Source organism: Pseudoxanthomonas sp. JC1303, from assembly GCF_058448525.1.
This window is the reverse complement of record NZ_CP185958.1, coordinates 1649673-1763170: the sequence shown is the minus strand read 5'-3', so window position 1 is coordinate 1763170 and position 113498 is coordinate 1649673. Positions and strand designations below refer to the sequence as shown.

101 protein-coding genes (2 of these 101 cut by a window edge) are annotated in these 113498 nt (G+C 67.2%); 63 read left to right on the top strand and 38 right to left on the bottom strand.

Annotated elements, in window-relative coordinates:
- The 3 genes in view from ACORQU_RS07725 to ACORQU_RS07715 are tightly spaced (each overlapping or abutting the next) and all read left to right on the top strand, a layout consistent with a single transcriptional unit that may run on beyond the window.
- A protein-coding gene (locus ACORQU_RS07725) for an alpha/beta hydrolase (RefSeq protein WP_491644352.1) crosses the window boundary here: on the top strand, window positions 1–132 show its final stretch. 1329 nt of this gene lie to the left of the window's left edge; only the last 132 of its 1461 coding nucleotides appear in the window; its start codon lies beyond the left edge, outside the window; the stop codon is at window positions 130–132.
- Window positions 129–875 (top strand): ABC transporter ATP-binding protein, encoded by a 747-nt coding sequence (locus ACORQU_RS07720; protein ID WP_491644350.1) that lies wholly within the window; start codon window positions 129–131, stop codon window positions 873–875. Before ACORQU_RS07725 ends, ACORQU_RS07720 begins: the two co-directional genes overlap by 4 nt.
- Window positions 872–2053, top strand: a complete 1182-nt coding sequence (locus ACORQU_RS07715; protein ID WP_491644348.1) for an ABC transporter permease — start codon at window positions 872–874, stop codon at window positions 2051–2053. Before ACORQU_RS07720 ends, ACORQU_RS07715 begins: the two co-directional genes overlap by 4 nt.
- A 78-nt stretch (window positions 2054–2131) precedes the next feature.
- Here ACORQU_RS07715 and ACORQU_RS07710 read toward each other — a convergent pair whose 3' ends face one another.
- From ACORQU_RS07710 to rpmH, 6 genes are all read right to left on the bottom strand, one after another.
- A complete protein-coding gene (locus ACORQU_RS07710) occupies window positions 2132–3154 on the bottom strand; it encodes an energy transducer TonB (RefSeq protein ID WP_491644346.1) in 1023 nt (340 codons plus the stop codon).
- A gap of 93 nt (window positions 3155–3247) precedes the next feature.
- Window positions 3248–4579, bottom strand: a complete 1332-nt coding sequence (gene mnmE, locus ACORQU_RS07705; protein ID WP_491644344.1) for a tRNA uridine-5-carboxymethylaminomethyl(34) synthesis GTPase MnmE — start codon at window positions 4577–4579, stop codon at window positions 3248–3250.
- Entirely contained in the window at window positions 4579–7275 is a 2697-nt protein-coding gene (locus ACORQU_RS07700) for a polysaccharide deacetylase family protein (protein ID WP_491644342.1), read from the bottom strand. The genes mnmE and ACORQU_RS07700 overlap by 1 nt, the downstream gene beginning before the upstream one ends.
- Window positions 7276–7383: 108 nt before the next feature.
- On the bottom strand, window positions 7384–9144 hold the full coding sequence (gene yidC, locus ACORQU_RS07695; RefSeq protein WP_491644340.1) for a membrane protein insertase YidC: 1761 nt from the start codon (window positions 9142–9144) through the stop codon (window positions 7384–7386).
- 13 nt (window positions 9145–9157) lie between these two features.
- Window positions 9158–9598, bottom strand: coding sequence for a ribonuclease P protein component (gene rnpA / locus ACORQU_RS07690; protein ID WP_491644338.1), 441 nt, complete (start codon window positions 9596–9598; stop codon window positions 9158–9160).
- A gap of 91 nt (window positions 9599–9689) precedes the next feature.
- Window positions 9690–9830: a 50S ribosomal protein L34 gene (gene rpmH / locus ACORQU_RS07685; protein WP_014162171.1), complete on the bottom strand. Its 141-nt coding sequence runs from the start codon at window positions 9828–9830 to the stop codon at window positions 9690–9692.
- A 197-nt stretch (window positions 9831–10027) separates the two neighbouring features.
- Between rpmH and dnaA the strand changes: the two genes are divergently transcribed.
- The 11 genes from dnaA (at window position 10028) to ACORQU_RS07630 (ending at window position 22113) form a co-directional block, all read left to right on the top strand.
- A complete protein-coding gene (gene dnaA / locus ACORQU_RS07680) occupies window positions 10028–11362 on the top strand; it encodes a chromosomal replication initiator protein DnaA (RefSeq protein ID WP_271647923.1) in 1335 nt (444 codons plus the stop codon).
- A 293-nt stretch (window positions 11363–11655) separates the two neighbouring features.
- Window positions 11656–12759, top strand: coding sequence for a DNA polymerase III subunit beta (gene dnaN / locus ACORQU_RS07675; protein ID WP_271647924.1), 1104 nt, complete (start codon window positions 11656–11658; stop codon window positions 12757–12759).
- Between the two features lie 84 nt (window positions 12760–12843).
- On the top strand, window positions 12844–13926 hold the full coding sequence (gene recF / locus ACORQU_RS07670; RefSeq protein WP_491644336.1) for a DNA replication/repair protein RecF: 1083 nt from the start codon (window positions 12844–12846) through the stop codon (window positions 13924–13926).
- Between the two features lie 125 nt (window positions 13927–14051).
- Entirely contained in the window at window positions 14052–16520 is a 2469-nt protein-coding gene (gene gyrB, locus ACORQU_RS07665) for a DNA topoisomerase (ATP-hydrolyzing) subunit B (protein ID WP_491644334.1), read from the top strand.
- Between the two features lie 32 nt (window positions 16521–16552).
- Window positions 16553–17365, top strand: a complete 813-nt coding sequence (locus tag ACORQU_RS07660) for a CPBP family intramembrane glutamic endopeptidase (RefSeq protein ID WP_491644333.1) — start codon at window positions 16553–16555, stop codon at window positions 17363–17365.
- Window positions 17366–17415: 50 nt separating this feature from the next.
- Window positions 17416–18228, top strand: coding sequence for a M48 family metallopeptidase (locus ACORQU_RS07655; RefSeq protein WP_491644331.1), 813 nt, complete (start codon window positions 17416–17418; stop codon window positions 18226–18228).
- Window positions 18229–18378: 150 nt separating this feature from the next.
- Window positions 18379–19566 (top strand): heme biosynthesis protein HemY, encoded by a 1188-nt coding sequence (locus ACORQU_RS07650; RefSeq protein ID WP_271647929.1) that lies wholly within the window; start codon window positions 18379–18381, stop codon window positions 19564–19566.
- A gap of 161 nt (window positions 19567–19727) precedes the next feature.
- Window positions 19728–20402, top strand: a complete 675-nt coding sequence (locus tag ACORQU_RS07645; protein ID WP_491644329.1) for an energy transducer TonB — start codon at window positions 19728–19730, stop codon at window positions 20400–20402.
- Window positions 20403–20468: 66 nt separating this feature from the next.
- The gene (gene exbB, locus ACORQU_RS07640) at window positions 20469–21224 is read left to right on the top strand and encodes a TonB-system energizer ExbB (RefSeq protein WP_271647931.1); all 756 of its coding nucleotides are present in this window, start codon (window positions 20469–20471) and stop codon (window positions 21222–21224) included.
- Between the two features lie 43 nt (window positions 21225–21267).
- On the top strand, window positions 21268–21699 hold the full coding sequence (locus ACORQU_RS07635; RefSeq protein WP_491644327.1) for an ExbD/TolR family protein: 432 nt from the start codon (window positions 21268–21270) through the stop codon (window positions 21697–21699).
- Window positions 21700–21702: 3 nt separating this feature from the next.
- A complete protein-coding gene (locus ACORQU_RS07630) occupies window positions 21703–22113 on the top strand; it encodes an ExbD/TolR family protein (RefSeq protein ID WP_491644325.1) in 411 nt (136 codons plus the stop codon).
- Window positions 22114–22382: 269 nt separating this feature from the next.
- Here ACORQU_RS07630 and ACORQU_RS07625 read toward each other — a convergent pair whose 3' ends face one another.
- From ACORQU_RS07625 to cls, 3 genes are read right to left on the bottom strand one after another with little or no spacing between them, the layout of a single operon-like run.
- A complete protein-coding gene (locus ACORQU_RS07625) occupies window positions 22383–23165 on the bottom strand; it encodes a pyridoxine 5'-phosphate synthase (RefSeq protein ID WP_491644323.1) in 783 nt (260 codons plus the stop codon).
- The gene (locus tag ACORQU_RS07620; RefSeq protein ID WP_491644321.1) at window positions 23155–23439 is read right to left on the bottom strand and encodes a hypothetical protein; all 285 of its coding nucleotides are present in this window, start codon (window positions 23437–23439) and stop codon (window positions 23155–23157) included. Before ACORQU_RS07620 ends, ACORQU_RS07625 begins: the two co-directional genes overlap by 11 nt.
- A gap of 60 nt (window positions 23440–23499) precedes the next feature.
- Window positions 23500–24954 carry a cardiolipin synthase gene (cls, locus tag ACORQU_RS07615; RefSeq protein ID WP_491644319.1) on the bottom strand — a complete coding sequence of 485 codons (1455 nt, stop codon included), beginning with the start codon at window positions 24952–24954 and terminating at the stop codon, window positions 23500–23502.
- 67 nt (window positions 24955–25021) lie between these two features.
- On the opposite strand from cls, the gene ACORQU_RS07610 reads away from it, so the two are divergent.
- A complete protein-coding gene (locus tag ACORQU_RS07610; RefSeq protein WP_271647937.1) occupies window positions 25022–26098 on the top strand; it encodes a PA0069 family radical SAM protein in 1077 nt (358 codons plus the stop codon).
- A gap of 124 nt (window positions 26099–26222) precedes the next feature.
- Here the strand turns inward: ACORQU_RS07610 and ACORQU_RS07605 are convergent, their stop codons facing one another.
- Entirely contained in the window at window positions 26223–26585 is a 363-nt protein-coding gene (locus tag ACORQU_RS07605) for a BON domain-containing protein (RefSeq protein WP_333909508.1), read from the bottom strand.
- Window positions 26586–26698: 113 nt separating this feature from the next.
- Window positions 26699–27529: a dimethylarginine dimethylaminohydrolase family protein gene (locus ACORQU_RS07600; protein WP_491644317.1), complete on the bottom strand. Its 831-nt coding sequence runs from the start codon at window positions 27527–27529 to the stop codon at window positions 26699–26701.
- A gap of 154 nt (window positions 27530–27683) precedes the next feature.
- On the opposite strand from ACORQU_RS07600, the gene ACORQU_RS07595 reads away from it, so the two are divergent.
- A complete protein-coding gene (locus ACORQU_RS07595; protein WP_271647939.1) occupies window positions 27684–28112 on the top strand; it encodes an Lrp/AsnC family transcriptional regulator in 429 nt (142 codons plus the stop codon).
- A 234-nt stretch (window positions 28113–28346) separates the two neighbouring features.
- On the opposite strand, the gene ACORQU_RS07590 is transcribed toward ACORQU_RS07595, so the two are convergent.
- The 5 genes from ACORQU_RS07590 to ACORQU_RS07570 all read right to left on the bottom strand — a co-directional run bounded on the left by ACORQU_RS07590 (window position 28347) and on the right by ACORQU_RS07570 (window position 32773).
- A complete protein-coding gene (locus ACORQU_RS07590) occupies window positions 28347–28625 on the bottom strand; it encodes a hypothetical protein (RefSeq protein ID WP_491644315.1) in 279 nt (92 codons plus the stop codon).
- 16 nt (window positions 28626–28641) lie between these two features.
- Window positions 28642–29343 (bottom strand): 2OG-Fe(II) oxygenase, encoded by a 702-nt coding sequence (locus ACORQU_RS07585; protein ID WP_491644313.1) that lies wholly within the window; start codon window positions 29341–29343, stop codon window positions 28642–28644.
- 588 nt (window positions 29344–29931) lie between these two features.
- Window positions 29932–30933, bottom strand: coding sequence for a class 1 fructose-bisphosphatase (locus ACORQU_RS07580; protein WP_491644311.1), 1002 nt, complete (start codon window positions 30931–30933; stop codon window positions 29932–29934).
- 86 nt (window positions 30934–31019) lie between these two features.
- Complete coding sequence (locus tag ACORQU_RS07575; RefSeq protein WP_491644309.1) at window positions 31020–31661, bottom strand: response regulator; 642 nt, start codon at window positions 31659–31661, stop codon at window positions 31020–31022.
- On the bottom strand, window positions 31658–32773 hold the full coding sequence (locus ACORQU_RS07570; protein WP_491644308.1) for a sensor histidine kinase: 1116 nt from the start codon (window positions 32771–32773) through the stop codon (window positions 31658–31660). The genes ACORQU_RS07575 and ACORQU_RS07570 overlap by 4 nt, the downstream gene beginning before the upstream one ends.
- A gap of 161 nt (window positions 32774–32934) precedes the next feature.
- On the opposite strand from ACORQU_RS07570, the gene ACORQU_RS07565 reads away from it, so the two are divergent.
- From ACORQU_RS07565 to dld, 4 genes are all read left to right on the top strand, one after another.
- Window positions 32935–33510, top strand: coding sequence for a methyltransferase family protein (locus ACORQU_RS07565; protein WP_491644306.1), 576 nt, complete (start codon window positions 32935–32937; stop codon window positions 33508–33510).
- A gap of 84 nt (window positions 33511–33594) precedes the next feature.
- Entirely contained in the window at window positions 33595–34389 is a 795-nt protein-coding gene (gene lldR, locus ACORQU_RS07560) for a transcriptional regulator LldR (RefSeq protein ID WP_491644305.1), read from the top strand.
- Entirely contained in the window at window positions 34386–35528 is a 1143-nt protein-coding gene (lldD, locus tag ACORQU_RS07555; protein ID WP_491644303.1) for an FMN-dependent L-lactate dehydrogenase LldD, read from the top strand. The genes lldR and lldD overlap by 4 nt, the downstream gene beginning before the upstream one ends.
- Entirely contained in the window at window positions 35525–37243 is a 1719-nt protein-coding gene (gene dld / locus ACORQU_RS07550) for a D-lactate dehydrogenase (RefSeq protein WP_491644301.1), read from the top strand. Before lldD ends, dld begins: the two co-directional genes overlap by 4 nt.
- 100 nt (window positions 37244–37343) lie before the next feature.
- Here dld and ACORQU_RS07545 read toward each other — a convergent pair whose 3' ends face one another.
- Window positions 37344–38546 carry an amino acid aminotransferase gene (locus ACORQU_RS07545; protein ID WP_491644300.1) on the bottom strand — a complete coding sequence of 401 codons (1203 nt, stop codon included), beginning with the start codon at window positions 38544–38546 and terminating at the stop codon, window positions 37344–37346.
- A 248-nt stretch (window positions 38547–38794) separates the two neighbouring features.
- On the opposite strand from ACORQU_RS07545, the gene ACORQU_RS07540 reads away from it, so the two are divergent.
- On the top strand, window positions 38795–39097 hold the full coding sequence (locus ACORQU_RS07540) for a YciI-like protein (protein WP_491644298.1): 303 nt from the start codon (window positions 38795–38797) through the stop codon (window positions 39095–39097).
- Between the two features lie 11 nt (window positions 39098–39108).
- Entirely contained in the window at window positions 39109–39312 is a 204-nt protein-coding gene (locus ACORQU_RS07535) for a hypothetical protein (RefSeq protein WP_271647958.1), read from the top strand.
- A gap of 803 nt (window positions 39313–40115) precedes the next feature.
- On the opposite strand, the gene ACORQU_RS07530 is transcribed toward ACORQU_RS07535, so the two are convergent.
- From ACORQU_RS07530 to adh, 7 genes are all read right to left on the bottom strand, one after another.
- Window positions 40116–40487, bottom strand: coding sequence for a DUF779 domain-containing protein (locus tag ACORQU_RS07530; RefSeq protein WP_271647959.1), 372 nt, complete (start codon window positions 40485–40487; stop codon window positions 40116–40118).
- A 34-nt stretch (window positions 40488–40521) separates the two neighbouring features.
- Window positions 40522–42669, bottom strand: coding sequence for a TonB-dependent receptor family protein (locus tag ACORQU_RS07525; RefSeq protein WP_491644296.1), 2148 nt, complete (start codon window positions 42667–42669; stop codon window positions 40522–40524).
- A 188-nt stretch (window positions 42670–42857) separates the two neighbouring features.
- Entirely contained in the window at window positions 42858–43310 is a 453-nt protein-coding gene (gene azu, locus ACORQU_RS07520; RefSeq protein WP_491644295.1) for an azurin, read from the bottom strand.
- Window positions 43311–43586: 276 nt separating this feature from the next.
- Entirely contained in the window at window positions 43587–44792 is a 1206-nt protein-coding gene (locus ACORQU_RS07515; protein ID WP_491644293.1) for a c-type cytochrome, read from the bottom strand.
- Between the two features lie 19 nt (window positions 44793–44811).
- The gene (locus ACORQU_RS07510; RefSeq protein WP_491644291.1) at window positions 44812–46530 is read right to left on the bottom strand and encodes a methanol/ethanol family PQQ-dependent dehydrogenase; all 1719 of its coding nucleotides are present in this window, start codon (window positions 46528–46530) and stop codon (window positions 44812–44814) included.
- Between the two features lie 45 nt (window positions 46531–46575).
- Window positions 46576–48999: a TonB-dependent receptor gene (locus ACORQU_RS07505; RefSeq protein ID WP_491644290.1), complete on the bottom strand. Its 2424-nt coding sequence runs from the start codon at window positions 48997–48999 to the stop codon at window positions 46576–46578.
- A gap of 127 nt (window positions 49000–49126) precedes the next feature.
- The gene (gene adh / locus ACORQU_RS07500) at window positions 49127–50656 is read right to left on the bottom strand and encodes an aldehyde dehydrogenase (RefSeq protein ID WP_491644288.1); all 1530 of its coding nucleotides are present in this window, start codon (window positions 50654–50656) and stop codon (window positions 49127–49129) included.
- Window positions 50657–50899: 243 nt separating this feature from the next.
- Between adh and ACORQU_RS07495 the strand changes: the two genes are divergently transcribed.
- Window positions 50900–52801 (top strand): sigma-54-dependent Fis family transcriptional regulator, encoded by a 1902-nt coding sequence (locus tag ACORQU_RS07495; protein WP_491644286.1) that lies wholly within the window; start codon window positions 50900–50902, stop codon window positions 52799–52801.
- A gap of 32 nt (window positions 52802–52833) precedes the next feature.
- Here the strand turns inward: ACORQU_RS07495 and ACORQU_RS07490 are convergent, their stop codons facing one another.
- Entirely contained in the window at window positions 52834–53160 is a 327-nt protein-coding gene (locus ACORQU_RS07490; RefSeq protein ID WP_271647967.1) for a hypothetical protein, read from the bottom strand.
- Window positions 53161–53250: 90 nt separating this feature from the next.
- Entirely contained in the window at window positions 53251–54270 is a 1020-nt protein-coding gene (locus ACORQU_RS07485) for a sugar kinase (protein ID WP_491644284.1), read from the bottom strand.
- A gap of 304 nt (window positions 54271–54574) precedes the next feature.
- On the opposite strand from ACORQU_RS07485, the gene ACORQU_RS07480 reads away from it, so the two are divergent.
- The 4 genes from ACORQU_RS07480 to ACORQU_RS07465 all read left to right on the top strand — a co-directional run bounded on the left by ACORQU_RS07480 (window position 54575) and on the right by ACORQU_RS07465 (window position 65265).
- Entirely contained in the window at window positions 54575–57403 is a 2829-nt protein-coding gene (locus tag ACORQU_RS07480; protein ID WP_491644282.1) for a TonB-dependent receptor, read from the top strand.
- Between the two features lie 153 nt (window positions 57404–57556).
- Complete coding sequence (locus ACORQU_RS07475) at window positions 57557–60331, top strand: TonB-dependent receptor (protein WP_491645003.1); 2775 nt, start codon at window positions 57557–57559, stop codon at window positions 60329–60331.
- Window positions 60332–60333: 2 nt separating this feature from the next.
- Entirely contained in the window at window positions 60334–61344 is a 1011-nt protein-coding gene (locus ACORQU_RS07470; protein ID WP_491644280.1) for a pectinesterase family protein, read from the top strand.
- Window positions 61345–61437: 93 nt separating this feature from the next.
- Window positions 61438–65265: a LamG-like jellyroll fold domain-containing protein gene (locus ACORQU_RS07465; protein WP_491644278.1), complete on the top strand. Its 3828-nt coding sequence runs from the start codon at window positions 61438–61440 to the stop codon at window positions 65263–65265.
- Window positions 65266–65359: 94 nt separating this feature from the next.
- Here the strand turns inward: ACORQU_RS07465 and ACORQU_RS07460 are convergent, their stop codons facing one another.
- From ACORQU_RS07460 to ACORQU_RS07445, 4 genes are all read right to left on the bottom strand, one after another.
- Window positions 65360–66010, bottom strand: a complete 651-nt coding sequence (locus ACORQU_RS07460) for an HAD-IA family hydrolase (protein ID WP_491644276.1) — start codon at window positions 66008–66010, stop codon at window positions 65360–65362.
- A 331-nt stretch (window positions 66011–66341) separates the two neighbouring features.
- Window positions 66342–67358 (bottom strand): D-hexose-6-phosphate mutarotase, encoded by a 1017-nt coding sequence (locus tag ACORQU_RS07455; RefSeq protein WP_491644274.1) that lies wholly within the window; start codon window positions 67356–67358, stop codon window positions 66342–66344.
- Window positions 67358–68959 carry a carboxylesterase/lipase family protein gene (locus ACORQU_RS07450; RefSeq protein WP_491644273.1) on the bottom strand — a complete coding sequence of 534 codons (1602 nt, stop codon included), beginning with the start codon at window positions 68957–68959 and terminating at the stop codon, window positions 67358–67360. Before ACORQU_RS07450 ends, ACORQU_RS07455 begins: the two co-directional genes overlap by 1 nt.
- Window positions 68949–69983, bottom strand: coding sequence for an alpha/beta hydrolase (locus ACORQU_RS07445; RefSeq protein ID WP_491644271.1), 1035 nt, complete (start codon window positions 69981–69983; stop codon window positions 68949–68951). The genes ACORQU_RS07450 and ACORQU_RS07445 overlap by 11 nt, the downstream gene beginning before the upstream one ends.
- A 108-nt stretch (window positions 69984–70091) precedes the next feature.
- On the opposite strand from ACORQU_RS07445, the gene ACORQU_RS07440 reads away from it, so the two are divergent.
- From ACORQU_RS07440 to ACORQU_RS07420, 5 genes are all read left to right on the top strand, one after another.
- Complete coding sequence (locus ACORQU_RS07440) at window positions 70092–70952, top strand: 2-keto-4-pentenoate hydratase (protein WP_491644269.1); 861 nt, start codon at window positions 70092–70094, stop codon at window positions 70950–70952.
- Between the two features lie 39 nt (window positions 70953–70991).
- The gene (locus ACORQU_RS07435) at window positions 70992–71990 is read left to right on the top strand and encodes a TRAP transporter substrate-binding protein (RefSeq protein ID WP_491644267.1); all 999 of its coding nucleotides are present in this window, start codon (window positions 70992–70994) and stop codon (window positions 71988–71990) included.
- A 13-nt stretch (window positions 71991–72003) separates the two neighbouring features.
- Entirely contained in the window at window positions 72004–72531 is a 528-nt protein-coding gene (locus ACORQU_RS07430; RefSeq protein ID WP_271647978.1) for a TRAP transporter small permease, read from the top strand.
- A gap of 3 nt (window positions 72532–72534) precedes the next feature.
- Complete coding sequence (locus ACORQU_RS07425) at window positions 72535–73818, top strand: TRAP transporter large permease (protein WP_491644265.1); 1284 nt, start codon at window positions 72535–72537, stop codon at window positions 73816–73818.
- A 172-nt stretch (window positions 73819–73990) separates the two neighbouring features.
- Entirely contained in the window at window positions 73991–75061 is a 1071-nt protein-coding gene (locus ACORQU_RS07420) for a LacI family DNA-binding transcriptional regulator (protein WP_491644263.1), read from the top strand.
- A gap of 96 nt (window positions 75062–75157) precedes the next feature.
- On the opposite strand, the gene ACORQU_RS07415 is transcribed toward ACORQU_RS07420, so the two are convergent.
- Window positions 75158–75616 carry an REP-associated tyrosine transposase gene (locus ACORQU_RS07415; RefSeq protein WP_491644262.1) on the bottom strand — a complete coding sequence of 153 codons (459 nt, stop codon included), beginning with the start codon at window positions 75614–75616 and terminating at the stop codon, window positions 75158–75160.
- Window positions 75617–75913: 297 nt separating this feature from the next.
- Here ACORQU_RS07415 and kduI point away from each other — a divergent pair, with 297 nt between their 5' ends.
- From kduI to ACORQU_RS07400, 3 genes are all read left to right on the top strand, one after another.
- Window positions 75914–76762: a 5-dehydro-4-deoxy-D-glucuronate isomerase gene (gene kduI / locus ACORQU_RS07410; protein ID WP_491644260.1), complete on the top strand. Its 849-nt coding sequence runs from the start codon at window positions 75914–75916 to the stop codon at window positions 76760–76762.
- A 30-nt stretch (window positions 76763–76792) separates the two neighbouring features.
- Entirely contained in the window at window positions 76793–77551 is a 759-nt protein-coding gene (kduD, locus tag ACORQU_RS07405) for a 2-dehydro-3-deoxy-D-gluconate 5-dehydrogenase KduD (RefSeq protein WP_491644258.1), read from the top strand.
- A gap of 498 nt (window positions 77552–78049) precedes the next feature.
- Entirely contained in the window at window positions 78050–79072 is a 1023-nt protein-coding gene (locus tag ACORQU_RS07400) for a serine hydrolase domain-containing protein (RefSeq protein ID WP_491644256.1), read from the top strand.
- Between the two features lie 72 nt (window positions 79073–79144).
- Here the strand turns inward: ACORQU_RS07400 and phhA are convergent, their stop codons facing one another.
- Window positions 79145–80035, bottom strand: a complete 891-nt coding sequence (gene phhA, locus ACORQU_RS07395; RefSeq protein WP_491644254.1) for a phenylalanine 4-monooxygenase — start codon at window positions 80033–80035, stop codon at window positions 79145–79147.
- Between the two features lie 128 nt (window positions 80036–80163).
- On the opposite strand from phhA, the gene ACORQU_RS07390 reads away from it, so the two are divergent.
- The 6 genes from ACORQU_RS07390 (at window position 80164) to ACORQU_RS07365 (ending at window position 83117) form a co-directional block, all read left to right on the top strand.
- The gene (locus ACORQU_RS07390) at window positions 80164–80643 is read left to right on the top strand and encodes an Lrp/AsnC family transcriptional regulator (RefSeq protein WP_271647987.1); all 480 of its coding nucleotides are present in this window, start codon (window positions 80164–80166) and stop codon (window positions 80641–80643) included.
- Window positions 80644–80843: 200 nt separating this feature from the next.
- Window positions 80844–80981 (top strand): hypothetical protein, encoded by a 138-nt coding sequence (locus tag ACORQU_RS07385; RefSeq protein ID WP_491644252.1) that lies wholly within the window; start codon window positions 80844–80846, stop codon window positions 80979–80981.
- Window positions 80982–80990: 9 nt separating this feature from the next.
- A complete protein-coding gene (locus tag ACORQU_RS07380; RefSeq protein ID WP_491644250.1) occupies window positions 80991–81605 on the top strand; it encodes a glutathione S-transferase family protein in 615 nt (204 codons plus the stop codon).
- 13 nt (window positions 81606–81618) lie between these two features.
- Window positions 81619–82002, top strand: a complete 384-nt coding sequence (locus tag ACORQU_RS07375) for a TfoX/Sxy family protein (protein WP_491644248.1) — start codon at window positions 81619–81621, stop codon at window positions 82000–82002.
- Window positions 82003–82054: 52 nt separating this feature from the next.
- Window positions 82055–82690 carry a Vat family streptogramin A O-acetyltransferase gene (locus ACORQU_RS07370; RefSeq protein WP_491644247.1) on the top strand — a complete coding sequence of 212 codons (636 nt, stop codon included), beginning with the start codon at window positions 82055–82057 and terminating at the stop codon, window positions 82688–82690.
- Between the two features lie 28 nt (window positions 82691–82718).
- A complete protein-coding gene (locus tag ACORQU_RS07365) occupies window positions 82719–83117 on the top strand; it encodes a VOC family protein (RefSeq protein ID WP_491644245.1) in 399 nt (132 codons plus the stop codon).
- 190 nt (window positions 83118–83307) lie between these two features.
- Here the strand turns inward: ACORQU_RS07365 and ACORQU_RS07360 are convergent, their stop codons facing one another.
- Window positions 83308–84360: a hypothetical protein gene (locus ACORQU_RS07360; protein ID WP_491644243.1), complete on the bottom strand. Its 1053-nt coding sequence runs from the start codon at window positions 84358–84360 to the stop codon at window positions 83308–83310.
- A 197-nt stretch (window positions 84361–84557) separates the two neighbouring features.
- Entirely contained in the window at window positions 84558–86789 is a 2232-nt protein-coding gene (locus ACORQU_RS07355) for an NADP-dependent isocitrate dehydrogenase (protein WP_491644242.1), read from the bottom strand.
- A 506-nt stretch (window positions 86790–87295) separates the two neighbouring features.
- Here ACORQU_RS07355 and ACORQU_RS07350 point away from each other — a divergent pair.
- Window positions 87296–88462 (top strand): class I SAM-dependent rRNA methyltransferase, encoded by a 1167-nt coding sequence (locus tag ACORQU_RS07350; RefSeq protein ID WP_271647995.1) that lies wholly within the window; start codon window positions 87296–87298, stop codon window positions 88460–88462.
- 105 nt (window positions 88463–88567) lie between these two features.
- On the opposite strand, the gene ACORQU_RS07345 is transcribed toward ACORQU_RS07350, so the two are convergent.
- Window positions 88568–89575, bottom strand: coding sequence for an integron integrase (locus ACORQU_RS07345; RefSeq protein WP_491644240.1), 1008 nt, complete (start codon window positions 89573–89575; stop codon window positions 88568–88570).
- Window positions 89576–90923: 1348 nt separating this feature from the next.
- On the opposite strand from ACORQU_RS07345, the gene ACORQU_RS07340 reads away from it, so the two are divergent.
- The 3 genes from ACORQU_RS07340 to ACORQU_RS07330 all read left to right on the top strand — a co-directional run bounded on the left by ACORQU_RS07340 (window position 90924) and on the right by ACORQU_RS07330 (window position 92771).
- Window positions 90924–91280, top strand: a complete 357-nt coding sequence (locus tag ACORQU_RS07340) for a transposase (RefSeq protein WP_491644229.1) — start codon at window positions 90924–90926, stop codon at window positions 91278–91280.
- Window positions 91250–92086 (top strand): IS3 family transposase, encoded by an 837-nt coding sequence (locus ACORQU_RS07335; RefSeq protein WP_491645001.1) that lies wholly within the window; start codon window positions 91250–91252, stop codon window positions 92084–92086. Before ACORQU_RS07340 ends, ACORQU_RS07335 begins: the two co-directional genes overlap by 31 nt.
- A gap of 307 nt (window positions 92087–92393) precedes the next feature.
- On the top strand, window positions 92394–92771 hold the full coding sequence (locus ACORQU_RS07330; RefSeq protein WP_491644238.1) for a hypothetical protein: 378 nt from the start codon (window positions 92394–92396) through the stop codon (window positions 92769–92771).
- Window positions 92772–93221: 450 nt separating this feature from the next.
- On the opposite strand, the gene ACORQU_RS07325 is transcribed toward ACORQU_RS07330, so the two are convergent.
- On the bottom strand, window positions 93222–93506 hold the full coding sequence (locus ACORQU_RS07325; protein ID WP_491644236.1) for a hypothetical protein: 285 nt from the start codon (window positions 93504–93506) through the stop codon (window positions 93222–93224).
- A 13-nt stretch (window positions 93507–93519) separates the two neighbouring features.
- Between ACORQU_RS07325 and ACORQU_RS07320 the strand changes: the two genes are divergently transcribed.
- The 11 genes from ACORQU_RS07320 to ACORQU_RS07270 all read left to right on the top strand — a co-directional run bounded on the left by ACORQU_RS07320 (window position 93520) and on the right by ACORQU_RS07270 (window position 101871).
- Complete coding sequence (locus ACORQU_RS07320) at window positions 93520–93951, top strand: DUF4279 domain-containing protein (RefSeq protein WP_491644234.1); 432 nt, start codon at window positions 93520–93522, stop codon at window positions 93949–93951.
- 92 nt (window positions 93952–94043) lie between these two features.
- Entirely contained in the window at window positions 94044–95069 is a 1026-nt protein-coding gene (locus ACORQU_RS07315) for a DUF2806 domain-containing protein (protein WP_491644232.1), read from the top strand.
- A 121-nt stretch (window positions 95070–95190) separates the two neighbouring features.
- Window positions 95191–95574 carry a hypothetical protein gene (locus ACORQU_RS07310; protein WP_491644231.1) on the top strand — a complete coding sequence of 128 codons (384 nt, stop codon included), beginning with the start codon at window positions 95191–95193 and terminating at the stop codon, window positions 95572–95574.
- A 48-nt stretch (window positions 95575–95622) separates the two neighbouring features.
- On the top strand, window positions 95623–95979 hold the full coding sequence (locus ACORQU_RS07305) for a transposase (RefSeq protein ID WP_491644229.1): 357 nt from the start codon (window positions 95623–95625) through the stop codon (window positions 95977–95979).
- A complete protein-coding gene (locus ACORQU_RS07300) occupies window positions 95949–96785 on the top strand; it encodes an IS3 family transposase (RefSeq protein WP_491645001.1) in 837 nt (278 codons plus the stop codon). Before ACORQU_RS07305 ends, ACORQU_RS07300 begins: the two co-directional genes overlap by 31 nt.
- A 72-nt stretch (window positions 96786–96857) precedes the next feature.
- The gene (locus ACORQU_RS07295) at window positions 96858–97328 is read left to right on the top strand and encodes a hypothetical protein (protein ID WP_491644228.1); all 471 of its coding nucleotides are present in this window, start codon (window positions 96858–96860) and stop codon (window positions 97326–97328) included.
- A gap of 133 nt (window positions 97329–97461) precedes the next feature.
- Complete coding sequence (locus ACORQU_RS07290) at window positions 97462–97878, top strand: VOC family protein (protein WP_491644226.1); 417 nt, start codon at window positions 97462–97464, stop codon at window positions 97876–97878.
- Window positions 97879–98449: 571 nt separating this feature from the next.
- Window positions 98450–98830, top strand: coding sequence for a tautomerase family protein (locus ACORQU_RS07285; protein ID WP_491644225.1), 381 nt, complete (start codon window positions 98450–98452; stop codon window positions 98828–98830).
- 342 nt (window positions 98831–99172) lie between these two features.
- On the top strand, window positions 99173–99562 hold the full coding sequence (locus ACORQU_RS07280) for a DUF4260 domain-containing protein (RefSeq protein WP_491644223.1): 390 nt from the start codon (window positions 99173–99175) through the stop codon (window positions 99560–99562).
- Between the two features lie 159 nt (window positions 99563–99721).
- Entirely contained in the window at window positions 99722–100174 is a 453-nt protein-coding gene (locus tag ACORQU_RS07275) for an MBOAT family O-acyltransferase (RefSeq protein ID WP_491644222.1), read from the top strand.
- A gap of 335 nt (window positions 100175–100509) precedes the next feature.
- Window positions 100510–101871 carry an Hsp70 family protein gene (locus ACORQU_RS07270; protein ID WP_491644220.1) on the top strand — a complete coding sequence of 454 codons (1362 nt, stop codon included), beginning with the start codon at window positions 100510–100512 and terminating at the stop codon, window positions 101869–101871.
- A 46-nt stretch (window positions 101872–101917) separates the two neighbouring features.
- Here ACORQU_RS07270 and ACORQU_RS07265 read toward each other — a convergent pair whose 3' ends face one another.
- On the bottom strand, window positions 101918–102406 hold the full coding sequence (locus ACORQU_RS07265) for an Lrp/AsnC family transcriptional regulator (RefSeq protein WP_491644218.1): 489 nt from the start codon (window positions 102404–102406) through the stop codon (window positions 101918–101920).
- Between the two features lie 317 nt (window positions 102407–102723).
- On the opposite strand from ACORQU_RS07265, the gene ACORQU_RS07260 reads away from it, so the two are divergent.
- The 6 genes from ACORQU_RS07260 to ACORQU_RS07235 all read left to right on the top strand — a co-directional run bounded on the left by ACORQU_RS07260 (window position 102724) and on the right by ACORQU_RS07235 (window position 111734).
- Complete coding sequence (locus ACORQU_RS07260) at window positions 102724–104973, top strand: TonB-dependent receptor (RefSeq protein WP_491644216.1); 2250 nt, start codon at window positions 102724–102726, stop codon at window positions 104971–104973.
- A gap of 150 nt (window positions 104974–105123) precedes the next feature.
- Window positions 105124–106677 (top strand): APC family permease, encoded by a 1554-nt coding sequence (locus tag ACORQU_RS07255; RefSeq protein ID WP_491644214.1) that lies wholly within the window; start codon window positions 105124–105126, stop codon window positions 106675–106677.
- Window positions 106677–108128, top strand: a complete 1452-nt coding sequence (locus ACORQU_RS07250; RefSeq protein ID WP_491644212.1) for an amidase family protein — start codon at window positions 106677–106679, stop codon at window positions 108126–108128. Before ACORQU_RS07255 ends, ACORQU_RS07250 begins: the two co-directional genes overlap by 1 nt.
- Window positions 108128–108769 (top strand): FMN-binding negative transcriptional regulator, encoded by a 642-nt coding sequence (locus ACORQU_RS07245; protein WP_491644210.1) that lies wholly within the window; start codon window positions 108128–108130, stop codon window positions 108767–108769. The genes ACORQU_RS07250 and ACORQU_RS07245 overlap by 1 nt, the downstream gene beginning before the upstream one ends.
- Window positions 108766–109749, top strand: coding sequence for an alpha/beta hydrolase (locus ACORQU_RS07240; protein ID WP_491644208.1), 984 nt, complete (start codon window positions 108766–108768; stop codon window positions 109747–109749). Before ACORQU_RS07245 ends, ACORQU_RS07240 begins: the two co-directional genes overlap by 4 nt.
- Window positions 109746–111734, top strand: a complete 1989-nt coding sequence (locus ACORQU_RS07235; RefSeq protein ID WP_491644206.1) for an alpha/beta hydrolase family protein — start codon at window positions 109746–109748, stop codon at window positions 111732–111734. The genes ACORQU_RS07240 and ACORQU_RS07235 overlap by 4 nt, the downstream gene beginning before the upstream one ends.
- A gap of 3 nt (window positions 111735–111737) precedes the next feature.
- Here ACORQU_RS07235 and ACORQU_RS07230 read toward each other — a convergent pair whose 3' ends face one another.
- Window positions 111738–113156, bottom strand: a complete 1419-nt coding sequence (locus ACORQU_RS07230; protein WP_491644204.1) for a glycoside hydrolase family 30 protein — start codon at window positions 113154–113156, stop codon at window positions 111738–111740.
- Between the two features lie 213 nt (window positions 113157–113369).
- Between ACORQU_RS07230 and ACORQU_RS07225 the strand changes: the two genes are divergently transcribed.
- Window positions 113370–113498 carry the 5' end (the start) of a TonB-dependent receptor gene (locus ACORQU_RS07225; protein WP_491644202.1) on the top strand. It continues 2673 nt past the right edge of the window, so only the first 129 of its 2802 coding nucleotides appear in the window; its start codon is at window positions 113370–113372; the stop codon falls past the right edge of the window.

The window sequence follows — 113498 nt, the reverse complement described above, 5'->3', positions numbered from 1 at the left end:
GCGGTGGGCTGCACGCCGCAGCTGCTGGGCGAATTCCTCGACAAGCGTGATCCCAAGGCGCTGGATGCCAGCTGCCTGGACAAGCTGACCTACACCCCGCCGTTCACCGGCTTCTATGGATGGGATCCATGATCACCCTGCAGAACCTGCACAAGACCTTCAAGACCAAGAAGACCGAGGTCAAGGCCGTCAGGGGGGTGGACTTCACCGCTGCCGATGGCCAGATCACCGGTCTGCTCGGCCCCAACGGCGCCGGCAAGACCACGACCCTGCGCATGCTCTACACCCTGATGCAGCCCGATAGCGGCCAAGTGCTGGTCGACGGCGTGGACGTCGCGGCCGATCCGGAAGCCGCACGCCGTGCCCTGGGCGTGCTGCCCGACGCGCGTGGCGTCTACAAGCGCCTGACCGCACGCGAGAACATCGCCTACTTCGGCGCACTGCACGGGCTGGACAAGGCCACCATCGATGCACGCACCGAGCGCCTGGTGCAGGCGCTGAACATGCAGGACTTCATCGACCGCCGCACCGAGGGCTTCAGCCAGGGCCAGCGCACCAAGACCGCCATCGCCCGCGCCCTGGTCCACGACCCGCGCAACGTGGTCCTGGACGAACCCACCAACGGCCTGGACGTGATGACCACCCGCGGCCTGCGCGAATTCCTCAAGCAGCTGCGCGGCGAAGGGCGCTGCGTGGTGTTTTCCAGCCACATCATGCAGGAGGTCGCCGCGCTGTGCGATCGCATCGTGATCATCGCCAAGGGCACCGTGGTCGCCGCCGGTACGCCGGACGAGCTGCGCGCGCTCTACGGCGAAGACAACCTGGAGGAGGCCTTCGTCAAGGCGATCGGTTCTGAGGAGGGCCTGCTGGCATGAACAGTCTGAAGACGCTGTGGGTCGTGATGCGCAAGGAGCTCAAGGACTTCTTCCGCGACCGTCGTACCGTGATGCTGTCATTGGGCTTGAGCCCGATCCTGGTGCCCGTGTTGTTGATCGGGATCTTCACCCTGACCGAGCACCGGATCAACGACCTCACCGACAAGCCGTTGGAGCTGCCAGTGATCGGCCGCGACAACGCCCCCAACCTGGTGGCCTGGCTGGAAGGCCAGAACGTGGCCATCAAGCCGGCACCCAAGGACGTGGCCGATGCCATTGGCTCGCAGCGGGCCGATGTGATCCTGCGCATCGGCGATGACTACGGCGAGAAGTGGCGCAAGAGCGAGCCGGCCCCGGTGGAAATCCTCAGCGACTCGACCCGGCAGAACGCCGAGGTGCCGGTCAAGCGGTTGAAGGCATTGCTTGGCGCCTACAACGGTCAGGTCGGCGCGCTGCGCCTGCTGTCCCGCGGCGTCAGTCCCGCCGCCGCCGCGCCGCTGCAGATCAGCGATACCGACATGGCCTCCGAGGCCGCCAAGCGCGGGCGCCTGGTCGGTATCCTGCTGCCTTACCTGCTGATCCTCAGTGCGTTCATCGGTGGCGCCTATCTGATCATGGACGGCACCGCGGGCGAGCGCGAGCGGCAGTCGCTGGAACCGCTGCTGGCCACGCCGGCCGCACGCGGCGCGGTGGTCAGCGGCAAGGTCGCCGCGGCGTGTGCGGTGGCCTTGCTGTCGCTGGCGCTGACCCTGCTCGGCTTCAAGCTGGCGGCGGTCTTTTCGCCCACCGTGGGGCGGCAGCTGGTGGTGAGCTTCGGCACGATCGTGGTGCTGCTGCTGATCCTGATGCCGATGGTCTTCATCGGCACCACGCTGCTGACCTTCCTGTCGGCCACAGCCAAGAGCATGAAGGAGGCGCAGAGCCACATGAGCTACCTCATGCTGCTGCCGATGCTGCCTTCGATCATCCTGATGGTGAATCCGGTCAAGACCCAGCTGTGGCAGTTCGCCGTGCCGTTCCTGGCGCAGAACCAGCTCATCCTCAAGGTGGTCCGTGGCGAGGTGGTCAGCGTGGTCCAGTGGGCCATCTACCTGGGCGCGAGCTTCGGCCTGGCCGCGGTGATGTGGCTGCTGGCGGTGCGGCGCTACCGGGGCGAGCAGTTGGCCATCTCCGGCTGACACCGCATCGCACTGGGAAACAAAAAGGGCCGGGGAATTCCCCGGCCCTTTGCGTTGATCGGCGCGGTGCGCGGCGCCTCAGCCCGGCTTGAACACGATGGTGCGCCGCGTGGTCATGGTGCTGCCGATCGGCTCGAACTTCCAACGGCGTACGGCGTTGATCGCCTCGCGATCGAACACGCGTGTGGGCGTGGCCCGGACCACGCGGGCATTGGACACCGACCCGTCCGGGCCGACGGTGATCTCCACGACCACCTCGCCACTGGTCCCGGCGCGGAAGGCGTCGGGCGGATAGCGCGGCGCCGGCGCACTGACGATGCGCAGTTCCTGCGCGGCCTGGGCGGCGGCCACCGGGGCCGGGGGCGGCGGGGCGGCCGGCTTGGGCGCGGCGGCCGCCTGCTTCTGCTGGGCTTCCGCGGCGCGGGCGGCGGCGGCTTGGCGTTCCTGCTCGGCCTGGGCCTGGGCCTGCTGGGCGGCCAGTGCCGCGGCGGCCTGCTTCTGCTGGGCCGCCTGCTCGGCCAGGCGCTGGGTCTCCTTGGCCTTGGCTTCGGCGGCCGCCTTGGCCTTGGCCTCGTCGCTGACCTCCTGCTGGGCGGCGAGCTTCTCCCCGGCCTCGATGGCGTGGGTCAGGCGCGGCAGCGCGGGTGCTGCCGGGTCGGCCTTGGCAATCAGTCCGGCCAGGCGCCCGGCTTCGCCGAAGTCCTTGCGGTTGATGCTCTGCTCGGCGGCAATGACCGTATAGGGCATCAGATCGGTCAATGCGCTGGCGGTGGCCGCATCGTCGGGCTGCTTGTCGCGCAGCGCCAGGTAGTACTCCACGGCGTTGTCGCCGCCGGGCGCGTAGATGCGGTTTGCGCTGAGCGCCTTGCGCGCGGCTTCACGCAGGTCGTCGGCGCTCATCGCCTTGACCTGGGTGGAGGCCTCGGCGGCCGGGCGGGTGGCATCGGCCGCGGCGGGCGTGGATGAGGTCTGCGCTGCGGTCGGCGTGCTGGCTGCCTCCCCCGTCGCGGTCTCCGGCTGCTTCGGCGAACAAGCCGCCAACAGGCCGAGCAGCGCGAACGCTGCCACGGGCCGCAGGGCGGTCGGTGTGTGCTTGGACATCTGGTGATTTCCCCTGGGTGCGCATTTCTTGACGAATGCCTGCACCTGAAAAGTCGCGGCAAGCACCCGGTGTTGTCAACAGGCGAGGGCCAGCTACTTGCCGATGCAGAACGTGGAAAAGATCCTGCCCAGCAGCATGTCCGGCGAGATCTTCCCCGTGATCTCCCCCAATGCATCGTGGGCAAGCCGCAATTCTTCAGCGGCTAGCTCGAGCGTTTCGTGATCGACTTCGCGTTTTGCATGATGCACGTGCGCCAATGCCTGGTCCAGGGCCAGCACATGCCGGGAACGGGCGGAGAACTCGCCCTCCGCCGCATCGCCGGCCTCGCCAGTGACCAGCGCCTGCAGCGCGTCCACGACCTGCCCGATCCCCTCACCGCTACGGGTCGACATCCCGTAGGCGCCGTCCGGCACGCGATGACCCGGGAGCAGATCGAGCTTGTTGTGCAGCCAGAGCTGGCGGGTCGCCGGATCCAGCACATCGGCCACGGCGGCCGCGCCGGCCTGCGGGTCGGCGGCATCGACCACCACCAGGGCGACATCGGCCCGCTGCAGTTCCTCCCCCGCCCGACGCATGCCTTCGCGTTCGATCGCATCGCCGCCCTCGCGCAGTCCGGCGGTATCGACCAGGGTCAGCTCCAGGCCATCCAGGCGGATGGTTTCGTGCAAGGTGTCGCGCGTGGTGCCCGCCACGTCGGTCACGATCGCCCGCTCGCGCCCGGCCAGTGCGTTGAGCAGCGAGCTCTTGCCGGCGTTGGGCGGGCCGACGATGACCACGTGCAGGCCATCGCGCAGGCGGCGGCCACGCTCGGCCTGCGCCAGCAAGGTCTGCAGGTCCTGGGTCAGGGCTTGGAGCCCGCGCTGGACGGCGGCAAAACCCAGGGTGTCCAGCGACTCATCGACGAAGTCGATCGCCGCCTCTACGTGGATCCGCAGGCGCACCAGCTGTTCGGAGGTGGCGTCCACCTTGCGCGAGAACACGCCGTCCAGCGACCTGCGGGCCGCGCGTGCCGCGCGTAGGTCGGCGGCGGCGATCAGGTCGGCCACGGCCTCGGCCTGAGCCAGGTCCAGCTTGCCGTTGAGGAAGGCGCGCTCGGAAAACTCGCCCGGCCGCGCGGTGCGCGCGCCCAGCGCGCAGGCCCGCTCGACCAACGCCCGCAGCACCACCGGACTGCCATGAGCCTGCAGCTCGACCACATCCTCGCCGGTAAAGCTGGCCGGGGCCGCGAACGCCAGGGCGATGCCGTCGTCGATCACCGTCCCGTCGCCATCGACCATCCGGACGTAGCGCGCCTTGCGCGGCTGCAGTCCTGGCGCGCCCATGGCCGCGGCAATCTGCAATGCCTGCGGCCCGGACAAACGCACGATGCCGACCCCGCCTGCACCGGCGGCGGTGGCCACCGCCGCAATGGTGTCGGTGCGCATCACAGCTGCTCGAGCTGGCTGCGCACATGCGCCGATGCGTCGCCCTCGGGCTGCAGCGCCAGGTACGTGGTGTAGGCCTTGCGCGCACGCACGGGGTCACCCGCCTTGGCGTAGGCGTCGCCCAGGTTGAGGTAGGCCACCGCACGCGAGGGATCGATCTTCAAGGTGTTCTCCAGCCAGCGTGCCGCTTGCGCGTATTGACCCTGCCGGTAATACACAAAGCCCAGGTTGTTGGCGGCCAGGGCGAAGTCCGGACGCAGCTTGAGCGCTTCGGTGAACTGGGCCGCGGCCTCGTCGTAGCGCTTTTCGCGATAGAGCTGCAGGCCGCGGTCGTTGGCGCGCTGGGCCAGCTGCCGGTCGCTCTGTTTGACCGCAGTGGGCAGGACCAGACTGGCGGTGCCGCCTTGCAGGTCGTTCACCTTGACCGGTGCCGGGCTGGGCTGGCCGGGCTCGGTTGCGGCAGCCGGGCGCGAGGCATCGACACGGTCGTTCAAGGCGATGGCCTCGGCCGACAGCTGGGTGGTATCGGCGGTCAGGAACTCCTCGCCTTCCGGCACCTGGAACACGAACTCCCCTCCTTGCGAGCCCGGCAAGCTGCCAAACGCAGGGGTCTGCGCCGAAACCGCCGACACCGCGGGCGCAACATAGGCGGCCAGCTCGGTGCCGGTGATCAGGCCATCGCCGTTGAGATCGCCCTTGCCCGACAGTGCCTGCAGCAGCACCCAGGTGAACACCGAATGGCCGCTGGGTCCGCTGTCGGCCACCTGCTGGTCGGCACCGCCGGCGGTGAGCATCTGCCGGGCGATGCGGCGGGCGTTTTCGCGCAGGTACGCCGATGACGACGGCCCGCCGCGGGTCAGCCCCAGGCCGCTGTAGCAGGCGTCCATCACGAACAGCACGTGCTTGGCTTCCAGGCTCTCGGCGATGTTCTGGATCTCGGTCATCGGGATGGCGTCGGTGGCCAGTTCATCAGGCTGCGCGTCGGCCGGGATGATGTAGCCCAGGTCGCGGCCGGAGGCCAGCTTGCGCGTGGCGCCGTGGCCTGCGAAGAACACGAACACCCGGTCGTTCTTCTGCGCGCGGCCATCGGCCAGGCGGTCGTGGAAGGCGGCCAGGATGTTGTTGCGCGTGGCCTGCCCGTTCTTCAACACGATCACCTGCGAGCTCGGAAACTTGAAGGCACCGGTCAAGGTCTCGGCCACGGCCTGCGCGTCGTTGGCGGCGTACTCCAGCCTGGGCCAGTGCGCGTAGTCGTCGATGCCGATCACGATCGCCCAGGATTTTTCGTAGCCGGTGGTGACCGTGGCCGTGCTGGCCGCGCGATTGCGCACACGCGGCACGGTGAACTCGCGGCCGTTCCAGCCGGCAAATTGGTAACCGTCGGCGATCAGCCGGTCCAGGATCTGCGGCAGCGCCTTGACCGCGCGGTCGTGGATGTCATGGAACAGGATGATCCCGCGCTGCTGGTGGTTCACCTGGTCCAGCACGCGCTGGACGATGGACTCGGGCACCGGGTCGGCCCAGTCCAGCGAATCGATGTTCCACATGATCGATTTCAGCCCTGCCGCGCCCAGCACCTGCAGGCCTTCGGCGTTACGCGCGCCATAGGGGAAGCGGAACAGGGGCGCACGCTTGTCGTCCACCGCGCGCAATAAAGCATCGGTATCCAGGACCTGATGCTTGAGCGCATCGCCGGTCTGCTTGGAGAGCTGGACATGGGTCAGGCTGTGGTTGCCGACCGCGTAACCGGCCTCCATGAGGTTGCGGCTGACCTTGGACAGCGGCGCCAACTCGGTCTTGCCATCGGCATCGAGCTTGCCCAGGTTGCGGCCGACTTCAAAGAACGCGCCGGGCACGTCGTAGCGCTGCAGGATGGCCACGATCTCATCGGTGTATTCACGATGCGGGCCGTCGTCGAAGGTCAGCACCACGGTCTTGGCCGGCAGGTCGGTGCCGAAGATCTCGCGGTCGCTGTCCTTCATCGACATGGGATAAGGCTGGATCACCCCGTAGTCGCGCAGGATGCGGTCCCGGTCATAGATCGTGCGCAGGTGCGCCACGTAGTCGGCCCACTTCTCGCGCTTGAGCGGGATCGCACGGGTGCGGTCGAAGCGGCTGAAGATGCGGGTGAGTTCGTCGTTGTAGTTGCGCTCGATCTCGTCCAGCGCCTCCAGGTCTTCACCGATGCGCTTGTGCAGCTTGACCGCCGGCAAGGCCGAATCCTGGCCCACGCGTTCGTGCAGATCGCGCAGCGTTTCGCGAAAGGCCAGGCGATCGGCGTCGAACAGATCCGGCGCCGATTCCACCTCATCCAGCACTGTCGACAAGGTGTCGAAGCGGCCCGGGCCTGCGCTGGATAGCAAGGCGTCAAAGCGCTTGGACACCGCCTCACGCTGCTCCAGACCTTCATGAAAAAGCTGCTGGCCCACGCTGTTGGCTGCTTGCTCGGTCGACTGCGCTGGGTCATCGAGCAGCACGATGATCTTGCGCTGGCGTGCGAGCTGTTCGCGCAGCATCCCAATCAACGCCGTGGCCTGCGGATCGACGGCAGGCGAGGCAGCAGCCGCGTTCGACGTCGCCGCGCCCGTCGCGGCGGCCGCTTCCACCGGAGGCGTGCGATGGCAGGCACACAGCGCAAGGCTGACGGTCAGCAGCAGCCCACCGCAACGTGTGGCCAGGGGTGAGAGGTTTTTCATCAACAGGCGTCCAGGCATCGGGCGGCAGCGCCGCTTTTCCAGAGGTTACATAACGAAAACCCGCCTTGCGGCGGGCCTTCGTCCAATCTCATGCAAGGCGGCGCGGGCTTACTTGCCCTTGTCCGCGTCTTTCCCATGGCCCTTGCCATCGGTGCCGGGCTTGGCCAGCGCCGGCTGGCCGTGGGTCTTGCCCATCCACCATTGCTGCAACAGGCTCAGGCTGCCGTTGGTGACCCAGTACAGGACCAGGCCCGACGGGAAGAAGGCCATGGTCACGCCGAAGATCAGCGGCATGAACTGCATCATCTTGGCCTGGGTCGGATCCATGCCGGCGTTGGGTGTGAGCTTCTGGGTGAGGAACATCACCGCCACGTTGATGATCGGCAGGATGAAGTACGGATCACGCGCGGTCAGGTCCTGGATCCACAGGATCCACGGCGCCTGGCGCAGTTCGACCGACTCGTTGAGCACCCAGTACAGGCACAGGAAGATCGGCATCTGGATCAGCACCGGCAGGCAGCCACCCATCGGGTTGATCTTCTCCTTCTTGTACAGGTCCATCATGGCCTGCTGCAGCTTGGCGCGGTCATCGCCGTAGCGCTCGCGCAGCTGGGCGATGCGCGGCTGGAACCGGCGCATCTTGGCCATCGACTTGTACTGGGCCGAGGACAGCGGGAACAGCACCAGCTTGATCACCACCACCAGGCCGATGATCGACCAGCCCCAGTTGCCCAACAGGGTATGCAGGTGGCTGAGGATCCAGAACAGCCCCGAGCCGATCACCGCCAGCGGCGCGAAGCGACTGTAGTCCACCGCGCTGTCCAGCCCGGCGATGCCGGAAGCATGGATGGCCTTGACCAGCTTCGGGCCGACCCACAGGCGCGCATCGGTGGCGCTGGTCTGGCCCGGGGCCACGGTCAGGCTCGGACCGGTCTCGCTGATCAGGTAGCGGTGGGTGCCACGCACGGTGCGCTCATCCAGCGACACCAGGGCCGGCTGCTTGGGATCGGGTACCCAGGCACTGAGGAAGTGATGCTCCAGCATCGCCACCCAACCGCCTTTCATGTCGTGGTTGAGCTTGCCGTCTTCCAGGTAGTCGTCGCCGAACTTACGCCGTTCGTAGGCACCGCTTGCGGTGCGCCAGGCCGAGCCGACCAGGCTGAAGCTGTGCGGGTTGGTGAACCCCCCCTTGACCGGCGGCGGCGGGGTGCGCTCGAGTTGGCGGTAGACCACGGCCGTCCACGGCGCCGCGCCGCTGTTGGTGATCTGGTCGGACACCCCGACCAGGTAGTCCCCGCGGTGCACGGTGAAGGTGCGCACGATCCGCACGCCGTTGCCTTCCCACACGAAGGGAATGCTCAGGCTGTCCTGGCCGGCGGCCAGGCGGTAGTCACGCTGCGCCTGTTCGGGGCGGAACACTGCGTCCGGCCCCGGCGCGGTCCCGGCCTGGTTGGTCCAGGCCAACCCGGCGATATAGAGGTGGGCCGGGTTGTCGTCGAACAGTTCCACCGGCGGCGAGCCGGCGTCCTTGGTCTGTGGGTACTGCAGCAGCTGGGCGCGCAACACCTTGCTGCCATCGATGGCCAGCTTGAGGGTGTCGGTGGTGACCGTGACCGTGGTGGCCTGGGAGGCCGGCGCAGCGGCGGCAGCGTTGGCCGGGTCGGTGGCCTGCGCGGCGGTGGCGCTCGACGGCGTGGCCAGCCCCTCGGTGCTGGGCACGCCGTTGCCGGCATCCGGCACGTTCGCCGTCTCGGCGGCGACCGGGGTGACGGGCTGGTCCTGGGCGGTCTTCCACTTGCCCCACTCCATCCACAACAAGGTCGCCACCATCAGCCAGGCGAAGATCAGGAAAACACGGGTCTGGTTCATCAGGCAGGCAGTCTCAACCGGTTGCAGCGTCCGGCGTGGAATGGGAAGAAGGTGGCGTCATCTGCGCGGGGCGCATTGTGCCGTCGGGGCCCGGAGCGGGCAACGCACCGGCGCGTTGCAACAGGCCGTCGAAGGCCGCGCGCAGCTGCGCGGGCGAGGCCTTCGCCGCCGGTGGGCGGGCCACCAGGACGTAATCGCCCGCGGGCAGCCGCGGACGCAGGGAACGGAAATATTCGCGCAGCGCACGCTTGATCCGGTTGCGGCCCACCGCATGCCGGTCGACCTTGCGCGACACGGCCAGGCCCAGCCGGGCGCCCTCGCCGCCCGCCGCGAAGTGCAGGGCCAACATCGGCGCCGCCGTGCGACGGGCCACGTCGAACACCCGCGCATACTCGGCCGACGTCCGCACGCGGGCGGATCGGGGAAAGGTGCAGCGGGCCGATTCAGGACTCATGGCACGACAAAGCCCGCACCGTTGCGCGGCGCGGGCTTGGTGTGCAAACGCAATGCGGTGGCGGAGCCGCGCGCCGGGCGCGGCACCGGCATCAGGCGCAGAGCGTCTTGCGGCCCTTGGCGCGACGACGGGCGAGGATCTTGCGGCCGTCAGCGGTCTTCATGCGGGCACGGAAGCCGTGGTCGCGCTTGCGCTTGAGGTTGCTGGGCTGGTAGGTGCGCTTGGTGGCCATGGGGCACTCTAAGGCGTATGCGTGGAAAGAACCGGAAATTCTACGGGGCGATATTTCCGCGCGTCAAGTCTGGCTGTGGATGAGACTGTGGATGAGCCGTGGGTAGGTCCATCGGGCGTGGTAACCTGCCCCGCCCATTTTCCCACGTGCCACGCTGGTTCCGCGACGGATCCGGCGGGGTCGGATGATTGATCTCAATGGAAGCCTGGCCCCGCTGTCTCGAACGCCTGGAAGCCGAACTGCCGGCCGAAGACGTCCATACCTGGCTCAAGCCGCTGCAGGCCGAACAGCGTCCCGACGCGGTCGTGCTGTACGCGCCCAACGCCTTCATCGTCGACCAGGTGCGCGAGCGCTACCTGCCGCGCATTCGCGAACTGCTCGACCACTACGCCGGATCGGCGCAGGTGTCGCTGGCGGTCGGGTCCCGGGCCAAGGCGCCCGAGCCGGCCACGCAGGCGCCCGCCCCGGCTTCGCTGGGCACCACGGCCACCGCCTCGTCCGAGCCGTTCGCCGGCAACCTGGATTCGCACTACACCTTCGACAACTTCGTCGAGGGCCGCAGCAACCAGCTGGGGCGCGCCGCCGCTTGGCAGGCCGCGCAGAAACCGGGCGACCGCTCGCACAACCCGCTGCTGCTGTACGGGGGCACCGGCCTGGGCAAGACCCACCTGATGTTCGCCGCCGGCAACGAGCTGCGCCGGCAGAACCCGGCTGCGCGCGTGCTGTACCTGCGTTCGGAGCAGTTCTTCAGCGCCATGACCAAGGCGCTGATCGAACGCTCGATGGACCAGTTCAAGCGCCGATTCCAGCAGGTCGACGCGCTGCTGATCGACGATATCCAGTTCTTCGCCGGCAAGGACCGCACCCAGGAGGAGTTCTTCCACACCTTCAACGCGCTGTTCGATGGCCGCCAGCAGATCATCCTGACCTGCGACCGCTATCCGCGCGAGGTCGAAGGCCTGGAGCCGCGCTTGAAGTCGCGCCTGGCCTGGGGCCTGTCGGTGGCCATCGACCCGCCGGACTTCGAGACCCGCGCGGCGATCGTGCTGTCCAAGGCCGCCGAGCGCGGGACCCACATCCCCGACGATGTGGCCTTCCTGCTGGCCAAGAAGATGCGCTCCAACGTGCGCGACCTGGAAGGGGCCCTCAATACGCTGGCGGCGCGCGCCAACTTCCTGGGCAAGGCGATCACGCCCGAATTCGCACAGGAGACCCTGCGCGACCTGCTGCGCGCCCAGCAGCAGGCCATCGGCATCCCCAACATCCAGAAGACCGTGGCCGACTACTACGGCCTGCAGATCAAGGACCTGCTGTCCAAGCGCCGCACGCGCTCGCTGGCACGTCCGCGCCAGATGGCCATGGCCCTGACCAAGGAACTGACCGAACACAGCCTGCCCGAGATCGGCGATGCCTTCGCCGGGCGCGACCACACCACCGTGCTGCACGCCTGCCGCCAGATCCGCACGCTGATGGAGTCCGACGGCAAGCTGAAGGAAGACTGGGACAAGCTCATCCGCAAGTTGAGCGAATGAGGCGCGCCCCGTGCCCGGCCAGTGGCTATGCTGTGCGGACCACGCCGGGGCTGAACAAGCGGTGGGTGGCAGGGGGTCCAAGCTGTGGATAAGAGGTGGATCGAATCGAAGCGTAAAACTGTCCACAGCTTTTCCCGCAGGAAGTACCGCCGCTATGCACCGGGTTTCGTTGCTAAAAAGTTGATAAGAAACAGTAACTTAGGTGAGTTTTACCGTTAAGTCCGGGCAACCATCACCACCAGATTTTAAGATTTATACACTTCTAAAAACCTAGAGCACCGGGACATCACACGATGCGTTTCAGCCTTCAGCGAGAAGCTTTCCTCAAACCCCTGGCGCAGGTCGTCAATGTTGTGGAGCGTCGTCAGACCCTCCCCGTGCTGGCCAATTTCCTGGTGCAGGTGCAGAACGGCCAGCTTTCCCTGACTGGCACCGATCTGGAAGTGGAAATGATCGCCCGCACCGCGGTCGAGGATGCCCAGGACGGGGAAACGACGATTCCGGCGCGCAAGCTGTTCGAAATCGTGCGCGCCCTGCCCGACGGCAGCCGAATCACTGTCACCCAGACCGGGGACAAGATCACCGTGGCCGCCGGCCGCAGCCGGTTCACCCTGGCGACCCTGCCAGCCAACGACTTCCCCTCCGTGGATGAGGTCGAGGCGACCGAACAGGTCACCGTGCCGGAAGCGGCGCTGAAGGAGCTGATCGAACGCACCGCGTTCGCCATGGCCCAGCAGGACGTGCGCTACTACCTCAATGGTTTGCTGTTCGACCTGCGCGATACCGCGCTACGCTGCGTGGCGACCGATGGGCATCGCCTGGCGCTGTGCGAGTCGGGCCTGGAGACCGGCGGTAGCCTGACCAAGCGCCAGATCATCGTGCCGCGCAAGGGCGTAACCGAGCTGCAGCGCCTGCTGGAAGGCGGGGATCGCGTGCTGGAACTGGAAGTGGGCCGTAGTCACATCCGGGTCAAGCGCGACGATGTCACCTTCACCTCCAAGCTGATCGATGGGCGCTTCCCCGATTACGAAGCGGTGATCCCGATCGGCGCGGATATCGAAGTGAAGCTCGACCGTGAAGTGCTGCGTGCCGCGTTGCAGCGCGCCGCGATCCTGTCCAACGAGAAGTACCGCGGCGTGCGTGTCGAGGTGTCGCCGGGCCAGTTGAAGATCAGCGCCCACAACCCCGAGCAGGAAGAAGCGCAGGAAGAAATCGAGGCTGACACCAAGGTGGACGGCCTGGCGATCGGCTTCAACGTGAACTACCTGCTGGACGCGCTATCCGCCCTGCGCGGGGAACACATCGTGATCCAGCTGCGTGATGCCAATTCTTCAGCTCTGGTGCGGGAAGCCGGCAGCGATCGGTCGCGGCATGTGGTGATGCCGCTGCGCCTCTGACGCGATGCGGTTCCACGTGAAACACCCTGCAACGCCCGGATTCGTCCGGGCGTTGCGCTTTCCATCACAGGTAGACGGTCCGATATGCAGGTCAGGCGACTCACAGTGGCAGGTCTTCGGCGGTTCGAGCACGTCGAGCTGGCTCCTGCGCCGGGGTTGAACCTCATCACAGGCGATAACGGGGCCGGTAAGACCAGCCTGCTGGAAGCGCTGCACCTGATGGCCTGGGGGCGGAGCTTCCGCGGACGTGTACGCGACGGGTTGATCAGGACCGGGGCGACTGCCGTTGAAGTCTTTGTTGAGTGGGACGAAGGTCCTGAGGCTCGGGTGCGCCGTGCAGGACTGCGTCATTCCGGGCAGGAGTGGGCCGGCCGCCTGGACGGGGAGAAGGTTCATCAGCTGGGCGATTTGTGCGCGGCGCTCGCGGTGGTGAGTTTTGAGCCAGGCAGCCACGCGTTGGTCACCGGGGGCGGCGAACCGCGTCGTCGCTTCCTGGATTGGGGCCTGTTCCACGTGGAACCTGACTTCCTGCCGGTCTGGCGGCGTTACAACCGTGCCTTGAAACAGCGCAACGCGCTCCTAAAAGCCGGTGGATCCACGCATCAGCTCGACGCTTGGGACGCGGAGCTTGCCGATAGTGGCGAAAGCCTCACCCTGCACCGTCTGGCTTACCTGGATCGGCTGTCCTCGGTCCTCCAGCAGGTGGCTGGCGACTTGGTCGGCATGCTGGGCGAGGCCGCACTGCAGTTCTCACCTGGCTGGAAACGACAGGAACTTGGGCTGGCAGACGCGCTGCTGGTGAACCGTGAGCGGGATCGTCAGTTTGGGCACACCGGTGTGGGCCCGCATCGCGCGGACTGGCATGTCGGCTACGCGACCCTGCCCCAGCGCGAACCGTTGTCCCGGGGGCAGGCCAAGCTCACGGCCCTGTCCTGCCTGCTCGCACAGGCAGAGGACTATGCCTCGGTCCGCGGTCAATGGCCCATCGTCGCCCTGGACGACCTGGCCTCGGAACTGGATCGCCGCCACCAGGCGTGCGTGCTGGCGCGGTTGCAGGCCACCGGCGCCCAGATCTTCCTTACTGGGACCGAGGCGCCCCCTGCCCTGGATCCGACGACCGTCCAGGCGCGGTTCCACGTGGAACACGGACAGGTCACTCCCACGTAACCTGCTATCCGGCGTTCTGAGGGGGACCGAGGGCGCAGTGGTACAATTCACGTTCCCTTTCAAAGCCCTGGACCTGCCCGCACGCCTTGCGGTGCCGGGACGCGGCGCAGGCGATCGATACGCGAATGACCGAAGAGACCACCCCCGCCGTCCCCGGCCCGAACGGCAATTACGACGCCAACAGCATTACGGCCCTGGAAGGCCTGGAGGCGGTCCGCAAGCGTCCTGGCATGTACATCGGCGATGTCCATGATGGCACCGGCCTGCATCACATGGTCTTCGAGGTCGTGGACAACTCGGTCGACGAGGCGCTTGCCGGCCACGCCGACAGCGTCGAAGTCGTCATCCACGTGGATGGTTCGGTCTCGGTCTCGGACAACGGTCGCGGTATTCCGGTCGGCAAACACGCCCAGATGAGCGCCAAGCTCGGGCGCGAGGTCTCCGCGGCCGAAGTCGTGATGACCGTGCTCCATGCCGGCGGCAAGTTCGACGACAACAGCTACAAGGTGTCCGGCGGCCTGCACGGCGTGGGCGTCAGCGTGGTCAACGCACTTTCGGAAAAGCTGTTGCTGGACGTGTTCCAGGGCGGTGCGCACTACCAGCAGGAATTCAGCAACGGTGCGGCCGTCGCCCCGCTCAAGCAGATCGGCGAAACCACCAAGCGCGGCACCACGGTGCGCTTCTGGCCCTCGACCGTCGCATTCCACGACAACGTCGAATTCCATACCGACATCCTCGCCCGGCGCCTGCGCGAACTGTCCTTCCTGAACTCCGGCGTCAAGATCGTCCTGATCGACGAGCGTGGCGAAGGCCGCCGCGACGATTTCCACTACGAAGGCGGCATCGCCAGCTTCGTCGAGCACCTGGCCAAGTCCAAGAACCCGCTGCACCCGCACGTCATTTCCACCACCGGTGAGCACAACAATATCACCGTGGAAGTGGCCCTGCAGTGGACCGACTCCTACCAGGAAACGATGTACTGCTTCACCAACAACATCCCGCAGAAGGATGGCGGCACCCACCTGGCCGGCTTCCGCGCCGCCCTGACCCGTGTGCTGAGCAATTACATCGAGCAGAACGGTATCGCCAAGCAGGCCAAGATCAGCCTCACCGGCGATGACATGCGCGAAGGCATGATCGCGGTGCTGTCGGTCAAGGTGCCCGACCCGAGCTTCTCCTCGCAGACCAAGGAGAAGCTGGTCAGCTCCGACGTGCGCCCGGCGGTCGAAAACGCCTTCGGGGCCCGCATGGAAGAATTCCTGCAGGAAAACCCGAACGAAGCCAAGGCCATTGCCGGCAAGATCGTCGACGCCGCCCGCGCCCGCGAAGCCGCGCGCAAGGCGCGTGACCTCACCCGCCGCAAGGGCGCGCTGGATATCGCCGGCCTGCCGGGCAAGCTGGCCGACTGCCAGGAGAAGGATCCGGCGCTGTCGGAGCTGTTCATCGTCGAGGGCGACTCGGCTGGTGGTTCGGCCAAGCAGGGCCGCAACCGCAAGAACCAGGCTGTGCTGCCGCTGCGCGGCAAGATCCTCAACGTCGAGCGCGCGCGTTTTGACCGCATGCTGGCCAGCGCCGAGGTCGGCACGCTGATCACTGCGCTGGGCACCGGCATCGGCAAGGACGAGTACAACCCGGACAAGCTGCGCTACCACCGCATCATCATCATGACCGACGCGGACGTGGACGGCTCGCACATCCGCACCCTGCTGCTGACCTTCTTCTACCGGCAGATGCCCGAGCTGATCGAACGCGGCCATGTGTATATCGGCCTGCCGCCGCTGTACAAGCTCAAGCAGGGCAAGAGCGAGCTGTACCTCAAGGATGACGCGGCGCTCAACGCCTACCTGGCCAACAGCGCGGTCGAAGGCGCAGCCCTGGTCCCGGCTACGGACGAGCCGCCGATCTCCGGGGAAGCCCTGGAAAAGCTCCTGATCCTGTTCGCCAATGCGCGTGACACCATTGCGCGCAATGGGCATCGCTATGATCCGGCGCTGCTGGAGGCGCTGATCGACGCCGCGCCCCTGGACGCCCTTCAGCGCGCTTCCGATGACGACCAGCGCGTCCAGCTCACCAGCCTGGAGCGGGCGCTCAACAGCGCCAGCATCGGTAGTCCTCGTTACACTCTTGAGCTGCAGCAGGCCAATGACCAGCGCCCGGCGGCCCTGCTCGCGACCCGCCGGCACATGGGCGAGGAGTTGACCCAGGTTCTGCCTCTGTCGGCATTCGAGTCGGGCGAGCTGCGCTCGGTGCGCGACGTTGCCGCGCAACTCCATGGCCTGGTCCGTGAGGGCGCGCAGATCCAGCGTGGCAATCGCAGTCAGGAGGTCACCACCTTCGCCCAGGCGCAAGCCTGGCTCCTGGATGAGGCCAAGAAGGGGCGGCAGATTCAGCGATTCAAGGGTCTGGGCGAAATGAATCCGGAGCAGCTGTGGGACACCACGGTCAATCCCGATTCCCGACGCCTGCTTCAGGTCCGGATCGAGGACGCGGTGGCGGCCGACCAGATCTTCAGCACGCTGATGGGCGATGTGGTCGAACCGCGCCGCGAGTTCATTGATGCCAATGCGCTGAAGGTGTCCAACCTCGACGTCTGACGCCGCGCTCGCGCACGCAAGCCTGCGTCGTCATGGTCCCCACGCCATTAGACCCGCCCCCGCTGCCACTGGGCCGTGCCCTGCGGCGCTTTGCACTGGACGTGCTGATCGTGGCGGTGTTGTTCGCCCTGCTCTCGCTGCTGGGTGGGGTGGGCTGGGGCGTGTGGCGCGGCGTGATGATCGCGCTGCACGGCGAAGCGAACGGCCAGGACGCGCATGCCATCATGGCAGCGGTCGGCCAGCCTGGGCCACTGGCCACGATGCTCCTGAGCATCGTCGGGGTGGGCGGGACGGCCTTGATTGCCCTGCTGTGGCGCGCCCCGCCCCGTGCGTCCGAGCGCCAGGTCGCGCGCCAGGCCATGCGTCTGCCCGCCACGTGGTTGTTGGCGCTGATGGCCGGCAGCGTGGCGATCCTGTGCAGCATCGTCGTCAGCCAGATCGCGGCCTCGATGCAGGAACAGCTGGATCCGTCGAACATGAGCCTGGTGCGCGGCACGCTGGGGCGCTACCCCGCGCTGCTGGTGCTGTTCGCGGTGATCCTGGCGCCGATCTACGAGGAGGTCCTGTTCCGCCGCGTGCTGTTCCGTCGGCTGTGGCAGGACGGCTGGCCGATCCTGGGCATGGCGGCCAGCGGGCTGCTGTTTGCCTTCATGCACGAGCCTCCGCTGCTGGGCGGCAAGTCCCTCGCCGCCGCGCTTCCGCTGTGGGCGGTCTATACGGCGATGGGCATCGTCTTCGCCTGGGTCTATCGTCGCACCGGGTCCCTGGCCGCCTCGATCCTGGCCCACGGACTCAACAACGCGTTCGCGATCGGGATGATGCTGGCATTCGGCATCTCCACCTGATCAATGGCGTTGACACCGATTTCAGCACGGCATGGCAAGACTGACACGCTATGACAAACCCAAAAACTCGCCTTCGCTCAGCCCTGACCGGCCTTTCACTCGCCCTGCTGGTGACGGCGTGCGCGACCACCACCTCTTCGACCGGCCGCCGCCAGCATGTGGGCGGGGTATCCGAGCAACAGCTCGAACAGCTCGGCGCACAGGCCTTCGCCGACGCCAAGCAGAAGCAGGCCCTCAGCCGTGATCCGAAACAGAACGCCTATGTGCGCTGCGTCGTCGATACCCTCGTCGCCCAGCTTCCCGCCCAGCAGCGCGGGATCGGCTGGGAGGTGGCGGTGTTTGCCGACCCGGAAGCCAATGCCTTTGCCCTGCCCGGGGGCAAGGTCGGCGTGAACACGGGTATTTTTCCGGTGGCCAAGACGCAGGATCAGCTCGCCGCCGTTGTCGCCCACGAAATCGGGCATGTGGTCGAACATCATTTCGACGAGCGTCTGACCAACCAAGTTGGCGCCTCCACGGCACTGCAGGTTCTCGGGGCACTGGCTGGCGACTACGGCAGCCTGGTGACACAGGGCGGCGGCATCGCCGCCAATACCTTGTTCCTGCTCCCCAATTCCCGAGCGCAGGAAAGCGAGGCGGACATCGTGGGCCAGCGTCTGATGGCGCAGGCCGGATTCGATCCACGCCAAGCGGTGACCCTGTGGCAGAACATGCTGGCCGCTGGCGGCAACCGTCCGCCCGCGTGGCTGTCCACGCATCCCGATCCCCAGGCGCGGATCCGTGAACTGGGTAGCCGCGCGGCCAGCCTGACCCCGGTCTGGGAGCAGGCCCGCGCCGCTGGTCGGCGCCCCACCTGCGGCTGAAAACCGCATGCGGTCCTACGCATCGGGTTAACAACGAAATCCGTACACATTGTTAAGACGATTCTGCTAGTTTCGCCGGCCCGGTCGATTCCCGGCCCGTCATCCAGCCCCCCGCATCCACGCTGCACCGATCCATGTAAGAGGTGATTCATGTCCTTGCGCACTCCGAAACACGCCCTGCTCTCCCTGGCCGTCATTGGCCTGCTCGCCGGTACCGTCGCGGTCGACGCTTCGGCGCAGACGCGTGAGCGCGCAGAACGCAGCAAGAAGGGGGGCGACTCCAAACAGGAGGAGATGTACCCCAACGCCACGCGCAAGGCGCCGGAAGCCAAGAACTCGCGCAAGATGGCGTCCAAGGCCAGCAAGATGATCGACGCCTACAACGACCAGGACTGGGCCAAGGCCCGAACCGACGCCGACGAGATCATCGCCAACAGCGACTCGAACGATTACGACAAGGCGCTGGCCGCGCAGATCGCCTCGCAGGCCGCGTACAACACCGACGACGAGGCCGCGACCAAGGCCTATCTCAAGCAGGCCATCGACCTCAACGCCCTGGACAACAACGGCCACTACCAGGCTATGTACATGCTCGCCCAGCTGCAGCTGCAGGACGAGCAGTACCAGGAAGGCCTGGCCACGCTCGACAAGTACATGACCGAGACCCAGTCCACCAAGCCGGAGGATCTGGCGCTCAAGGGGCAGGCGCTCTATCAGGCCGAGCGCTACGCCGAAGCGATCCCGCCCATGAAGCAGGCCATCGAATCCTCGCCCGAGCCCAAGGCGCAGTGGGTGCAGGTGCTGATGGCCAGCTACGACGCCAACAACCAGAGCGGCGAGGCGCTGAAGCTGGCCGAGCAACTGGCGGCCAAGTCACCGGACGACAAGAACGCGCAGATGAACCTGGCGGTGATGTACTCCCAGAACGACCAGCCCGACAAGGCGGCCGCGATCCTGGACAAGCTGCGCACCTCGGGCAAGCTGACCGATCCCAAGGAGTATCGCCAGCTGTACGCCACCTACAGCAACATGGACGGCCACGAGAAGGACACCATCGCGGTGATCAACGATGGCCTGTCCAAAGGCGTGCTGCAGCCGAACCTGGAGGTCTATCAGATTCTGGCGCAGTCGTACTACTATTCGGATCAGCCTGCACAGGCCATCGATGCCTGGCAGAAGGCGGCTCCTTTGGACAGCACGGGCGAGACGTACCTCAATCTCGCACGCGTGCTGATGCAGGAGAATCGTCCCGCAGAGGCCAAGAAGGCCGCCCAATCTGCGCTGGACAAGGGGGTCAAGAAGCCGCAGGACGCGAAAGCGATCATTTCCGCGAAATGATCGTTTGAAACCGCTTTCATGACAGCGAATAACTGTTGTCAAAGCGGCGAGAAATTGGGTTAAGCTGGGGATTCCCCTGCACTTCTGCAGTGGAATCCAACCGAACCGACACCGGTGTGTGTACTCCACGCACACCCCGTTTCCATTGAGTCCACTGGCGCATGGCTGAACAATTTGTCATTAATCGCTACAGAGAGCAGGAGGCCCCGTCCGGGCTGAACTGGTCCCGCATCATCGGCATGGCCTTCGTCATCGCCCTGCACGTTGCGGTGTTCCTGCTGCTGTTGATCCCCGCCGTCGCGCCGCCGGCGCAGCAGGAGGAGGAGCAGAAGATGCTGGTACAGATCGTCGATCCGCCGCCGCCTCCCCCGCCGCCGCCGCCGCCGCCGCCGAAGCAGGAAACCCCGCCGCCGCCGGTCAAGGAACTGTCGCCGCCGAAGCCGACTCCGGTCCCGCCGCCGCCGGAAGCACCCCCGGTGGAAGTGCCCGATCCGCGTCCGGTCGATACCTACACCCCCCCGGCCCCGCCCGCCCCGCCTGCTCCGTCCCCGGACATCGGCGCCAGCGTGGACATCTCCTCGAAGAACATGAATCCGCCGCGTTATCCGCCGTCGGCTGCGCGTTCGGGCATCGAGGGGACGGTGATCCTGATCATCGACGTGGATGCCAATGGCAACGTCACCAACGTCTCGGTCGAGAAGTCCAGCCGCAACCGCGATCTCGACCGCGCCGCGATGGAAGCAGCACGCAAGTGGCGCTTCAACCCCGGGACTTCAGGCGGCAACAAGGTCGCAGGACGCGTTCGCGTGCCGGTCGACTTCAGCATGGGCCGCTGATCCCACTGTTTTACCAATAAGCGTCACCTAACCTAATCCACCAAATTTCCAACAAAGGTAAGCGTCATGCTGCAGGAAACTCTGATCGTTGCCGCCGCGGGGGGTAACAACGCCGCCGCAGCCCTGAACCAGATGGGCTTCTCCCACCTCATCGGTGAGATGACTTCCAACCCTGGCGCCTTCGTGGTGTCGTGGGTCGTGCTGCTGGCCCTGATCTTCATGTCGGCCGGCTCCTGGTACTGGACCATCGTGAACATCATCAAGGCCGTGCGTCTGCGTTCGCAGGCCGATCGCGTGACCACCGCGTTCTGGGAAACCAGCAACGCCCAGGACGCCATCCGCATCATGGAAGAGCAGCCGCGCAACGAGCCGTTCTCCAAGATCGCGCTGGACGCCGCCCAGGCCGCTGCCCACCACCAACGTGCCGAAGGCACCGGCACCGGCGAAGCCCTGAGCCGTTCCGAGTTCGTCGACCGCGCCCTGCGTCAGGCCGTGACCCGTGAGAGCACCAAGATCCAGAGCGGCATGATCTGGCTGGCCACCGTGGGTGCGACCGCACCGTTCGTGGGTCTGCTGGGTACCGTGTGGGGCATCTACGGCGCGCTGATCCGCATCGGTGCCACCGGCAACGCCGGCATCGACGCGGTGGCCGGCCCGGTGGGTGAGGCGCTGATCATGACCGCCATCGGTCTGTTCGTCGCGATCCCGGCCGTGTTCGCCTACAACTTCTTCAGCAAGATCAACGCCAGCACCATCGCCAAGTTCGATACGTTCGCGCATGACCTGCACGACTTCTTCGCCACCGGCGCCCGCGTGCGCTGATCCGGCGTAGAACCGAACTTTACGATACGCATCCGGAGGCCATATGGCATTCAGTAGCGGGGGCGGCAGTGGCGGCCCCATGGTAGACATCAACGTGACGCCCCTCGTGGACGTGATGCTGGTGCTGCTGATCATCTTCATCATCACCACGCCGCTGATGCAGCAGAAGGTCAAGGTCCAGTTGCCCGAAACGACCTATCTGCCGGACCAGGACGAACTGTCCAAGCGCTCACCGCCGGTCAACATCGCGGTGCTCGAGGACGGCTCGATCTACTGGAACGACGAGCCGGTGACCAAGGATGTGCTCGAGTCGCGCTTCTCCTCGGCGGCCCAGCAGACGCCGCAGCCGTCGATCAACCTGCGTGGCGACAAGACCACCAAGATGTCCACGATCAACGAGATCACCCGCATCGCCCAGAGCCAGGGCATGCTGGACGTCGGGTTCGTGTCCACGAAGCCGAAGAAGGGGGGCTGAGCCATGGCCTTCAGTAGTGGAAGTGGCAAGGGTGCCATGGCCGAGATCAACGTCACCCCGTTGATCGACGTCATGCTGGTGCTCTTGATCATCTTCATCGTGACCGCGCCGATCATGACCTACCCGATCGACGTGGCCCTGCCCCAGCGGTCGCAAACGCCACCGCCGACGACAGAGCCGCCGCCGCCGATCGACCTGCGGATCGATGCGTCCAACACGGTGTACTGGAACAACAGCCCGGTCGCGATCAGTGCGTTGCAGAGCATGATGGAGAACGAGGTCCAGAAGGACCCGACCAATCAGCCGCAGCTGCGCATCGACGCCAACCCGGACTCGCAGTACCAGACCATGGCCCAGGTGCTCGCCGCGGCCAAGAACGCGAACATGCTCAAGATCGGTTTCATGCAGCAGTAACCGTTCGGCGCATTGTGTTCACGAAAACGCCACCCTCGCGGGTGGCGTTTTTGTTGATGCGCGACGGACGGCAAGCGCCACGTGGAACGTGAGCGTTACGCCGGCGCCGGACGACCAGGACCGGGCGATACGCGGAGAACACTCCGGTCCTCACCGACCAGTCGGCCCTTGATGGATATTGGGTCGCGCGGCCCAGGCTTGAGGTACACACGCGCGGCGAGTGCGACGCGAAGGGCTGCAGCCACCGCCCGACGATGCCTTAATGAGCCTCAGGCAGCGGCGCGGACCGACTGGGCGATGATGGCCAGGTAGCGCTGGATCGTGGTCTCCAGGCCCTCATAGAGCGCTTCGCCGATCAGCGCATGCCCAATCGACACCTCCCTGACGGCCGGCAGGGCGCTCAGGAAAGGCCCCAGGTTGTCCTGGCTGAGGTCGTGGCCGGCATTGACCGCCAGCCCGAGCGCGCCTGCCTCCGTGATCGTGGCCTGGCAGGCCGCCAAGGCTTGCTCGGGCGCGCCGGCAGCCCATTGCGCGGCGTAGGGTCCGGTGTAGAGCTCGATGCGGTCCGCGCCCATCTGCGCCGCGCGTGCGAGTCCGACACACCCGGCATCGACAAACAGGCTGACGCGGCAGCCGAGCGCCTTGAAGCCTGCGATCAGCTCGGCCAGCGCCCCGGTGTCGGCGGTGAAATCGAAACCGTGGTCGGAGGTCAGCTGTCCATCCGCATCGGGCACCAGCGTGACCTGAGCCGGCCTGACCTGCTCGCACAGGGGGAGCAACCCGGGATATCCGGCCCGTGGTGGCGCGAACGGGTTGCCTTCGACATTGAACTCGACCTGGAACTGGTTGGTCAGCGCCGACAACGCCACCACGTCCTCGGCGGTGATGTGCCGGCGATCGGGACGCGGATGCACGGTGATTCCCTGCGCGCCCGCGGACAGGCAGGTGCGCGCGGCGCGCAGCACGTCCGGTTCGCCCTCTCCGCGCGAATTGCGCAGGACCGCGATCTTGTTGACGTTGACGCTCAGGGCCGCGCCGGGCTCAGACACCATCACGCGACTCCCCGCTCAGCGGGTCAGTGCCGTCGGCCTGCTGCGCGGCGCGGCGTGCCTCGGCCTGTTGGCGCAGCCGGTGGAGTTCCACCGGGTCGACCATGCGCCGGCCGCTATCGCCCTGGTTGCCCACCCGGGCCGAATACCACCCCATCGCCCAGGCCAGCAACAGGCCCAGCGCCGCCAGCAACGCCACCACCATCAGGGCCATCGAGGTCGTGCGCAGGGCCACGGCCATGGCCCCGAACGAAAGCAGAAGGAAGAGCCAGTACATGGAGCCGGTCCGCATGGGAGACGCCGCCGATTCTACCCATCCCGGCACGCCGCGCGAGGCTTAGAGGAAGGGCGAACCCAGCCGGGCGAGCGCCTCGGGCAGGCGGTTGCGCCACAGCGAGCGGTTGCGCTCGTTGTGGACCTTGGATGCGCGCTCGAACTCGCCTTCCAGCAGCTCCGACAGCCGTGCATTGAACGCCGGCTCGCGGAACAGCAGGGCGACTTCGAAGTTCAGCCGGAAGCTGCGGTGGTCGAAGTTGGCGCTGCCAAGGATGGCCAGGTTGTCGTCGCAGATCAGCGCTTTGGTGTGCAGCATGCGCGGGCCGTACTCGTAGACCTTGACCTTGGCAGCGAGCAACTCGTCGAAGTAGGAGCGCGCGGCGAAGGTGACCAGCCTGGAGTCGCTCTGCTTGGGGACGAGCAGGCGCACGTCCAGCCCGGCCAGCGCCGCGGAGGTGAGCGCCATCGTGGCGGCCTCGCCGGGGACGAAATACGGCGTGACCAGCCAGACCCGCTCCTTGGCCTCGTGGATCGCCGAGACCTGCACCCGGTGGATGGCTTCCCAGTCCGAGTCGGGACCTGAGACGAGCACCTGGATGGCAATATCGCCCACCGGTGCGTCGGCGGCCGGCGCCCACAGCACCGTGCCCCTGAAGTGTTCCCGCCCGTGCCCGGTGGCGTAGATCCAGTCTTCCACGAACACCTGCTGCAGGCCGCGCACGATCTCGCCTTCCAGCCGCAGATGCAGGTCACGGTAGGCGTTGGGATTGAGCCGCTCGTTCTCTTCGTCGGTGATGTTGATGCCACCGGCGAAGGCGACGGTGCCATCGATGACCGCGATCTTGCGGTGGGTGCGCAGGTTTACCCACGGTCGGGTGAAGGGGCGGAACTGGGTGGGATGGAACCAGGAGTGCTCGGCGCCGGCGTCCAGCAGCGGTGCGAGGAAGCGCTTGTTGACCTTGCTGGCGCCGACGGCATCCAGCAGCAGGCGCACGTGCACGCCCGCCCTGGCGCGCTCGATCAGTGCGTCGCGGATGCGCGTGCCGGTGCGGTCGCGCTCGAAGATGTAGTACTCCAGGTGGATATGGTTGCGCGCCTGGCCAATCGCCTCGACCAGCGCGTCGTAGGTCGCAGCACCATCGATCAGCAGATCCGCGCGCGTGGCCGAGGAAGGCGGCAAGCCGGTCACGGCCTGGCCCAGCAGGGACAGCTCGGTGCAGACCTCGTTGGGCGGGCAGATCGCCTCGTGTGCATCCATGCCATCGCGAGAGCGGTTGCGGCGCAGGCGTTGGCGCTTGATCTTCTGCGGGCCCAGCAGGAAGTAGATCAGAAAGCCCAGATAGGGCAGCGCGGCCAGCGACAGGACCCAGCTCAGGGTGGCGACCGGTTCGCGCTTTTGCAGAATGATCCAGCCGCCCAGCACCAACAGATAGGCCAGCCAGGCCGTGGTGAGGTAGGTCTTGAGGTGCGGGATATCCGCGATGTCGTGCCACAGGGTGGCGAGCAGGGCGAGCATGTCCGGATTCTAGGGGGAGCCGGGTGACATCGCATGGCGTGAGACCACCGCCGCTTACCCTGGCGCGATGGGCGAGGCGATCAAAGGGCGCGGTTCGACCGGCTGGCTGCCGGGACGATTCGCCGTGACCACCAACGAGGCCAGCGACGATGGCTGGCACGACCGCGACCAGGAGGGCGAGCCCGACCTGCTGCCACGCACCCGGGTCACCGAGGAACGGGCGCGCAGCATCATCAGCCGCAATCGCTCGCCGGACATTCCCTTCTCCCAGTCGGTCAATCCGTATCGCGGGTGCGAGCATGGCTGCAGCTACTGCTTCGCGCGCCCCACGCACAGCTATCTGGACCTGTCGCCGGGGCTGGACTTCGAGACCCGGCTGTTCGCCAAGACCAACGGCCCCGAACTGCTGCGGGCCGAACTGGCCCACCCGCGCTACCAGGTCAGCCCGATCTCGCTGGGCATCAATACCGATGCCTATCAGCCGCTGGAGCGGCGCCTGCAGCTCACGCGCCGCCTGATCGAAGTCTTCGCCGAAACCCGGCACCCGTTCACCGTAATCACCAAGAACGCGCTGGTCACCCGTGACCTGGATCTGCTGGCACCGCTGGCGGCAGACAACCTGGTGCACGTGGCGTTCTCGATCACCTCGCTGGACAACCAGCTCTCGTCCAGGCTCGAACCACGCGCCTCGGCACCGCATGCGCGGCTGAAGGCCATGCAGGCCCTGAGCGAGGCGGGCGTACCGGTGGGCGTGATGTTCGCTCCGGCCATCCCCTGGGTGAACGATGCGCACCTGGAAGCGGTGCTGGAAGCCGCGTCCCAGGCAGGTGCGCGTTCGGCCGGTTACGTGCTGCTGCGCCTGCCGCACGAGGTCTCGCCGCTGTTCCGGGACTGGCTGGAGACCCACCTCCCGGATCGCGCCGCGCACGTGATGAGCACGGTGCGGCAGCTGCGCGGAGGCAAGGACTACGACAGCGCTTTCGGTAGCCGCATGCGCGGGCAGGGCGTCTATGCGGACTTGCTGGAACGCCGCTTCGCCCTGGCCCACAAGCGCTTTGGCTATGACCGCGCGCGCTGGCCGGCGCTGGATTGCAGCAAGTTTCTTGCGCCGAAGACGCCTTCCCCGCAGGGGGATTTGTTCTAGTCCGAGCGGGAGCTACCACCACAACAGCGATGAGACGTGCAGTAGGCCGGTTGCCGCCACGTCGGTTTCCATAACGAAAACGGCGCCACCAGGGCGCCGTTCCGCATGCAACACCAAGAAGGTGTTACATGTCCTTCTTGCCGACCATCAGCTTGCCGGCCTCGACCTTCTTGACGCCCTCGATGCCCTTGGCCTCGGTAATCGCGCGGTCCTTCTGGTCCTTGGTGGCCACGTGACCGCTCAGCCAGACCACGCCGTTCTTGGTCTCCACCGAAATGTCGGTGCCCGGGGTCTTGCCGCTGGCGAGCAGATCGGCCTTGACCTTGGTGGTGATCCAGGTGTCGGTGCCTGGTTGGCTGGAGTCGGCCGCGTGCTCATGGCTCATCTTGTCGTGGTCCATGTTGCCGTGCTCCTGCGCCAGCAACGGCGCGGACAAGCCCAGGGTCAACAGGGCGGACAGGACGAGCGGAGTGTGGTTCCTTTTCATGATGCGCTCCTTGGGATGCGCGATTGGGTGAGGCCATCCTGCCGGTCGGGCGGTTCACCAGCTGTGTCCGGAAACGGTTGCGGTTCGTCGCACCGTTTGAACACGCCCTGCACTCAGTTCAGTCCGGGCTCGTCCAGGCGCAGGGTCAGGCACTTGGCCGAGCCGCCCGCCTTGAGGAACTCGTCCAACGGCGTCTCGCGCACGCGATACCCATGCGCGGCCAACGCCTCGCGCAGGGCGGGCGTGGCGCGATTGAGGATCACCACGTTGTCCAGGTTGACCGCATTGCAGGCGAAGGCCAGCGCGTCTTCCTCGGACACGGCGATGCGCTGGTCCTCGGGCACGCGCGCGGCGATGGCCGCCTGCGCGGCTTCGTCGAACGCCGCCGGGAAGTACAGCAGCTGACCGCCGGCGAGCGGGCACAGGCAGGTGTCCAGGTGATAGAAGCGCGGGTCGACCAGGCGCAGCGGCACCACTTCGATGCCCAGGCGCGCCTGCAGTGCGATGGCCGCGCGCGCATCACTGCGATGGCCGTATCCGAACCACAGCCGTGGCGCGGCGCGGTCCAGCAACGCGTCCCCCGCACCCTCGAACTCGATCCCGTCCAGCAGATCCACCGCGAAGCGCTGCTCGGAGAACCACTGGGTGAAGTGGGATTCCTCGCCGGCGCGCTCGGCGTGGCGGAATCGGCTGGGCACGGCCAGGTCGCGATAGACCAGCCCCGCGTTGGCGGTGAACACCATGTCCGGCAGGCCGGCCACGTGCGGGATCAGTTCCACCTCGGCCGCGTCGGCCACCAGCGCATGCAGGTCGTCCCACTGGCGCTGGGCGCGGGCCCGATCGGCCTGGTCGCGTTGGCCGGTCATCCAGGGGTTGATGTCGTAGTCCACCGAAAAGTGGGTGGGCGGGCACATCAGCACGCGGGGGCGGGGCGAAGTCGACATGGTCAGGACGTCTCGTGTTTGGCGTTATGCCATCCTAGGCCGCGCGGAAATCAGTCTGAACCACGCAGATCGCCAGTTTTTCGCGAGATTCTGTCAATCTGGTGACAGGCAACTCCCGGATCGAAAGAACCACCGCCATTGGCAGGACATTCGCATGACCGACGCCCTCGACACCCTGGACCAGGATCTCATCGCCTTGTTACGCGCCGACAGCCGCACCCCGGCGGCGCTGCTGGCCAAGCAGCTCAAGGTCTCGCGCGGCACCGTGCAGAACCGCATCACCCGCCTGCAGCGCAGCGGTGTGCTGCTGGGCTTTACCGTCAAATTGGCCAGCGAAGGGTTGCGCGGCGTGCGCGCCATCACCCAGATCGAGGTGCGCGGCGGCGCGACCGACAAAGTGGTGGCCGCGCTGCGGCGCCTGCCGGAGGTGGTCAGTGTCTACTCCACCAACGGCCGCTGGGACCTGGTGGTGGAAGTGCGCACCGAGGACCTGCTCGGCTTCGACCAGGCCCTGCGCCGGTTGCGCGACATCGAAGGCATCGCCGCCTCGGAAACCAGCCTGCTGCTGGCCGAACAGCGCTGAGGCTCAGCGGCGCTTGGCGTCCAGGCGGGCGAGGCCACGCACCCGTGCCCGATCCACACCGGTTGGCGGCGGCCAGCGAACCAGCCGGACGCCGATCGAGCTTCCCGGCACCCTCAGCACCGCATGGTGCATTGCGCGTCCATCCATGCACGATCGCACCGGCAACGCGGCGACCGCCATCGGGTCTGCGGTCAACGCGCAACCTGCACTTTCAAGCGGGATGTGTGCATCGCATCAGTTGAAGGTGGGGACCTGGGACAGCCACGCGGTGGCGAAGGCCAACAGCACGTGCAGCGCGAACAGCCCGTAGGCGATACCCCGGCGCGTCCAGCCACCGCGGTGCCAGGCGATGGCCAGGCCGCTGGCGAGCAGGCCGATGCCCAGCGCCGGCACCAGCAGCCAAGGGTCGAACCAGGGCGGCTGCTGGCGAGGGGTGAACGGAATCACGAACAGCGCCAGGGCGGCCAGCCAGAGCGCCTGGGTGCTTGCGGAACGTTTGCCGGCTTCGTCCATGAAGCGCTCCGGAAGGTCAGCTGGCGCCGTAAAGCTTTTCAGCGGGCTGGAAAAGCGCCCAGCTGGTGGCGATGTACTTGTCGCCCCCCTGCGGCCGGTTGCCGCGATGGGTATGGGTGAAGGCGGCCGGGGCGATCAGCAGGCTGCCGGTGCGCGGGACGACCTTGCGCTGCTGGTGGAAGAACTCGGTCTCCCCGGCCTCGAAGCCGTCGTTGAGATACACCGTCCACAGCAGGTGGCGATGCAGGGTCTCGGCGTGGCGGTCCTTGGGATACAGCTCGCAATGCCAGTACGGATAACCGCCTTCGCCCGCGCGATAGCGCTGCAGGTTGATCCGGCCCGGACGCAGCACGGCCATGAGCAGTTCGGACAGGGTGGCATCGTCCAGGTCCAGCACGTCCTCGTATTCGATGCGCCGCGGTGTCCCGCCCGGCGGGGTGTGCTGCAGCATCACCGGTGCGATCAGGCTGAAGGGATAGCGCCGCAGGTAGTCCAGCAGGCCGCGGAACACCGCTTGGTTGAGCGCCTGTTCGACATCGCCCCAGCCGTGCTGGCCGCTGATGCTGATATCGCTGCTGCGCTTGAGATCGGGATGGTGGCCCCCGCCCACCAGGCCGGGATGCTCCTGGCCGCTGGCCTCGAAGCGCTCGACGATCGCCCGGCAAACCTCGGCTGGCACCGCCTGGTGATAGACCTCGATGAAATCGGACTGCGTCATCACCTCTACGATAGCAGCGTGCCGGCGCCGCGCTGATCGCTTGTGCCGATGCCCTCCATTGAGGCCGTGCATGGTGCGCTGCAACTGCCCGCGCGCGATTGACTCGGTCCGGAGATCGTTCGCCCGCAGGCAGACGCGCGACGTGGTGCACGCAGGGCGCCGCGTGCCTGCCATGGAATCGAGGGCCTGATATCGCCGAACCAACAGACCTCCTTCGACAGTGCCGCCCCGGCCTGACGGGCACGCAGGATCGAGTCGGCGAAACCTTCCCTGATCCATCAGGCCGACGCGGGATTGGCCCGCCGGACGTCTTTCAAGGCGTCGGAACTTGGCAGCAGCCTTGAGCCGGCTGATGCGGCGGCCCTACGCACGCCACGGTCTGCCCGCATGCCGGACAACCGCGTGGAGCGTCATTGGCAACCGGCTGCGCGCAGCTGGGGGAGGTAACGCCGGTCCAGCGGCTTGGGCACTGGTCGCGTTCGGAATGCCGCTCGACCTGACCATGCCCGTACCGCCGGTCGTGGGTCACACGGTGGCTACGTTGCGGCGCCTGGGCCGGGCAGTGCCCGACCCAGACCGCACAGGTCTTCAGCCCTGCGCGTGGTAGCGCTCGGCGGCCTCGACTTCCTCGCGCGAGCCGATGAACACTGGCACGCGCTGGTGCAGCTGGTCAGGCTGGATGTCCAGGATGCGTTCGCGGCCGGTGCTGGCCAGGCCGCCGGCCTGTTCGATCAGCATGCCCATCGGGTTGGCCTCGTACATCAGGCGCAGCTTGCCCGCCTTGGACGCGTCCTTGGCATCCCACGGATAGATGAAGATGCCGCCGCGGGTCAGGATGCGGTGCACGTCGGCCACCATCGAGGCGATCCAGCGCATGTTGAAGTCCTTGCCGCGCGGGCCGTCCGTGCCGGCCAGCAGGTCGCCCACGTAAGCCTGCATCTGCGGCTCCCAGTGGCGCTGGTTGGACATATTGAGGGCGAATTCCTTGGTCGCCGGCGGCACCTGCATGTCGCGCTGGGTCAGCACGAAAAGACCCTGCTCGCGGTCCAGGGTGAAGGCATGGGTGCCATGACCGGTGGTCAGCACCAGCATGGTCTGTGGCCCGTAGATGCAGTAGCCGGCAGCGACCTGCTCACGGCCGGGCTGCAGGAAGTCCTCGTCCTTGGGCTCGGTGCAATCGTCCGGGCAGCGCAGGACCGAGAAGATCGTGCCGACCGAGACGTTGACGTCGATGTTGGAGCTGCCGTCCAGGGGATCGAACAGCAGCAGGAAGTGGCCCTTGGGGAATTCGTCCGGCACCGGCTGGCAGTGGTCCATCTCCTCCGAGGCGCAGGCGGCCAGATGGCCGCCCCAGGCATTGGCTTCCAGCAGGATCTCGTTGCTGATCACGTCCAGCTTCTTCTGCGCCTCGCCCTGCACGTTGCCGGTGCCGGCTTCGCCCAGCACGCCACCCAGCGCCCCCTTGCCCACCGCGATGGAGATGGTGGTGCAGGCGCGCACGACCACCGAAATGAGCTGGCGCAGCTCGGCGCTGATGCGCCCGGCGCGTTGTTCTTCGACCAGGTAGCGGGTGAGGGTGACTGGCTGCATCGTGGACGGGGCCTCTGACGACGTGGGGGGGCCCGCATTGTCGCCGCATTCGTGTGACCGTGGCGGTGTGTCCCGTGCCGACCCGGTCAGATCACCCGCAGGGTGATCGCCTTGAGCACGGCGCGGGTGCGGTCGCGGGTGCCGAGCTTGTCCAGGATGTTGGAGACGTAGTTCTTCACCGTGCCCTCGGCCAGGAACAGCGTGCGCGCGATCTCCTTGTTGGAATAACCACCAGCCAGCAGGCGCAGGATGGCGACCTCGCGCGGGTTGAAGGCGTCGGCCGGGGCGTGTTGCTCGTGGTACTGGTAGCGCGCGCGCACCGGGTCGGTGCTGACCGGCTGCAGCAGGGTCTGGCCGCCGGCCACTTGGGCGATGGCTTCGCGCAGGTCTTCGGGCGCGGCATCCTTGAGCAGGAAACCCTGCGCCCCGGCCTGGGTGGCGCGCAGCAGCAGTTCGCTGTCGTCGAAGGTGGTCAGCAGCATGAGCGGCGTGGTGTTGCCGGCCGCGCGCAGCTGTACCAGGGCCTCGATGCCATCCACGCCGGGCATGCGGATGTCGCTGAGGATCACGTCCACCGGCGTGTCGGCCAGGCGCGCGATCAGGTCGGCGCCGGCGCTGGCCTCGAAGGCCACGACGATCCCCTGCTGTTCCAGCAAGGCACGCAGACCGGCGCGGACCAGCGCCTGGTCGTCGGCCAGGGCGACGGTGATGGCGGGGGTCTGGTTCATGCGGGCATCCTGGCGGTCAGGCGCAGCGCGCCGGTCGGGGTGTGGTCCAGCTCCAGGGTGCCGTGCGCGGCGGCGATGCGCTCGCGCATGCCCGCCAGGCCGTTGCCCTCGCGCAGGCGGATCGCGCGCTGGCCATTGTCCTCGATGCACAGGAGCAGGGCGTCGCCTTCGCGGCGCAGCTGCACGTGCAGGGTGTCGGCTTCGGTATGGCGCGCGGTGTTGGTCAGCGCTTCCTGCACCACCCGCAGCAGCGTCTCGGCCAGGGCTGGATCGGACACGGTGACCTCCGGGGCGATGTCCAGCGCCAGGGCCGGGCGCGGCAATGGCGCGGCCAGGGCACGTAGCGCCGTTTCCAGGTCCAGCCCGCGCGTATCGCGCAGCGCCTGGACCACGTTGCGGATGTCATTGAGCAGTTCGGCCGAGAGCTGCTGGGCAATGCGCACTTCGCTGCGCCCAGCCAGCACCGGGTCGCCGGCCAGTGCACGCAGGTTGAGCTTCATCGCGGTGAGCTTGTGCCCGGCCACGTCGTGCAGCTCGCGCGCCACGCGCAGCCGCTCGGCATCGCGCGCACTGTCGGCCAGCAGGGCGCGGGTGGCCAGCAGGTCGGCGTTGACCAGGGCCAGGGTGTCGCGGGCATGACTGGCGCTGATGGCGTAGTGAACGCACAGTGCGGCAAACACCTGGAAGCTGGCATTGATCAGCACTACGGTCAGCGGATTGCCAAAGCCCGCGTGGCGCAGGATCAGGTAAAAGCCGACGTTGGCCGCCACCGCGGCGGGCAGCAGGGCGCGCCGCGGCCAGCGCCCCATCGCCACGGCGATCCAGATCACCAGCAGGACCGGCGCCACGCCGGGCCGCGGGTCTACCGAAATCAACGCCAGGGCCAGGAGCGGCATGGGCACGCTGGCGGCCCACATCAGGCGGCCACGCGGGCAGCTCTGCGGTAGCGCGTTGACCAGCACGAACAGCGCGCCGAAGGCGGCGAGCAAGCCCCATCCCATCGCGCGTGACGCAGCGGTGTCCAGGTACCGGATCACCAGCGCCACCGCGCCCAGCGCGAAATAGCCGGCAAGCGACAGCGGTTCCAGCAAGCGGCGCACGACTTCGTTCATCCCCAAGATGCTGAGCCCGCCTGTCGTCCTTCTGCAATGGGCGCGCGGCAAGTGGTGACTTCTGGCAGGTGATGGCGATGACCGACAGCACCTGATCGCGGGCCGGGTGTCGCGCACACTGGCTGCATCGGGCATTGGCCCCTATGCAAGCACAGAGCCCCATGCGCATCGAACTCCCCCAACTGTGTTTCTGGATCGCCTGCGCCTCGTGGTGGGCGATGGAGATGCTCCTCAGCCATCGCCTGCGCAGCCAGGACGATCCGACCCGGGACGCCGGCACGCTGCGTCTGCTGTGGACGGTGCTGTATGCGGCCATCGCCGTGGCGGTTGTGCTGGCCATGCAGGGCATCGGCCGCTGGCCGCCCGGTGCGCGTGTGCCGCTGCTGTGGGCCGGCACGGCGCTGGTCGTGGTCGGCCTGGGCTTCCGCCTGTGGGCGATCCGGGTGCTGGGTCGTCAGTTCACCGTGGACGTGGGCATCCAGCCCGGCCATCAGCTGATCACCGCCGGGCCGTACCGCTGGCTGCGGCATCCGTCCTACACCGGCGCGCTGGCCTGCTTCTATGGGCTGGGCGTGGGGCTGGGCAGCTGGGCGTCGCTGGCGGTGATCGGGGTGGCCGTGACTGCGGCCTTCGCCCGGCGCATGCAGGTGGAGGAGGCGGTGCTGGCGTCGGCCTTCGGCACGGAGTGGCAGGCCCACGCGCGACGCACCTGGCGGGTCTTTCCCGGACTGTGGTGACGTGCAATCCAATTGGTCTTACCAATAAGTTCGAGATACGGTGATGGGTAGCGGAGAGGCCGCATCAAGCGCATTAATAGGCGCATGCACGCAAAAATTGGTCAGACCAAAATACAGGGCGCACGGGCGTCGGACCGCGCCGCCGCGCAGCTGCAGGCGCTGATCGCGCGGCGTGGCCTGCAACCGGGCGACCGCCTGCCGGCCGAGCGCGCGCTGGCCCTGGAGCTGTCGGTCTCGCGCCCAGCCCTGCGCGAAGGCATTGCGCGCCTGGCCAGCCAAGGCTTGTTGGTCAGCCGGGGCGGCGGCGGCACCTTCGTCCAGGCACCGGCGGCGGCGCAGCGGGGCATGAGCGCCGCGCTGGCGCCTTACCTGCCGCTGTTCCAGGACGATCCGGAATACCGCTTCGACGTGCTGGAAATCCGCCACGCGCTGGAAGGGGCAACCGCCTGGCATGCGGCCCAGCGCGCCACCGACGTCGACCGCGCGCGCATCGTCGCGGCCTTCGAGGCGATGCTGGCCGCGCACGGCAAGGACGATCCGGCCGGCGAGGCCCGCGCCGACGCCGCCTTCCACCTGTCCATCGCCGAGGCCTCGCACAACCTGGTCCTGCTGCAGGTCATGCGCGGGCTGTTCGAGCTGCTGCAGTCCAACATCTCGCAGAATCGCGAAAAGCTTTACACCTCGCCGCGCACCTTCGAACCGCTTTCGGTCCAGCACCGCGAAATGATGGACGCGGTGCTGGCCGGCGATCCCGAGCGTGCGCGCAACGCCGCGCAGGACCACGTGGAGTTCGTCCACGGCTCGCTCAAGTCGCTCGACGAGGACGAGGCGCGCCGCGCCCGGGCCTCGCGCCTCCCTCCGCATCCGGCCCGCCCATGATCATTTCCTCCTCCACCGACTACCGGGCGGCGGCGCAGCGCATCCTGCCGCCGTTCCTGTTCCACTACATCGACGGCGGCGCCTATGCCGAGCGCACGCTGCAACGCAACGTGGCCGACCTGGCCGACATCGCCCTGCGCCAGCGCGTGCTGCGCGACATGTCCCAGCTGGACCTGTCCACGCGGCTGTTCAACGAGACCCTCGCCCTGCCGGTGGCGTTGGCACCGGTCGGGCTGACGGGCATGTACGCGCGCCGCGGCGAAGTCCAGGCCGCGCAGGCGGCCGCGCGCAGGGGCGTGCCGTTCACCCTGTCCACCGTGTCGGTGTGCCCGATCGAGGAAGTCGCGCCGACGCTGGACCGGCCGATGTGGTTCCAGCTCTACGTGCTGCGCGATCGCGGCTTCATGAAGCATGCGTTGGAGCGCGCCCAGGCCGCCGGCGTGGAGACGCTGGTGTTCACCGTGGACATGCCGGTGCCCGGCGCGCGCTACCGCGACATGCACTCGGGCATGAGTGGGCCGAACGCGGCGATGCGCCGCTACTGGCAGTCGCTCACCCATCCGCGCTGGGCCTGGGACGTGGGCCTGCGCGGGCGTCCGCACGACCTGGGCAATGTCTCGCGCTACTTGGGCAAGCCGACCGGGCTGGAGGACTACATCGGCTGGCTGGGCAACAACTTCGATCCGTCGATCTCGTGGAAGGACCTGGAGTGGATCCGGGCGTTCTGGAAGGGTCCGATGCTCATCAAGGGCATTCTGGATGCGGACGATGCACGCGATGCGGTGCGCTTCGGCGCCGACGGCATCGTGGTCTCCAACCACGGCGGGCGCCAGCTCGACGGCGTGCTCTCCAGCGCCCGCGCGCTGCCGGCGATCGCCGATGCGGTCAAGGGTGAGATCACCCTGCTGGCCGATTCGGGCATCCGCAACGGTCTGGACGTGGTGCGCATGATTGCCCTGGGCGCCGACGCGGTGCTGCTGGGGCGCGCCTGGGTCTACGCGCTGGCTGCAGCGGGCGGGGCCGGTGTGGAACATCTGCTGGGCCTGATCGAGAAGGAGATGCGGGTGGCCATGACCCTGACCGGCGCCCGCACCATCGCCGAGATCAGCGCCGATTCGCTGGTGCGGGAAGGCCTGTGAGCGCGGCCGTGTCCCCGGCGGGCGACGCACTGCTGCGGACCCTGCGCGGCATCGTCGGCGCCGCGCACGTGCTGACCGACGACAAGCGCACCCGGCGCTTCCGCAAGGGACAGCGCTTCGGTGAAGGGCCGGTGCTGGCGGTGGTCCAGCCCGGCTCGCTGCTGGAGCAGTGGCGCGTGCTGGAGGCGGCGGTGGCCGCCGATGTCATCGTCATCATGCAGGCGGCCAACACCGGCCTGACCGGGGGCTCCACGCCCGACGGCGACGACTACGACCGCCAGGTGCTGCTGATCAGCACCCTGCGCCTGACCGGCGTGCAGGTGATCAACGACGGTGCCCAGGTGGTGTGCCTGCCCGGCGCCACGCTGGACCGGCTGGAGCAGGCCCTGGCGCCGCTGGGGCGCGAGCCGCACTCGGTGATCGGCTCCTCCTGTATCGGCGCCTCGGTCCTGGGCGGGGTGTGCAACAACTCCGGCGGTGCGCTGGTGCGTCGCGGCCCGGCCTACACCGAGCTGGCCCTGTACGCGCAGGTCGGCGCCGATGGCGTGCTGCGCCTGGTCAACCACCTGGGCATCGCCCTGGGGCAGAGCCCCGAGGAGATCCTGCCGCGCCTGCAGGCCGGGCAATACACGCCGGAGGACATCGTCAACGACCCGGCCAGGGCGGCCTCGGATCACACCTACGCCGCGCACGTGCGCGATGTGGATGCCGCCACGCCGGCGCGCTTCAATGCCGATCCGGCGCGCCTGCACGAGGCGTCCGGCTCGGCCGGCAAGCTGGCCGTGTTCGCCGTGCGCCTGGATACGTTCCCCAAGGAACGGACCGAGGTGTTCTACATCGGCAGCAACGACCCGGACGACCTCACCGCCGTGCGTCGCCACCTGCTCACCGCGCTGCCCTCGCTGCCGGTGGCCGGCGAATACATCCACAAGGACGCCTACGACATCGGCGAGCAGTACGGCAAGGACACCTTCCTGTTGATCGACCGTTTCGGCACCGCGCGCGTGCCCAGGGCCTTTGCCCTGAAGAGCCGCGTGGATGCCTTCTTCGAGGGCCTGGGCCTGCGCGGGGTCACCGACCATGTGCTGCAGGCGCTGACCCGGCTGCTGCCGAGCCATCTGCCCAGGCGCATGACCGCGTTTCGCGCGCGTTTCGAGCATCACCTGCTGCTGCGCGTGGCGGAGGACAGCGCGCAGGCCACGCGCGACTTCCTGCAGCGGCACTTCGCCGCGCGCGAGGGCGACTGGTTCCACTGCGATGCCGAGGAGGGTCGCAAGGCGTTCCTGCACCGCTTCGCCATCGCCGGGGCCGCGATCCGCTACCGCGATGTGCATCGATCAACGGTGGAGGACATCGTGGCCCTGGACATCGCCCTGCGCCGCGACGAGCGCCAGTGGCAGGAGCACCTGCCCGAGGCGCTGGAATCACAGATCATCGCCAAGCTCTACTACGGGCACTTCTTCTGCCACGTGTTCCACCAGGACTACATCGTGCGCAAGGGCGCCGACCCGCTGACCATCGAGCACGCCATGTGGACGCTGCTGGACGCGCGTGGCGCCGAATACCCGGCCGAGCACAACGTCGGCCACCTCTACCGCGCCAAGCCAGCGCTGTCCGGCTTCTACCGGCAGTTGGATCCGACCAACCAGTTCAATCCCGGCATCGGGCAGACGCCCAAGGCCAAGCACTGGGGGCGGTGCGCACACGATCCCTGAGCGTGCGCGCTGGCCAGGCGCCAAACAAAAAGCCCCGCCGTTGCCGGCGGGGCTTCCGCTGCGAGCCAGCCCGCATCCCGAAGGATGCCGGCGAGCCGATTCAGCCCTTGACGACCGCGGCGATCGCGGCGGCCACGCGGTCCAGGTTGCCCTGGTTGAGCGCGGCCACGCAGATCCGGCCCGAGCCCACCGCGTAGATGGCGTGCTCCTCGCGCAGGCGGTCGACCTGGGCCTTGGTCAGGCCGGAGTAGCTGAACATGCCGGCCTGCTGGCTGATGAAGCTGAAGTCACCGGCGCCGGCTTCGGCCAGCTTCTGCACCAGGCCCGCACGCAGGGCGTGGATGCGCTCGCGCATGGCGGTCAGTTCCAGCTCCCACTCGCCGCGCAGCGCCGGGTCGGTCAATACGCCGGCCACCAGAGCCGCACCGTGGTTGGACGGGCTGGAGTAGATGGTGCGGATGATGCGCTTGACGTGCGACTGCACGGCCTTGGCCTGGTCGGCGGTGGCCGCCACGATGGACAGCGCGCCCACGCGCTCGCCGTAGAGCGAGAACGACTTGGAGTAGGAGCTGGCGACCACGAAATCGGTGATCCCGGCCTCGACGACGACCTGGATGGCCGCGGCGTCCTCGGCGATGCCCTTGTCGAAGCCCTGGTAGGCCATGTCGATGAAGGGGAACAGGTCGCCGGCCTTGAGCACCTGGGCCACTTCCTTCCACTGCTCGACGGTTAGGTCCGCGCCGGTGGGGTTGTGGCAGCAGGCGTGCAGCAGGACCACGGTCTTGGGCTTGAGCGCCTTGAGGTCGGCCAGCATGCCGGCGAAGTCCACCCCGTGGGTGGCCGCATCGAAGTAGGTGTACTCACCGACCTCGTAGCCGGCGGCCTCGAACACGGCGCGGTGGTTCTCCCACGAGGGCTTGCTCAGCGCCAGGGTGGCGTGCGGCAGCAGCTTGCGCAGGGTTTCCGCGCCGACGCGCAGCGCGCCGCTGCCGCCGACGGTCTGGGTGGTGGCCACGCGGCCATCCTTGAGCAGCGGCGAGTCCTTGCCGAACAGCAGTTCGCGGGTGGCCTGGGTATAGGCCGGCAGGCCGTCGATCGGCAGGTAGCCGCGCGGTTTGCCTTCGCGCGCCAGGGCGTCTTCGACCTTGGCCACGGCCTTGAGCAGCGGGATGCGGCCGGATTCGTCGTAGTAAATGCCCACGCCCAGGTTGACCTTGCCCGGGCGGGTGTCGTGGTTGTAGGCCTCGGTCAGGCCCAGGATGGGATCGCCCGGGACCTGTTCAACGGATGCGAAAGAAGACACGGCGTGACTCGATATGGCGGGAGGAAGGGGCCGCGCACTGGTGCGCGCGTTTCGCATCGCCAGCAGCGGTCGCCACCGGTGCGCGAAAGGGCGCCAATCGTAACAGGCCGATGCCGCCCGGACTGGCCAACGGCGCGGGTTTTGTCCCACTTTTGAATGGTTGCAGGCGACAACGTTCAGTCGGGCGCGCGATTGCTAGCGGGCCGGCGCGGGACCACACTGGACCGCCTGCCGCGCCGGAGCCATCCATGCATTTCCTGCTGCTGTACCAGACCGCCCCCGACTATCTGCAGCGGCGCCCGCTGCACCGCGCCGCCCACCTGGCTTATGCCCAGGCCGCGGTCGCGCGTGGCGAACTGGTGCTGGGCGGCGCGGTCGGCGATCCACCGGAGTCGGCGCTGCTGTTGTTCCAGGGCGAGGACGACAGCGCCGCACGTCGGTTTGCGGAAGGCGATCCCTATGTGGTCGAGGGCGTTGTCACAGGCTGGAAGGTGAAGCCGTGGACCACGGTGGTCGGCCCCGACGCGGCCCATCGCGTGTCGCTGGACTGAAGGCGCGCGCGATGGACACCGCGAACTTGGTGTGGGGGATGCTGTTCGGTGCGATCGGCAGTGGCTACCTGATCTATGGCGTGCGCCAGCGGGCGTTGGTGCCGGCGCTGGTCGGGGTGTTGCTGGGGTTGTTCACCTGGTTTGTGGACAGTGCGTGGTTGACGGTGGTGATGGGGGTGGGGTTGATGGCGGTGCCGTATTTCGTGCGGTTTTGAATGCGCCGCGCCGCGCTTGCTGCAAGGGTTAGAAGTTCAGCTGCTTGAGGCAGACGCCAGGAGCAAAGGCTTTCGCGCCTAAAGACGCGACGTCCTTTTGTCTGGTTAAAAGGAAGCAAAAGCAGGAGCTTTCACGCCCTGCGGGCGCGACCTTCTTTTGTCGCGGCAAAAGAAGGCAAAATCGCTACTCGCCGGACGCACGCCGATGCTACGCATCGGTCCCCTGCGCTCCTCACAAAGCAGGGCACGGCGCCCAAACTCGCTGCGCTCAAACAGGGCGCCTCTTCGGCCCTGCTTTGCTGCGGTGCTCGGCGTGCTTTACGGCTCAGACAGGTAAAGCTCACAGCAACAGCAAGGTGCATCTGCGAGCGGACACTTACTATCGGTGGTCGTGAAGGCCTCGACGCGTCATCCCCGCGAACGCGGGAGGTGCCCTACAACAGACGAATGTGTGGTCATCCAGGGACGTTGCTTTTGCTCTGTTTTTGCTTTCAGACCCCCGTTAGGCACGGCGGAGGGACGGGGACAAGACCCGCAGGGCGCCACGCATGGATGCGTGGCGTTTTTGGAAGGGACAGGGAGGTCCCTTCCAAAAATCCCTCGTCATGTAGCGGACCCGCGAAGCGGGCGTGCCGCCCGGGGCGTGTTGACCAGACATGCGTCTGTTGAAAAGCGCCTCTTTGCCTAGCTTTCTTTGCACGAGCAAAGAAAGTAGGTCGGGCCGCGAAGCGGCACGAAAGCGCTTGCTTCAAAGAACATCTGCAGAAAAAGGCCGCAACAGCGCCAACAGCCAAAGCCTAAATCTAAACCTTCCCCTCCAACTTCAGCGCCGCAAACTCCTCGTCGGTGAATAAACGCGAGCGCACCAGAAAACGCACCCCCTCGCCATTCTCCAGCGAGAACATCCCCCCACGTCCCTCGACCACATCGATGATCAGCTGGGTGTGCTTCCAATACTCGAACTGCGAAGCGCTGATGTAGAACGCCGCCCCGCCGATCTCCCCCAACTGCACGTCGCGGTCGCCGACGATGAAGTCGTCGGTCGGGAAGCACATCGGCGAGGAGCCATCACAGCAGCCGCCGGACTGGTGGAACAGCACCGGTCCGTGGCGTCCGCGCAGCTTGTCGATCAGCTGCAGGGTGGGGATGGTGGCGATGACCTGACGGGTGTCCATGGTGATCTCCTCGCGGATGTGGTGCAGATGGGCTTCAGCCGTTGTCGCCGCCCCAGGTCCAGCGGGCGCCGACCATCACCCCGCGCCCGGTGCCGGGCTCGTAATAGCGACCGTTGCCTTCGTTGACGATGACCGAGCCGATGTAGTCCTGGTCCAGCAGGTTGTCCACGCGGACAAAGCCGTCCAGTGCGCCGCTGGCGAACCGCCAGCGATACCCGGCCTGCACGTTGGCCAGGAAGTAGCCCGGCGCCTTGGCACTGCCCTCATCGTTGGCCGTGACATCGCTTACGCCTTCGCCTTCCAGCGAGGCGTTCCAGGCCCCGTGGCGCCAGCCCAGCGTCGCATTGAACTCGTTGCGCGCCGTGCCGGGGATGCGCGTGCCGGCGCCGACCAGCGTGGTCGGGTCGCTGCAGCCGCTGCCGGTACAGATCGGGAAGCTGTCGCGGAAGGTGGCATCCAGGTAGGTATAGGCCACGTCCAGCGACCAGTCCCGGGCCAGCGGCAGTCCGGCGCTCAGCTCCACGCCCTGGCGCCGGGCGTCGCCGACGTTGCGATAGGTGCTGCGCCCGGCCAGGTTGGTCGCCACGGCCAGCTCGTCCTCGGTGTTGGCGCGGAACAGGGCCAGTTCGGCATGCGCACCGGACTGGGCGCGCCACTTGGCGCCCAGCTCATAGTTGCGGCTGATCGAGGGCTTCAGGTCGAAGGCCAGGCCGGCCCCGCCGTCGGCGCGGTAGCCGATCTCGTTGAAGGTCGGGGTCTCGAAACCGCGCCCGGCCGACACGTACAGGCGCAGGTCGTCGGTGGCGGCAAAGCTCAGGCCGGCCACCGGCGTGGTTTCCGAATAGGTCTTGTTGCCGCTGTCATCCGGGTTGGCGCCGACGATGTACAGGTCGTGCGAGTCAAAGCGCACCTGGCTGTGGCGCGCGCCCAGCAGCAGCGACCAGCGCGGGACGAACTCCCAGTAGGCCTGCGCATACTGGTCGAAGTTCTCTACCGTGTCGCGCTCGTTGCGGCGCAGGTCGCCACGCACGCCCAGCACGTCACCCACGTAGTTCTCGTAGCCGGTGCGATGCTGGCGCTGGCGCTCGAAGTTGGTCCCGGCGGTGACTTCCAGCGGGCGGCCGGCCAGCTCGCCTTCGTAGGACCAGCGGCCATCGGCGCCGCCGTAGTCGTTGTCCAGGTCGATCACCGCGCCGTTCTGCTTGGGATTGGCCTGGGCGCCGATCGGGATGGACAGGTACTGCACCACCTTGCGGTTGCCACCCCAGGCGGTCACGCGCAGCTTCTGATGATCGGTGAGCGGCAGGGTGTACAGCGCGCCGAGCTGGTTCTGCTGGATCGACTTGCGGGTGTTGTATTGCTCGGCCTGCGGGGTGGCCTGGGTGCGGTCCTCGTTGACCTGGTCCTTGGTCAGGCCCAGCGGGTCCTGCGCGCCGGAGAAGAAGCTGTTGCCGACCAGATCCAGCGTGCCGGCATTCCCCAGGTCGAAGGTGAACCTGGCATTGCCCGAGTTGCGGTCCGCCGCGCTGTGCTCGCGGTAGCCGTCGGTCATGAAGCGCTGCACGGCCACGTTGTAGCCCACCGCGCCGGAAGTGCCCCGCACGCGCGCGCCAGCGGTCCAGCTGTCGTCGCGGCCGTAGGTGGTCTGCACGGTGAGCTCCGGCGCCTGCGTGGGCGCCGCGCTCCACAGCTGGATCACCCCGCCCGAAGAGTTGCCGTACAGCGCCGAGAACGGCCCGCGCAGGACTTCCACGCGCTCGCCGCCGAGCAGGTTGAAGTGCGAGACCTGACCCTGGCCGTCGGGCATGGTGGCCGGGATGCCGTCCGAATACAGGCGGATGCCGCGCACGCCAAAGGTCGCGCGCGCGCCGGCGCCCCGGATGGAGATCTGCGTGTCCTGCGCGTAGTTCTGGCGGTCGCGGGCGAGCAGGCCGGGCACACCGCCCAGATAGTCGGAGACATTGACGTCGTTGTGGCCGCCCTGGCCCAGCTCCACGGTGCTGGTCGAGGCCGGCACGTCGAAGGCCGGCACGCGCTCCAGGCGCGTGGTGACCACCACGCGGTCCAACGTCACCGGGTCGATGGCGGGGGAATCGGGAGCCTCGGCCGCCAGGGCGGGCAGGCCGGTGAACAGGGCGGCCAGGCAGGCGGCGTGCAGCAGCGTCTTGCGCGGAGAAGTCATGATCGGCGTGTCTTTGCGTTGCGAAAGGGCGGTGTCTCACCGGTTTGCCGCCGGGGCGCGGCGCGGATGGGCCCGATGGCCTGGCCGGTGTGCGGCGTCATGCTACGCCCGGCCGCACCACGATGCCGTATGGACCTTGGTGGTATCTCGTCCGTTCCTCGCCGGCCTGACCCCATGCGGACGCGCCGTCAGCCGAAGACGAACGTGCCCTTCATCATCGAGGCGTGCCCGGGAAACGAGCAGAAGAAGACGTAGTCCCCGCCCTTGGTCAGCTTGGCGGTGGAGAAGGTGATCGTGTCCGATTGCCCGCCGCCAATGACCTGGGTGTGGGCGATGACGCGGTCATCTCCAGCCTTGAGGAAGCCGGCCGCCATGCCGGCCTTCATGCCATCGGCCTCGATGCCGGCCGTGTCGGCCGCAGTGGACAGCACCCAGTCGTGGCCCATGACGTTGGCGGCCAGCTTGCCGCTGTGGGTCAGGGTGAGCTTGACCTCGGTGCAGGTGGCGTCGACCTTGAGCGCGTGCTTGTCGTAGGTCATCGCATCGGTGCTGTCGATGGTCAGCGCACAGGTCTTGGCCAAGGCCGAGGGGGCCATGGCGGCCAGGCAGATCAACAGCAGGGCGGGAAACAGCTTGCGCATGGCGTCGTGCTCCAGGTGCAGGTGGGAACGAAAGAAGACCCACGCCGCACGCATCCCCCGCGGATGCGCACGGCGTGGGGTGGAACGCTAGAAGCGCCGGATGCCGCCTGCCAACGTGCCGGCCATGACTGGGCCGACCTGGCCGATGCGGCCCACGCGCGCGTGGGTGCGTTGCGGTGATGGGCGCTTGGTGTTGCGCATGTCGCCTTCCTCCTTGGGATGGCACGTCGGTGTTGCCGGCCTTGTTTAGGCAGCTGTCGCGTTGAGGCGGACCGGCTAGTGGTCCGTGCCGCGGTAGACCAGCGGTTCGGTCGACGCCTTGGCATCATCGAAGGTCAGCGCCTTGCTGCCGGCCGGATAGCCGTTCTCCTGCAGCAGGAAGGCCATGATGTCGGCGTAGACCTGGTGGTCCAGGCTGGCCGGCTGGGTGGCGGGCATGTTCTGCGAGACGATGGTGAAGATGTCGCTGACATGGAAGTTGGCCGCCGGATTGGCAAAGTGCTTGCCCTTGAGCGCCGGACCGGCGCGTCCGGCCAGGGTGTCGCCGTGGCACTGCGCGCAGTTCTCCTGGTAATCCGCCCGGCCTTTGTCGGCCTGCTCCTTGGTGTAGAGCTTGGCGGCCGGCGCAGCCGACATGGCGGTCGTCGCATTGCTGGCCAGCTGCGTGCCCCGTTGCAGCAGCGACAGGGTCATCGCGTTGGCCTTGCCCTCGCCCGCGCGCGCCGGCGTGGCCAGCACCGCGTAGGGATCCAGCAGCTTGCCCAGCGTGCCATCGGCGCTGAGCGTGGCGACACTGGCCTGGAAGGCCTGCGCGGCCGCGGCGTTGGCCGGATCGTAGAGCGCGACCAGGTTCCAGCGCGCATGCGGTTCGTCCAGTTCGGCATAGTCGAATGGCGCGGCGTCCTGGTGCTGGTTCAACCAATCCACCACCGCCGGCCGCCACAGCATGGCCGCGCTGACCTTGTGCTGCTCCAGCGCCTCGATGGCATCTTCGTTGGTCAGGTGCACGTCGGCCTGGAGCTTGGGGTAATCGGCGAAGTACAGGTTGGGCGTGGTCTGGTAGGTCACCGCGACCTGGCTGCCGGCCGGGAGCGTGGACAAGGACGGCGTGTTTGCGCCCTTGGGCGTGACCAGCACGAAGCCCGTGCGGCCGTAGGCCGCGGTGGCCTTCAGCCCCTCGGGCAGGCCCGAGGCGCTGGCATCGACCGGAAAGCCCATCACCAGCTGGCAGTCCCTGGTGGCCATGGCGTTGAACTGCTTCAGGTCGAAGCCTTCGTCATCGCCACTGCCATCGAATGTATGCACCGACAGCGTGGTGTGCTGCTGTTTGGCCACGGCCGCGGCGATGGCCTCGTCCATCGCCATCGTTGGGCTGGAGGTGTCCACGCAGACCGAGACCGCGGCGTGGGCGGCGCCGATGCCGCCGGCGCAGAGCGCCAGCGACACCACGGTGCGCAGGAGGGAGGAGTGCGTGTGTTTCATCTTCCTGGCTCCGGTTCGCTTACAGCGAGAACACATACAGATGTCCACCCAGCGGGATGTTGCGGACCGCTGGGTCCTTGGCCATCTCACCGCCCCAGATCGGCACGCCGCCGCCCCAGCCGGCCCACACGCCCACGTACTGCTTGCCGTCCACGGTCCAGGTGCTCGGCACGCCCAGCACGCCGGAGGCCATCTTCGGGCTCTTCCACAGGACCTTGCCGGTCTTGGCGTCGAAGGCGTACAGGTAGCCATCGGCGCTGCCGGAGAACAGCAAGCCACCGGCGGTGGACAACATGCCGCCGTTCCACGGCAGCTCGGAGGGGAAGGTCCAGGCCTGCTTGCCGGTGTTCAGGTCGATCGCCTGCACCGAGCCCCAGTGGTTGGGGAAGGCCGGATCGCGCTTGACCAGGAAGGTCTCGCCCAGGAACGGCAGGCCCGCCTTGTAGCTGACCGCCGCGCCCTTCATGGTCATGCAGGTGTGCAGGGTCGGCACGTAGGCCATGTGCGTGTCGGGGCTGACCGAGATCGGCCACCAGTTCTTGCCGCCCAGGAAGCTGGGGCAGGTGAACACTTCCTTGTCCACGGTCGGGCGCATCGCCGGGTCGGTGACCGGCTTGCCGTCCTTGAAGCCGCTGACCGAGGTGGCCGTGGCGAACTTCTCGGCGTAGATCAGCTTGCCGTTGGTGCGGTCGATCGCATAGAACCAGCCGTTGCGGCTGGCGCTGACGAGGGCCTTGTACTGCTTGCCCTGGTAGGCGAGGTCGGTCAGCACCGTCTCGTTGGTGCCGTCGTAGTCCCAGGTGTCGTTGGGCGTGTACTGGTAGTGCCACTTGATCTTGCCGTCGGCCGGATTCACCGCGATGACCGAATCGGTGTAGAGGTTGTCGCCCGGCCGCAGCGTGGCCAGCCACGGGCCCGGGTTGCCCACGCCCCAGAACAGCGTGTCGGTGTCGGCGTCATAGCTGCCGGTCAGCCAGGCCGCGCCGCCGCCGGTCTCGGCCGCACCCTTGGGCCAGGTGTCGCCGCCCGGCTCACCCGGCAGCGGGATGGTGTGCAGCTTCCACAGCTGCTTGCCGGTCTTGGCATCCAGCGCCTCGATGAAGCCGCGCGCGCCGTACTCGCCGCCGGACACGCCCACGATCACCTTGCCCTTGACGATCAGCGGCGCCAGGGTCATCGCATAGCCCACGTCCGGGGCGTTGAGCTGCTCGTTCCACACCACCTTGCCGGTCTTGGCGTCCAGGGCGACCACGCGGTTGTCCAGCGTGGCCATGTAGACGTTGTCCCCGTACAGGGCCACGCCCCGGTTGACCACGTCGCAGCAGATGGTCTTCAGGCCGACCTCGGACAGGTCGTGGGCGTACTCCCACAGCTGCTTGCCGGTGCTGGCCTGGAAGGCGATCAGGTGGTTCTTTGGGGTGGTGATGAACAGATAGTCGCCATTGACGATCGGCGGGGCCTCATGGCCCATGTCCAGCGGACTCTTCCAATCCCAGGCGGGCTTGAGCCCGGCCACGTTCCTGGTGTCGATGGTCTTGAACGGGGCATAGCCGCGGCTGGTGTAGTCGCGGCGGTACATCAACCATCCGTTGTCGGACGCGGCGTTCCTCAGGCGCGCATCGGTGACCGGCGCGTAGTCGGCATCGGCCGCATTGGCGACGCCGATGCCGGTGCAGGCCAGCACGGTGGCCACGGCCAGCGCCTTCAGCGCCTGGATGGTGGGACGATGGACGTTCATGTGTTGCTCTCCTGGGTGATGTGCATGCCTGGGATCAGCGGTTGGTCAGAAGCGGTAGCGGGCCCCCACCCAGCCACCACGCGGGGCGCCGGGCCCCAGGAACCGGGGATCGGAATCCCCGGGGAAGACCTCATCCGGCTCGCCCAACGTGCCGAAGCTGGCGTAGCGCTTGTCGGTCAGGTTTTCGATGCGCGCGCTCAGCTGCAGGCGCGGAGTCACCTCCCACGTCGCATGCAGGCCAAACAACGCGTAGCCGCCGATCGGGGCGAGCTGGTTGGATTCATCGCCCCGCAGATACTGGCTGCTGCGGTACTGGCCATCGGCGCCGATGCGTAGCGCATCGGTGATCGCCCACTCGATGCCAGCCTTGAGCTGGTGCCGCGACAGGCCCGGGATGCGATCCCCGCGCTGCACGGTGATCAGGCCGTCGTCGTCGGCTTCCGGGTGGTGGACGGCGTTCTCGGTGAAGCCGTCCTGGTAGGTCGCATCCAGCCAGGTGTAGCTGGCCGACCACGCCAGGCGCTCCTGGGCCAGGCGCCCCTGCGCGGACAGTTCCAGGCCCTGGCGGCGCGTGTCGCCGACATTGGCGAAGAAGCCTTCGTTGGACGTGGCCCCGCCGACGGCCTGGAACAGGATGTCGTCATGGGCGGTGGTGCGGAACACGCCGGCCTGCCATTGCAGGCCCGCGCCGCGGCCGCGCACGCCGGCTTCCCAGCTCTTGGCCACGACCTGGTTGAGCGGCGGATCGGCGACGAACTGGTTGGGCAGCTTGCACGGCGCGTCCTCGTCCGAGCAGGTCAGCTCGACCGGCGTGGGCGCGCGGGTGGACTCGCTGTAGCTGCCGTAGGCGGTGACTGCGTCGCTCAACTTCCAGGCCAAGCCCGCGGCCGGGTTGAGGCGCGAGAACACATGGTTGCCGTTGAGGTCGGGGTTCTCGCCGGAGCGGTCGGCGATGCGCGTGCGCGTTTCGTTGTAGCGCGCCGAGACCGTCAGCGCCAAGGCATCGGTGACGTTGAAGGTGTCGGTGGCATACCAGGCATAAGTGCGCGTGCTGGCGAACACGTCCAGCGCGTCTTCTGGAATTTCCAGCCCCGAATCGCGCGAGGTGCTGCGGTCGTCCAGCAGCACGGCCGGCTCGACGATGCTGGAATAGCGCACGTGGCCGCTCAGCCAGTCGCCGCCGACCACCAGCTGGTTGTCGTGGCCGCCGAGCGGGTGCGAGAACACCAGCTGCACGTTGCCGCCATGCGCGCGCTGGCGCCGGTGGCCGATGTTGTTGATGGCATCGTATTCGGAGGAGATCGGATCGCCGTTCTGGTCGGTGACGAACTCCTGCTCGCCGGCCTCGTCTTCCTCCTCGCACAGGAAGTCCTCGTCGTCCTCGCATTCCTCCGCATCGCTGCCGTCGCCGTTGAACGAGCGCGTCTTGACCGTGCGGTCGTAGACCATCGCGCTCAGCACCAGGTCGTCGGCGAAGGTGTAGCTGCCATGCAGGCTGGCCTGGGTCAGGTCGTTCTCGGTCTGGTCCGGCGCGGTGAAGATGCTTTCGTCATCGCGCCGCAGCGCCTCGATCGACTGCGCGCCGTTGCCGGTCAGGTTGGTCCTGGCCTTGGACAGGTTGAGGTCCAGCGAGGCGCGCTCGCCGCGCCAGCCGACGTTGGCCAGGTAATGCCGCGCATGGGTGGGCGACAGGTCGCGCCAGCCCTGTTCGTAGAGGTTGTCGGCCAGCAGGTAATAGCCCAGCGTGCCGTTGTTGCCGCCGCTCTCGACGCTGGCCACTTCGCGCCCGAACGAGCCGGCCTCGTAGGACAGCGCCGGGCCCGGATTGTCGAAGCCGTTCTTGGAGTGCAGCACGATCGCGCCGCCCAGGGTGTTCAGGCCGAACACCGGATTGGCACCCGTGACCACGTCCAGCCGATCGATGCCCTGCTGCGGCAGCAGGTCCCAATTGACCGTGTCGCCGAAGATCTCGTTGACCCGCACGCCATCCTGGTAGACCGCGATGCCCTGGGCGATGCCCAGCAGCGGCGAGCCGGTGAAACCGCGGAACTGCACGTCCGGCTGCAGCGGATTGCCCTGCACGCTGTTGAGGCTGATGCCGGGCACGTTGCGGTCCATGGCCTGCGTCAGGTCGACCGAGCGCATCCGGTCCAGTTGGTCCGCATCCAGGCCGCGTACCGGGTACGGCGACTTGTCGGCCGGCAGCGTGGCATCGCCGTTGGGCGTTACCCCGACCACGTCGAGCGTGGGCAGGGTGGTGATGCTGGCTGGGGTCTTGTCGGCGGCCAGGGCGGGCATGGTCAGGACACAGGTTCCTAGCAGGGCCAGCGACAGCGCGTTGCACAACGCGCGCCGGTGCGGCCTGTGAAGGGGGCTGAAAGCGGGGACGGAAGACGCATCGCGCGCCATGCCGGTGGCATGGGACGTGCGCGCGCAATACTCCTGCTGCGCGGGGCGGCGGAAGGCCATGTGACGCTCCTGGACAACGGTTGCGGGGAGACCGCGCAGTTGCCAGGCCCGTGACGACCCCACGCCTACGCGGCTGTTGGTCGCACCCCGACGCGGGGAGGAGGCAGTGCGAGCAACAGTCAACCGATCAGAAGAAGCCGAGCGCCTTGGACGAGTAGCTCACCAGCAGATTCTTGGTCTGCTGATAGTGATCGAGCATCATCTTGTGATTCTCACGACCGATGCCGGACTGTTTATAGCCGCCAAAGGCCGCGTGTGCGGGATAGGCGTGGTAGCAATTAGTCCAAACCCGACCGGCCTGGATGGCCCGACCCATGCGGTACAGACGCGCCGCATCGCGGCTCCACACGCCGGCGCCCAGGCCATAGAGGGTGTCGTTGGCGATGGCCAGGGCCTCGGCCTCGTCCTTGAAGGTGGTCACCGACACCACCGGCCCGAAGATCTCCTCCTGGAAGATGCGCATCTTGTTGTGGCCCTTGAACACCGTCGGCTTGACGTAGAAGCCGCCTTCCAGGTCGCCGGAGAGTGGGTTGCGCTCGCCGCCGGTGAGCACCTGCGCGCCTTCCTGCTTGCCGATGTCGATGTAGGACAGGATCTTTTCCAGCTGCTCGCCGGAGGCCTGCGCGCCGACCATGGTGTTGGGATCCAGCGGGTTGCCCTGCTTGATCGCCTCTACCCGAGCGATGACCTTCTCCATGAACTTGTCGTAGATCGACTCCTGGATCAGCGCCCGCGACGGACAGGTGCAGACCTCGCCCTGGTTGAAGGCGAACAGCACGAAGCCTTCCACCGCCTTGTCCAGGAAATCATCGTCCTGCGCCATCACGTCGGCGAAGAAGATGTTCGGCGACTTGCCGCCCAGCTCCAGGGTTACCGGGATCAGGTTCTGCGAGGCGTACTGCATGATCAGCCGGCCGGTGGTGGTCTCGCCGGTGAAGGCGATCTTGGCGATGCGCGGGCTGGAGGCCAGCGGCTTGCCCGCTTCCAGGCCGAAGCCGTTGACCACGTTGAGCACGCCTGGCGGGAGCAGGTCGCCGATGACTTCCATCAGCACCAGGATCGAGGCCGGGGTCTGCTCGGCGGGCTTCATCACCACGCAGTTGCCGGCGGCCAGGGCCGGGGCCAGCTTCCAGCACGCCATGAGCAGCGGGAAGTTCCACGGGATGATCTGGCCGACCACGCCCAGCGGCTCGTGGAAGTGGTAGGCGATGGTGTCCTTGTCGATCTCGGAGATGCCGCCTTCCTGCGCGCGCACCGCGCCGGCGAAATAGCGGAAGTGGTCCACGCACAGCGGCACGTCGGCGTTGAGCGTCTCGCGGATCGGCTTGCCGTTGTCCCAGGTCTCGGCGTAGGCCAGCAGTTCCAGGTTCTGCTCGATGCGGTCGGCGATCTTGAGCAGGACGTTGGCGCGGTCGGTCGACGAGCTTTCGCCCCAGGCGGTCTTGGCGGCATGGGCGGCGTCGAGCGCGGCCTCGATGTCCTCGGCATTGGAGCGCGGGATCTGGGTGAACGCCTTGCCGCTGATCGGGGTGATGTTGTCGAAATACTGACCACTCTTCGGCTCGACCCACGCCCCGCCGATGAAGTTGGCGTAGCGCTTCTTGAAGATGGACTGCGGATCGGTGGACAGGGGCTTGGTGCTGGTCACGGCATTCATCTGCGATCTCCTGCTGCGGGGTGTCGGGTCGTTGCCCGTTCGGTCTCCCCACTCGCGCAAGGGCGATGCCAAAAAGCCGGTGCTGCGGCGCGTCACGGTGTTTTTCCAGCGCCTTCGGGAGCACGCCCCTCGCGACTGTTGCGGCGCATCACGCCTGCCCGTTGCACGGACGCCCCGGCTGTGATGTTTATTGGAACGGCGCGCTGTTTCGGTGTCGCAGAATGCGACACCTAAGGAGGGGACGTGGCACACCCGCAATCGCAGTCCGAACGACATCTGGGCCAGGCCCGGCGGGCGTTCTTCGAGCACGGTGGCGCGCCGGTCGGCAAGGTGCCCGACACGATCCTGCGCTCCTGGATGCGCTGTCAGCGCCTGGGCCTGGAGTCGGCGGGCGCGCCGCAGATCGAACCGGTCACCGCCGCGCGCCTGAAAGAAATGCGCGAGCGCCACGAGAAGCTCTGGCGTCTGGCCCGCGCCGAACTGGAACTGCTGTCTTCCGATGCCGCCGCCACCGGCAGCATCGTGATCCTCACCGACGAGGACGGCTGGATCCTGGATGCCGAGGGCAGCGCCAAGTTCCTGGATCGCGCCGGCCGCGTCGCGCTGATGCCGGGCGCCTGCTGGAACGAAGCCCAGGTGGGCACCAACGCCATTGGCACAGCCATCGTCGAAGGCCGCTCGGTGGTCGTGCATGGCGGCGAACACTACCTGGTGCCGCACGGCATCCTGAGTTGCTCGGCCTCGCCGATCTACGACCCGTACGGCACCCAGGTCGGCGTGCTGGACATCTCCGGCGACGCCAAGGTCCAGCACATGCACGCGCTGGGCCTGGCGCGGCTGGCGGTGGCCAACATCGAGCATCGCTATTTTGACGACGGCATCCCCGATGCCGAGTTGCTGCGCCTGCATCGCGACCCAGCGCTGTTGGGCACCGCGCGCGAAGGCTTGCTGGCGTTCCGCAACGGGCGCCTGGTGGCGGCCAACCAGGCCGGCCTGCAGCTGTTCGGGCTGGAGCGGGGTGAGCTGGGCCGGGCGTCGTATACCGGATTGTTCGAGGATGCGCCGGGCAAGCTGCGCGACGATGGCGTGCTGCTGGACCGGCAGGGGCGCGCGCTGTACGGCCGGGTGGAAGACGGCCAGGCGCGTCCCAAGCGCCCGGCCGCGCGCCCGCCGATCACCGTATCAGCGGCGTCCAACCCGCCGCCGTCCGACGCGCCCTTGTTCGACGCCGCGCAGGAAGCCGAACTGGTGCGCGCCTGTCGCGTGCTGGACGCGGGCCTGCCGGTGCTGGTGCAGGGCCAGACCGGGACCGGCAAGGAGGTCTTCGCGCGCGAACTGCATCGACGCTGCGCGCGCGCCGGCAAGCCGTTCGTGGCGGTCAATTGCGCCGCGCTGCCCGAGGGCCTGATCGAGGCCGAGCTGTTCGGTTACGAGGACGGCGCGTTCACCGGCGCGCGCAAGAATGGCAACCCGGGACTGGTGCGCCAGGCCGATGGCGGGGTGCTGTTCCTGGACGAGATCGGCGACATGCCGCTGGCCTTGCAGCCGCGGCTGCTGCGCGTGCTGCAGGAGCGAGAGCTGTCACCACTGGGCGGCGGCAAGCCGATCAAGCTGGATTTCGCCCTGGTCTGCGCGACCCACCGCGAGATGGACAGCGCCATCGCCGAGGGGCGTTTCCGTCCCGATCTGTACTACCGCATCGCACACCACACCGTGCGCATCCCCTCGTTGGACGCGCATGGCGACCGGGCCGGCCTGGTCCGCGCGCTGTGGCAGCGCCTGGGCCAAGGGCGTCGCCTGACCGATGAGGCCCAGGCCCAACTGGCCGCCTACAGCTGGCCAGGCAACCTGCGCCAGCTCAGCGCCTGTCTACGCACCCTGGTGGCCTTGAGCGATCCGCAGGACGTGATCGGCATCGAGCTGTTGCCGTCCTATCTGCACGACGCGCGTCCCGCGTTGCCGGGGCCGTCACTGGCCATCGGCGTGCCACCTGGCACCGACCTGGAGACCCTGACCGAAGCGGCCATGCGCGATGCGCTGGCGCGGTGTCAGGGCAACATCACCCACGCCGCGCGCATGCTGGGCATCAGCCGCAGCACGCTGTACCGCCGCCTGGGACAGGACGTGCGCGATAAGCAGCATTGAGTCTTCGATCGGGCAGCCCGGCTCCCGATCGGTCAGGCGGCGTTCGCTTGCGCCACCCGGCGCCGGAACATGGCATCGAGCAGGGCGCGCATGCGCTCCAGATCGCGTGCGGCCTTGACCGATGAGGTCTCGTCGGTCGCGTCCATGACCCGCTGGGCGGCGTCGGACAGATCATGCAGCACCGCGGCGGCATGGATATCCAGGAAGATCCGCAGGCTGCGCACGTGACGCTGCAGGGACTGCTGGAGCGGCAGGTCCGCGCTGCCCGCCTGTTCGGCGATGGCGTCCAGGGTCAGGTCCAGCTGCGAGAGTTCTTCGAACAGCTCATCGGCACTTGGGCGCATTGGGTCGTCTTCCATCGTGGGCCCCTGTCATCCGCCTGAGCGAACGGGGTTTTCGCGATCCTCAGGTCAGGCACGTGAACGCCGGGTTAGGACGCCGGGCGCTGTTCAGCGACGCACGTCCAGCCGGCCCTCGACCATCAGCGCGCGGATCTCGGCCTCGCTGGCCAGGTTGAAGTCCCCTTCGATGGAGTGTTTGAGGCAGCCGGCGGCTAGGCCGAAGGCCAGGGTTTCGGCGTCGGGCAGCGAGCGCAACAGGCCATGCAGGATGCCGGCGGCGAAGGCATCCCCACCGCCGATCCGATCCACCACGCCAGGCAGTTCGCGGGTGGGTGCTTCCAGGCAGCCACCGTCGCGGGTCATCAACATGGCGCCCAGTCCGTGGTGGTCCACGCTGTAGGTGGTGCGCAACGTGCACGCCATGTAGCGCAGGTGCGGGAAGGCTTCGAACGCGGCCGCAGCAGCGGCCCGGTTGCGGGCCGGGCCTTCGGTCTGCGCGAAGTCCTGGCCCAGGACCACGGCCATGTCGCGGTGGTCGGCGAACAGCACGTCGGCCTGCTCCATCAACTGGCGCAGGATGCCGGGCGCATCGCCCCCCCAGGCCTCCCACAGCTTGGGCCGGAAGTTGCCGTCGAACGACACCCCCAGGCCCGCCTGACGCGCGGCCCGGGCCGCGTCGAGGGCCGTTTCAGCGACTTGGGGCCCCAATGCGGGGGTGACCCCGGACAGGTGCAGCCAGCGTGCCCCGTCCAGCAGCGCCGGCCAGTCGTAGTCGGCCGGCGTGCCCCGGGCGAAGACGGAATCGGCCCGGTCGTAGACCACCTCGCTGGGCCGCTGCAGGGCGCCGGTGGTCAGAAAGTACAGGCCCATGCGTCCAGGCACCGCCTGAACCGACGCGGTCTGCACCCCGTGCCGGCGCAACTCGCCCAGCGCGGCCTGGCCCAGCGGGTTGTCGGCGACCCGGCCGAGCATGCGCACCGGATGGCCCAACTGCGCCAGCGACACACCGACATTGGCTTCGGCACCCCCAATGTGGACGTCCAGCTGCGGCGATTGAAGCAGGCGCTGACGCCCTGGTGCGCCCAGGCGCAGCAGCAGCTCGCCGTAGCAGGCGATGGTTCCGGTCATCTCTGGTCTCCTCCCGAAGGCCTAGGCCACCGCTCGGTGGCGCATCTGGTTGCGGACGATAGCCTGCCACAAGCCATGACCATCGGTGTCATTCAAGGCCGCTTTGCCGCGTGAAATGGGGCCCTCAAACACAGAAACAGCGATTTAAGAGGCCAATTCGGCAGGTTATGGTGCGCCGCAAGATGCCTAGTCGTTACGACCCTGTTAGCTTTTTGACCAGCGGTGTCATTTCGCGAAACCACCGGCGCTTGATGCCGGCCTTGCGCAAAAAGATTCGGCTTCATGCGCCCTGGGAGGGGATCTCATGCAACAGACACGTCGTTCACGCCTGCCGGTCACCGTGCTGGCCCTGTCCGTAGGACTGGCCCTCCATGGCACTGGTTGGGCCCAGCAGACCCCGGCCCCGGACGCGGACAGCGCGGTCCAGGCCGCGCCAGCACCCCCGGCCGACGCGCCGGCCCCGCAGGACCCGACCGCAACCTCACAGGATGCGGCGGTCAGCCTGGAGACGGTGACGGTCACCGGCTATCGCGCGAGCCTGGAGAAATCCATGGACATCAAGCGCGCCGAAAAAGGCATGGTCGATGCCATCGTCGCCGAGGACATCGGCAAGTTCCCCGACAACAATCTGGCCGAGTCCCTGCAGCGCATCCCGGGCGTGGTGATCACCCGCGATGCCGGCGAGGGCCGCAACATCTCGGTGCGGGGCCTGGGCCCTGACTTCACCCGTGTGCGGATCAACGGGATGGAGGCGCTGACCACCGTGGGTGCCAGCGACCAGAGCGGCGGGACCAATCGCGGTCGCGGTTTCGACTTCAACGTGTTCGCCTCGGATCTGTTCAGCCAGCTGGTCGTGCGCAAGACCGCCTCGGCCGACGTGGAGGAGGGCTCGCTGGGCGCCACGGTCGACCTGCGGACGGCGCGCGCGTTCGACTACGACGGTTTCACCTTCGCGGCCAATGGCCAGAGCAGCTACAACGCCATGGCCGAGAAGGCTGATCCGCGCGTGGCCGCGCTGATCGCCAACACCTGGGCCGACGGCACCTTCGGGGCGCTGCTGTCGGCGGCCTATTCCGAGCGCAATGTGCTCGAGGAAGGCAGCGGCTCCACGCGTTGGGCCAATGGCACGACCAACAACGGCTACAGCCCGGCATCGCCGTTTGCCGAGGCCAACAGCGCCTCGGTGTTCAGTCCGCGCATCCCGCGCTACACCCAGATGGAGCACGACCAGAAGCGGCTGGGCATCACCGGTTCGCTGCAGTGGAAGCCAGGCGACAACACCGAGTTCTCGTTGGACGGCCTGTATTCGAAGATCGACGCCAAGCGCTACGAGCACTACATCGAGGCGATCAGCTTCAGCCGCGGCCGCTCGCAGAACGGCAAGCCGGAGATGGTGGTCAACGATGGCTACGTCGATCCGGACAGCGGTGCGCTGCTCTACGGGCAGTTCGACAACGTCGACGTGCGCTCGGAGAACCGCTACGACGAGTGGGACACGGTCTTCAAGCAGCTCAGCCTCAACGGCGAGCACCGCTTCAGCGATACGTTCAAGATCACCGGGCAGGTGGGCACGTCCAGCTCCAAGCACCGCAATCCGATCTCGACCACGGTCATCATGGACAAGCTCAATGTCGATGGTTACAGCTACGACTACCGCGACAGCCTGACCTCGCCCAGCTTCGACTACGGCATCGATCCCACCGACGGCAGCGGCTGGACGCTGGCCGAAGTACGCATGCGGCCGCAGTACGTCAACAACGACTTCGATACCGGCTCGCTGGACTTCGAATGGAACTTCGGCCCCAGCTTCACCCTGAAGGGCGGCGTGCTGGCGAAGAACTATTCGTTCGACACCAAGGAATTCCGACGCAGCTCCGAGTCCTCGGTGCCCAACTTCGCCGATGGCACCAGGATCATCCCGGAGCAATACACCGAACTGGCGAGCCTGGGCGGCATCAGTGGCGATCCGGGGACCTGGGTGGTGCCCGACCTGGGCGCGATCGCCGATCTGCTCGACATCTACAGCGGCACGGGGACCTGGGCCCTGGCCGAGCGCGCCAGCAACACGCGCAGCGTGGAGGAAAAGGATCGCGGCGGCTGGTTGATGGGCGAGTTCGGTTTCGATGTCGGCAACATTCCGTTCTCGGGCAACGTCGGCGTGCGCTACGTCAAGACCAACCAGTCCTCCACCGGCTTTGCCACCGTGGGCAGCGCGTTGGTGCCGACCACGGTCGAGCGCAGCTATGACGACACCTTGCCCTCGTTGAACCTGGTGGCCGAGGTCACCCCGGATTTCCTGATCCGCTTCGGTGCGGCCAAGGTGATGTCACGACCGGGCCTGGGCAGCCTGACCCCGGGCGTGACCGTCAACGTCTCCGGGGGCTCGCGCACGGTCAGTGGCGGCAATCCCAACCTGGATCCGATCCGCGCCAAGACCGCCGACCTGGGCTTCGAGTGGTACTTCCAGGAAGGGGCGATGTTGGGCCTGGCCCTGTTCTACAAGGACATCGAGAGCTTCGTCCAGACCACCCGCACCGTGGCGTCCTACGCCAGCAGCGGGCTGCCGGTGAGCCTGCTCGACGGCACCGGCGCGGCGGCCAGCGACGACTTCGTCTTCAGCGTTCCGCTCAATACGCCGGGCGGCAAGCTCAAGGGCGCCGAGTTCAACTACACCCAGCCGTTCACCTTCCTGCCGGGCAAGTGGGCCAACTTTGGCACCCAGCTCAACTACACCTACGTGGACTCGCAGATCCAGTACGTCACCAGCAGCGGCGCCAACTCGTTCAACACCGACCTGACCGGCCTGTCGAAGAACTCCTACAACGGCACGCTGTTCTATGAAGGCGACAAGATCAGCGGTCGCGTGTCCTACACCCATCGCGATGGCTACCTGACCCAGGTGCCGGCCACCGAAGCGGGCTTCGACGTCCACGGCATGAATGCCTCCAACACGGTCGATGCCAAGCTCACCTACAAGGTCGACGAGAAACTCGACATCAGCATCGAAGGCAGCAACCTGACCAATCAGCCCTACGACGAATGGGTGCAGGTCAGTGGCTCGGGTGCGCGGCTTCCGTTGACCTACGCCGAAACCGGCCGCCAGTACTCCATCGGCGTGCGCTACAAGTTCTGATCCGACCGGAACGCCCAGCCGTGCCATCGCCGCCGTCGCGGCCATGGCGCGGCCGGGTGAGCTGCGTCATGTCCAACCAAGACAGGCAGATCCCCGGTGTCGTCACCGCCTCGGTCCGGCCTGAACAACCAACAAGGAATCACCATGACCATCATGAACTCCGGCACCCCCACCGGTGGGCGTGGAATCAGGCGTGCGGTGCTCACCGTGGCCGTTGGACTGGCGCTGCAGGCCGGCGCCGCCAACGCCCAGGACAACGCCGGGCAGGACCAGGCCGCGACGGGGCCCACCCAGGACGAGCAAGCCGTCAACCTGGATGCGGTGTCGGTCACCGGCTATCGGGCCAGCCTTGAAAAGGCGATGGACATCAAGCGCGCGGAGACCGGCATGGTCGATGCCATCGTGGCCGAGGACATCGCCAACTTCCCCGACCTCAACCTGGCCGAGTCCCTGCAGCGCATTCCCGGCGTGGTGATCACTCGCGACGCAGGCGAAGGCCGCAACATCTCGGTGCGTGGCCTGGGGCCGGACTTCACCCGCGTGCGCATCAATGGCATGGAAGCCTTGACCACCGTGGGTGGATCGGATCAGAGCGGTGGCTCCAATCGCAGCCGTGGCTTCGACTTCAACGTGTTCGCCTCGGACCTGTTCTCGCAGCTGGTGGTACGCAAGACCGCGTCCGCCGATGTGGAAGAAGGCTCGCTTGGCGCCACCGTGGACCTGCGCACCGCGCGGCCGTTCGACTACGACGGCTTCACCTTCGCCGCCAGCGGTCAGGCGGGCTATAACGACATGGCCGACAAGGTCAATCCGCGCGTGGCGGGGCTGATCGCCAACACCTGGGCCGATGGACGCTTCGGCGCCTTGCTCTCGGTGGCCTACTCCGAGCGGCAGGTCCGCGAGGAAGGCAGCAACTCCGGCCGCTGGTACAGCGGCACCAGCAACAGAGGATTCAATCCGGATTCGCCGTACTCCCAGGCAGTCAGCCCGGATGTGTATGCGCCGTACTTTCCCCGCTATACCTTGCTTGAACATGATCAGAAGCGGCTCGGGGTGACCGGCTCGCTGCAATTCAAGCTGGACGATGACACCGAGTTCTCCCTGGACGGCCTGTACTCGAAGATCGATGCCCGGCGCGTGGAGAAGTACATCGAGGCCATCTCCTTCGCCTATCCCAACCAGAAGCCGAACATGGTGGTCACCGATGGCGAGATCGATCCGGTTTCCGGCGGCTTGCTGTACGGACAGTTCGACAATGCCGGGATTCGCTCCGAGCAGCGCCTGGACAAGTGGAACACGGTGTTCAAGCAGCTGTCGCTGAGCGGCGAGCATCGGTTCTCGGACAGCTTCAAGATCAACGGCCAGGTGGGCACGTCAAGCTCCAAGCACGACAATCCCATCCAGACCACCATCATCATGGACAAGGTGGGGGTGGACGGCTACAGCTACGACTATCGCGACAGCGCGAAATTCCCGGTGTTCGACTACGGCGTGGACCCCACCGATCCCAACGGCTGGTCCCTGGCCGAGATCCGCCTGCGGCCGCAGTATGTGGAAAACCAGTTCGATACGGGCAGCCTGGATTTCACCTGGAACATGGGGCCGTCGTTCTCGCTCAGGGGCGGCATCCTTGCCAAGAACTACACCTTCCGGACCAACGAATACCGCAGGAGCTCCGAGGCGGTGGTGCCGACCTTCGCCGACGGCACCACGACCGTGCCGGCCGAACTGACCGAGCTGGCTCAACTGCAGGGCATCACCGGTCATCCGGGCAGTTGGGCCATTCCGGACCTGACCGCCATCTCCGACTTGCTGGACATCAACAGCGGCACCGGCATCTACACGCTGAACCAACGCACCGCCAACGTACGCAACGTGGGCGAGAAGGACCGGGGCGCGTGGCTGATGGCGGACTTCGGCTTCGACGTGGGATCGGTGCCGGTCTCCGGCAATGTCGGTGTGCGCTATGTCCAGACCAGCCAGACCTCGACCGGCTACGCCACGGTCGGGACCTCGTTGCTGCAGACCACCGTGTCGCGCAAGTACGACGACACATTGCCCTCATTGAATCTGGTCGCGGAAATCACCCCGGATTTCCTGATCCGCTTCGGCGCGGCCAAGGTCATGGCCCGTCCCAGCCTGGGCAGCCTCAATCCCGGTGTCGCGGTGAGCGTCACCAGCGGTCACAACTACGTCAATGGCGGCAATCCCGCGCTGGACCCCATCCGCGCCGACACCGCCGACCTGGGCTTCGAGTGGTATTTCCAGGAAGGGGCGATGCTGGGACTGGCCCTGTTCTACAAGGACATCGCCAGCTTCGTCCAGGGCACCAGTACGGTGATGCCGTATTCGCAAAGTGGATTGCCGGCCGCGCTGTTGAACGGCACCGGGGCCACGGTCAACGACGAGTTCACCTTCACCGTGCCGCTCAACACGCCCGGCGGCGAACTGAAAGGCGCCGAGTTCAACTACACCCAGCCCTTCAGCTTCCTGCCGGGCAAGTGGGCCAACCTGGGCGCGCAGCTCAACTACACCTACGTCGATTCGCAGATCCAGTACCTGACCGCCACCGGGGCCAGCTCACTGAAGACCGACCTCACCGGACTGTCGAAGAATGCCTACAACGGCACGCTGTTCTATGAAGGCCAGCGCCTGGGCGCGCGCGTGTCCTACACCCATCGCGATGGCTATTACACGCAGGTGCCGGCCAGCGTCCCCGGCTTTGACTTCCACGGCATGAATGCGGTCAATACCGTCGATGCCTCGCTATCCTGGAAGCTCAACAAGCGCCTGGAGCTGAGTCTGGAGGGCATCAACCTGACCAATGAGTCGTCCTACGAGTGGGTGGGCACCTCGTCCTGGAAGCTGCCGTTGACCTACACGGAGACTGGACGCGAAATCCTGCTCGGCGTGCGCTACAAGCTGTGAGGATGCGCCTCGACATGCTGTCCAACCTGTTTCACCGGTCCCTTGCGCGCCCACGCCGGCGTTGGCGCCAGGCTGCGCTGCTGATCACGCTGGCGGTGCTGGCCAACCCGGTCCTGGCCAAGGACTGGCTGGTCGCACCCGACGGCTCCGGTGATTTCACCACGCTGCAGCAAGCCCTCGACGCAGTGCCCGATGGCAACCGCACACGCCAGGTGATCCGCCTGCGGGCGGGCTTCTATCCGGGCGTGGTCACCGTGGGCAAGGCCAAGTCGATGGTCAGCATCGTGGGCGCCGGTGCCGGCGCCACGGTGCTGAGCTGGAACAACTACGCCGACCGGATCGATCCCAAGACCGGCAAGGCCATGCGCACCAGCGGCTCGTCCACGATGTACGTGTACGGCGACCACTTCATCGCCGAAGACCTGACCATCGAAAACACCGCCGGCAACGTCGGCCAGGCCCTGGCCCTGTCGGTGCAGGCACCGCACGCAGCTTTCAGGAACGTGCGTCTGCTGGGCAACCAGGACACGCTCTACACCCATGTCGGCAGCGTGATCCATTTCAAGGATTGCTACATCGAAGGCACCATCGACTTCATCTTTGGCGGGGCCACGGCGCTGTTCGACGACTGCACCATCGTGGCCAAGGGCAGGATCAGCTACATCACCGCGGCTTCCACGCCGGAAGGGCAGCGCTTTGGCTATGTCTTCCGTCGCGCCATCGTCCGCGGCGAGGGCATCGGGACCACCTACCTGGGTCGGCCCTGGCGGCCTTACGCGCGCACGGTGTTCATCGATAGCGATCTGGGCGCCAACATCGTGGTGGCTGGCTGGCACAACTGGGACAAGCCCGACGCCGAAGCGACGACCTACTACGGCGAATTCGGCAGCCGTGGCCCCGGCGCCGCCCCGGAAGAGCGGGTGACCTGGTCCCATCACCTGTCCGGCGAGGAGGCCGCTGCGTACACCGAGCAGGCCATCCTGGGCGACTGGCAGCCCTTCGCAGCGCCCTGAAGCGGTCATGCGTAGACCGGATCGAACACGCCGCCAGACCATGCAATGGGTCGGCAGATCCCATCGGAGAACATGATGTTGAAAGCAGTTGCGATGCACCTCGTCCGCCTGGCCTGCCTGGGATCGGCGATGACGCTGTCCTGCCCGGTGATGGCAGCGCAGGCGCCGCAGCTGCTGTTTCGCGTGTCGGCCGATCACGGCTTCGATGCCGATGTGGCCAGCGGCCAGGCGGTGCCCAACTTCCGCGACAAGGTGAAGCTGGTGGACACCGGCAAGTCCGGCAAGGCGATCGAGTGGGCCGACGACGGCGTGCTGTCCTGGGAGGCACCGGGCAACCTGTACACCCAGCGCGGCACGCTGGCGTTCTTCTGGCGCCCGCGTTATCCGGTGGGGCAGGCGCCGTTCGTGATCTTCCGCGCCGGCTACGCCGACCACAGCAGCTGGGACATGGCCTGGCTGCGCATCGACTGGAACGGGCATGGCTTCGATGCCTTCGTCACCGACGCCAACCTGGCCCGGGCGCGGGTGTCCTTCGACATGCCCACCCCGCCGGCGGCCGATGCCTGGACCCACATCGCCTTCGCCTGGGACGAGACCCTTGGCGTGCGCCTGTACGTCAACGGCCAGGAGGTCGCGCGCAAGGACGCCGCCCTCGACCTGGATGCGGGGCTGGACCAGTTCGGCCTGGCCGGGCGCGTGATGTCGCCGCACCAGGTGCAGAGCCGCTACAACTTCCTGCGCGGCAGCGACTTCGACGAGCTGCGCGTCTACGACCACATGCTCGATGTCGCCGGCGCCACTGCGCTGGCCCGGTTGCGCGAGCCGACCACCGCGGTGGCCGCGCGTGACGAAGGCCAGGTGTGGTGGCATCGCTATGGCTGGGACCGGGGCGCGCCGCCGGTACTCGACGCACCGGTGACGCGCATCCGCAAGGTCGAGTTCGCCGATGCGCGCGACCTGAAGGAATGGATGTTCAAGGGCATCGACGGCATCGACGAGACCACCTGGCCGGGCGTGTACAACCGCTCGCGCCTGCCCGGGCGCACTGACTATTTCGAGCTGCCGGACTGGAATGTCTACGTGGAAGGCGGCAAGGCGCTGGACCTGACCCTGCCCGACGAGCCGTTCAACCGTATCGAGCTGCGCGGCGCGGCCTACGGCCAGGCCAGCTACGGGCAAGACAAGGCCGGCGCGCTGTCGCCCCTGTTCCAGCGGCCCGAAGGCGTGGTGCGCAGCGTCGGCCAGTTCGCCACCCGCCGCGGCGGCCACCTACGCTTCACCAACGTCGCGCAGGAAACGCCCATCCAGGAAATCTGGGCCTACAACGTGACCGCTGCTGAAGTGCCCAAGGGCAGCGCCCGCCTGGATTACACCGTGCAGGCCGATGTCGCCCCGGACTACGACAACCTGGCCGAGCTGCGTGCCTACATCGCCGGACGCTACCCGGCCGCCGAACGCAGCACCGTGGTGGCCCTGCCGCAGCGCGCCCCCGCGCGTCCGCGCCCTACGGCCAAGGCTGCTGGCGACCTGCGCCCGCTGGTGCACGTGCTGATTCCATCCACCCTGGGCGATCCGCCGCCGGACCAGCCGCTGATGCGTAGCTGGGCCTATGGCTGGACCAACATGCACGATGGCCTGGACGGCATCGCCTTGGACCTGCCGGCGCTGGACCTGCCGGCCGCCGAGGATGGCCTGATCCCGCTCAACATCACCGTGGCCGACCCGATCTGGCCGGCGCGCAAGCTGATCGATGTCAGCGTCTCGGTGAAGCCTGGCCAGGCGCGCACGCTGTGGCTGGATACGCGCGACCGCATCCTCGACGACCACAGCCTGATGCTGTCGGTGGCCTCGGCCGCGCCGGGCTTCGATGCGCGTGCGCTGGACGGCGCCCACGTGCATCTGGTGTTCAAGCCACGCGTGCAGGCCCTGGCCGAACACACCGCCGACCGCTTCAACCAGGCCCGCGACAACTGGGGCTTCCTGGTCGAGGAACACACCACCTCGCGTCGGCAGCTGCTGTACCGGCGCCTGGAACGCGACATGCACGACTTGCTGCGCGTGGACCCGGACCACGCCCTGGGCCGGGTGTTGTGGAACGACATCAGCTACGACAACCAAGCCCCGCTGCCGGTGGAGCAGCCCACGCCGCCCAAGGACGTGCCGGACTGGGCGTTCTGGCAGCTGGAGGACCTCAAGCTGTCGCGGGCCTTTGCCAACTGGTGGATCGACCAGCGCCAGGTGGACTACGGCGATTTCGGCGGGGGCATCTCCGATGACACCGACCTGACCCAGCAATGGCCGGGCCTGGCGCTGATGGGCGTGGACCCGGACAAGCTCAACGCCTCGCTGCTGGCCCTGTCCGCGGCCAACTACCGCAACGGCATGTTCACCAACGGGCTGTCGACGATCGAGACCGACGAGCTGCACAGCTACGAGGAGGGCATCAACCTCAATAGCGAGCTGCTCTACCTCAACTGGGGCGATCCGCGCACGGTCGAGCGGATCATGAAGACCGTGCATGCGCTGACCGACATCATCACGGTCAATCCGCATGGCAACCTGCTGTTCTCCAGCAACTGGTTCGGCGGGCGCAAGGTCTATCGCGAGCCCAACTGGCAGTGGCAGAAGCCGTACTCGTTCCCCATCGTCCATCCGATCATGCAGCTGGGCGCCTACAACGCCGACCCCACCGCGCGCGGCATGATCACCGGCCTGGCCGATGGCTATCTGGCCCACGCCTACACCAATGCCAAGGGCCAGTGGGCACTGCCCAACGAGATCAACTGGGCCACTGGCGCCACCCGTGGCGGCGAGCTGTTCGACGGCAGCGGTGGCTCGGAGCTGATGCACACCTTCTGGGCGGCCTGGCGCTTCAGCGGCGATGACAAGTACCTCAAGCCGCTGGACTACCGCGTGGACCGCGCCGGCCCGGGTGGGCTGTCGCTGTTGACCGAGAACTACCTGGACGTGCTGGGCAAGCGCGACACCTGGGGCGCGAAGATCGCCGCTGGCGCGAAGCAGGACGACGCCTCGCCCTTCGCCCGCTACGTGGCCTGGCAGGACAGCGGCGACACCGCGCAGCTGGCGGCGCTGTTCCGCGAGGAAGCGCGCGCCAAGCAACGCGACTTCTACCTCAACACCGACGGGCAGTGGTGGAGCGACCGGGTCGAATCCCCGACCGAATGGCTGCAGCACGTGCGCCTGGGCGGGGTGGGGCTCAAGCGCAACCAGACCTGGCAGGGCAATACGGTGAGCTGGCGCTTCGACGATCCGCAGGCCGCCGTGCAGGTGGCCCTGCTGGTGCCGCGGCCCACGCGCGAGCGCTTCACCGTGATCGGCTACAACCTCTCGGACCAGGCGCAGGCCGCGCAGATGACCGGCTGGAACATCGCCGCCGGACGCTGGCGCATGACCACCGGCGTGGACCGCGATGGCGATGGCAAGATCGACGGCAAGGGTGCAACCCGCGAGTTCGACTGGCAGAAAAGCGGGACGGTCGAGGTGCGATTCCCGCCGGACGCGCAGTGGGTGATGCAGCTGGAGCTGGTCACCCCGGCAGCCACGCCGATCGAGCAGCGCGCCGATGTGGGCATCGGCTTTGACGATGTGCAGACCACCGATGGTGCGCTGACGGTGACCGTGCACAGCCTGGGCCACCTGGACGCACCGGCGGGGCAGGTGCTGCTGGAAGACGCCAAGGGCAAGGTCCTGGCCCAGGCGGCGTTCCCGGCGCTGCGGGCGCCGCGCGATCTTCAGCCCAAGACGGCCCAGGTGCGCTTGCCGCTGCCGGCTGGCCTGGACATCTCAGGCGCGCAGCTGCGCCTGGTCACCGAGGGGCAGGTGCCCGAGGTGACCCTGCGCAACAACCACGTGGGGTTGCCGCAGCGCCAGGGAAACGAGGCAACCCCGGCGTCCCCGTAGCGCGGCGCTTGCGCCGCTGTTCTTTTCGACCGGATCCTCGCGAGAGCTTCAGCGCAGCGAGCTGCGCTCTACAAGGGGAACAGGACCGCTCGCCTCAGCCTGCGCGCTCGCGCAGCTGCAGGCCGGCTTTGCTGGCCTCTGCCTGTAGGCCGAGGAAGTCACGCGCGCTGCGGTGTGGGGTGTCAACGTGCCCGGCATGGGTAGCGGTGATCACCAGCACCTCGGCACCGGCGGCCTCGGCCGCGCCGATCCCGGCCGGCGCGTCTTCGAAGATCAGGCAGTGCGCGGCGTCTACGCCCAGGCGCTGGGCGGCCAGGCGGTAGCCGGACGGGTCGGGTTTGCCGCGCTCCACGTCCTCGGCGGTGACCATCACCGGGCCCGGCGGCAGTCCGGCGGCCTGCAGACGGCGCAGGGCCAGTTCGCGCGGGGCGGAGGTCACGATCGCCCAGGCGTGCGCCGGCAGGCTGGCGGTGAAGGCCGCCGCGCCGGCGATGGCTTCCACGCCGTCCACGTCTTCGATCTCCCAGGCGGTGATGCGCGCGGCCTCGGCCTGCGCGTCGGCGTCGGGCAGCACCCGGCGCACGGTGTCCAGCGCCCGCGCGCCATGGATGCTGGGGACGAAGCCCGGGTCCAGCCCGTGCAGCCGCGCCCAGCGCGTCCACACGCGCTCGGCCGCGGCGATGGAGGTCAGCAAGGTGCCGTCCATGTCGAACAGGAAGGCGGGGTAGGTGCGGTCCAGATCCAAATCGAGCTCCGGGCAGGGGGCGCACCAGCCTAGCAGCGGGGCTGCGAGCGGACGGTGCGGGCGGTTGTCTCGGCGGTGGTGGCCACGCCGATGCGCATGCGCCGCATAGGTTCGCTCGTCGCAAAGCATTTCCTGATGCGGGCAGGGCGACTGACCCACGAAGCGGACTTGGAAGCGTCGTGCACATCGTCCCACCGCAGTTGAGCGCGTCGCCGTCGATCAGGAATCCAGGCCGCCCGCCGACATCGTGGGAGATGCCGGGCGGGTCATCGCAAGGCGGATGTCACCGACCCGGCGCAGAAGGATTCGCCCGGCGCGCGCGTGAGGCCGCTCAGCGCTGCTGGACCGTGACGCGATACCCCAGCCGATGCCGGGCACCCGGCGCCAGCACCACCACGTCGTCACCGGCATTGGCGGTTTCCAGGCACACGTAGTGGCGCCAGCCGGAGCCGATGTCCGGACTGCGGGTCTGCGCGGCCACGCCGGGGTTCCAGGTCACCAGGCTGTGGCTGCCGGTGGTGTCCAGGACGATGCGCCGGTCCAGCACCGGATCGTCCAGCACGTAGTGCCCATCGGTACCGGTGTAGATCCGGTCCACCTGCCCCCCGGCGGCGGTGAGCGACCAGGGGCCCTGCTGCACGTAGGCAGTGGCGAAGCCTTCGGCCTTGTTGCGGTACGTCGCCCCCTGCAGCCCATCCACGCGAACCTGCATTGCATCGCCCACCCGGTAGTAGCTGTGCAGCGCCTGGGTGAAGCGCACCGGCGTAGTCCCGATATTGGTGGTGGTCAGGGTCTGCTCGAGCGCCTGGCCCACGCGCAGGGTCATGCGCAGCGCCAGGCCGGGCACCGGCTGCGGAGGGGCCAGCACCAACGTCAGCGTGCCGTCGGGCGCACGGGTGGCCTCCATCACCTGCCAGCGCACGGTGCGCACCAGTCCGTGCGCGGGCAGCGCCGCGGTCTGTCCTTGCCTGGAAAAGTACGGCCACAGCACCGGCACGCCGCCGCGGATGGGCTGCGGTGGCCGCGCGGTGTCGGGCGACAGCCACAGCACGTCCTGCCCGCCACGTGGCACCCAGGACAGCAGGTGGCCGCCGAACAGGGCCACGACCGCGGTGCCGCCGGGGGCCTCCAGTCGCAGCGCGTCGAAGCCGGCGAAGGTCACCCGGCTCAGGCCTTCCACCTGGGGGAGCGGCGCTTCTGCAGCCGGCGCGGCTGCGGCGGGCAGGACGAAGGCGGTGTGCGGCGGGAAGGCGTGCTCCGACTCGCGCGTCGGCATCGGCGCGCAGGCCGCAACGGCCGTCGCCAGCAGCAGGCAGATCCCCGCCGTGCGCGTCGTCCTGGCCGTCATCAGAACGTCCCGCGCTGGACGAACGGCGCCTGCGCGTAGAGTCGGCGTTCGCCGCCGCGGGGATCGTGCGCCTGGCGGCTGGGGGTGTCGAAGACCATGGTCTCGCGCTGGGCCAGCGAGTACGGCGCCCAGGCCGGCAGACCGGCGTGGTTGGGGTCACCGTGGCGGGCGAAGGCCAGCAGGGTGTCGCGCATCTGCCTAGCCATGCGCTGCGCGCCTTCGCCCGTGCCGGTGCGCGAGCCGGGCTGGGCGATGTTGCCGAACACCAGCGGGATATCCAGGGTGTGGAAGGCGCGCAGCCTGGCCGCCTCGCCTTCATGGTCGTACCAGTCCAGCTGATAGGCCCAGGTCGGCGCGCCCTGGCGCGCACGCGCCTCCAGTTCCTCCACCGCCCCGCGCCACGAGCGCCCGGCCGTGGTTGCGGCGAAGAACACCTCCGAGGGACTGTAGTGCGGATACAGCTGGCGGTAACCGGCCACCACGATCGAGGGCAGCAGATCCACGTACTGCTGCCGCTCCAGCAGCGCCGGCACCTCGTCCCAGCTCAGCTCGAAGTGGTGCGGATCGCGGCCCAGGAAGGCGCGGGTCTCATCGTGGGTGTTGCCGATCACCATGGGCAGGCGCGCCGACTGCAGCGGCGCGGTCGGCCAGAACGGATGGCTCGGCAGCACCCCCCCATCGAACACCGGGCCGACGTACAGCGCGGTGTCCTCCACCCGCGAGGGATCGCGCGTCGCCATGCCGTCGAGCAGGCGCTGGGCCGGCAATGCGCGCAGTGCGGCGGCGTCCTTGACTCCGAGCGCGTCCATCAGCAGGCGCGCGCGCTGGGTGGCCGCGCGCGGGCCGCAGGCGGTGACCTGCTGGCCGCTCATCGTCCAGGCGCGGTGGAACAGTCCTTGGGCTGTGGGCATCGCCATCAGCGTGGCGATCTTGGCCCCGCCGCCGGACTGCCCGAACAGGGTGACGTTGCCAGCATCGCCGCCGAACTCGTCGGCGTGGCGCCGCACCCACTGCAGCGCCTGCACCAGGTCCAACTGGCCCACGTTGCCCGACTCGGCGAAGGACGCATCGCCCAACTGCGCCAGATACAGGTAGCCGAAGGCGTTGAGGCGATGGTTGACGGTGATCACCACCACGTCGCCGGCCCGCGACAGGTTGACCCCGTCGTAGAGCGGGTCGCCGCCCGAGCCGTTGTTGAAGGCGCCGCCGTGGATGTAGACCAGGATCGGCCGCTTGCCGCCATCGCGCAGCGCCGGGGTCCACACGTTGAGGAACAGGCAGTCCTCGCTGGTCGGCTCCTCGGTTCCGGTCTGCGGTGCGGCCGCACCCAGCGTAGTGGCCTGGCGCACGCCCTTCCAGGGCTGCTCGGGCAGGGCGGGCATGAAGCGGCGCGGCGCGGTGTCCGCGCCGTAGGGCACGCCCTTGAACACGGCGATCCCCCGATCGGTATAGCCGCGGATCTGGCCGCTGCGGGTGGTGGCGATAGGTGCGTCGCCCAGCGGGCGAGCCGCGGCCGGCCACAGGGGCGCGGTGGCCAGGGCCAGGCCGCCCAGCGAGGCCTGGCGCAGAAACGCGCGGCGGCTGCCGTCTTCATGGTGCATGGGAATCCTCCTGCTTGTTCGTATCGCGCGTGGCGTATTGCCAGCGCATCCAGTCCAGGGCCAGCCGCGGCCAGGCGGCCACGGTCAGGCCGGTCGTGCCGCGCACGCCAAAGCCGTGCCCACCCTGGGGAATGACATGCAGCTCGGTCGAGACGCCGTGCGCCAGCAGCGCCTGCGCGTAGACCAACGTGTTGGCCACCGGGACCACGTCATCATCTTGCGCGTGCAGCAGGAACGCCGGCGGGCTGGCGGCGGTGACCGTGTTCTGGGCCGAGTAGGCGCGCATGCTCGCCGGGTCCGGGTGCGCGCCCAGCAGGCGCTGGCGCGAGCCGGGATGGGCGATCACCGGCCCCAGGTCGATCACCGGATACACCAGCAGCTGCAGGTCCGGCCGCGCGGATAGCGCATCGGCGGCGTCCACGCGCGGATACACGCGCGCATCGAAGCGGGTGGCCAGGCTGGCCGCGACGTGGCCACCGGCGGAAAAGCCCATCACCCCGACCTTGTGCGGATCGACGCCGTACTCGGCGGCATGGGCGCGGATCAGGCGGATCGCGCGCTGTGCATCGGCCAGCGGCACCTCGCGCGGATCGGGATGGCCCTCGGCCGGCAGCCGGTAGCGCAGCACGAACAGGGTTACCCCGCCGCGCGTGACCAGGTCCGGCACCAGCGCGCTGCCTTCCCTGTCCAGGACCACGCGCTGGTAGCCGCCGCCGGGGACGACCAGCAGGGCGCTGCCATCGGGCCGCGCGGGCCGGTAGACGACAAGATAAGGATGGCTGACCCGGTCGATGTAGCGGTCCGGCATCGCCGGGTCGGCGCTGCGTTCGACGATGTGCTCGGCGCCGGCCAACGCGGTGTCGCCAGGCGCCAGGCCGCCGGGCCACAGCATCAGGCGCGAGGCCTGTTCGGCGGGCGTCTCGCCTCCTGCCGCCGGTACGGGCCCGGCGTGCGCCGACGCCGCGGCCAGCAGCCCGCCGAGCAGGCAAGCCAGCACGCGGTGGACGATTCCGGTCTGCTGCATGGCAACCCCTCCCAAGGTCGTCGACGCCAGGTCCGTCATGCGGCGATGTCGCAGTGCACATTGCCAATGACACCGGTTTACCATATACATCGACCACAGGCGCTGTCGATGGGCAGTGCAGCAACGCTCGCCGCCAACGGGGACATCGCCTTGAGCCAGGAACGCCATCCTTCCGCAGCACTGCCCGCCGACGCCGAGGCGATCGCGCACGCCTTCGTGCAGGCACGCCAGGCGGGGCAATCGTTGCCGGATTTTCCTGGGACCATTCCGCCAGACCTGGTCAGCGCCTATCAGGTGCAGGACCTGGCCATTGCCCAGTGGCCCGATACGGTGGTCGGTTGGAAGGTCGGCTACATCGCCGCCGAGCGCCGCGATGCCAGCGGCGACGAGCGCCTGCTCGGCCCGATCTATGCGCGCCAGCTCTGGAATGCCACCGGTGCCATCGTCGAGTTCCCGGTGTTCGACGGCGGCTTTGCCGCGGTGGAAGCCGAATACGTGCTGCGCCTGGAACAGGACGCGCCGGCCGACCAGCTGCACTACACGCCCGAGCAGGCCGCGGCCATCGCCTCGACCCTGCTGCTGGGCGTGGAGATCGCCAGCAGCCCGCTGGCCACCATCAACCAGCTCGGCCCGCGCGTGGTGGTCAGCGACTTCGGCAACAACAACGGCCTGATCCTGGGGCCACAGGTGCCCGACTGGCGGGCCCTGGACGAGGACGGTCTGCGCGCGGAGACCTTCATCGAAGGCACCCGCGTCGGCACCGGCGGGGCGCAGCTGCTGCCCGGCGGCCTGCGCGCGGCCTTCGCCTTCGCCCTGGGCCGCTCGGCGCAGCGCGGGCGCCCGCTCAAGCAGGGCGACCTGATCGCCACCGGCAACGCCACCGGCATCCACGACATCCGCATCGGCCAGCAGGCATTGGTGCGGTTCGAGGGATATTTCGACATTCCATGCAGGGCCATCGCCGCCTAGGGTTGCGGACGATGGAGTGAACACGCGCGGGAGGGCGCCATGATCACTCGCAGGACCATGCTCGGCGCCGCCGTCGGCGCGCTGGCCACCTTGCCCACGCCGGGCCGGGCGGTCACGCGCCTGGACGGCGGCGGCCAGCTGCTGACCGCCAGCGATGTGCACGTGGCCGACTATCCCACGGTGCAGGCGGTGAACTGGATGGGCGAGCGCCTGGCGCGCGAGACCGACGGCCGCCTGCGCCTGCGCATGTACCACGCAGGCCAGCTGGGCCGCGAGGCCGAGGCCATCGACATGGCCCGTTTCGGCGCCATCGACATCACCCGCGTGTACGCCGGGGCGCTCAACAACGCCTTCCCGCTGACCAGCGCGCTGTGCCTGCCCTATGTGTTCGACTCGACCGAGCACCAGCGCCGCGCGCTGGACGGCGGGGTGGCCGACACGGTGCTGCGCGGCTTCGAGACCCGCGACCTGGTGGGCCTGGCGATCTACGACTCGGGCGCGCGCAACTTCTACAACACGCGCAAGCCGCTGGTGGAACCGGGCGACCTGCACGGGCTCAAACTGCGCGTGGCGGCCTCGGACATGTTCATCGAGCTGATGCGCATGCTGGGCACCAACCCCACGCCGATGTCGCTGGGCGAGACCTTCCAGGCGATGGAGACGCACATGCTGGACGGCGCGGAGAACAACATTCGCAGCTTCCACTCCAGCCGCCATTTCGAGGCCGCGCACTACTGGTCGCGCAGCCAGCATTCCTTTGCACCGGACGTACTGTTGATGTCGCGGCGCAGCTTCGAGCAGCTGCGCCCGGACGACCGCGCCCGCGTGGTCGCGGCCGCGCGCGACTCGGTCCCGGTCATGCGCCAGCTGTGGGACGCCTCCGAAACGGCGGCGCGCGAGGCCGTGCAGGCCGCTGGCGTGCGCTTCAACGACGTGGACATGGAGGCCTTCCGCGCCGCCGCCGCGCCGCTGGTGCAGCGCTACCGGCAGCTCCCCGGAATCGAGCCGCTCTACCGTCGCATCCGCGACTTCGCCTGAGGATTCAATGCGCATGCCCCACGTCCATGCCGCCTCCTCCGCCCCGCCGCTGGTTGGCGTGCAGCGCGCGCTGGACCGCCTGGCCTCGGCGGCCATCGCCATCGCCGCCGCCGCCCTGCTGGCCCTGGTCGCCGTGCAGGGCTGGCAGGTCTTCGCCCGCTACGTGCTCAACGATTCGCCCAGCTGGACCGAGCCGGTGACCCTGCTGCTGCTGAGCACGGCAATGAGCCTGGGCGCGGCCTGCGGCGTGCACGAGGCGCGGCACTTCGGCTTCTTCCTGCTGGCACAGCGCACCCCGGCCGCCCTGCGCCGGGTGTTCGAGGCCATCGCACCGCTGGTGATGCTGGCCCTGGGCGTGGTGCTGGCTGGCTGGAGCGCGGTGCTGCTGGCCGACGGCTTGCACATCAAGACCGCTGGCGCGCCGCTGCCGCAGAGCATCAACTACGCGCCGCTGTGCCTGGGCGGGGCGCTGATCGCGGTGTTCGCGCTGTTCCGCCTGGTGCGGGTGCTGGTCGGCGTGGGCCAGGACAAGGAGGCTTAAGCGATGGCGATCGCATTGCTGTTTGGATTGTTCATGGTGTTGCTGGTGATCGGGGTGCCGGTGGGCTTCGCCCTGGCCGGTGCCGCCCTGGCGACCCTGCTGTACCTGGACCTGCCCTCGGTGGTGCTGGTCCAGCAGATGCAGGCCGGGGTGGGCTCGGCGTCGCTGATCGCCATCCCGCTTTTCATCTTCGCCGGCGAGATCATGCTGCGCGGCGGAATCTCCGAGCGCCTGATCGCCTTGGCGGCCTCGCTGGTGGGGCGCTTCCGTGGCGGCCTGGGCCAGGTCAGCGTGCTGTCTTCGCTGTTCTTCGGCGGGGTCTCCGGCTCGGCCATCGCCGATGTCTCGGCGGTGGGCGGCACGATGATTCCGCAGATGGTCCAGCGCGGGTACGGACGCGATTTCGCGGTCAATGTCAGCATCACCGCCGCGCTGGTGGCGCTGCTGGTGCCGCCTTCGCACAACCTGATCCTGTTCTCGGCCGCGGCCGGCGGCGGGTTGTCCATCGCCGACCTGTTCGCCGCCGGCATCGTCCCGGCGTTGCTGATGACTGTGGCGATGATGGGCACCGGCTATGCGGTGGCGCGCCGGCGTGGCTACGGCACCGAGCCTTTCCCCGGTGCGCGCGCGGTGCTGCTGCGGCTGGTCTCGGCGCTGCCGGGGCTGGGGCTGGTGGCGCTGATCTTCTTCGGCATCCGCGCGGGCATCTTCACCGCCGTGGAAAGCGCAGCGCTGGCCGTGCTCTATGCGCTGGGCGTGACCGCGCTGCTGTACCGGCAGCTGGGCTGGCGCACCTTCCTGGCCACGGTGTCGCATGCGGCGCGCACCACCGGGGTGATCCTGTTCGTGATCGCCACTGCGGCGGTGTTCGGCTGGCTGCTGGCCTATCTGCAGGTGCCCACCCACGCGGTGGAATTCCTGCAGTCCTTCGCCCACGACAAGATCACGGTGCTGCTGATGATCATCGTGATGCTGCTGGTGCTGGGGACCTTCATGGACCTGGCGCCGATGATCCTGATCTGCACGCCGATCTTCTTGCCGGTGGCCAAGGCCTACGGCATCAACCCGATCCACTTCGGCCTGGTGCTGGTGCTGACTGGCGGCATCGGCCTGGTGACCCCGCCGGTGGGCTCGGTGCTGTTCATCGGCACGGCCATCGGTAAGATCTCGGTGGCCGAGTGCATGCGCAGCATCTGGCCGTTCTGGCTGGCGGCGCTGGCGGTCCTGCTGGTGGTGGCCTTCTTCCCGCAGCTGTCGATGTGGCTGCCGGAGCTGATGCGGGCCTGAGCCACCAACGCGCCTGCGCCTCAAAGCGCATCCCGACGGCAAGACTTGGGCGCAGCCGCCGGTCCGAATCGGGCAGGCGCCTGTCGTGGTGTCCGCCACCGCGCGTTAGATCGCGCCGGCGTGGCGCCGGCGACCGGCTAGAATCTCTCCCTTCCACGCTACGGGCTCCGCCATGCCGCGCAAGAAAGCTGCCGATGCGCCTTCGCCCACGCTGCCGAGGCTGCCGGACGGGCGCGTGGCGACCATCAACGACATCGCGCGCCTGTCCGGGGTGTCCAAGAAGACCGTGTCGCGGATCATCAACGATTCGCCGCTGGTGCGGCCGGACACCCGCGAGAAGGTCCAGGCGCTGATGCGCGAGGTGGGCTATTCGCCCGATCCGCTGGCGCGCGGCCTGGCGTTCCGTCGCTCGTTCCTGATCGGGATGGTCTACGACAACCCCACCGCGCAGTACGTGGTGGACATGCAGAACGGCGCCCTGGATGCCCTGCGTGGTTCCAGTTACGAGCTGGTCGTGCATCCGTGCGATACCCGCAGCCCCGGCTACATCGAGGGCGTGCGCCGCTTCGTCCAAGCGCAGAAGCTGCACGGGGTGATCCTGGTGCCACGCGCCTCCGAGGACCAGGCCCTGGCCGACATGCTGGCCCAGATCGGCTGCCGCTACGTGCGCATCGCCTCGCTGCCGCTGGATTCGACCTCGCCGACGGTGGTCACCCACGACCGCGAAGGCGCCACCGAGGCGGCCGATTACCTGCTCTCGCTGGGCCACCGCGACATCGGCCTGATCACCGGTCCCAATGTCTATCGCTCCAGCCAGGAGCGCACCGCGGGTTTCCTGGAGGCGCTCAACCGACGCGGCATCGAGCTGCCCAAGGCGCGGGTGATCGAGGCCGGCTACACCTTCGAATCCGGCGTGGCCGCCGCCGAGAAGCTGCTGCTCAAGGGCACCCGGCCCACGGCGATCTTCACCGGCAACGATGAGATGGCCGCCGGCGCCTACAAGGTGGCCTTGCGCGCGGGGATGACCCTGCCGCGCGAACTGTCCATCGTCGGCTTCGACGACAGCCCGCTGGCCTCGCGGCTGTGGCCACCGCTGACCTCGGTGCGCCGCAACACCCGCGATACCGGACGCATGGCCGCCGCCATGCTGATCCAGCCGGAAGGCTCGCCGACGACCCTGCCGGCCGCCAGCGTGCGCCCGCACCTGGTGGTGCGCGATTCCTGCCAGCCACCGGAAGACTGACCGGCGGATGGTGCAGCCCTACCTGGCCGTCTCCGTGGGAGCCGCTACAGCGGCGATGAAGCTTTCATGGGGGAGTGACCGCGACCCAAGCCCCCATTATCGAAGCCAGATCGCGTCCCAGTACGGATAGTCGCCCACACGCTTCACGATCCCGGCCCGGACGGGATTGGCCACGATATAGCGGGCGATCGCCAGCGCGTCCTCCTCTCGTCGTAACGCATGGTCGTGGAACCCTTGCGCCCACAACCGCGTTTGATCACGCCCCGTGGCACGCCAGGCCCGGCTCGCGGCCGCCTTGGCTCGGCCCACCGCACGGCCCAGCGATTCCTCTCCGAGCTCCAGAAGGCCATGCCAGTGATCCGGCATCAGCACCCAGCACAGCAGACGGTTGCTTCCCCAGTGTGCCGGGTCGGCGAGATGACGGGCGGTATGACTGGCGTGGCACCAGCGGCGAAAGTGAGGGAGGCGTCGGTACGTGGTGAAGGTCACCAGATAACGTTGGCCGGGCGAGGAAAACCGTCCCTTGCGCAGATGGTGGGAGTGAGGAGGCGGCATGCACGCCAGGCTAGGTGCATGCGGCAGCGGCGGGTATCGGGATCGTTCGCAGGAGTCGGTCAGAACTTTCCGATGTGCCAGCGGGCACCAGAGCCTGAGGATTGCACCGGGAGAGCCGCATCGCTGCTGTAGCAGCTCCCACACAGGCGCCCAACCCGCCTTCCTACCTCAGACTCAAAATCACCGCCGCGTCGTGCACCGCGCAATGACACCGGTAGCCAAAGATCGTTAGACTGACGCGATCCGCCCACGGCCGGCGCCGATTGCCGGTGCCCGCCCCCCGCTACGGAGCACGCCATGTACTGCAAGACCCACTACGCCACCCACCCGGCCGCCATCGAGGGCGTCGACAACGACGCCTTGCGCGACCTGTACCTGCTCGACGGCCTGTTCGAGCCCGGCAAGGTGGTCATGAAGTACACCCACTACGAGCGCTTCGTGCTCGGCGGCGTCAGCCCGGGTGCCACGCCGCTGCGCCTGCCCGACCAGACCGAGCCGGCCGCGGCCGCCGGGCATCCGTTCCTGGAGCGGCGCGAGCTGGGCGTGATCAACGTTGGTGGCGGCACCGGCACGGTCACGGTCGACGGCACCGAGTACACGCTGACGCCCAAGGATGGCCTGTACATCCCGATGGGCAGCAAGGACGTGAGCTTTGCCTCGGCCGATGCGGCCAACCCGGCCCTGTACTACCTGGCCTCCACGCCGGCGCATGCGCGCTTTGAGACCAAGAAGATCTCCATCGCCGACGCGGTCCCGCTGGAAAGGGGCGCGCTGGAGACCAGCAACGAGCGCACCATCTACCAGTACATCGTGCCGGCCACCTGCCAGTCCTCGCAGCTGCTGCTGGGCCTGACCATCCTCAAGCCGGGCAGCGTGTGGAACACCATGCCGCCGCACCTGCACGACCGGCGCAGCGAGGTGTACTTCTACTTCGACCTGTCCGACAACGACCGCGTCTACCACTTCATGGGCAAGCCGGAAGCCCAGCGCCACATCGTGATGAAGAACAACGAGGCCGTCGTCTCGCCGCCGTGGTCCATCCACATGGGCGCGGGCACCTCCAACTACGCCTTCATCTGGGCCATGGGCGGGGAAAACCTGGACTACACCGACATGCACGTGCTGGACATCTGCCAGCTCAAGTAAGCCCCCTGCGTCCGCTACGGAGTCATGTACATGGCAAGTCATCCTTTCAGCCTGGAAGGCAAGGTCGCCCTGGTCACCGGCGGCAACGTGGGACTGGGGCAGGGCATCGCCGTGGCGCTGGCCCAGGCCGGCGCGGACGTGGTGTCGGTCGCGCGGCGCGCCTCGGACGAGACCGGCGCGCTGGTGCAGGCGGCCGGCCGACGCTTCCTCGGCATCGAGGCCGACCTGGGCAGCCTGGACCCCATCGCCGGCATCGTCGCCAAGACGCTTGAAGCCCTCGGCGGCCTGCACATCCTGGTCAACAACGCCGGCATCATCCGCCGCGCCGACGCGGTGGATTTCACCGAGGACGACTGGGATGCCGTGATGGACGTCAACCTCAAGTCCACCTTCTTCCTGACCCAGGCCGTGGGCCGGCACTTCATCGCCCAAGGCCACGGCAAGGTGATCAACGTGGCCTCGATGCTGTCCTTCCAGGGTGGCATCCGGGTGCCGTCCTACACGGCCAGCAAGTCCGGCCTGGCGGGCATCACCAAGCTGCTGACCAATGAGTGGGCCGGCAAGGGCATCAACGTCAACGCCATCGCCCCTGGCTACATGGATACCGACAACACCGCCCAACTGCGCGCCGACCCCGCGCGCAACCAGTCCATCCTGGAGCGCATCCCCGCCGGACGCTGGGGCACCCCGGGCGACCTGGGCGGGGCGGCGGTGTTCCTGGCCAGCAGCGCCTCGGACTACGTCAACGGCGCCATCCTGCCGGTCGATGGCGGGTGGCTGGCGCGCTGAGCGGCTGCGCTTCTCTTTTGCGGGGACACTGGCGAATCACGCCAGACCCGGCACTCCGGTGCGAGCGGCTTCCATCGCATCGGGCCATGACCGTGTGACAACCCTGGGGTGTGTGACCGCCCCACCGCGATGCGGACGCAATTGCCGCTGAAGCCGCTCCCATGACACACATGGTCCTGGTCGATTCTTCGCCGTAGGGCCGGTTTCGGTCGTCCTTTGGTGCGTTTCGTCGCAGCGCGGTGGCGGGGGCGGGAGTGCGACGCCTAGCATGTCCTTCGACGCCTCCTTCCAGGTGGCCAAAGAATCCGGGAGACGTGCATGGCGTGGAGATGGGGAATTGCAGCGGTGGCGGGGCTCATGCTGTCGTGCGGCCAAGGTGTGGCCGGTGCGCCGAGTTCCGGCCCGATGACCGCCGCGGATCTGGACCGGGTCATTGCGCAGCAGATGGACGAATCCAGCCTGGTCGGGGTGGGCGCGGCGATCATCGTCGACTAGCGCGTGGTGTGGGCAAAGGGCTATGGCTTTGCCGATCGCGACCGGGCCATCCCCTTCACGCCGGACACGGTGATGAACATCGGCTCGATCAGCAAGACCGTCACCGGCGCGGCCCTCATGCGCGCGGTGCAGGAGGGCCAGCTTTCGCTGGACACGGACATCAATGCCTATCTGCCGTTCAAGGTGCGCAATCCGGCGTTCCCGGAGGTGCCCATCACCCTGCGCCAGCTCGCCACGCACACCTCCTCCATCACCGACCGTTGGGTGGTCTACGCGCGGACCTACCACTACGGCGGCGATTCGCCCGAGCCGTTGGCCACCTTTCTGGCCGACTACTTCAAGCCCGGCCGCAAGGACTATGCGCCGGAGAACTTCCTGCAGGTCAAGCCGGGCACCCACCGCGAATACTCCAACATCGGCGCGGCGCTGGCCGGCTACATCGTCGAGCGCGCGGTCGGCCAGCGGCTCGACCGCTACACCCAAGACCACATCTTCGAACCACTGGGCATGCGCAATACCGCCTGGTTCCTGGCCGACATCCCGGCGCACCGGCACGCGCAGCTGTATGTCGCCCAGTCCGGCATGGCCATTCCGATCCCGCTCTACGGCGGCACCACCTATCCCGATGGCGGCGTGCGCACCTCGGTCGCGGACCTGTCGCGTTTCTTCATCGCCCTGCTCAACGACGGGGCCTATCAGGGCGCGCGGATCCTGGAACCGGAGACGGTCGCGCGGATGCTGCGCTTCCAGTACAACCCCGCCAACAAGCCGGACAACGTGAAGCTGGACCAGAAGAACTCCGGCATCTTCTGGTCAACCAAATACAACGTGACCCGGATCGGCCACGGTGGCACCGATCCGGGCGTGAAGACGGAAATGCTGAGCGATCTCAACAAGGACATCGGCATCATCTTCTTCACCAATACCTCGCTGGACGAGCAGCAGTTCCGCGACTACGAACGCATCCTCGATGCGTTGTGGCAGCGTGCGCTCACCTTGAAGCAGGAGGCGGCGACGCGGCACTAGGGCGGCAAAGCGCAGACGCGCCGTCGGCCAGGTGCCCTATCGAACGCACGCACGGTTCAGCGCGAACCACCTTCAGACATCCCCACCCTCGGCCCAGCCTTCGCCCGTGCCACGGTGGAACACCTGGTCGCCCTCCTGCACCCGTCCGGCTGGCAGCGCTTCGCGCGGGGCCTGGCGGGCGTAGAGCGGGGTGAAGTCCACCGCGGTGGCCTGGATCAGTTGCTCGAAGCTGTCGATGACGAAGTAGGTCTTCTGGAAGTCGTCGATGCGGTAGCGGGTGCGCATGATCCGCTCCAAATCGAACCCGATCCGGTTCGGCGCGGGAGACTCCAGCGAATACAGCGACTCGCCCTTGGACGAGACGATGCCGCTGCCGTAGATGCGAAGCCCCTCAGGCGTGTTGATCAGGCCGAACTCCACCGTGTACCAGTACAGGCGGGTCAGGTTGACCAGCGCCTCCGGGCCGATGCCATGGGCCTTCACCCCGCCGCGCCCGTAGGCCTGCATGTAGTCGGCAAACAGCGGGTTCATCAGCAGCGGCACGTGGCCGAACAGGTCGTGGAACAAGTCCGGTTCAGCGATGTAGTCGATCTGCTCGGGCCGACGGATCCACCAGGTCACCGGGAAGCGCCGGTTGGCCAGGTGCTCGAAGAAGGTCAACTCCGGCAACAGACCTTCCACGCCCACCAGCTGCCAGCCGGTGGCCGCCCCCAGCACCACATTGAGGTCGTCGAAGCGCGGAATCTCCAGCGGCGTCATCCCCATCGCGTCCTGCGCGGTGAGGAACTCCTCGCAGGCCCGGCCCACCAGCAGCGCGCGCTGGCGTTCAAACAGCTGGCCCCAGGTGTGGTGGTCGGCCGCGCTGTAATCACCCCATGGCTGGTCTACCACCGCGGTGGTGTAGACCGGCACGTAGCCCTTGTCGGTCAGCTGGTTTTCGACGCGGCGCGGGGCGCTGTTCATGGCGGAACTCCGATACGAATCCGGCCTTCCACCGTACCGACAAGGCCGCGCAACAGGCTTGCGAAACTTGCGCGCAATCCAATAACTGGCGCAATCTTATTGCGTCACCGAATGTTGCGACGCGCCATATGGCTGAAAAAGTCGAGCTGGACCGCACGGATCTTCGCCTGCTGGCGCTGCTGCAGACCCAGGGGCGGGCCAGCAATGCCGACCTGGCCGCGCAGATCAACCTGTCACCCTCGGCCTGCCTGCGCCGCACCCAGCGGCTGGAGGCGGCCGGCGTGATCGCCGGCTACGGCGCGCGCCTGGATGCGCGCGCGCTCGGACTGGGCCTGCAGGCCTTCGTGCGCGTGCAGCTGGCCGAGCACGATTCGCCGGCCATCGATCGTTTCGCGGCGGCGGTGACCAGCTGGGACGAAGTGGTGGCCTGCCACGCCCTGACCGGCGACATGGACTACCTGCTGCACGTGGCCGTGCGCGACCTGGATCATTTCTCGCGCTTCCTGCTGGACAAGCTGCTGGCGGCCTCCGGGGTGTCCGACGTCAATTCCAGCTTCGTGCTGCGCACGGTCAAGGACGCGGCGGGCCTGCCGCTGCCGGCTGCTTGAGCCGCAGCGGGCGGACACCACAAGGACGAACTCGCTGTGATGGTTCGTGCCCGGCCGCGCCGATGACGGCGCCAGCCGAGGGTCGTTCGTCGCGCTGGATTTCGTCGAGGCAGGTGACGCCGGCGAGGTAAGCGAATGTCGTGGCGGGTCGGGGTCCTTCATGCTGCAGGACTTGCAGGAGGATCGCGTGGCCCACCCCGATGCTGCGCATCGGCGTGGCCAAAGTGCAGCCGAGGGAGGCCGAGTTTCCCGGGCACGGGCGGACCGACTTTCCCTCGGGCCACGAAATGCACATGATCGATCTGGCCGGCGTGTGCCGGCACAGCGCCCGCGACTGAGCCACCTCGATGCTGAAACTGCTCGGCAAGCCGACCTCGATCAACGTGCGCAAGGTGCTGTGGCTGGGCGAGGAACTGGCGCTGCAGATCGACCATGCGCCGATGCAGGCGCCCGGCGATGCCGAATCGCTGCGACGCCTCAATCCCAACGGCCTGGTCCCGGTGCTGATCGATGGCACGGCGGTGTTGTGGGAGTCCAACACCATCTGCCGCTACCTGGCCGCGCGCCAGCGGCGCCACGACCTGTTGCCGGCCGAGCCCCTGGCGCGTGCGCGGGTGGAACAGTGGATGGACTGGCAGGCTACCGATCTCAACAGCGCCTGGCGCCCGGCGTTCATGGCGCTGGTGCGGCACAGCCGGGCCTTCCAGGATGGCGCCGTGATCGACCACAGCGTCGCGGCCTGGAATCGGCTGATGACCGTGTTGGATGCGCAGCTGGCCACCACCGGCGCCTTCGTGACCGGCGCCGACTTCACCTTGGCCGACATCGTGCTGGGTCTGTCGGCGAACCGGTGGCGGATGACGCCGATGGCGCGTCCGGCGCTGCCGGCGGTGGACGCCTGGATCGCACGGTTGGAGACGCGGCCGGGCTATCGTGCGCACGCCGGCAACGGCATTCCCTGATCGAGGCACTCAGATGGCAACCGATGCGGATTTCATCGACTACGTGCATGCCCAGGCTGGGCTGGGTGCGGCGCTGGAAGCAAGGAAGATGTTCGGCGAATACGCGCTGTACCTGGACGGCAAGGTGGTCGCGCTGGTGTGCGACAACCAGGTCTTCCTCAAGCCCACCGCCGCCGGTCGCGCGCTGCTGCACGAGGTGATCGAGCAGCCACCGTATCCGTCGGCCAAGCCGCATTACCTGTTGGCCGACGCGCTGGAAGACACCGACGCCCTGCAGCGCCTGCTGCGCGCCACGGCCGACGCGCTGCCGGCACCCAAGCCGAAGGCGGCGAGAAAGCCCCCTGCCAAGCAAGCCGCGGCCCGCAAGTCGCCTGCCAAGGTTCCGCCTGGCGCCTGACGCGCGCGCCGTTGGCTACCATCGGGCGCTTTCCGATGACCAGGCGCGCCCGATGCATGGACCCAGCCCCGACAACCCGCATCCGATGGCCGGCTTCCCGCAGGTGTGCTTCATCCGCAACACCGTGCGCAACCCGTTGATCGAAGTCGGCGAATACACCTACTACGACGATCCGGAGGATTCGGAAGGCTTCGAGCGCAACGTGCTTTACCACTTCCCCTTCATCGGCGACCGGCTGGTGATCGGTCGCTTCTGCGCGATCGCGCGCGGCGTGAAGTTCATCATGAACGGCGCCAACCACAAGCTGTCCGGCCTGTCGACCTATCCGTTCCAGATCTTCGGCAATGGTTGGGAGGAGGTCATGCCGCAGCCGGGCGAGCTGCCGTACAAGGGCGACACGGTGATCGGCCACGACGTGTGGATCGGCTACGAGGCGCTGGTGATGCCCGGCGTGCGCATCGGCAACGGCGCGATCGTCTCGGCGCGCTCGGTGGTCACCGCCGACGTGCCGGCCTACACCCTTGTCGGCGGCAACCCGGCCCGGCCGATCAAGGCGCGCTTTTCGCAGGCCGAGATCGCCCGGCTGGAGGCCATCGCCTGGTGGGAATGGCCCATCGAACACCTCACCGCGCATCTGCCCCTGGTGGTGGGCGGCGATCTCGACGCGCTGGAGCGCGTTGCGCCATGATCCGGCACACCCAGCGCGGACCGGACCCATGGCCCATTCCCTGATTCCCCAGCTCATGTTCCAGCACGGCGAGTCGGAGGCGGCGATGGCGCTGTATACCGGCCTGTTTGCCGATTCGCGCATCGACGAGGTGCTGCGCTATGGCGCGCAGGGCCCGGGGCCGGAAGGCAGCGTGATGCGCGCGCGCTTCACCGTGGCCGGGCAGGCGCTGGCCTGCACCGATTCGCCGGCGACGCACGCCTTCGATTTCACCCCGTCCTTGTCGCTGTTCGTCGAGTGCGCCGACCTGGCCGAGTTGGAGCGCGCCTGGGCGGCGCTGTCCGAAGGCGGCACCGCGCTGATGCCACCGGGCGACTACGGCTTCAGCCAGCGCTTCGGCTGGGTGAACGATCGCTTCGGCGTGAGCTGGCAACTCAATCTGGCCTGACGGCCCCTGGGATAGCGTCTCGATGCTGCGTCAGCGGTGACTTCGCAGTCGAAGCCGAAGCCGCAGCGACAGGGCTCAGCCAGCCGAACCCCTCAGCTCGGTCGATCGGATCTCCCGCATGCGCGCGCCCATGATCCGCATGATCCGGTCGGGCTAGCGCACGTCGACCGGCAGCACCGGAACCAGGCGCCTACGCGCCTTTCTTGCCGCGCACGCCACGCCACATGTTGGCCAACAACGATCCCGCCCCGCGCGTGGCTTCCGCCGAACCGGGTGTGCCGGCCTGGGGCGTGCTGGACTCCACCTGCGCGTAACCGGTCAGCCAGGCGGCATTGAAGAACGCGCGCGCGGCGCCGGTGTCCACGTCCAGCGCCTGGCCGGCCTCGGCGGCGGTACAAGGGCGGTGCAGCAGCAGCGAGCACATGCGGAAGTCATCGTGGCGATGGGCCAGCACGCGGAAGTCCGGCCAGCGCGCCAGGCGCATCCGGCAGCCTTCGTGCAGGGGCTCCAGCAGCACTGGCTCGACCTGCATGCGCAGGGTGGCCTGCCACAGCAGCGGGATCAGCGGCACGCTCGGCAGGTCCACGAACAGCGCCGAGTAGCGCGACGCCTGCAGCGCATGCTGCGACAGCCGGAAAAAATGCCGGCCCAGGAACTGCTCGGGCGACTGGCCCTGCAGATCGGCACCGGGAGCGGCCAGCGCAAGCAGGCGGCGGAAGTCCAGCAGCAGGCACACCTTCCCGTCCAGGGCCAGCGCGCTGACCGTGTCGGCCGCGAGCAGCCGTGACCGGATCGATTCGCCGAGCGGGCCAGAATCGGCAGGTGGCGGCGCCTCGAAGGTCAGTGCGGATGGCTGGGGTGGAGGCGGGGGCGACCGCGTCGGGACGGGCTCCACGGGGCGCGGCGGTGTCGCCGGGGCCTGCGCCTGCACCACGTCCGGTTCCAGGGCACGCAAGGTGGCGCGGACCTGGGGCAGGTCCAGGGCACGCGGAGGATCCTGCAGGGCGTCGAACAGTTGGCCGTCCTCGGCCAGCGACCACATCGGCAGGTGCGGATGACTGACCAGGATGCGCCGTGCCGCTTTGCGCAGCACCGGGTTGTCGCGGACCACCATCAGGTCGCAGTCGGCCAGGTCGTGGCACAGGTCCAGGACCAGGCCTGGCGCATCGGCCGTGGCCTGCAGCTCCTGCAGCAATGCGAGCTCGCTCTGCAGATCCGAGCCCATGATCAACACCTTGGCCACGAAGTCCCCCTTAGCTCTTGATGGCGCATTCGGACCAGCCGCCACCCGGACGACCGCTGTCCGGGTGAGGCTATTGCAGCGTCAGGGCAACACAGGGTGATGAAGTCTCCACCTTCGCAGCACCGCCTTGCGCGGTGAGCTCACGCGGCGCGCCCACCCGCCGGCCCCGGTCCGGGGCCGACAGGCGCGCGCGTGTCCTACTTGCCCAACTGTGCCAGCGCGTCGTTGAAGGTCTTGCTGGGGCGCATGGCCACCGCGCACTTGGCCAGGTCCGGGTGGTAATAGCCACCGATGTCCTGCGGCGTGCCCTGGGCGCCATTGAGCTCGCCCACGATGGTGGCTTCCTGCTCGGCCAGGGTCTTGGCGAGCGCGGTGAACTTGGCCTTCAGCTCGGCGTGCGCGTCCTGCGCGGCCAGGGCCTGGGCCCAGTACAGGGCCAGGTAGAAGTGGCTGCCGCGGTTGTCGATCTCGCCCACCTTGCGCGCCGGCGACTTGTTGCTGTCCAGGAACTGGCCGTTGGCCACGTCCAGCGCCTTGGCCAGCGCGGTGGCGGCCGGGTTGTCGTAGGCCTGGCCCAGATGCTCCAGCGAGGCGGCCAGAGCCAGGAACTCGCCCAGCGAATCCCAGCGCAGATAGCCCTCTTCCAGGAACTGCTGCACGTGCTTGGGCGCCGAACCACCCGCGCCGGTCTCGAACAGGCCGCCGCCGGCCATCAGCGGCACGATGGAGAGCATCTTGGCGCTGGTGCCCAGCTCCATGATGGGGAACAGGTCGGTCAGGTAGTCGCGCAGCACGTTGCCGGTTACCGAGATGGTGTCCTGGCCCTTGCGGATGCGCTCCAGGGTGAACTTGGTCGCTTCCAGCGGCGGCAGGATGCGGATGTCCAAGCCGTTGGTGTCGTGGTCCTTCAGGTAGGTCTCGACCTTGGCGATCACCTGCGCGTCGTGGGCGCGGGCGGTGTCCAGCCAGAACACCGCCGGGGTGTCGCTGAGGCGGGCGCGGGTGACGGCCAGCTTGACCCAGTCCTGGATCGGCGCGTCCTTGACCTGGCACATGCGCCACAGATCGCCGGCTTCCACCGCGTGCTCGAACACGGTCGCGCCCGAGGCATCGGTCACCACCACCTTGCCGTCGCCGGCGATCTGGAAGGTCTTGTCGTGGCTGCCGTATTCCTCGGCCTTCTGCGCCATCAGGCCCACGTTGGGCACCGAGCCCATGGTGGCCGGGTCGAACGCACCGTGCTCACGGCAGTCATCGATGGTGGCCTGGTACACGCCGGCATAGCAGCGGTCCGGGATCACCGCCTTGGTGTCCTGCAGCTCGCCCTTGGCATTCCACATCTTGCCGCTGTCGCGGATCATGGCCGGCATCGAGGCATCGATGATCACGTCCGAGGGCACGTGCAGATTGGTGATGCCCTTGTCCGAGTTGACCATCGCCAGCGCCGGGCGCTGGGCGTACTCGGCCTCCACGTCGGCCTTGATCGCCGCGGCCTGCTCGGCCGGCAGCTTGGCGATGACCGTGTACAGGTCGCCGATGCCGTTGTTGGGGTTGAAGCCGACCGAGGCCAGCGCGTCGGCGTGCTTGGCCAGCACGTCCTTGTAGAACTCCTCGACCACCACGCCAAACAGCACCGGGTCGGAGACCTTCATCATCGTGGCCTTCAGGTGCACCGAGAACAGCACGCCCTGGGCCTTGGCATCGGTGATCTGCGCATCGATGAAGCTGGCCAGCGCCCGCTTGCTCATCACCGCCGCATCGACGATCTCGCCGGCCTTGACCGCCACCTTGTCTTTGAGGACGGTGGTGCTGCCGTCGTTGCCGACAAAGCTGATCTTCAGCGCGCCCGCCTCCTTGAGGGTGGTCGACGTTTCGCTGCCGAAGAAGTCACCGGACTCCATGTGCGCCACGTGGGTCTTGGACTCGGTGGACCACTTGCCCATGCGGTGCGGGTGCTTGCGGGCGTAGTTCTTGACCGACAGCGGCGCGCGGCGGTCGGAGTTGCCTTCGCGCAGCACCGGGTTGACCGCGCTGCCCTTGGTCCGGTCGTAGCGGGCCTTGATGTCCTTCTCTGCGTCGGTCTTGGGTTCATCCGGATAGTCCGGCAGCGGATAGCCCTGGTCCTGCAGCTCCTTGATGGCCGCCTTGAGCTGCGGCATGGAGGCCGAGATGTTGGGCAGCTTGATGATGTTGGCTTCCGGCGTGGTCGCCAGCTCGCCCAGCTCGGTCAGATCGTCGGAGACCTTCTGCGCATCGCTCAGCAGGTCCGGGAACTGCGCCAGGATGCGTCCGGCCAGGGAGATGTCGCGGGTCTCCACGACGATCCCGGCCGTATCGGTGTAGGCATCGATGATGGGCAGCAGGGACTGGGTGGCCAGGAACGGGGCTTCGTCGGTCAGCGTGTAGAGGATCTTGGGCGTGTCGGACATGCGGGATCGGTCTCTCTTGCGAAGGCGGGGATAGGCGATGGGGACGCGCACGAACGGGGGGACGCGCGCCACCCTTGGCCGGAACGGCCCTGGACACCGGTGTCGTCGACCCGGCGAGGAGGACCGCCGAAGCGGCCAAGCACGCCATTGTCGCGGCTAATGCGTGACGGGGCAAAGCGCGCGGCGTGCGCCGCAGTGTTGCGGGCGGGACGATTTGGTTGCCGTCGCAATCGTCCACGCACCTTGTTGTGGGAGCTGCTCCACCAGCGACAGGGCGTTACAGGAGAGTCCCATCGCCGCTGTAGCGGCTCCCACCAAACGGTGAGGCGTCGCCGCTGGAAACACCCCGTGGGAGCCGCCATGGCGGCGATGGGCTTTCCCTGGAAGGCTTCATCGCCGCCATTGGCCGAAAAGGCCACAAGGGCGACTCCCACCGCGCACGAAGGCGGGGGCCTGGCCAACACGCGAGATCGGTTCCAAACGCCGTGGCCTTCTACAATAGGCCGATGAACATGCCCAATCCTGCCGTCCGCCTGAAGAACGCCTGGCGTTCCAGCCACCCGTGGATCTTCCAGAAACTGGTGGACAAGCCGCCGCAAAAGCCCAAGCCGGGCACCATCGTCGATGTGTTCGGCGTGGACGGCGACTGGGTCGGCCGCGGTTTCTACAACGGCCATTCGCGCATCGCCGTGCGCATCCTGGAGACCGATCCGGACGTGCAGGTCGACGCGGCCTGGTTCCACGCCAAGATCGCCCAGGCCGTCTCGCTACGCCGCGAGGTGCTCAAGCTGGACGCCACCACCGATGCCTGGCGCGTGGTCCACGCCGAGGGCGATGGCCTGTCCGGCCTGGTGGTGGACCGCTACGGCGACCTGATCGTGGTGGAGTTCTTTGCCGCCGGCATGTTCCGCCACCGCGAGTGGATCTACGACGCCCTGCGCGCGCAGTTCCCCGGTTGCCGCTTCCACAGCTTCGCCGACGAGCACGTGCAGAAGCAGGAGAGCTTCGACTTCCACAACACCGCCGGCACCGAGGCCGAGGTGATCACCGAGTACGGGGTGAAGTTCCGCGCCGACCCGGCTGGCGCGCACAAGACCGGCTTCTTCGCCGACCAGCGCGAGAACCGCCAGTGGCTCAGCCAGCACGTGGAAGGCAAGACCGTGTTGGATCTGTGCTGCAACACCGGCGGCTTTGCCGTGTATGCGGCCGCGCGTGGGGCGACCGAGGTGCTGGGCGTGGACATCGACCAGGACGTGATCGCCATCGCCAAGGGCAATGCACGGCTGAACAACGTGCGGCCCAAATTCGTGCAGGCCGACATCTTCCCCTACCTGCGCGATGCGGCCGCGCGCGGCGATGCCTATGACGTGGTCATCCTGGACCCGGCCAAGATGACCCGCGACCGCGAGCAGGTCATCACCGCGCTCAAGAAATACCTGGACATGAACAAGCTGGCCCTGGGCGTGGTCAAGCCCGGTGGGCTGTTCGCGACATTCTCCTGCACCGGCCTGGTCGCCGAGGACCAGTTCCTGGACATGCTGCGCCGCGCGGCCTATTTCTCCGGCCGCACCATCCAGATCCTGAAAGTCGCCGGGGCCGGACCGGACCATCCGTTCATGGCCCACGTGCAGGAATCGCGCTACCTCAAGGCGGTGTTCTGCCGGGTGTTCTGAGGACCGTCATGACCTGACGCGGCGATCCCTGCCCATGCATGGTCTGCGGCCGTGAAAGCGGCTGCTGGGTCCATCGCAGGTCACTGGCCGTGCGCGGAGCGGATTTCACCGATCCAGTGGACTCACCACGCCGCGTGCGCCTCGGTTGAGCACGTGGGTATAGATCTGCGTGGTGGTCACATCCTTATGGCCCAGCAGTTCCTGGACCGTGCGGATATCCGCGCCGGACTCAAGCAGGTACGTGGCAAAGCAGTGACGCAGGGTGTGAGGGGAGACCGGCTTGTCCATTCCCAGACCGAGCGCCGCGCTCCTGACCGCGCGCTGCAGCACCTTTTCATCGATGTGGTGCCGCTTGCGCGCACCATCGCGCGGATCGACCGAGCAGCGCGTGGCGGGAAAGACGTATTGCCAGGCCAGTTCCCGGTAAGCGGCCGGATACTTGCGGGCCAGCGCAAAGGGCAGGTAGACCGCGCCTAGCCCCTTGGCCAGGTCGCTCATGTGGAGCGATCGCACGCATTCGATCTGGCGGCGCAGATCGGCCCGGACTGCCGTGGGCAAGACCGTCACCCGGTCCTTGCTGCCCTTGCCGGCGCGGATGGTGAGCTCACCACGCGCATAATCCACATCCTTGACCCGCAAACGGACGCATTCCATCAAGCGCAGGCCACTGCCATACAGCAACGCCGCCATCAGCGCCTCGCGTCCGGACAGACAGCCGAGCAAGGCCGTCACCTGTCCGGTGGAGAGGACCACCGGCAGCCGCTGGGGGCGCTTGGCCCGCACGACGTTCTCCATCCAGGGCAGATCGATCGCCAGCACCTCCCGGTACAAGAACAGCAGGGCGGAGAGTGCCTGGTTCTGCGTACTGGCGGCGACGCGGTCATGCACCGCCAGTCGGGTGAGAAAGCTCTCCACCGCGACCCCGTCAAGTTCGCGCGGGTGCTTCAGTCCATTGGCCCGGATATACCGGCGGATCCAGTACAGGTAGGCCTGTTCGGTACGCAAACTGTAGTGTTTGAGCCGCATACGTGCCCGAACCTGGTCCAACAATCGCGGAGCCGCCTGCGCCGCCGCTGCTTTGGATATGGGGGTCTGCGCGCCGTCATAAGACATATCGGGGTCTCCTTACCCTCTATCTGCACACGGTAGCGGAAGTGACTTGCACCTCCCCTCACCGCAAACCGCGACGGGACGTAGGAAATGCCTGATTGACGCCGGCTAAAGGCACACACAGAATCCGGATAACGCCCCTTCGAGGGGTCTACTAGTAGTTAGGCCCCGAGGAGCAACAATGTCGCCCGCGCAAGAACGTAAATTTCTCCGTGCCGTACTGAAGCACCTAGACAACTCCGATACTTCCACGCGAACCGCTCGACGCAACCTAGTTCTTGCTTGGTTCGGGCTCGTCTTTGTCTGTGCGGTCGCGGCTGCGCTTGGGCACGTGCTGCCGCTACTGGCCATGCAACTGCTGTTTGTCGCTATCGGTGCCGTTGCCGCTGTTGCGTGTTTTTACATAACCGCGGGGCGTGGCTGGGGCGTACTCAACCCATACGTGCATCGTGAAGCAGTTGAGGCTAGGCTCCGCGAGCTCGGGGCCTAACAATTCATTCAAGCCGAACCTGCTTAGCGGGTCGGCTTAATTCAGGCGTTAGACCAGCTTAGAGACTATGCAGAGCTTCGAGACAATGCATGATGCAGTCAGGGTCGCTAGGCAAGTTCTCTCTAGAGATATGGACGCAAATTTAGGTTGCGGTTTGATCGCTGCGATTGCAGAAAAATCAACTACCCAACCGTCCTACTTGGCTTTACTCTTCTTAGCCATGAGCAGTACGGGCACGAGGGTGTTGGCATTACCGCTTAGTCTTGCGTGCCCGAGATTCTGGAGGCTTGCCGTGAGTTGGTCGCAGCGCAGGTCTAACAGTTCATTCAAGCCGAACACGCTTCGCGTGTCGGCTTAATTCAAGTGTTAGGCGTGTGGCTTCTACTTTGGCTTGGTGCTCCCGCTTGCACCATCCTTCGCGCCGTCTGACACTTGGCAGGTCACCTCATCGGACGGTCAACGTGGCGAGCCCTGCATCGGACGCAGTACAAGACGGCCAGCCTGTCGGCGCGCACGCCTCGCCGGCCACGTGCGTTTGGCCGTCCTGGCCTAACAAGTCAATCAAGCCGAAGCCGCTTCGCGGCTCGGCTTATTTCCAGCGTTAGGCGGGTTCCATCTTTCTCGGTGTGGTCGTGCGTTTGCTTTGAGCACACCGGCTGACGGACACTTGGTTGAGGGCTTGGTCGGAGAGATCACTTGGTAGGCACCGCATCGGATGCATCGCGTGACAGGCCGTTAGCTGGCTTGCCAGCAAGGCCGGCCACTTGCCTTGGGCGTCACTGGCCTAACAACTCAATCAAGCCGAACTGATAGTTCCCACGGTTTAGTGGACACCCTGATCTAACTTTTCAGGAGTGTCCCATGCCCAAGCCAGGCCCTAGAACCACGACCCGCTACAGCGAGCAATTCAAAGCCACCGCCGTGCGCCTCAGCCGGCTCCCCGGCGTCCAGGTGCAGGACGTTGCCGCCTCGCTTTACATCCATCCCTTCATGCTGTCTCGTTGGCGCAAACAGGCGCGCGAGGGCACGATCATGGTCAAGGGTGTGGACGTCGATCCGGCCGTCGCGGCCGAGCTGAAGGAACTGCGTCGGGTGAAGAAGGCCTACGAGCAGCTGAAGGTCGAGCATGACCTTTTAAAAAAAGCGATCGCGTTCACTACCGAACGAAAAGCGAGCGCTTCGCCTTCATCCAGACCCAGCAAGAGCACTGCCCGGTGAGGCGGCTGTGTCGCCTGTTTGGGGTCAGTGCCAGCGGCTTCTACGCTTGGCGTGCCCGTCCGCTCAGTGAGCGCGCGCAGGAGGATGGACGGCTGATCGCAAAGGTTCGCCAGGTGCATCGGGCGAGCCGGGAAACCTACGGCAGTCCGCGCGTGCACGCCGAGCTGCGCCGGCAGGGCGAGCCGGTCGGGCGCCGCCGGATCGAGCGCCTGATGCGCGAGCACGCGGTGCGCGCGTGCTCGGCCTCGCTGTATCGCCGTCTGCCCGGCCTGGGCCGGTTCTATGCCAGCGTCGACAACCAGATCCATGCGTTGACCATTGAGCGCTGCGATCAGGTGTGGGTGACCGATGTGACCTACCTGAAGGTCGCGGGCACCTGGCGCTATCTGGCCACGGTGATGGACCGCTATTCGCGCCGCCTGCTGGGCTGGGCGCTGGGCCTGGAGAAGACGGCCGCGCTGACCTGTCGCGCGCTCGCTGCGGCCGTACGCCACCGACGCCCTGCACCGGGCACGCTCGTGCACAGCGATCGCGGCGTCGAGTTTCTCGCCAGCGACTTCAAGCAAGTCCTAAGCAGGGCCGGCCTGGTGCAGAGCGTGAACCGCCCGCGACGCATGACCGACAACGCCCACGTGGAGTCGTGGAACAAGTCGATGAAGTCGGACATGTATCACCGCCAACGCTTCACCGACGACCGGACACTGCGCCACGCGCTTCGCAGCTACATCAATTTCTACAACCAACACCGCTTACACTCGGCCTTGGGATATCGTTCGCCGATCGAGTTCGAGGCACAATGTGTCTGACCCACGGTGTCCACCTTTTCGTAGGAACTCTCACTGGCTTCGCCAGTCGGCTTATCTCGGGCGTTAGGCGTGTGGCTTCTTTCTTGGCATGGCGCTCCCGCTTGCAGCGGTCATCGTGCCGCCTGACACTTGGCAGGTCACCTCATCGGATGGTCAACGTGGCACGCCGTGCATCGGACGCAGTACAAGACAATCGCCGTGTCGGCTCGCGCGCCCTGTCGGCCATCCGCGTTGGACCGTCCTGGCCTAACAAGTCAATCAAGCCGAAACCGCTTCGCGGTTCGGCTTATTTCCAGCGTTAGGCCGCATGAGAGATTTCCGCAAGATGCTCAGATGGATTCTCTTGACTGCCGGGATTATCTGGGGCCTTTTGCAGCTCAACGGTGCCATTTTTGCTGCATGGGTCGCGGGCGGGCCGCCTTCACCCAACCCAGACGGCTGGTTATTTGTCGCAGGCAACCGTTTGGCCTGGGCCGCCGCATCTTTCTTGGCGGGAGTCGGTCTGTTCATCCTGCTGCGCCGCGATCGCCCTGCTAGCCGCTATGCTGTAGTGGCACTGGTGGCAGCTGTTCTTCTTACAGCCTTGCCGTATATCCGCGAGTTCATCGGCTCGGATGCTTGCTTAGACTCAGGTGGTCGCTGGTCGGATCTGCAGTGTGTACATAGTGATCCGTCTGCGGCCTAACAATTCATTCAAGCCGACGCCGCTTTGCGTCGCGGCTTAATTCAAGTGTTAGGCGCTTATGGGCATGGCAGCCACGACCAGAGGTCTTCTTATTCTCGTTGGCCTGATCGTTTCCTGTTTCGAGACGGTGTTGGGCTCGTGGTATTTCTTGCCCTTGGCGTCGCTACAATCGTTCAGCTAGTTCGAGTCGCGCTCGGCAGCGGAAATGGCAAGACTCTCAAGCAGTTGTGGGGCGCGTTTAAAGATGCATTCTGGGGAATCGGATGAGCCCGCATGAGTCAAGACGCGTCTAACAATTCATTCAAGCCGAACCCGCTTCGCGGGTCGGCTTAATTCCGGTGTTAGGCGGCAATGGGCGATCAGTCTCACGTCAAGTTATACTCGGAGCTACTCGCCTCTCTGGAAGAGCACGGTTGCTCGCTGATCGAGCATGGCTCAGCCGAGCGCGGTCTAGCTGCGGGGGATGCCCACGCTTTCGTAGAGCTTCTCCAAACCAATCATGTCCCCCTGCTCGGCATTGAGCTTTGGCGAGCCACCGATCGTGGTTTGGAGCTGGACATCCAAGAGATCTGGTATTCCAGCCATGCTGATGTAACGGCTCGCTACCCAGACGCATGGCGCTACTTCAACCGGGTAGAGACGGGAGAAGGTGATGTTTTTGCCGTCCAGTTCGGCTAGGTTGCCGCCCAACAATTCATTCAAGCCGAAGCCGCTTCGCGGCTCGGCTTGATTCAAGTGTTAGGGCCCAATGGGAGCAATCGATCATTCCGTCGCAACACTCCGATTCTTCGGAGACGACCTCGTGCCTGACGAGATCACCGCACTGCTCGGCGCAAGTCCAACGGAGTCGTGCTGGAAGGGCCAGGAGCTTATTGGTAGCAAGACCGGCATCGTGCGTATTGCCAAGACCGGGAGCTGGCGACTTAGTGCGGCTCGTCGCGAACCGGAGGACCTTGAGGCACAGATCTTGGAGATCCTCGGGCAGCTTACTCAAGATCTCAGTATCTGGGAGTCGTTAACCCACTATCAACCCGACTTGTTTTGTGGCCTTTTCATGGGCAGCAGCAATGACGGGCTGCCCCTTTCGGCAAAAGTCCTGCTCTCCCTTGGCCAGCGTGGCATTGCACTGGGGCTGGACATTTATGATGTCGGTGACCAAGGGTCCAGCGTTGGGCCCTAACAATTCATTCAAGCCGAAGCCGCTTCGCGGCTCGGCTTAATTCAGGTGTTAGACCTTCTTCTTAACTACTCGGCCAACAGGTACTGAATTCAGTGGAAATCAAAGACATTGTCGGCCTCAGCAAACCGCTCACTCGCTTGATCGAAGTAATTTCGCAAGGTATTGGCGCAGTCTCTGGGCCGTACCTAGTCAGGAAGAACGCTGATGCCAAAGCACATGAGGTCCGCGTTATATCGTCAGCGCTAAAGGAAGTTGCTGAGCAGCATCATCTCCCTGTCGTCTTTAAAGATGGTCAAGTAGAGATCTGGCAAAAGCCAGAAGACAAGACGCTGATCCTAGAGCAAATCGACGGCGAGACTAGGGCTACACAGCGCCTTGAATACAAAGAGCGAAAGCGCCAGCGCAACGTGGAGAGCATCACTTCAATCTCTGCCATAGAACTGCAAGATCAAACAGACGTTCCGGACGAAAGACCCGACGAAGACTGGATAAATCGATTCTTCAGCGCTGCCGAAGATGTTTCGTCTGAGCAAATGCAAGAACTCTGGGGACGGATCCTATCGGGTGAGATTAAAAAACCAGGTAGCTACTCACTCAAAACACTCGATTTTGTGAGAAACCTGACCAAGGCTGACGCAACGCTGCTCGAACTCATGACAACGCTAGCGGTTATATATAACGGCTCTGCTATTTTGTCGACCCACGACAAAGAATGGCTTAAAGATCAAAGAAATATTTACCCAGGGCACCACTTCGCCATTAGTGAGCTAGGGGCAATGTACCCCACAGATTTAAACTATCGCGTGTTCACAGATCCTTCCATCCAACAAGTCGTATTTGTATCTGGTGGTCTAATTCTTCTTGTGGACCGGGGTTCGATAACAAGCGAAATCCAGCTTCCCGTCTGGAAGTTTACCAGTATCGGGGAGGAGCTTTTGCAGCTTACTCCACCTGTTGGCGATGAAGCTTATCTAGAGAGTCTTGGGCGATTCTTTATTTCTCGCAACGCCACTGCTAAGCTAGCGCGGGTCGTGGAGCAACTGCCCAGCGGGCATATTCGATACAACTTCTTGCGAGATATCACGCCAGAAGCATCGCCGTCGGACGAGAAGGTCTAACAATTCGTTCAAGCCGAACTTGCTTCGTTACACCAAAGCCATGGCGGAAAAAGCTTGCCATGGCTTTGGCTCCACTACGCAAGTCAGCTTAACTCAGGCGTTAGACCACAGGAGAGGCATCATGGAAGGTCCACTCAAGAGCATACTGGCGGGCACTTTTTCCGGGGTCTTCACTTGCGGCCTGGCGGTCCCGGCGATAGGCGCCACCGCCGCTATAGCCATGCCAGCTGGATGGACCGTCACTCTATGGGACGCTCTCATAGTGTTCGGCCTAGGGGCCTTCCTGCCGGCTCTGATCATCCACTCCTCTGCGCTGCTCATTACGCGGGCTAACGCACTCAACGCGCTCGCCAGCTTCTGCTTTTCAGTGATCGCCACCACTGCTCTCACCTCCGGCCTGACTTACGCGGGTAACGCACTCGCCGCATTTGGGGTCGGCGCGATTACAGCGACACTTTTGACCAGCACTCTGTGGTCTAACAATTCATTCAAGCCGAACCGATAGTTCCCACGGTTTAGTGGACACCCTGATCTAACTTTTCAGGAGTGTCCCATGCCCAAGCCAGGCCCTAGAACCACGACCCGCTACAGCGAGCAATTCAAAGCCACCGCCGTGCGCCTCAGCCGGCTCCCCGGCGTCCAGGTGCAGGACGTTGCCGCCTCGCTTTACATCCATCCCTTCATGCTGTCTCGTTGGCGCAAACAGGCGCGCGAGGGCACGATCATGGTCAAGGGTGTGGACGTCGATCCGGCCGTCGCGGCCGAGCTGAAGGAACTGCGTCGGGTGAAGAAGGCCTACGAGCAGCTGAAGGTCGAGCATGACCTTTTAAAAAAAGCGATCGCGTTCACTACCGAACGAAAAGCGAGCGCTTCGCCTTCATCCAGACCCAGCAAGAGCACTGCCCGGTGAGGCGGCTGTGTCGCCTGTTTGGGGTCAGTGCCAGCGGCTTCTACGCTTGGCGTGCCCGTCCGCTCAGTGAGCGCGCGCAGGAGGATGGACGGCTGATCGCAAAGGTTCGCCAGGTGCATCGGGCGAGCCGGGAAACCTACGGCAGTCCGCGCGTGCACGCCGAGCTGCGCCGGCAGGGCGAGCCGGTCGGGCGCCGCCGGATCGAGCGCCTGATGCGCGAGCACGCGGTGCGCGCGTGCTCGGCCTCGCTGTATCGCCGTCTGCCCGGCCTGGGCCGGTTCTATGCCAGCGTCGACAACCAGATCCATGCGTTGACCATTGAGCGCTGCGATCAGGTGTGGGTGACCGATGTGACCTACCTGAAGGTCGCGGGCACCTGGCGCTATCTGGCCACGGTGATGGACCGCTATTCGCGCCGCCTGCTGGGCTGGGCGCTGGGCCTGGAGAAGACGGCCGCGCTGACCTGTCGCGCGCTCGCTGCGGCCGTACGCCACCGACGCCCTGCACCGGGCACGCTCGTGCACAGCGATCGCGGCGTCGAGTTTCTCGCCAGCGACTTCAAGCAAGTCCTAAGCAGGGCCGGCCTGGTGCAGAGCGTGAACCGCCCGCGACGCATGACCGACAACGCCCACGTGGAGTCGTGGAACAAGTCGATGAAGTCGGACATGTATCACCGCCAACGCTTCACCGACGACCGGACACTGCGCCACGCGCTTCGCAGCTACATCAATTTCTACAACCAACACCGCTTACACTCGGCCTTGGGATATCGTTCGCCGATCGAGTTCGAGGCACAATGTGTCTGACCCACGGTGTCCACCTTTTCGTAGGAGCTCTCCGCCGTACCCGCGCCGCTCAACTCCAGCGTTAGGCAATCAATGGACATTTCCGAAAAGCGATCCGGCGCAGGAAAGGTCAAGCGGCGTTTGGATCGCCAACTCTCGGGTCTTGGATTCAAGAGAACGAAACCTACGTTCTGGACGCGGCCCAACGCATTGACTATAGAGTTCGTGCATTTGCACCTTTACACGTTCGCCGCCTCCTTCAGAGTTCATTGCGGGACTAGGACCTGGGACGACCCCTTTGAAGCGATCGCGCTCAACGGCCCGTCAAGTGATGGTGCGCCCGGCAGCGGATTCTCATTCGACACATCTGAGAGCTCACAGCAGGAATGCGCGGAGCTGATCAGTGCGTATGTTCACAGCCAAGAGCTATGGTTTATTGACCAACGCGGCCAACTGGATGGCGCACCGTCAGGGGCGCGCGCCGCACTCGAGCAACCGTTCTCAGCCAAGGTGTCGCAAGAAAATCAGGCTCGGACAGAGATATTGCTTGGGCTCAAGCGTTGATTGCCTAACAATTCGTTCAAGCCGAGGCCGTTTCGCGGCCACGCCGCCGTGCGGTAGATTGTCACGTCGCTGCGGCCGCAAAACGGCCCGGCTTAACTCAGGTTTTAGGCGCAGTTGACCGAAAGGAGAGGATATGGATTTGCGTCGCGGCAGGCTCGTTGATCACCTCCATCTTCGCGTGCGGAACTTGGAAGCAAGCAAGCGATTCTACCGAGGTGTTCTCACGGCGATTGGACGGCAAGACGCCATTCAGGAGACGGAAAGCTACTTTGCCGCGGACGAACTTTGGATTGATCAAGCGGAGGCACGGACGTCCAATGTGCATCTTGCTTTTCAAGCGGCCGATCGCGAAGCCGTCCGTGCATTTCATCAAGCGGCATTGGCGGCCGGCGGGAGAGACAACGGCGCACCGGGGGAGCGCGCCTATCACCCCGGCTACTTTGCCGCGTTCGCGCTGGACCCGGACGGCAACAACATCGAGGCGGTCTATCACGGGCCGACCGAAGTCTCGGCGCAGTCCATCGTCGTCAAGCCGGCGCACGAGTCGTAAACCTTGCTCAAGCGCCGACGCAGCGTGGCAATCCATCCCGATGGGCGCCGCTGCTGCCGAGGCTGACCGTCAAGCCGTTCCGCCGCAGCGAATGGCTTAGCAGGGAGGTTGGTCGAGTGTGCCGAGATCCGCAGTGCTCGAAATCTTGGCGCGAACACTATTCGGCTGCGGGCAAGCGCGTGAACCGCTCAGCGCCAAGGGCTGAAGTGGCCCTGCACCCGGCCGTCGGAAAAGTCGTTGAATTCATAGGATGCGCGGCCAAATCTCGCTGCGCGCTTTCGCCGCGAGCGCAGTGCGAGTTCGAGACATTGCCGGCTCGCTGCACGCCCTACGACGATTGCCTTGTGTCCTGTGTCGCGAGTCCGAATGGATCCTTTGTCGGCGGCCGCTGTGCTCACGTCTGCGCGTCTCCTGTCCGCCCGGGCGGCCCACGCCCACCGACGGTCGAGGCGTGCAAGAATCTGCAAGGGCGCTCAGCTCCAGATGTGGAATCGCCGCGTCGCAACACATTCGAGTCGCATCCGCTTCGCGGGTCGGCTTCACTGAAGCATAGACCTCGCCGGAGGACACCATGCCGCTCATCACGCTCACGGTTCAAAAGCCCAAGACAAGGCACTTCAAGGATTCGGTCCTGGAGGCAGTTCATGCCGCATTGGTCAGCATTGGTGTGCCGGAGGCTGACCGATTTCAGCGAGTCTTGGAATTGACCGATGAAGACTTCCGCTTCGATGCAGGCTATCCCGACGTCAAAGGAGCCAGAAGCGAAGACTTCGTCTTGATCGAGATCCTTTTGTCGGCTGGGCGAAGCGTCAAGATCAAGAAGCAGTTTCTGTCCAAGCTCATGGAAGGCCTCGCGGCAGCCGGTCACGACCCAGAGAATGCCATGGTCGTGTTCAAGGAAACGACGTGGGAAAATTGGGCGTTCGCCGGTGGTCGCCAACTTCATGTGTAGGCCGTTTGGTCGCAGATGCTGCGCGTTGCCTTAGCCGACAAGCATTGGGCCAAGGCAGCTTTCGTGCAGCGCCTAAGGCTTCTTCAAAGTCGGTCTCGCTTCGCAACGCGTCTTACCACCGGCATTAGGTCCCTTGAACATGGCACGAGACACCAGACTGTTCGTCAACGGAACGGCGCCTATCGGATTTTCGTCTTGCAGCGTCAAGACCTCTCACAAACGTGAGCGCTCGCACAGCTGCGCGCTTACCGGGACCTGCGCGCAATAAACTAGGGCGCTGAATCACACATAGCGGCCGACCACGCCGTCTTGGCTTGGGCGTCAGGCGCCAGGAGAAGTGTCATGGCAGGTGCGGTATCGGGGGGTGTACGGATCTTGCTTCGCCTTGAGGGGCTCTGCGTCTTCGTCGTGAGCCTGCTGGCCTATGCAAGGTATGGCGGGAGTTGGGGAGCATTTGCCCTCTGCTTTCTCGTGCCGGACCTGTCTTTTTTCGGCTATCTGGCCGGACCCAAGGTCGGTGCCATGGCCTACAACGTCGCGCACTCCCTGATCGGCGCGCTGGCGACGCTGGCGGCGGGAATCATGCTGTCCGCGCCCCTGGCCGTCATCGCCGGCATCATCTGGGTGACCCACATCGGCCTCGACCGCGCGCTAGGGTATGGTCTGAAATATTCGAATGGATTTGGAGTGACCCACTTGGGTCTGATCGGGCGTACGCGGGTTGACGCCTGAACTTCAGTCAAGCCGAAGTCGATTCGTGGCTCGGCTGGGTGGGGAGCCGGGATTGCGGAGGTGAAGGTCCAGCGTTCGCAATCGTCCAGGTCGGATGTGTTGCCCACGCGCGCGCCCAGTGCCAGGCCGCGTCAAAAAGCATTGCAGTAGACTGAAAGCATGCAACACGACGCGCTTTCCCTGTCCCAGTACATCGTCTATCGCAACGGGGTCCCTGCGGGCGCGCGTGGCGGCCTGCGGAACATGTTTCATCGCGCGTTTGGCGCCTCGACGTTCGCGGGTTTCTGGCGGCACTGGAATCCCGTCTTTGGCTATGTGCTGGGCCGTTACATCTACTCGCCGCTGCAGCGTGTTGTTCCAAGGCCGCTGGCGCTCATCCTGACGTTCGTGGTCTGTGGTGCGGTCCATGACCTGGTGACCATGGCGGTGCGTGGGGCGCCCGCGTTCTTCTTCGTCCCCTGGTTTATTCTGTTGGGCACTGGCGTCGTGCTCGGACGCGCCGCTGGGCTGGATCTTTCAGGGCGGCCGTGGGTCGCAAGGGCCGCGGCCAACCTCGCCTATGTGCTGGCCTGCCTGGCCATCACGCTCGCGGGGGAGCGCCTCATCTGGTAGGGCTGCGCCCCGATCGTCCCATCAATCCTGGGCCGGGCTTCGGCTTGCTCCCGTCAGCGTCAGCCAGAGCGGACTAGGCCCGATGCGCCGTAGTCACGAAGGATCGTTCGTGGCGCGACAGTTGCTCGTGCTTATCAAGCGACGCCGTGGCTCGCGCGCGAGATCTTTATGGAGCAAACGCGCCACGCGCTGCTGCGTCTTTGGTACGCCTGGGTGGCGCTGCTTGGTGGCGTCGCGATGAACGCAGGCCGTGTGCCCGGTGCGGGCCCGGATTTGCACGCCATCGCCGGCTGCGGCACAGTGCGCGGCCTTTTCGCGCAGGCACGGCGGGCGTCATGAAGCTCGGCATCGATTTCGGCACCAGCAATTCAGCGGCGGCAGCGGTCGTGGAGGGCGCGGTCGTGCCGGTGCTGTTCGGTGAGCAGGGGCAGTTCAAGACCTCGGTGTATTTCCCCGAGGTCATGCAGGAGCTGGATCAGTTCCAGCTCACCGCCGCGCAGGAATACCAGCTGCAGCAGCTGATCGAAGTGGGGCGGCGTGACGCGCTGGCCGCCGGCCAGGACCGCGGCGAAGACGCGTTGCGCCGTGATGCGCTGCGCGCGGTGAGGCGCGAATGGATGGAAGACCAGATGCGCCAGCCGCGCAGTTCGGCCGCGCTGCTGCAGAATGCGGTCTATGGCGACGACGCGCTGGACGCCTATTTCGCCGAAGGCCAGGGCCACCTGGTGCAGAGCCCCAAGTCGATGCTGGGTTACGACCTGCATCCGCGCGCGCGGCAGACCATCACTGGTATCGCCACCCACATCCTGGAGCACATCCGGCTCACCGCGCAGCGCCAGTTCGGCCAGCCGGTGCGCGCGGCCACGCTGGGGCGGCCGGTGCAGTTCCGCAGCTCGCTGGGCGAGGCCGGCAACGGCCAGGCGCTGGAGATCCTGCGCGAGGCAGCGCTGGCGGCGGGCTTCGATGCGATCGACTTTCTGGAAGAGCCCTCGGCTGCGGCGATGGGCCACCACGCCGACAGTCCTGCGCGCCACGAAGTCGTGGTGGTGGATATCGGCGGCGGCACCAGCGACATCGCCCACGCCGATGTCGGCGGCGCGCAGGCCCCGCAGGTGCGTCGGGCGTGGGGCGTGGCGCGTGGCGGCACCGATGTGGACCTGGCGCTGAGCCTGGCCGGCTTCATGCCGCTGTTCGGGCGCGGGCTTACGCGCGTGCCCAATCATCACTACACCGATGCGGCAACCGTGCACGACCAGACCCGGCAGCGGGACTTTGCCCGCGCCCGCTTTGGCGAACGCGTGCCGCAGCCGTTCCGCGACCGGCTGCAGGCGCTGCAGGACACCGGCAACACGGCGCGCCTGTCGCGCAGCGTGGAGCGCAGCAAGATCGCGCTGAGCGCCGCCGACGCGCATGTCGACGCGTTGGACTACATCGAGCCGGACCTGGCGGTGTCGCTGCAGGCCGCGGGCCTGGCAAGCGCGGCCGGCGGATTCGTCGGCGAGCTGCGGGCGTTGCTGGCGCAGGTGGCGGCCGACATCGGCCATGCCCCGGACGCGGTGTTCCTCACCGGCGGCATGTCGCGCGCGCCTTACGTGCGCCAGGTGGCGGCCGAGGCCTTCCCCAGCGCGCGGCTGGTGCACGGCGATCCGTCCTTCGGCGTGGTCCAGGGCCTGGCCCTGGCCGCGGCACAGGGCTAAAGCGCGGTCAGCGCCGGCTCGGCAACGCGGGCAACACCGTCGGTGATCAGGCGCGCGGCGTGTTCAACGTCAGTGGGTAGCCGGAGAACGGTTTGACCTCGTCCATCAGGAAGTGGGAGACGATCTTCTCCACGCCGTAGTCGCCGCCCAGCAGGGCGCGGGCGATGTCCTTCCAGTGGTGCACGTCGTGCACGATCACCCGCAGCAGATAGTCGTAGGAGCCGGAAACGCGGCTGGCCTCGACCACCTCGGGCATGTCCAGGATGCGGCGGTCGAACTCGGTGAACTCGTCCAGGGCGTGCTGCTTGAAGCTCACCTGCGCCAGCACGATGGTCGCCGAGCGGATCCGGTCCACCGCGACATGGGCGCGATAGCTGCGGATCAGGCCACGTTGCTCCAGCGCCCGCACCCGCGCCAGGCAGGCGCTGGGCGACAGTGCGACCCGGTCGGCCAGGGCCTGGTTGGTGATCCGTGCATCCTGCTGCAGCACGTCGAGGATCTTCAGGTCGGTGCGATCGGGCAATTTGGCTGACATGGCGGGGTTCTTGTGGCGGTGGGGCCGCCCGCCACGCTGCACGATGTGCGCAATTGGCGGGCCGGGACTGCAGATCCTGCGTTATTGCCGATGGTAACCCACCGTTCCTGCGGCGTGTTCGGAATAAATTCCTTTCTAGATCAAGTAATTGAGCGCGTGAAAGGCTCCGTGGTTTCTGCTGGACGCGGTTTGGAATTTCACCTACTACTGGTCTCGAGCAGGAGTTCGCTGCCAGGCGATGGGGAGGTCGCGCTGGCCATCAGGGGGACATCGGAGGTTCCGCCAACCCGCCAACCGTCCAAAGGGGACCGTCCGCCATGAAGTCGTTGCCGATCACCGCTCTCTCCCGCGCCGTGCGCGCCGCCTGTCTGCTTGGTTTCGCCGTGTCCAGCGCCACGCCAGCCTTCGCCCAGGACAGCGACAGCGCCGCCACGCCGCAGACCAAGGAGCTTGAGACCATCGTCGTCACCGCCGGCAAGCGCAACGAGTCGGTGCGCGAGATCGCCGGCTCGGTCAGCGCCGTCACCGCGGCCGAACTGGACGCGCTGGGCGCGCAGAGCCTGTCCGACTACATCCAGCGCACCCCGGGCGTGGTGTTCAACAGCTACCAGCCGGGCGTGTCGCAGGTGGTGATGCGCGGCATCGCCACCAGCGCGGGCAATGTGCAGGGCCAGGCCACCACCGGCTTCTTTCTCAACGAGGTGCCGCTGACCGAGCCGGGCTGGACCATCGTGGTGCCCGACATCGACACCTTTGACCTCAACCGCGTCGAGGTGCTGCGCGGCCCGCAGGGCACGCTGTTCGGCTCGGCCTCAATGGGCGGCGCGATCAACTACATCGCCAACGTGGCCGATACGAGCGGCTTCGACGCGGCGGCCGAGGCCACGGTCAGCCAGACCAAGAACGCCGATGTCGGCTTCGGCGCCAAGGCCATGGTCAACGTGCCGGTCAAGCAGGACCTGCTGGCGTTCCGCGCCGTGGCCCAGTACCGCGACGATCCGGGCTACCTGGACAACATCGGCACCGGCAAGCAGGGCGCCAACACCACCAAGCTGGCCGGCGGGCGCTTCTCCGCGGTGCTGACCCCGGCCGAAGGCACCACGCTATCGTGGTTGAGCCTGCTGCAGAACACCGACTCGGACGATAACGCCTACCAGATCGAGGGCCTGGCCGACCTGACCCGCAACACCGCCGTCCCCGAGTACACCAACACCAAGGTGGCCGTGCACAGCCTGCGCCTGGACCAGGACCTGGATGGCATAACGCTGACCGCGCTGCTGGCCTACCAGAAGAAGAAGCAGGACTGGCGCTTCGACTACACGCCGATCCGCGGCGCCTACAACGCCGACCTGGATCTGGACCTGACCAGTCCGCTGGCGATCTATTCCGGGGGCGAGAGCACCGGCAAGAGCCTGGAAGTCCGCCTGGCATCGGACACCGGCAGCCGCTTGGAGTGGCTGGTTGGCGGCATGTACTTCGACACCAGCAAGGACCTGTACGAAACCATCGGCGCCGACGGCGCGGCCGCGGCCTTCGACAACTCCTCGCTGTACGGCCCGGGCGCCGGTGCGGTGATCGCGCCGGATGGCCGCATCTTCAATGCCTTCTACACGCACCTGGACGGCTCGGAAGCGGCGCTGTTCGGCGAAGGGTCGTTCTCCTTCACCCCCGAGTGGAAGCTGACCGTCGGCGGCCGCCTGTTCCGCACCAAGATCGAATCGATCTCCACCCAGGTCGGCTTCTCCACCTACCCGGGCAACCCGATCGTCACCCCGTCGCAGACCAAGGAAGACGGCTTCAATCCCAAGGTCTCGCTGTCCTACACGCCCAACGGGAACGTCATGTTCTACGGCCTGGTGTCCGAAGGCTTCCGCTTCGGCACGCCCAACACCAGTGGGCTGAGCGCCTATCCGATCCCGTCCGGCTCCAAGTCCGACAGCCTGGTCAACTACGAACTGGGCACGCGCACCAGCTGGGCCGATGGCCGCTTCCTGCTGGATGCCACCGCGTTCTACGTCGACTGGAAGGACATCCAGCTGCGCCTGCAGACGCCGGATTTCTACAACTACGCGGCCAACGGCGGCAAGGCGTACAGCCGCGGCATCGAGCTGTCCACGCAGTGGCGCCCGAGCGGCCAGTTCGAGTGGGCAAGCAGCGTGACCTGGCAACACGCGCGCCTGGATGAGGATCTGTTCATCCTCTACTACGGCACCGCGCCGGCTGGCTCGCAGCTGCCGGGCTCGGCCGACTGGTCGGTCAACAACACGCTGCGCTACTACTTCGATGCGGCCTATGCGCCGACCGTATCGCTCTCGCACCAATACCTGTCCAGCGGCATCAGCGACCTCAACTCGGCCGTGCCGGGCGTGACGCCGAACGTGCAGGGCAACTACAACCTGTTCGACCTGCGCTACAGCATGACCTTCGGCGGTACCGAGGTCAGCCTGTGGAGCACCAACCTGACCGACAAGCGCGGGGTCACCCGGGAAGTGGCCGAGGTCAACGGCATCGGCCAGGGCATCGTGCGGCCGCGCACCGTTGGCATGACGGTGCACTGGAAGTACTGAGCCGCCAGCGGGCCGATGCGTCGCCGCGTCGCGGCGCACCGGCCCGGATCGAATCGATGCGCCGCTTGAGCCTCCACGACCTGTCCGTCTCCTTCGCCATCGATGTGCGCGACAGCGCACGCACGTCCCATGACACCCAGGATCCCCGCCATGGCTGATACCTCCCGCCCGCTGGACCGCTGGCGCCAAGCCCTGCACCGCAAGTCGATCGATGTGGTGGTGGCCGATACCGAACGCGCCGGCCTGCAGCGCAAGCTTGGCGCAGGCAGTCTGTTGATCCTCGGCATCGCCAACATCCTCGGCGCCGGGATCTACGTGATGACCGGCGAGGCCGCGGCCAGCTTCGCCGGCCCGGCGGTGCTGCTGTCCTTCATGCTGGCCGCGCTGGCCTGTGGCTTCACCGGGCTGTGCTACGCCGAGCTGTCCTCGGTGATCCCGGTGTCCGGTTCGGCCTACAGCTATTGCTATGTGACCCTGGGCGAGGGCTGTGCCTGGGCGCTGGGCTGGATGGTGATCCTGGAATACGTGCTGTCGGCCTCGGCGGTGGCGGCGGGTTTCGCCGGATACCTGACCAGCCTGCTCGGCGATGTCGGCGTGCACGTGCCGGCATGGCTGGCCACCTCCACCCTCACCGCGCTCCAGCAGGACGGCCATACCGTGCTGGCGGGCAGCGGCGGCATCAACCTGGTCGCGGCGCTGGCGGTGCTGGTCACCGCCTGCGTGCTGATCGCCGGGGTCAGCCAGTCGGCGCTGGTCAACGCGGTGCTGGTGGTGATCAAGGTCGCCGTGCTGGTGTCCTTCATCGTGGTCGGCGTGCGCTATGTCGACGGCGCGCACTGGCAGCCGTTCCTGCCGCCCAACGAAGGCGGCTTTGCGTACGGCTGGCCGGGCGTGCTGCGTGCGGCGGCGATGCTGTTCTTCGCCTACCTGGGCTTCGAAACCGTCTCGATGGCTGCCTCGGAGACTCGCAATCCGCGTCGCGATGTGCCGTTCGGCATCCTCGGTTCGCTGGTGGTGTGCACGCTGCTGTACATCGCCGCCGGCGCGGTGCTGACCGGCATCGTGCCGTTCCGCGAGCTGGGCGTGCCCGATCCGGTCGCGGTGGCGGTGGATCGCATGGGCTGGCCGTGGTTCGCGGTGTTGATCAAGATCGGCGCGCTCACCGGGCTGGGTTCGGTGTTGCTGGCCAATGGTTATGGCGTGTCGCGCGTGGCGGTGAATATCGGCCGCGATGGCCTGCTGCCCAAGCTGTTCGCCCATGTGCACAAGACCCGTCGCACGCCATGGCTGGGCAACCTGACCTTCGGCGTGATCGCTGCCGTGCTGGCGGCGCTGCTGCCCATCGGGGTGCTCGGTGACCTGATCTGCTTGGGCATCGCTTCGGCCTTCATCGTGGTGTGCATCGCGGTGATGTGGCTGCGCTCGGTGCGCCCGGAACTGGTCGGCGGCTTCCGTGTGCCGCTGGGCGGCGTGTGGATCGGCAAGGCCTGGATCGGCACCGTGCCGGTGCTGGGCATCGTGCTGTGCCTGACCATGATGGCGCCGGTGCTGGGCGACATGGTCCAGCAAGTGCGTCGCGGCGATCCGCTGCCTGCGCTGATCTTGGCCGGCTACGTGCTAGCCGGCGCGCTCATCTACTTCTTCTACGGCCAGCGCCACGCCCGGCGCCTGGCGCATGCGAACCCGCCATCCCCGGAATCCTGATGTCTTCCCCTGAAGTCCCTTTGTCCCAGGCGTGCTCGCTGGGGCGCCTCGATGCGCACGACCAGGCCGCGTTGCTCGCACGTGGCGAAGTGTCGCCAGCCGAACTGACCGCCGCGGCGATTGCCCGCGCGCGGCACTTCGCGCCAACGCTGGACGCGCTGAGCCAACCCGATTTCGCGCGCGCGCTGGCGCAGGCCACGACGCTGCCGCCCCCCGATGCGCAGGCCCCGATGCGCGGCGTGCCGTGGCTGCCGAAGGACTCGCTGCGCGTGATCGGCATGCCGACCCGCGGCGGTTCGCGCAGCCGCACCAGCGCGCCGGCCACCGACCAGCACACTTTCGCGCAACGTTGCGCGGACGCGGGCCTGGTCGCATTGGGCAAGAGCGCGATGCCGGAGTTCGGCCTGATGGGCGTGACCGAGCCGCTGCTCGGTCCGGTCACGCGCAACCCGTGGTCGCTCGCGCACTCGCCAGGCGGCTCCAGCGGCGGCGCGGGCGCGGCATTGGCCGCAGGCGTGGTGCCGCTGGCGCATGGCAGCGACGGCGCCGGGTCGATCCGCATTCCCGCCTCGGCCTGCGGCGTGGTGGGCCTCAAGCCCGGCCGCGGCACCACGGTGCGCGTACGGGCGCGTCATCCGATCGAGGACCTGATCGTCGCCGACAGCCTGATGTCGCGCAGCGTGCGCGATAGCGCCTGGGCCTTCGCCGCGCTGCATCCGGATCGGCCCGCAGCGGTGACCGCGCCGCTGACACGACCGCTGCGTATCGCGCTGGCGGCCGATACGCTGCAGGGCGTGGCGCCCGATCCGCAGGTCGCCGACGCCCTGGCGCAGGTCGTCGGGCTGTGCGAAGCGTTGGGCCATCGTGTCGAAGTCGTGCCGTTGCCGCTGCCTGGCGCGCAAGTGTTCGAGGCGGCGATGACGCTGTGGTCGCACCTGGGCGCCGATGCGCTGGAAACGGCCGAAGCCGCGTTCGGTGCGGCCGGCGCGCGCACGGCGCTGGAGCCGTTCACCGTCGGCCTGTCGGACTGGAACCGCGCGCACTGCGGCGTGGCCGAGCTGGAACGGGCCTATGCGGTGCTGGCCACGTTGCCGAGCGCGTTCCATGCCTTCCACGCACGCCATGACGTGCTGCTGACCCCAACCCTGCGCACGCCGCCGCCGCGGATCGGCCGCTTCGCGCCGGACGGCGACTTTGCCGCGGTGTTCGCCGGCATGTTCGACTGGATGGGCTATACGCCGCTGCAGAACCTGGCCGGCACCCCGGCGATCAGCCTGCCCCTGGCGCATGGCGCCGACGGCCTGCCGATCGGCGTGCAGTTCGCCGCCGACCGCGGCCAGGAGCCGCTGCTGCTGGCCCTGGCCTTGCAGCTCGAATCGGCCGCGCCCTGGCGCGACCGCTGGCCGCCGGTGTCGGTGGCCACCCCGGAACCTCGCAAGGACACACACTGATGGGACATGCCCGCGACAGCCGCTTCGCCGCGCGCGACAGCAACGACCTGCTGCGCCTGCTCGCCACCCAGCCGCTGGCCTGGCTGGTGTCGGCCCGCGGCGAGGATGCCTGCTTCAGCCCGCTGCCGTTGCGCGCGCAGCTGGACGCCTCCGGCGAACTGGTCGGCCTGATGGGCCACCTGGCCAGACGCAATCCGCACGTCGCGCGCCTGGCACGCGATCCGCAGGCCACCGCGCTGGTGCTGGGCCCGCAGGCCTACGTTTCCCCGAGCTGGCTGGACGACCGCACCCAGGCGCCGACCTGGAACTACGCCGCGGCGGTGTTCCAACTGGAGGTGACGCTGAGCGAGGCGCCGCAGGACATCGCGGACGAACTCGACGCCCTGGTCACGCAGATGGAAGCCGGGCGCGCCCGCGCCTGGGCGCTGGAGGAAATGGGCGAGCGCTATGCGCGCCTGGCGCTGGGGGTGACCGCGCTGCGCGGCCGCATCGTCGCCCGGCACTCGACCTTCAAGCTGGGCCAGGACGAGGCCCGCCACGACTTCGCCCAGATCCTGGCCGGGCTGAGCGCCGGCGGCGAGGACACGCTGGTGGCCTGGATGCGCGACTTCGCCGCGCGCGAACATGGAGACATGCCATGAGCGCGGCGCTGGATGCACTGGACCCGCAGCTGCGCCGCTTCGTTGAGGACGTATGCGAGGAGGGCGCGCGCCTGCGCGCCGGGCGCGCGCTGGACTGGCCGCAGCGACGCCAGATCGCCGCGCAGGTGCGCGCGCCGTGGTGCGCAGGCGGTCCGGCGATGCAGCAGGTTCAGGAGCATTGGCTGGAAGCCGACGGCCACGCCTTCCGCGTGCGCGTGTTGCGCCCGGCCACGGCGCCGGCGGTCGCTCCGGCCCTGTTCTATCTCCACGGCGGCGGCTGGTGCATGTTCAGCATCGACACGCACGACCGGCTGCTGCGCACCTATGCGCACGAGGCGGGCGCGGTGGTGGTGGCGATTGATTACGCGCTTGCGCCCGAGCATCGCTATCCGTTGGCGCTGGACCAGTGCGTGGCCACGCTGGCCTGGCTGCGCGCGCAGGCGCAGGCGCTCGGCATCGATGCCGAGCACCTGGCGCTGGGCGGCGATTCGGCCGGCGGCAATCTGGCCGTCGCGACCGCGCTGCGGCTGCGCCAGGCACAGGCCTTGTCCGGCGTGCGCGCACTGCTGCTCAATTACGGGGCCTTCGACACGCGCATCTCCGCCGCCGCGGCGGGCCTGGGCACGCCGGAGGATCTGCTGACCGTGGCCGAGATGGAAGAATTCTGGACCAGCTACCTGGGCCCCGACGCGATGACCAACGACGACCCCCTGGCGCAGCCGCTGCGCGCCGACCTGCACGACCTGCCGCCAGCGCTGCTGCTCTATGGCGACCGCGATGTGCTGGGCGAACAGAGCGTCAGCATGGCCCAGCGCCTGCGCGAGGCGGGCGGCCAGGTCGAACTGCGCCGCTACCCGGGCGCCCCGCACAGCTTCGTCGAGGCGATGGTGGTGTCCGAGCAGGCGCGCGCGGCAGTGGCCACGGGCGCGGCCTGGCTGCGTCGCCATCTGGTTCCTTCCTCGCAGGAGAGCGCCGCATGAAGCGGATCGTGCTGAGCTGTCTGTTCGCCGTGTTCTACGGCGCGGGCGCGATGACCGCGGGGGCGCAAACGCCCACCATCCCGCATCGGCCGACGCCGGCCGACTTCGTCGCGCTGGCGCAGGTGGGCGATCCACAGATCAGCCCGGACGGCGCGCGCATCGCCTACGGCGTGGCCACCCCGCAGGGCGATGGCAAGCCCGCGCATCGCCAGCTGCAGCTGATCGCCGCGACAGGCAAGGCCGCGCCGCGGCCGCTGGACGGCGCCGGCACGGCCGACGACAGCACGCCGCAGTGGTCGGCGGATGGACGCCAGCTCCTGTTCCTCTCCGATCGTGCCTTGCCTGTTGCCGAGGCGACGCCCAAGCCCGCGGCGACCCAGGTCTGGCGCGTCGATGCGCAGGGCCACGACGCCAGGGCGCTGACCCGCGCGGCCAGCGACGTCGCCAGCTTCGCCCTATCGGTCGACGGCACCCAGCTGGCCTACCTGGCGGTGGATCCGCCCTCGCCGGACATGCAGGCGCGCATCGCCGCCAAGGACGATGCGGTCGAGGTCGATCATCCCCGCCTGTTCAAGCGCCTGTGGGTGCAGGACTTGGCCAGCGGAACGACGCGCGTGCTGAGTCCGCCCGGCCTGCAGGTGCAGGACGTGGCCTGGGCGCCGGATGGCCGGACGCTGGCGCTGCGCGTCTCCGACGACACCACGCTGAACGGCTACTGGTACCAGTCGCGCGTGGTGCTGCTGTCCCTGGCCGACGGCACGCTGAGCCCCCCACTGGAAGCATTGGCCTCGGCATTCCCGCTGCAGTTCTCGCCCGACGGCACCCGGCTGCTCTACGGCCATATCGCGCCCTACGGCATCGTCGCCACGATCTACGCCCACGACCTGACCAGCGGCAAGCGCGTGGCGCTGGCCGAGGACTGGCCCGGCACGCTGTGGCTGGCGCGCTGGCAGGACCGCCGCACGCTGGTCGCGCAGGGGCTGCATGGGGTGCGTGGCGAATTCCTGCGCGTCGACGCCGCTACCGGTGCGTGGCGTACGCTGGCGACCCCGCAGATCGCCTATCCCAGCTTCAGCACCGCGCGCACGGGCCGCACCGCCTTCATTGGCCTGCGCGACGACCAGCCGGCCGAGGTGTGGACGCTGGACGGCGGCAAGCTGGCCGCGCGCACCGACAGCAACCCCCAGGTCGCCGGCTGGGCCCATGGCCAGGTGCGCGAACTGGCGTGGGCTTCATCCAAGGATGGCCGCCGCATCACCGGGGTGCTGGTGACTCCGCCCGGCTGGAAGGCGGGCACGCCGCTGCCGACCCTGGTCCAGGTGCACGGCGGCCCGGCCGAGGCCTGGTGGTCGGGCTGGATGGGCTCGTGGCACGACTGGGCGCAGCTGCTGTCCACGCGCGGCTATGCGGTGTTCCTGCCCAACCCGCGCGGCTCGGAAGGCCAGGGCCATGCCTTCGCCGAGCTGGTCCGGCACGACTGGGGCGGGGCCGACTTCCAGGACCTGCTCGACGGCGTGGACATGCTCGAACGCGAAGGCGTGATCGACCCGCAGCGCCTGGGCATCGGCGGCTGGAGCTACGGCGGCTACATGTCGGCCTGGGCGGTGACCCAGTCCAAGCGCTTCAAGACCGCGATCGTCGGTGCGGGCGTGATCGACATCGGCGCGGCGGCGCTGACCACCGATGTGCCGACCTACGCGCCGGGCTACTTCGGCGATCCGGTGACCAACCGTGCCGAGTACGACGCGCATTCGCCAATCCGCTACGTGGACCGGGTCAGCGCGCCGGTGTTGATCCTGCACGGCGAGGCCGATGCGCGCGTGCCGCTGAGCCAGGGCCAGATGTTCTATCGCGCGCTCAAGTTCCATGGCGCGCCGGTGGAGATGGTGACCTATCCGCGCGGGCCGCACTGGTTCACCGAGCAGGCCGCCGGCCGCGACGTCCAGCAGCGCGTGCTGGACTGGCTGGATACGCACCTGCGCTGAGCGCTACGGCGATGGCGTCCAGGTGAAGGTCGCCAGGCTGCGGCCGGGCAGGGTGTAGCGGAAGCCCTGATTCCCATCGCGCACCGAGAAGGTGCGCGGCACCGGCGCGCTGTTGGCGACCACCAGCACGCGGCCGCCATCGGGATTGACGAAGGCCACGTTGTCCACGCCGTCCATCGCCGTGCTGGAGGCGACGCGATGCGCGCCGGGCGGGACGAAGCGGCTGGCGTGGGCCAGGGCGGTGTAGTCGTCGGTGCGGGTGACCTGGCCGCTGGCCGGGTCGATGGTGACCACGCCGCGACAGGTGCCGCAGCCGCCGGCATGCGGGCCGCCCTGCGGATCCAGGGCGAGGTTCCAGAACAGGACCCCGCGCGCGTCGTGGCGCACCGAATCGATGATCAGCCGCCGTGCCTGCAGCACCAAGCCGCCGCTGCGCAGCGGCTCCCAGTCGCCGCCGGAACACTCGGTCATGTACACGTCCTTGTCCGGGTAGGCGGCGTGCACGGGCGACTGCGCGTCCGGGCTGCCCTCGTAGCAGTGCCAGGCCACGGCATCCACGTAGCGCCGGGCGTCGGGATCGGCGAGCACGGCCAGCGGCTCCTCGGGCTTGCTCCAGTTGTGGTCCCAGTCGAACAGCATCGGCGAGGCAGCGCCACGCGCGGCCAGCAGCGGGCCGAGGTGCTGACCGATGAAGCGCGCGCGGGCCGGTGCGTTCAGGCGCATGCCTGGGTAGCTGCTGGGTTCGAAGTCCGGCTCGTTCTGCACGGTCAGCGCCCAGATCGGGATGCCCTGTCCGGCCATGGCATCGACGTAGCGCAGCAGGTAGCGGGCGAAGGCGTCGTAGGCGGCCGGGTCCAGCGTGCCCTGGATCAGGCTGCGGTTGGACTTCATCCACGCAGGCGCGCTCCACGGCGAGGCCATGACCTTGAGCTGCGGGTTGATGGCCAGCGCCGCGCGGGTGACCGGCACGACGTCGGCCAGGTTGGGCGCGATGGAGAAGTGCGCCAGCATCGGATCGGGCGCGTTGTCCGGCGTGTCGTCGAGGGTGTAATGGCGACGGGAGAAATCGGACGCTCCGATGGTCAGCCGCGCAAAGCTCAGGCCGATCCCGTCGCCGTCGCGCCCGAACAATTCGTCCAGCAGCGCGGCGCGGGCGTGCGCGGGGAGCTGCTGGATCAGGTCGGCCGAAGCGTCGGTGATCGAGGCCCCGAAGCCGACCATCGCCTGCTGCGGTGATCCGGCATCGATCTCGACGGCGATGGGCAAGGTATGCGGCTCCCCCAGCGTGGCCGGCGCCATTGGCGCCAGGGTGTACTGATGCGAATTGGTGCTCAGCCAGACCCGGGCCTGCCGGCTTGCGCCCAGGGCGCTGGCGGACACAAGCGCGGTCATCAACACGGCACAGCGAAGGAGACGGGACATCGGAACGGGGGCTGGCGGGCGGGCCAACACCCTGCCGCAGTGGCGCGCACAAGACATGCTGCGTCGCCGCATATCCGCACATCTGGCCGAGGCATACACGGCGCAAGCGGTTGGCCTGACTGGAAACGATTTTTGCCGGGACCTAAAACGTTTGACACGCTCTGTCACGGTCTCGTATGACAGCGTTGTCAGCTCAACGCCCTGGGAGGGGACATGACCAAGACTTCCATGCGGAGGCCTCGTGCTTCCGCGTCCGGCGTGCCCGTTGCGCGCCGCCTCGCCACCGCCTGCTGCCTGGCCCTGCTGGCCGTGCAGGCGCAGGCCCAGCAGGCCGCCGATCAG

Excerpts from the sequence above, each read along its gene's own strand:
- ACORQU_RS07720 (WP_491644350.1), top strand. The coding sequence starts at position 129 with ATGATCACCCTGCAGAACCTGCACAAGACCTTCAAGACCAAGAAGACC.
- ACORQU_RS07715 (WP_491644348.1), top strand. The coding sequence starts at position 872 with ATGAACAGTCTGAAGACGCTGTGGGTCGTGATGCGCAAGGAGCTCAAG.
- ACORQU_RS07710 (WP_491644346.1), bottom strand. The coding sequence starts at position 3,154 with ATGTCCAAGCACACACCGACCGCCCTGCGGCCCGTGGCAGCGTTCGCG.
- mnmE (WP_491644344.1), bottom strand. The coding sequence starts at position 4,579 with ATGCGCACCGACACCATTGCGGCGGTGGCCACCGCCGCCGGTGCAGGC.
- ACORQU_RS07700 (WP_491644342.1), bottom strand. The coding sequence starts at position 7,275 with ATGAAAAACCTCTCACCCCTGGCCACACGTTGCGGTGGGCTGCTGCTG.
- yidC (WP_491644340.1), bottom strand. The coding sequence starts at position 9,144 with ATGAACCAGACCCGTGTTTTCCTGATCTTCGCCTGGCTGATGGTGGCG.
- rnpA (WP_491644338.1), bottom strand. The coding sequence starts at position 9,598 with ATGAGTCCTGAATCGGCCCGCTGCACCTTTCCCCGATCCGCCCGCGTG.
- rpmH (WP_014162171.1), bottom strand. The coding sequence starts at position 9,830 with ATGGCCACCAAGCGCACCTACCAGCCCAGCAACCTCAAGCGCAAGCGC.
- dnaA (WP_271647923.1), top strand. The coding sequence starts at position 10,028 with ATGGAAGCCTGGCCCCGCTGTCTCGAACGCCTGGAAGCCGAACTGCCG.
- dnaN (WP_271647924.1), top strand. The coding sequence starts at position 11,656 with ATGCGTTTCAGCCTTCAGCGAGAAGCTTTCCTCAAACCCCTGGCGCAG.
- recF (WP_491644336.1), top strand. The coding sequence starts at position 12,844 with ATGCAGGTCAGGCGACTCACAGTGGCAGGTCTTCGGCGGTTCGAGCAC.
- gyrB (WP_491644334.1), top strand. The coding sequence starts at position 14,052 with ATGACCGAAGAGACCACCCCCGCCGTCCCCGGCCCGAACGGCAATTAC.
- ACORQU_RS07660 (WP_491644333.1), top strand. The coding sequence starts at position 16,553 with ATGGTCCCCACGCCATTAGACCCGCCCCCGCTGCCACTGGGCCGTGCC.
- ACORQU_RS07655 (WP_491644331.1), top strand. The coding sequence starts at position 17,416 with ATGACAAACCCAAAAACTCGCCTTCGCTCAGCCCTGACCGGCCTTTCA.
- ACORQU_RS07650 (WP_271647929.1), top strand. The coding sequence starts at position 18,379 with ATGTCCTTGCGCACTCCGAAACACGCCCTGCTCTCCCTGGCCGTCATT.
- ACORQU_RS07645 (WP_491644329.1), top strand. The coding sequence starts at position 19,728 with ATGGCTGAACAATTTGTCATTAATCGCTACAGAGAGCAGGAGGCCCCG.
- exbB (WP_271647931.1), top strand. The coding sequence starts at position 20,469 with ATGCTGCAGGAAACTCTGATCGTTGCCGCCGCGGGGGGTAACAACGCC.
- ACORQU_RS07635 (WP_491644327.1), top strand. The coding sequence starts at position 21,268 with ATGGCATTCAGTAGCGGGGGCGGCAGTGGCGGCCCCATGGTAGACATC.
- ACORQU_RS07630 (WP_491644325.1), top strand. The coding sequence starts at position 21,703 with ATGGCCTTCAGTAGTGGAAGTGGCAAGGGTGCCATGGCCGAGATCAAC.
- ACORQU_RS07625 (WP_491644323.1), bottom strand. The coding sequence starts at position 23,165 with ATGGTGTCTGAGCCCGGCGCGGCCCTGAGCGTCAACGTCAACAAGATC.
- ACORQU_RS07620 (WP_491644321.1), bottom strand. The coding sequence starts at position 23,439 with ATGTACTGGCTCTTCCTTCTGCTTTCGTTCGGGGCCATGGCCGTGGCC.
- cls (WP_491644319.1), bottom strand. The coding sequence starts at position 24,954 with ATGCTCGCCCTGCTCGCCACCCTGTGGCACGACATCGCGGATATCCCG.
- ACORQU_RS07610 (WP_271647937.1), top strand. The coding sequence starts at position 25,022 with ATGGGCGAGGCGATCAAAGGGCGCGGTTCGACCGGCTGGCTGCCGGGA.
- ACORQU_RS07605 (WP_333909508.1), bottom strand. The coding sequence starts at position 26,585 with ATGAAAAGGAACCACACTCCGCTCGTCCTGTCCGCCCTGTTGACCCTG.
- ACORQU_RS07600 (WP_491644317.1), bottom strand. The coding sequence starts at position 27,529 with ATGTCGACTTCGCCCCGCCCCCGCGTGCTGATGTGCCCGCCCACCCAC.
- ACORQU_RS07595 (WP_271647939.1), top strand. The coding sequence starts at position 27,684 with ATGACCGACGCCCTCGACACCCTGGACCAGGATCTCATCGCCTTGTTA.
- ACORQU_RS07590 (WP_491644315.1), bottom strand. The coding sequence starts at position 28,625 with ATGGACGAAGCCGGCAAACGTTCCGCAAGCACCCAGGCGCTCTGGCTG.
- ACORQU_RS07585 (WP_491644313.1), bottom strand. The coding sequence starts at position 29,343 with ATGACGCAGTCCGATTTCATCGAGGTCTATCACCAGGCGGTGCCAGCC.
- ACORQU_RS07580 (WP_491644311.1), bottom strand. The coding sequence starts at position 30,933 with ATGCAGCCAGTCACCCTCACCCGCTACCTGGTCGAAGAACAACGCGCC.
- ACORQU_RS07575 (WP_491644309.1), bottom strand. The coding sequence starts at position 31,661 with ATGAACCAGACCCCCGCCATCACCGTCGCCCTGGCCGACGACCAGGCG.
- ACORQU_RS07570 (WP_491644308.1), bottom strand. The coding sequence starts at position 32,773 with ATGAACGAAGTCGTGCGCCGCTTGCTGGAACCGCTGTCGCTTGCCGGC.
- ACORQU_RS07565 (WP_491644306.1), top strand. The coding sequence starts at position 32,935 with ATGCGCATCGAACTCCCCCAACTGTGTTTCTGGATCGCCTGCGCCTCG.
- lldR (WP_491644305.1), top strand. The coding sequence starts at position 33,595 with ATGCACGCAAAAATTGGTCAGACCAAAATACAGGGCGCACGGGCGTCG.
- lldD (WP_491644303.1), top strand. The coding sequence starts at position 34,386 with ATGATCATTTCCTCCTCCACCGACTACCGGGCGGCGGCGCAGCGCATC.
- ACORQU_RS07540 (WP_491644298.1), top strand. The coding sequence starts at position 38,795 with ATGCATTTCCTGCTGCTGTACCAGACCGCCCCCGACTATCTGCAGCGG.
- ACORQU_RS07535 (WP_271647958.1), top strand. The coding sequence starts at position 39,109 with ATGGACACCGCGAACTTGGTGTGGGGGATGCTGTTCGGTGCGATCGGC.
- ACORQU_RS07530 (WP_271647959.1), bottom strand. The coding sequence starts at position 40,487 with ATGGACACCCGTCAGGTCATCGCCACCATCCCCACCCTGCAGCTGATC.
- ACORQU_RS07525 (WP_491644296.1), bottom strand. The coding sequence starts at position 42,669 with ATGACTTCTCCGCGCAAGACGCTGCTGCACGCCGCCTGCCTGGCCGCC.
- azu (WP_491644295.1), bottom strand. The coding sequence starts at position 43,310 with ATGCGCAAGCTGTTTCCCGCCCTGCTGTTGATCTGCCTGGCCGCCATG.
- ACORQU_RS07515 (WP_491644293.1), bottom strand. The coding sequence starts at position 44,792 with ATGAAACACACGCACTCCTCCCTCCTGCGCACCGTGGTGTCGCTGGCG.
- ACORQU_RS07510 (WP_491644291.1), bottom strand. The coding sequence starts at position 46,530 with ATGAACGTCCATCGTCCCACCATCCAGGCGCTGAAGGCGCTGGCCGTG.
- ACORQU_RS07505 (WP_491644290.1), bottom strand. The coding sequence starts at position 48,999 with ATGGCCTTCCGCCGCCCCGCGCAGCAGGAGTATTGCGCGCGCACGTCC.
- adh (WP_491644288.1), bottom strand. The coding sequence starts at position 50,656 with ATGAATGCCGTGACCAGCACCAAGCCCCTGTCCACCGATCCGCAGTCC.
- ACORQU_RS07490 (WP_271647967.1), bottom strand. The coding sequence starts at position 53,160 with ATGGAAGACGACCCAATGCGCCCAAGTGCCGATGAGCTGTTCGAAGAA.
- ACORQU_RS07485 (WP_491644284.1), bottom strand. The coding sequence starts at position 54,270 with ATGACCGGAACCATCGCCTGCTACGGCGAGCTGCTGCTGCGCCTGGGC.
- ACORQU_RS07480 (WP_491644282.1), top strand. The coding sequence starts at position 54,575 with ATGCAACAGACACGTCGTTCACGCCTGCCGGTCACCGTGCTGGCCCTG.
- ACORQU_RS07475 (WP_491645003.1), top strand. The coding sequence starts at position 57,557 with ATGAACTCCGGCACCCCCACCGGTGGGCGTGGAATCAGGCGTGCGGTG.
- ACORQU_RS07470 (WP_491644280.1), top strand. The coding sequence starts at position 60,334 with ATGCGCCTCGACATGCTGTCCAACCTGTTTCACCGGTCCCTTGCGCGC.
- ACORQU_RS07465 (WP_491644278.1), top strand. The coding sequence starts at position 61,438 with ATGCACCTCGTCCGCCTGGCCTGCCTGGGATCGGCGATGACGCTGTCC.
- ACORQU_RS07455 (WP_491644274.1), bottom strand. The coding sequence starts at position 67,358 with ATGACGGCCAGGACGACGCGCACGGCGGGGATCTGCCTGCTGCTGGCG.
- ACORQU_RS07450 (WP_491644273.1), bottom strand. The coding sequence starts at position 68,959 with ATGCACCATGAAGACGGCAGCCGCCGCGCGTTTCTGCGCCAGGCCTCG.
- ACORQU_RS07445 (WP_491644271.1), bottom strand. The coding sequence starts at position 69,983 with ATGCAGCAGACCGGAATCGTCCACCGCGTGCTGGCTTGCCTGCTCGGC.
- ACORQU_RS07440 (WP_491644269.1), top strand. The coding sequence starts at position 70,092 with ATGGGCAGTGCAGCAACGCTCGCCGCCAACGGGGACATCGCCTTGAGC.
- ACORQU_RS07435 (WP_491644267.1), top strand. The coding sequence starts at position 70,992 with ATGATCACTCGCAGGACCATGCTCGGCGCCGCCGTCGGCGCGCTGGCC.
- ACORQU_RS07430 (WP_271647978.1), top strand. The coding sequence starts at position 72,004 with ATGCCCCACGTCCATGCCGCCTCCTCCGCCCCGCCGCTGGTTGGCGTG.
- ACORQU_RS07425 (WP_491644265.1), top strand. The coding sequence starts at position 72,535 with ATGGCGATCGCATTGCTGTTTGGATTGTTCATGGTGTTGCTGGTGATC.
- ACORQU_RS07420 (WP_491644263.1), top strand. The coding sequence starts at position 73,991 with ATGCCGCGCAAGAAAGCTGCCGATGCGCCTTCGCCCACGCTGCCGAGG.
- ACORQU_RS07415 (WP_491644262.1), bottom strand. The coding sequence starts at position 75,616 with ATGCCGCCTCCTCACTCCCACCATCTGCGCAAGGGACGGTTTTCCTCG.
- kduI (WP_491644260.1), top strand. The coding sequence starts at position 75,914 with ATGTACTGCAAGACCCACTACGCCACCCACCCGGCCGCCATCGAGGGC.
- kduD (WP_491644258.1), top strand. The coding sequence starts at position 76,793 with ATGGCAAGTCATCCTTTCAGCCTGGAAGGCAAGGTCGCCCTGGTCACC.
- phhA (WP_491644254.1), bottom strand. The coding sequence starts at position 80,035 with ATGAACAGCGCCCCGCGCCGCGTCGAAAACCAGCTGACCGACAAGGGC.
- ACORQU_RS07390 (WP_271647987.1), top strand. The coding sequence starts at position 80,164 with ATGGCTGAAAAAGTCGAGCTGGACCGCACGGATCTTCGCCTGCTGGCG.
- ACORQU_RS07385 (WP_491644252.1), top strand. The coding sequence starts at position 80,844 with ATGCTGCGCATCGGCGTGGCCAAAGTGCAGCCGAGGGAGGCCGAGTTT.
- ACORQU_RS07380 (WP_491644250.1), top strand. The coding sequence starts at position 80,991 with ATGCTGAAACTGCTCGGCAAGCCGACCTCGATCAACGTGCGCAAGGTG.
- ACORQU_RS07375 (WP_491644248.1), top strand. The coding sequence starts at position 81,619 with ATGGCAACCGATGCGGATTTCATCGACTACGTGCATGCCCAGGCTGGG.
- ACORQU_RS07370 (WP_491644247.1), top strand. The coding sequence starts at position 82,055 with ATGCATGGACCCAGCCCCGACAACCCGCATCCGATGGCCGGCTTCCCG.
- ACORQU_RS07365 (WP_491644245.1), top strand. The coding sequence starts at position 82,719 with ATGGCCCATTCCCTGATTCCCCAGCTCATGTTCCAGCACGGCGAGTCG.
- ACORQU_RS07355 (WP_491644242.1), bottom strand. The coding sequence starts at position 86,789 with ATGTCCGACACGCCCAAGATCCTCTACACGCTGACCGACGAAGCCCCG.
- ACORQU_RS07350 (WP_271647995.1), top strand. The coding sequence starts at position 87,296 with ATGAACATGCCCAATCCTGCCGTCCGCCTGAAGAACGCCTGGCGTTCC.
- ACORQU_RS07345 (WP_491644240.1), bottom strand. The coding sequence starts at position 89,575 with ATGTCTTATGACGGCGCGCAGACCCCCATATCCAAAGCAGCGGCGGCG.
- ACORQU_RS07340 (WP_491644229.1), top strand. The coding sequence starts at position 90,924 with ATGCCCAAGCCAGGCCCTAGAACCACGACCCGCTACAGCGAGCAATTC.
- ACORQU_RS07330 (WP_491644238.1), top strand. The coding sequence starts at position 92,394 with ATGAGAGATTTCCGCAAGATGCTCAGATGGATTCTCTTGACTGCCGGG.
- ACORQU_RS07320 (WP_491644234.1), top strand. The coding sequence starts at position 93,520 with ATGGGAGCAATCGATCATTCCGTCGCAACACTCCGATTCTTCGGAGAC.
- ACORQU_RS07310 (WP_491644231.1), top strand. The coding sequence starts at position 95,191 with ATGGAAGGTCCACTCAAGAGCATACTGGCGGGCACTTTTTCCGGGGTC.
- ACORQU_RS07305 (WP_491644229.1), top strand. The coding sequence starts at position 95,623 with ATGCCCAAGCCAGGCCCTAGAACCACGACCCGCTACAGCGAGCAATTC.
- ACORQU_RS07295 (WP_491644228.1), top strand. The coding sequence starts at position 96,858 with ATGGACATTTCCGAAAAGCGATCCGGCGCAGGAAAGGTCAAGCGGCGT.
- ACORQU_RS07290 (WP_491644226.1), top strand. The coding sequence starts at position 97,462 with ATGGATTTGCGTCGCGGCAGGCTCGTTGATCACCTCCATCTTCGCGTG.
- ACORQU_RS07285 (WP_491644225.1), top strand. The coding sequence starts at position 98,450 with ATGCCGCTCATCACGCTCACGGTTCAAAAGCCCAAGACAAGGCACTTC.
- ACORQU_RS07280 (WP_491644223.1), top strand. The coding sequence starts at position 99,173 with ATGGCAGGTGCGGTATCGGGGGGTGTACGGATCTTGCTTCGCCTTGAG.
- ACORQU_RS07275 (WP_491644222.1), top strand. The coding sequence starts at position 99,722 with ATGCAACACGACGCGCTTTCCCTGTCCCAGTACATCGTCTATCGCAAC.
- ACORQU_RS07270 (WP_491644220.1), top strand. The coding sequence starts at position 100,510 with ATGAAGCTCGGCATCGATTTCGGCACCAGCAATTCAGCGGCGGCAGCG.
- ACORQU_RS07265 (WP_491644218.1), bottom strand. The coding sequence starts at position 102,406 with ATGTCAGCCAAATTGCCCGATCGCACCGACCTGAAGATCCTCGACGTG.
- ACORQU_RS07260 (WP_491644216.1), top strand. The coding sequence starts at position 102,724 with ATGAAGTCGTTGCCGATCACCGCTCTCTCCCGCGCCGTGCGCGCCGCC.
- ACORQU_RS07255 (WP_491644214.1), top strand. The coding sequence starts at position 105,124 with ATGGCTGATACCTCCCGCCCGCTGGACCGCTGGCGCCAAGCCCTGCAC.
- ACORQU_RS07250 (WP_491644212.1), top strand. The coding sequence starts at position 106,677 with ATGTCTTCCCCTGAAGTCCCTTTGTCCCAGGCGTGCTCGCTGGGGCGC.
- ACORQU_RS07245 (WP_491644210.1), top strand. The coding sequence starts at position 108,128 with ATGGGACATGCCCGCGACAGCCGCTTCGCCGCGCGCGACAGCAACGAC.
- ACORQU_RS07240 (WP_491644208.1), top strand. The coding sequence starts at position 108,766 with ATGAGCGCGGCGCTGGATGCACTGGACCCGCAGCTGCGCCGCTTCGTT.
- ACORQU_RS07235 (WP_491644206.1), top strand. The coding sequence starts at position 109,746 with ATGAAGCGGATCGTGCTGAGCTGTCTGTTCGCCGTGTTCTACGGCGCG.
- ACORQU_RS07230 (WP_491644204.1), bottom strand. The coding sequence starts at position 113,156 with ATGTCCCGTCTCCTTCGCTGTGCCGTGTTGATGACCGCGCTTGTGTCC.